The following is a 115,343-nucleotide window of genomic DNA, read 5'->3' on the forward strand; positions in this document are numbered from 1 at the left end:
ATCGGGAGCAACCCCCCTCCCACCGTTTTAACTGATGACAATCCCCTCCCCCGACAACCCAACCACTCCCACCAGCGTCACTGAATCCCCGCCAAAACTGATCACGGTATCCCCGCCCACCACCTTGGCGTGATCACGATAATCGCCACTGCTCTGCACGTCCGTAAACACCAATTTGTCCGTCGGCTGATAGCCAATAATCCGGTCCTGGCCAAACTGCCCGCTGAATAAAAACGTGTTGTGCCCGCTGCTGTCACGGATCGTGTCGTTACCCTTGCCGGCCTCGATAAAGTCCGCGCCCTTGCCGCCCTGGATCAAGTCATTGCCAGCGCTGCCAATGATGAAGGTGTCGCCTTTGTGGGGCTCGGCGTTGCGGTTGAGGTCCTGCACCCACGTGTTGGCCCGCGCAGGGTCCGACAGGTTGGCGACAATAATCGTCGAGTCGCGAGTCATCACCTCATAGAACCCGGACTCCAGAACACGCGTCATGCCGTCGCCATATCCGGTGGGCAAATGGGAGATCCAGGTCGGCAGGTTGGTGATGGAAAACGGCAGCACATTCCACAGCGTCGAGGCGTAATGGTCGTTGAAGCTGACGATATTGTCGGTGGTCGATTCATGGGGCTTGTCATGCACGCCCAACGACGACCAGTTGACGGATGAGCCGTCCAGCGCACGGAAAACCGGATCGTTTTCATAGCCGACATTGAGCACCTTGTCGCCGCTGCTCTGGGTCGGCGAGGCGTAGGCCACATACTTGGCGTCCTTGAAGAAGCCCGCCCATTTACCGTTGCTCAAGTCCGCCATGCTGTTCACCGCAAGGCCACCCAGGCTGTGGCCGCTGACTACCACCTCGTGGCCGCTGAGGCCGTGGGCACTGGCGTAGTCAGCGATGTTCTTGAGCAAACCGCCGAAGGCTTCGCCGGCGTAGTTTTTCGCGTAATCCTTGGGCCCCAGGGCCGCGAGCAGATCGCTGACCAGATCGCCGATGGAGTCGCTGATCAGGCTTTCCCGTGGGCCTGAAGTACCACGAAAACCGATGCCAATTTCCAGCAGCTTGCCGGCGTCATCGTACTTGCCGAGCACTTCGACCTGGGCCGTGGTGTAGCCCGGTTTTTCGCCAAAGAAGGTGCCCCTGGCGTCGACCTTGCCGGTATAGCCCAGGGCGCTGGCGCTGATAGGTGTCCAGCCGGCGTGTTGCACGGCCTCCAGGGCGGCTTTTTCCGAGTCGGGGTTCCAGGGAATGCCGGGGATCACGCCCTGGGAATCACTGCTGCCTAACAACGCGCCGACCAGGGTGGCCGGCAAGCCAAGGCCTAGACCGTTGTGCTGATAACCCACGGCAAAGCCGTTATCCAGGTTGTGGTAGGTGTACAGCGTGATCGCCATGGCATCGGCGAACAACGCTTTGGAGCCTTCGGCGCCCAGGTTTTTATAGTCGAATACACCCATGGTACTGCCTCTCTTTTGTTGGAGTTGTCGAGAAAGCTGGTTAACGCTGTGCGGGCCCGAACGCTTCGTCCACCTTGGCCAGATCGGTGTCGCGCAAGTTGCCGGCGTAGTAATGCAATTTGGTCCAGGCCATCAAATAGTCATAGCGAGCCTGGGCGAGGTCGCGACGGGTGCTGTACAGCTGCTGTTCGGCATTCAATGCATCGAGATTGACCCGTTCACCGCCGAGGATGCTCTGCTTGGTCGACACCACCAGCGCCTCGGCCGACGCCAGCGCCTTTTGGTACGCACGCAGCTTGCTCACGCCCGACAAACAGGCACTGAACTGCCGACGCAGTTCGATCAGGGTTTCCCGAGTCTTGCCCTCCAACTCGTACTCTGCCTGCTCCATGGCGCGACTGGCCTGGCGAGTAGAGGCCGATATGCCGCCACCCGCGTACAGCGGCAGGCTGACTTCCACGCCAATGGTGTTGGTGTCATAGCGCTGGTTGTAGGTGTTGCCGCTGTCGGACTCCTGCTGGCGTGAACTCGCGTAGGCCGTGACCTTGGGCAAATGCCCGGCGCGATTGCGCTCCACTTCGTAGCGCGCCACCTCCAGGGCCTGGCGTTGAGACGCGAGGGTGGGGTTATTACTGATTGCCAGTTCATGCCAAGTGTCGTAATTGGCCGGGCTCAGGGCGAATGCGGCGAAATCCTGGTTCAGCGGCGCCAAGTCGTGGATGTTGACGCTCTGCACGCCGATCAAGGCGCCCAATTCCCTTAACGACGCGTCTTGTTCGTCCAGCGCTTCGATCTCTTCGGCGGTGGCCAGCTCGTAGCGCGACTCGGCTTCGAGAATGTCGGTACGGGTGCCCTCACCCTGCTGGAATAGATGCTGGTTCTGCTGAAACTGCTGCTCGAAGGCCTTTTTCTTGGCTCGGGCGATGTCGATCTGGTCCTGGGCGAACAGCGCTTGGGTGTAGTAGGTCAACACCCGCACCAGCAGCGCCTGGCTCTTGTCACGAAAACTTTCGTCGGCAAACAACGCCTGGGCCACGCCTTTGCGGTAGTTGGCATAAGCCTCGTAGTCAAACAGCGGTTGTTGCAGGCTGAAGGTGGAGCCGTAGCTGTTGTAGTTGCGGTCGTCGTGATAATTGCCGCCGCGCCCGTCGAGCAAGGTGGCCTGGGAGTTGTTGCGGCCCTTGTTGTAGTTGTACGACAGCTTGGGCAGCAAGCCAGCACGGCCAATGGTGCGGTTTTCCAGGCCGGCGTCGCGCTCCTTGATCGCGCCAAGAAACACTGGGTCGTTGCGCAAGGCTTGCTCGTAGACATCAAACGGGCCCATGGCAGCCTGGGCACTGGCGCAGCAGAACAACAAGGCAATAAACACAGGTTTCATGTTCATTCCTCGGTCAACGCTGAGCCGGCGCGATCCAGCAGCGGTTTGAACAGGTAATTGAGCAGCGAGCGCTCGCCCGTACGCACGAACATCTCGGCGGGCATCCCCGGCTTGATCACCAGACCCTGGAGTTTTTCCAACGCTGCCTCGCTCACCGTGGTACGCAGCACGTAATAGGGCGCACCGGTTTTCTCATCAAGCATTTGGTCAGCAGAAATCAGGCTGACCTCCCCCGGCACGCGCGGCGTACGGCTCTGGTTGAACGCGGTGAAGAGAATATCCACCGGCAAGTGCGTGCCGACCTTGTCCACCAGATGCACCGGTAGATGCCCTTCCACCTCCAGGCGTGTGCCTTGGGGCACGATCTCCAGCAGGGTTTCACCGGCACGCACCACAGCGCCTTCGGTGTGCACGCCGAGGTTGACCGCGATGCCGTCGGCCGGCGCGTTGATTTCGCTGTGTTGCAGGTCGAACCCGGCAGAGGTCAGTTGTTGCTCAAGGGTCAGGCTGCGCAGTTGCGCGTCGGCCAATTGGCTGCGCACTTCCTTCTGATACTCCTCGCTGTGCTGCTGCAACTTGAGACGCGACTCGACGATGCCCTGCTCTACCCGGCCGCTTTCCCCGGTGTTTTGCGCCAGGTCTTGTTGCACTTGGGACAATTGGCGCTGGTACTCCATCAGCCGATTGCGCGGGATGTAGCCGTTGTCGGCCAAGGGTTGCAGGTTACTCAGTTGATCACGCAGGGATTGGGCCTGGGCGGTCAAGTCGCTGCGGGCACGACGCATGCCGCCGAGTTGCGCGGTGGCGCCGTCGATTTTCGCGCGAATGCCGGCTTGCTCGCGGGCGAAGGCCTCGCGGCGGCTGCTGAACAGCTGACGCTGGCCTTCGAGCACCAAGGCCAAGGCAGGCTCGGGATTTCTGCTCAGCTCGGCGGGAAAGGTGATGGAGGATTGATTGTCGCGCTCGCTCTGCCAACGCGCCACACTGGCCCAGGCCATACGGTACTGGGCTTGCAGCGATTGCACGTCGGCCTGGTTCTGGGTCTGGTCGAGACGGAACAGCGGCTGGCCCTGTTTCACCAACTCGCCTTCACGCACCAGAATACGGCTGACCACGCCGGGGCTGAGGGTTTGCACAGCCTTGCGCTTGCCGGACACCACCACCGTGCCTTGCACGGGAATCCCTTGATCCAGCGGCGCGAGGCTGGCCCACAGGAAGAAACCACCGGCACCGACCACTGTCAGCAGCCAGCCCATGCGGGCGAAAAAACCCGCGTCGCGTTGTTCGAAAGTGATGCTGCTCATGCGCCTGGATTCCTTCCGGCTTGATACTGACGACTGAAACTCACACCCGGTTTGTCCTTCGGCGCCTCCTGCTGGCCGGACAACGCCCTAAGCACGTCCTGGCTTGGCCCGAACGCCTGCAAACGGCCTTCGTTGAGCACCAGCAACTTGTCGGCCTGGGCCAACGCAGAAGACCTGTGAGTGACCAGCACCACGCTGCTGCCCTGGGCTTTCATCTGCACAATGGCAGTGGCCAAGGCCGCTTCGCCCACGGTGTCGAGATTGGAGTTGGGTTCATCCAGCACAATCAACCGTGGCCCGCCATACAGCGCACGGGCCAGGGCCACGCGCTGCTTCTGGCCGCCGGACAGGCCGCCGCCGTTATCCCCCAGCACCGTGTCGTAGCCTTGGGGCAGGCGCAGGATCAGTTCATGCACGCCGGCTTGTTGTGCGGCCTTGACGACAAGCTCAGGGTCCGCCTCGCGAAAGCGCGCAATGTTGTCGGCGATGCTGCCGCTGAACAGTTCGATGTCCTGGGGCAGATAGCCAATGTGCGGGCCGAGGTCGTCGCGGTCCCAGCGGTGTATGTCCGCGCCATCCAGGCGCACGGTGCCGGCCAGGGTCGGCCACACGCCCACCAGCACACGGGCCAGGGTGGATTTTCCGGAGCCCGAGGCACCGAGCACGCCAAGCACTTCGCCCGCTCCCAAGGTAAAGCTGACTTGATGCAACGTCGCAACGCGCTTACCCGGCGGGCCGGCACTGACCTGCTCGAAGCTGACTTGGCCCTTGGGTGCGGGCAGTTTCATCTGCTCCACTTCCGGAGGGAACTCGCGCAGTAATTCGTCCAGCCGCTGGTAGGCCAGCTTGGCCGAACTCCATTGCTTCCACACCGCAATCAACTGGTCGATGGGGCTGAGCACACGGCCCATCAGGATCGAACCGGCGATCATCATGCCTGCCGTCATATCGCCCCGGATCACCAGCAATGCGCCCAGGCCGAGTACCAGTGACTGCAGGCATAGCCGCAAGGATTTGCTCAACGAGGTGATCACCGAACCGGTGTCACTGGCCTTGTTCTGCAGGCCGAGGAACTGCGCATGCACCGCAAACCAGCGCTTGCGCAGCGCGCCGAGCATGCCCATGGCCTGGATGGTTTCGGCGTTGTGCAAATGGCTGGTGGCCAGTTGCGTCGACTGTTGGGAGAAACCACTGGCCTCACCCAATGGCTTCTTCGTCAGGTATTCGTTGAGGCACGCGAGGCCGATCAACAGCACAGCACCGGCGGTGGCCAGCACTCCAAGCCAGACGTTGAACAGGAAAATCACAAACAGGTAGATCGGAAACCACGGCGCATCAAAAAACGCGAACAGCGCCGGCCCCGTGATGAATTGGCGGATATGGGTCAGGTCGCCCAGGGATTGCCCGGCATGCCCCTGGCCGCGTTGCAGATTGCGTTCGAATGCGGCCTTGTACACGCTTAAGTTGAAACGCCGTTCCAACTGACTGCCGATACGGATCACGATGAAACTACGGATCACTTCCAGGGTGCCAATAAACGCAAAGAAGCCCACGACCATCAGCGTCAACATCACCAGGGTAGTTTCGTTCTGGGAGGACAGCACGCGGTCGTACACTTGCAACATGTAAATCGACGGCACCAGCATCAGCAGGTTAATTAATGCCGTAAAGCAGCCAACGCTGATCAAGATGCTCTTGTATTCACCCAGCGCCTTGAATAAGGGCGCCACCGCAAAGGGCTTGGCCATATGTTCTGATCTTCCTTGAGCCAAATTTCGCGCATAAGTTGCCCGAACCCTGATAAAGGCCGGCCAACTAATAAAATCGAGTTATAAAGTTATAGCGATAACTAAGGCATTCGTTTTAATTCAACCACGACGCCCGCCTGGGTCCGGGCTTGATACTCCCCTTCTTTCTGGCGATTCAAATGAGTGATGCCGCTGCCTTCGGCATTGAATAGCCAGATACCGTCCGGAGTGGGCGACCAGGTCAGAGGGGTGTCGCCCAGCCATTGGGCGGCACAGGCCACATCACCGCTCAGCGCGTTGGCCTGTTCGAGCAGGTCGAGGGCGCACACCTGATCCTGTTGGTGCAGTTGCCAATGCCCGGCCAATTGAGCGCTGGAAGGTAAAACAAGACTGCTCGCCATTGCGTGGGCTCCTGCCGACACGAACATCACCTGCAATACGCAGGCGATAAAGTTGAAAAAACGCTGCATCTTCACGCTCCATCCTGGAGGCGCGACGCCGAAACGCCGCGCCTTTGTATCACGCCACGATGTCGCTGACGGCTGCCTGGCCTACGGTGGTGACGAGGAAATCCGCCACGCCGTGCCCGGAGAAGTCGACGGCCAACGTACCCAGATTGGTACCGGCTGCGTAGGTCAATACCGCGTCGCCGGCATGCCCGGTGAACGCGTTGACGAAGGTCAGGCCAGCACCTTTGGTGATGCCGCTGAGGTCGATCTTGTCCGAACCCGAGGTGAAGTCAAAGATCTTGTCCGCCGCCCCAGGCTTGGAGTCGGAACTGGCACCGAACACAAAGGTGTCATTGCCGGCGCCGCCCCACAGTTGGTCCGCACCGCCAGCACCGTAGATCAGGTCGTTGCCGGCCCCACCCTTGATAATGTTGGCGGCGTTGTTGCCGATGATCAGGTCATTACCCGCACCCCCGAAGGCGTTTTCGACCGTCACGCCCTTGGCGATGGACACGTTGCCCACCAGGCCGCCCACGTCGGAGAACGAGGCTTCATTGAGGTTGATCTTCTGGTTCTGAGTGAAACCGGAGAAGTCCAGGGTGTCGTTGCCGCCACCGTCCCACACCGAGAACACCAGCTTGTCGGCGTTGGAGGTAGCGCTGAGGAAATCACGCCCGGTGTTGGAATTGAAGCCGTAGGTGGTGTCGCCGGCGCGTGTGTTGTAGTTGGCGCCGTATAGCTTCTGGATTGCTGCGATGTCGTCGATCAGCGGGCCGGAAGCGTAGGCCTCGACGCCGCCTTTGCTGAAGTTCTGGTTGGTGTTGCTCTCGCTCCAGTAACTCATGAGGCTGTAGCCGCGCGTGTCCTGTCCATAGGTCGCGTCTTTGTAAGTCGGCGCGCCTTCGCCGGCGTTGTAGTCGCCAGGGTGAGCCAGGCCGAGGGTGTGGCCGATTTCGTGGGTCAGGGTCTGCCGGCCGTAGTTGTTCAGGTCCGGAGTCTTGTTGGGCGTGTAGCTGTTGTTGGTCAGGTACCACGAGGTGCCGTCGTAGCCTGCACCGGTGCCGGGCAGGTAGGCGAACGCCGCTGCGCCATCCTGGCCGCTGCTGTAGTTGCCGAATGTCATGTGGCCGTCACCGCCGGTGGCTTTCTCGGTGAAGGTGACGTTGGCCACGTCCGACCAGGATTGCATGGCCAGTGCGGCCTGTGCTTTCTGCTGGGCGTTGAACTGGCTGAAGCCCGAGATGCCATGTTTGTTCATGGTGCTCGACGACGCCGAGGTCAGGAAGGTGTAGGTAAGGTCGATCTTGCCGTTGCCGTCAAAGTCCCGGTACGCGGCGCCGTCGCGCAGCAGCTGGGTGGCGGCCTGGTCGACGGTGTAGGATGGTTTGCCGTTGATCGTGAGGTTGCCGCCACGGTCATACAGATGGCTGAAGCTATCGATTTGCGAGTAAGCGGTGCTGGCTTGCGCCGCCGACACGATAGCCTTGTCTTTTACTTTGGACATAAACGTACTTCCTTGTTTGCAAGTGCATCAGTCTTTGATCGATAGGAACCCCGCGGGCGAGATCGTCCTATCACTCGCCTCTTTTGAAGGCGTAAGAAAACTGACACAACTTGAAATCTTTCGTCTACATCTATTTCCGCCGTAAAAAAGTAGCAAACTGCCAACTAGTGAAACTTTTGTGCCGGGTTTATTGGGGCAACTTGGTTTTGTCCGACAAAAAGCAGCGGGCACGTATTTAAATATTAAATAGCACCAATGCCGCCCAAGTTGAGCGGCACAGTTAATAATTGGATCCACTATATTGCCACGGTGTCATTGGCAACATTAAACAGCCATTACTTCAACTAATAATAGGCGTTGTCCCCCATTACCGGGACACACTCCACCCCGTATCGTGTAATGCCTGTAACAGCGTCTCACCCATCAAACCCGGGACTTGCACGCCATCGTCGGTGTTCATGGTTTCACCCGCCAGAATGGCGTTGATGATTGCCTCTTCAACCGCCTCTGCTGCGGCGCTGAACAGCGGCGAAATGTGGTCGTTATTGACCATCTGCAACGCACTGCTGAACGGCAGGCCCTTGCGGCCGTAATCCGCGGCAGGCAGGTCCTGGTTCCCGGTGGCGAAAGCCAGGAACAGATCGCCACTGGAATCTTCGGTGCCGCCGCCGGTACGGGCGATGCCGATGGAGGCGCGTTGCGCCAGACGCTGGCATTGATGCGGCAGCAACGGCGCGTCGGTGGCCAGGATCACCACAATGGAGCCCATGCCCGGCGTACCGCGCTCGGTGAAGGGCGATGGGATGTCCATCAACCGGCGTCCCACCGGATAGCCATCCACCCGCAGCTCCTGGCGCTTGCCATGGTTGGCCTGGACCAGCACGCCGACGGTCCAACCGCCCTGCTCCGCCGGCAAACGCCGCGACGCCGTGCCGATACCGCCCTTGAATTCATGGCAGATCATTCCGGTGCCGCCACCCACCGCGCCCTCTTGTACCGGACCGGCTTCGGCGTTGACGACGGCTTCGCGCACATGTTCGGGTTTCACATGTTGGCCCCAGATATCGTTGAGCAGGCCGTCATAGGTCTCCATCACCACCGGCATGCACCAGTACACCGCCGGGTCCGCGAGGCGCTCGCGCTCCAGGGCGATCAACGTGTCGCGCACAATGCCGATGCTGTGGGTGTTGGTGATGGCCAGCGGTGTGGTCAGCAGCCCTGCTTCACTGATCCACTCCAGGCCCGTGGCATCGCCATTGCCATTGAGCACGTGGTAGCCGGCGAAGCAGGGTTGCTGGCGCGCTTCCCCGGCGCGCGGTTGGATCACCGTCACACCGGTGCGCACTGGCTTGCCGTCGATACGGGTGTTGAGGGTACTGTGGCCCACCCGCACACCCGGTACATCGGTGATGGCATTCAACTCACCGGGTGTGCCCAGCCCCAAAGTGATGCCCAATTGACGTGCGCGCATAACCGCTCCTTACAATTTCTGGAAGACCGGACTCGACCGGCCGCTGATGCAATAGAAAATCACCGACAAGGCCAGCAAGCCGAGGATGATCATGATGTCGCGCACAGACGCCGCATAGATCAAGGTCACCAGCAAGTAACCTGCACCGATGACAGCCAACAGAGCCGGCAACGGCCACAGCGGCATGCGATACGGGTGTTCGCGGTCGCGCAGCAACACGCGGCTCATCAACGCGCTCAACGCCACTACCAGGTACACCAGCATGATCAGCAACACGCTGAATGAGGTGAGGTCCGCCAGGTTGGAACTGAAGCTGAGCAGCGCCGACGGGATCGCCAGGAACAGCGTCGCCAACCAGGGCGAATCCCAGCGCGGGTGAATGCGGGTGAATAGTGTGTTGATGGTCGGCGTCCACAGCGCATCGCGCCCGCTGCTGAATACCACGCGGCCGATCTGAATCACGATGGCGACAATCGCGTTGAATACAGAGAGGAAGATCCCGGCACTGACCAAGCGCGACAAGGTTTCATTGCCGTGGCTGGTTAGCAAGTAGCCGATGGGGTCTGGGCTGCTGATCATTGCGCTCAGGGACGGCGCGCCGATCAGCAGTGCGGTGATCGGTACCAGTTCGATCACCACCACCAAGCCCAGGGACCACAACACGGCCTTGTGCACGCCTTTGCCGCCGCACTTCATGTCTTCGGCCAGCAGCACTGCGGGGCCGTAGCCATTGTAGGAAAACAAACCTATGCCCACCGCACCGATCACCAAGGCCCACGGCGCGAGATGCAGCACGCCGTTTTCGACGATCTGGGGCTGGAACAACACACTCGCCGGCTGCACCGGGTTACCAAACCCGATAAATACGATCACCAGTAGCGCCGCCACTTCCAGCAGCAAACAGGTGCCGGTAATCCAGGCATTGAGCTTGATATTGAGAATGCCCAGGGCGTAGCTGCACACCACAATCACCAGGGCGACGGTTTGCGAGTCGAACGTCGTGCCCAAAGCATTGTTGAGATAGGTCGCGGCCCCGGTGGCCAATACCGGCGGGATGAATAGCAACATCACAAGCACCGTGAGAAAGGTCGCATAGCCAGCCATGCCACCGAACACACGCTTGGCGTACACATATTCACCACCGGCACTGTTGTGGGCGCGACCCAGTTCGGCATAACAAAACGCGAACATCAGCGCGAGCAGGCCGGCCATCACAAACGCCAGGAACACACCACTGCCCGCCTGCTGGATGGCAAAGGGCGCGATCACAAACACGGAACTGGCCGGCGTCACTGCGGAAACGGTGATGGCCACTACATCGAAAACGCTAAGGGTAGGTTTCAACACGCCGTCAGGCGTGGGGGAAGTGCTCATATCGTTATCCTCTGTCGTTGTTCTTGGTGTGAGGCAGAAACGAAAAATGATGTTTTTCGGGATATGTTTCCCGTTGGATGATGAAGACGTTATCGCCCAGGAGCTTGTCAGCCAATTCCCCTATTGGCGTACTCCCCTTGACGGTTCCCGGCAAAAGCCGAACCCTTGAGCGATCTTTTGCTGGCGGGAGCCTGTGATATGAGCCTGTTCCGTGAGGTCGGCATGCACGCTGGCTTGGGCCGTACCGTCGCGCACATCGGTACCCAGGGTTTCTGGAAACAGTTGGTGCTGTTGTTGCACCAATGCCTGCCCTTCGATAACGCGTTGGCGATTTTCTACCCGTTGGAGGGCGCGCCCCAAGCCCTTGAAGAATACGACGCCCAGCCCACCAGCAAACCGGCGTCGATGTTGACGTACCTCAATGGCCTGTATTTGCTCGATCCGTTTTTCCAGGCGTGTCGCGAAGGGTACTCCAGCGGTGTATACCGCCTGGAAGAAGTGGCGCCGGACCATTTCCGACAGAGTGAATACTTCCTCAATTACTTCCATGACAACGTGCTGGAAGACGAGGTGCAATTGATCCTGCAACTGCCGGGGATGGGGACATTGTCACTGTCGTTGGGGATGCAGCGGCGGTTCAGTGCAGAAGACACTGGGCTGATGACGATGATGGCGGCCTGGGTACTGCCGCTGATGCAGCAGCATTGGCAGCAAAGCACCCAGCGCGCCCCGGCCATGGACAGCCAGATCAGGGATGCCTTAAGCCAGTTCGGCTGTGGCGTGCTGTCGGACCGAGAGCTGGAAATCGCCCGCCTGGTGCTGCGCGGGTTTTCCTCCAAGGCCATGGCTGAACGCCTGAATATCTCGCCGGACACGGTGAAAGTGCACCGTCGGCATTTGTACGCAAAGCTGGATATTTCATCGCAGCCGGAGCTGTTTTCGTTATTTATCCAGTCGCTGGGGCATGATCTGGAAAATCCGTAGAGCGATATCGACGTAAAACGGCCGGGCAGCACACGCTGCCTGACCATTTTGCGGTGAGTGGATTTAACTAAAGAATTTAACGTGATCGGCCAACAACTTTACATTATCAATACGGATGGAGAAGTTAGGCCCCTGCGCATTGACTTTCATATCCAGCGTACTCCAACCAAAAGGGCTGTGCTTTAACTGTACATCGCCTACTTCAGCGGGTGCGCGAGGCCGAATATGAATTATCTTTATCTTGTTATTCTTTACCATGTCAGACAAATCAACTTTATCCTCCCTTGGATTGAAGTTGAAAATAGTATCCGGATCATTGCTCGTAGAGTCTGTTAAGTGTTCGTACTTGAAGGTATTCGCACCTCGCGCGCCCACCAACTGGTCACTGCCACCGCCACCGACAAGCACCGAAGCCTCGTCGGGCCTGGCGTTCAGGCGTTCACGGGCGTCTGTGCCACGCAATACAGGAAGGCTGTTTTCGGGACGAGTCCACGTTCCGCTATTTGGCAAACTTTGTACTGAAGACATATGAGGTACCTTTTCATGTAATGATCAATAAAGAAGCTTCGTGAATTGCGGACGAGAACTTCTCACACTGATACCTCCCTTCCAACTCGAACTGTTTTTCCTGTCGTTTCCGGAAAACAGCAAAACATCCCTTAGTCTAATAATTCAACTGAACGTTGCTGGCCACGCTTCGTAGACCAGCAACACTTTCAAATATATTTTGCAGTACTCGACAGCGTTTGATCAGCGGCCCATACGAATCGTATTCCACACCCGCGTGCGAATCCGGTCGATATTCAGCGGCATTGATTCCAGCGCGAATAACTTGCCCATCATGGCTTCGCTTGGGTAGATCTTGGTGTCTGCCTTGATCTCAGGATCGACCAGGTTGTCCGCCGCGCTGTTGCCATTGGCGTAATGCACGGAGTTAGTAATGTCCGCCATCACTTGGGGCTCAAGCAGGTAGTTCATGAACGCGTAGCCGGCCTTTTCATCGGGGGCATCCGCAGGCATGGCCACCATGTCGAACCAGATAGCGGCGCCTTCCTTGGGGATCTGGTAACCGATTTTCACGCCGTTCTTGGCTTCCTTGGCGCGACTCTCGGCTTGCAGCACATCGCCGGAGAAGCCGACGGCCACGCAGATGTCGCCGTTGGCCAGGTCGCCGGTGTATTTCGAGGAATGGAAATACGCCACGTAAGGCCGCACTTTCATCAGCAAGGCCTCGGCCTTTTTGTAGTCTTCGGGCTCCTTGCTGTGGGGCGGCAAACCCAGGTAATTGAGGGCGATAGGCAACAGCTCCGGGCCATTGTCGAGGATGGCTACGCCGCACTTGCTGAGTTTTTCCATGTATTCGGGCTTGAAGATCAGGTCCCAGGAGTCCACCGGGGCGTTATCCCCCAGCACGGCCTTGACCTTGTCGATGTTGTAGCCGATGCCGGTGCTGCCCCACAGGTACGGGAAGCCATGGGCATTACCCGGATCGTTGTTTTCCAGAGTTTTGAGCAGCACCGGGTTGAGGTTTTTCCAGTTGGGCAACTGGCTCTTGTCGAGCTTTTTGAGGGCGCCGCCCTGGATCTGCCGGGCCATGAAATGGTTGGACGGAAACACCACGTCGTAACCCGAGTTGCCGGTCATGAGCTTGCCGTCGAGGGTTTCGTTGCTGTCGTACACGTCGTAGCTGAAACCGATCCCGGTCTGCTTCTGGAAGTTCTTCGTGGTGTCTGGCGCAATGTAGCTGGACCAGTTGTATATTTTCACCGTCTCGGCGGCCTGGCTGATAGAGGCCACCAACATCAAGGGCAACAGGGCAATGGCTTTCATGGTTCGATTTCCTGGCGGTTTTAGGGCTGTTTTTATGGCAGGCGATCAAGGATCAAAGCGTTACAGAATCAGTACGTAGGTCTTGCGCACGGTTTCCTGGATATCCCAGATTCCGGTGCTGTTGGCCGGCAACATCAGTGCGTCGCCGGCTTGTATGTGGACGATTTCACCGTTGTCGGGGGTGAAGGTGCAGCGGCCCTGGATAAAGTGACAAAACTCCTGGGATTTGATCTGGCGACGCCAACGACCCGGCGTGCATGCCCAGATGCCGGTTTCGACGCCGTCGCTGCGCTCTACGCTCAAGGTCGAGGCCACCGCAATCGGCTCGCCCAGGGGCACGGCCACGGGTGACGAGTCCGGCAGGTGGGCATTCAGCGTGTCTTTGAAGTGCGTGATGCTCATGGGTTTTTCCCGTGTAAGTGAAACGACTCAGTGCATGAACCCTTCCATGAATCCGGCCAAGCCGGTCGCCAGCTTGCGGCGCCAAGGGGCGGTGTTGGGGTTGGCCAGCACTTGGTCTTCATGGACAAAACTGCGAATGATCGCGTTGTAACCCAGCCAACGGCAGGGTTCCGGTTCCCAGGCCTTGAGCGCATCAAGGCCGCGCTCGCGGATCACCCAAGGTTGATAGGTCAGTGGCGTGTCGCGACGGAGGATCAAATCCGCCAGAGTGCGGCCACCCAGGTTGGTGGCTCCAACGCCCTCCCCGCCATAACCGCCGGACAGCGCGATGCCGGTGGTGTGATCACAGAGCATGTGCGGTCGAAAATGGCGCGACATACCAAGGTTGCCGCCCCACGAATGGGTAATCCGTACGTTCTTGAGCTGTGGGAAGAGTTCGCCGAACAGATAGCGACGTAGCTCCACTTCGCTATCGGTCAAATCGAAGTTGTGGCGAAGTTTGCCGGCGAACTGGTAACCGCCGCGGGCCCCGAACACCAGTCGGTTGTCTGCCGTGCGCTGACCATAAGTGACCTGGCGGCTACTTTCGCCAAATGCCTGGCCGTGACGCAGGCCAATCTCGTCCCAGGTGCTGGCGGGCAGCGGCTCGGTGGCGACGATCAGGCTTTGCACCGGCAACTGGTAGCGGCCCAACGGCGGCAAGGTGTTCGCGTATCCCTCGACGGCGGGCACTACCCAAGCGGCGCGGACACTGGCCTTATCAGTGCACAGGCTGCCGGACTGCCACTGGGTGACCGGACTTTTTTCGTAAATCGTAACGCCCATGCGCTCCACTGCCCGCGCCAGGCCGCGCACTAGCTTGGCCGGGTGGATCGTGGCGACGTGAGGTGCATAGATACCGCCATAGGGTTTGGCAATGCGGATCTGTTCGGCCAACTGCTGTGGGGTCAGCCAGCGATAATCGGCTTCGGTGAGGCCTTGGGCGTAGAGCTTGTCCAGGTAGGCACGCAGGCTGCTCTCCTGCTCGGGGTAACGGGCCGCGCAGTACAGCGCGCCGCCCTTGCGGTAGTCGCAGTCGATGCCTTCGCTGGCCAACACGTGGGCGACTTCATCCGGAATGCTGTGCAGCAGGTCGAATGAGGCCCGGCGTTGTTCAGGTGCCAGGCCGGCCAGCAGGCGATCTTCGCCCAGCAGGTTGCCCATCAGCCAGCCGCCGTTGCGGCCCGATGCACCGAAACCGGCGGTTTGAGCCTCGATAATCGCAATCTTCAGCTCAGGCGCCTGGCGTTTGAGGTAGTAGGCGGTCCAAAGCCCGGTGTAGCCAGCGCCGATAATCGCCACATCGACGTCCAAGTCGTGTTCCAGGGTCGGCCGCGCCACCAGCGGGTCGTCCAGTTGGTCCATCCATAAACTGATGTTGCGCCATGCCGGCATGCCAAGCTCCCCAACCACGTTTCGATGGGGCTGATCCTAGGGCCGGCGGTTATTCGTTGTCTTGCGCGCGTGCACGCAGGGAAATTTGTTTGACGTAGGCCTTGGGCGACTGGCCGGTGTGCTGGCGGAAGGCACTGTAGAACGCCGACAGCGAATTGAAACCGGCGGCAAAGGCCAGGTCGTCTACCTTGATCGGCGGGCGCGCGTTATCCAGCGCGGCGAGCAAATGCTGCAGGCGCGCCTGGTTGACGTAGCGATAGAAGCTTTGACCCAGCACTTGGTTGAGCAGGTAGGAAATCTGATTGCGGCTGTAACCGCACTCCTTGGCGACTCGCTGCAGGTCCAGTTCCGGGTCCAGATAAGGCTGCTTACGTTCGAAATACTGCTGCAGGTCATTGGCCATATGCCCCAATTGCTGGGGCGACAGGCCCAGGCGGCTGACGCTGGGGCGTTGGGCCTGGGACGGTTGTTCGTGCACCAGTGACGCGTATTCATTGACGCGCCAGATCAACCCATCGCGCACGGTGATGGCCTCGCTGGTACGGAATGACACCAGCCCATGGCCACCACGCAGAGTGATGCGGTACTGGATAAAGGCGGTATCTCCGTCGGCGCGGATGCGGTCGGTGTGTTCAATCGCTTCGTCAGCTTCGCGTGGCATGCTGGCTTGCAGGTAATCGCGCAGCTCGGCGTAACCGACTACGCGGTTCTGGAAAAAGTCGTGGTACTGGATGTCCGGGTGGTAGTAGGACATCACCCCGTCCAGATCGCGATGGCGCCAGCACAGGTGATGGCGTAATACCAGGTCGCCCGTGGCTTGGGTATGCAGGCAATCATCGTCGGGAGCGATGTCAGGCATGGTGAGCTCTGCAGCGGGAAAACCGTGGAGATTGCCGAAATTCGGTGGTGCGTTCAATGGCCAGGTGCAACTTCGGACTAATGGCCACTTGCCCATTTCTGAGCAGGACATGACCCACATCAACCGTTAGGAAAACAACCGCCGAACGGGATGAAAAAAGTCACCTCCGGTTAAGAGCGAATGCTATTTTTAAGCTCTACAACGCCAAGACCAGTGACGGTCATGGCCCCCTGCCGCGAGCTAAAGGAAGCGCTCAATGAACAAGGTGGGCAACATGAATAAAGTGACGTTCCCCAACGCCTGCCAGCTGATGCGCTGGCATTTTCATCCAATGGGCTTCGAGGGCAGCATGGACGCGCCCGGCAGCATGATCGCCCGCCTGTTTGACCGCGTCAGCGGCGAAACCCTGATTGCCATCGCCGGCATCCCTTGTGCCACGGTCATGAATGCCGCTGACGTAGAGCGGATTATCGAGGCGGTGGAGGATGAACTGGCGTCGTTTGTGCCACCGCTGTCACTGCGGGCCTGAGCGATCAGCCATCAGCCGCGCTGATCGTCAAAAAACGCTTTCTTTCCATCTACATGCTCCGAGGCCTTCGGCATATTCACGGCCTGGCCTTCGGGCTTCTCCACATACCAATAGCAATGGCTGACCGCCCGGGTAATGCCGACGTAAGCCAGGCGCAGCGCTTCGTCTTTTTGTGCCGTGTCATAGGGTTCGCTGTCGCCAGACTTGCCCAGACCGGCCATGCGATAGACCTGGTTTTTGTAGGGGGAACGGGTGAGGTGTTGGCAATCCCCAAGCAGGAACACGGCGTCCGCCTGTAAGCCTTTGGCACTGTGATAGGTCAGCTGTTTCAGCCTGCGAGCTTGAATCGGCAAATTAGAATCCACATTAACTACAGACTGAATACGCTCTTGAATCAGTAACTTATCGCTACTTTTTCGATACAGCATTAACACCGATTCGCCCTTCTGATAATGCTCCAGCAACTGACGGCCCAGCGCCGCGTCGTCACGCTCCAGCACCTTGACCGGCTGCAACGCCTTGGGCACGCCGCTGGCTTTTGCCTTCTTTCCGGGGATCGCCGGCGCGGTGCGCACGATGTGCTCGGCAGCATCGATAATGTGTTGGTGGCTGCGGTAATTCTCGCCCAGCATCACCCGCGTGGTGCTCGGCGACGGGAATTCCTGATTGAACTCCATGAAATACTTGGGTGAACTGCCCCGCCAGCCATAGATCGATTGCCAGTCATCGCCCACACACAACAGCGAAGAATGCTGGGCACCACGGCCCACGTGCATCGCGGGGCCACGGCTACGGATTTCTCGCAGGCTGGCGCGGATCCACGAGACAATCTGCGGCGACACGTCCTGGAACTCATCGATCATCAGATGCGACAGCGGCCGTAACAGCGGGTCGCTAAGCAGCTTGAGGTTTTCGGGAGTGTTTTCACCGAACAGCGAGAACATGCGGTTGTAGGTCATGATCGGCGGTGACTGGTCAAGCAGATGGTCTTCCAGGGCCTTCCAGAAAATGCTCAGCGCCTCGAAGAAGAAGCGGTCCGGATCGTCCTTGGCGAAAGTCATCTGACCCACGGCGGTCGGAACGTCCAACCCAAGGTTTTCGATAAAGCCGGCCGCCATGACAAAACTGTCGAGCAACGGGGCACCAGCCAGTTCACCTTTAACCTTGTAATCAAACCCGGGGCCGGAGGACGCATCCCCAGCCAAGCTGCTTAAAAGGCGCTTGGATGATTCATAATTATCCAACCAAATTAGAGGCTTACGACAGAAAGCTTGAAACAAGGTTCGCTTCACTGCCCACTCCGCACGCAGTGACAGCTTGGCGTTGGGCCGACTGAGCTGGGCGTTTTCCCGCGAATCGAAACCCAGCACTACCCACGCGTCCAGCTCAGGGATATAGCCATGGCAATGGAACTGCGCGCCATTGATCTCAATGGTCTTGCGACTAGGCTCAATGCCTTTGATCGGCCAGGCACCTGCGCGAAACCATAGATCTTCGATTGCATCGCACAGCTCTTCATCTCGTTTAGCAGCCAGTTCGGTCACCGCCACGCGCTTTTGCACATCCGGGTGGTCACGTTCCAGCTCCTTGAGCTGCAAGCCATGCCGAGCCAGGGGCGCGATCAACGCTTGAAAGCGCGGGTGCTGCCCGTAAAGTCGGTGGTAGCAGGCATTCATTTGTTGGCGCTGGGCGTCGTTGATGCGCAGGTCGAACGGATTACTGTCGGCATCCTCGAAACCTGAACTCAGGTTCTCAAACGCTTGCAGGCGCTCAAAACCCGGCAGGCTGCGGACCATCGGCAGGATGCGCGAGTGAAAGGTGCGCACTACCGCCTGGGCTTCTTTCATGCCAAGCGGTCGACCCCACAAGCTGAGAATATCCATAAGCTTGTTGATGAAATCCTTGCGCGACTCGCGGGTGAAGGTCACCACGGTCATCGAACTCAATTCAAAGCCCAGGTAATGGGTAAGCAACAATATGCGCAGGACCAGCGAGGTGGACTTACCCGCACCGGCCCCGGCGATCACTGAGGTGGACGGCGTGTCACTGAAGATCATCTTCCATTGCGCCGCACTGGGCTGGGCATGGGCCGGCAGCAAGCGAGCCACGTCGGCCTTGATGCGTTTCTTCACGTCCGCCGTCAAGGGCAATCGCCAATCATCGAACAAACTGTCATCGACACCGGGCGCACGATGCTCTTCGGGACGAAAGTCGCGTATCAACAGGACTTGTCGACCTTCCTCGATACCATCGGCCTTGCCCTCACGATAGCCATACTCCACACCCGCTTCGTGACCGCTGCGAAAACCATCGGCCTGACCGTGCAACCAGGAAAACCGGTGCTGTGCGCGCAAACGGGTCAAGCCATGGCCAAACAGGCGTGCAGCCAGGCGTTTCAACAGAGGCATTTGCGCCAATGGGAGCAGTTCGGGGGGCAGATCAGGCTTTTGTTGCGGCACGCGGACTCCTGCGGTGAGCTGGTTTGTGACAAGTGCGCCATGGTCGCCGGAATCGGCGCTCAGTTCCAGGCAATTGCTTTGCTGTCATGCAGTTAGCCGATGAAGTGAAAGTCAAAACACCGCTAACCAATCGCTTTACCTGATAGGAATCAGGCATTTTTTACGCTTTTTATCGATCATGGCCTACGGGATCATAAGCGCCATCAACAGGAGACGATCATGCTTGAACTTCGACCTTTCAACTCCCTGGGCGGCGCCCACCATGGCTGGCTTGATGCCCATCACCACTTCTCGTTCGCCGAATACCACGACCCCAAGCGCATGCACTGGGGCAACCTTCGCGTGTGGAACGACGACATTATCGCGCCAGGTACGGGCTTTCCACAGCATCCGCACCGTGACATGGAAATCATCACCTATGTGCGCGAAGGCGCCATCAGTCACGCCGACAACCTGGGCAATAAGGGCCGGACTGAAGCCGGCGACGTGCAGGTTATGAGCGCAGGCACTGGGATCGCCCATAGCGAATACAACCTGGAAGCGACGCCGACAAAGATTTTTCAAATCTGGATCATCCCGAACGAGGCTGGTTTGCCGCCCTCCTGGGGCGCAAAGCCATTTCCGAAAGGTGACCGCGAAGGGTTTGTCACCCTGGCCAGTGGCAAAGCCGGTGACAGCGAAAGCCTGCGCATTCGGGCTGATGCGCGCTTGGTGGCAGCCAACCTGAAAGCCGGGGAAACGGCAGAGTATCGCTTGGACAGTGGCCGCCGTGCCTATCTGGTGCCAGCCACGGGAGTGATTGAAGTCAATGGCTTGCGTGCGCAAGCGCGGGACGGTGTTGCGATTGAAGATGAGCGGGTGTTGCGGGTCATGGCGATTGAAGACAGCGAGATCGTACTGGTCGATCTGGCCTGAGCTGAGTCTTCATCCCGATAAATGTGGGAGGTGGAATGTCCCCTCCCACATGGTTTTCGGTGTTACTGGGAAATGGCGCCGTCTACCAGTACCTGGGCCTCTTCTACCAGCTGTTTGAGGTGATCTTCGCCGATGAAGCTCTCTGCGTAGATCTTGTAGATGTCTTCGGTACCCGATGGCCGTGCAGCGAACCAGCCGTTTTCGGTCATTACTTTCAGACCGCCAATGGCTTGATCGTTGCCCGGCGCGTGGCTGAGGATCTGCTGGATGCTTTCCCCAGCCAGTTCGGTGGAGGTCACCTGCTGTGGGGACAGCTTGCCCAGCAAAGCCTTCTGCGCCGGGGTGGCCTTGGCGTCGACGCGAATGGCGAACGGCTCGCCAAGGGCGTCAGTCAAACCACGGTAGATCTGGCTCGGGTCCTGGCCTTTGCGCGAGGTCATTTCCGCAGCCAGTAGCGCTGGGATCAGACCGTCTTTGTCGGTGCTCCACACCGTACCGTCTTTGCGCAGGAACGACGCACCGGCGCTTTCTTCGCCGCCAAAACCCAGCGACCCTTCGAACAAGCCATCGGCAAACCACTTGAAGCCTACCGGCACTTCATACAGCCGACGACCAATGCGCGCGGCCACACGATCAATCAGGCCGCTGCTGACCACGGTCTTGCCCACGGCTGCATCCGCGCGCCAGTCGGGACGGTTCTGGAACAGATAATCGATGGACACGGCCAGGTAGTTATTCGGCGCCAACAGGCCGCCGGACGGGGTAACAATACCGTGGCGGTCGTGGTCCGGGTCGCAGGCGAAAGCGACGTCGAAACGTTCCTTGAGCCCGATCAAACCCTGCATGGCGTAGCTGGAGGACGGATCCATGCGGATCTGGCCGTCCCAGTCGACGCTCATGAAGCGGAAGGTGGAATCGACTTCAGTGTTCACCACGTCCAGGTTCAGGCGGTAGTGCTCGGCAATCGCCGACCAATAGCGCACTCCTGCTCCGCCCAATGGATCCACGCCCAGGCGCAGATCAGCGCTGCGGATAGCGTCCATGTCGATCACATTGACCAAGTCGGCCACGTAGCTGTTGAGGTAGTCGTGACGATGGGTGGTGTCAGCCTTGAGTGCCTGGGCGTGGGTGATGCGTTTGACCCCGGCCAGCTTATTGGCCAGCAACTCGTTGGATTTGGCTTCGATCCACTTGGTGACGTGGGTGTCAGCCGGGCCACCGTTGGGCGGGTTGTACTTGTAACCACCACTTTGCGGCGGGTTGTGGGACGGCGTAATGACGATGCCGTCCGCCAGCCCGCTGGTACGGCCACGGTTGTAGCAGATGATGGCGTGGGAAATCGCCGGGGTCGGCGTGTATTCATCACCCTCCGCCAGCATTACATGGACGCCGTTGGCCGCCAGGACTTCCAAAGCGCTCGCGCCGGCAGGGGTCGACAGCGCATGGGTGTCGAGCCCGACAAACAGCGGACCGTTGATGCCTTGGGCTTCGCGGTACAGGCAGATGGCCTGACTGATGGCGAGTACGTGCCATTCGTTAAAGCTCAGCTCGAAGGAGCTACCACGGTGCCCCGAAGTACCGAAGGCCACACGTTGGGTGGAGATCGCTGCATCAGGCTGGCCGGTGTAATAGGCCGTAACCAGTCGCGGGATATCCACCAGCAACTGGGCCGGCGCCGGTTTGCCCGCAAAAGGACTGATTGTCATGCATAAACCTCGGATAGAAGGATCTGGAAAAATGGCAGTTTACTGAGAGTTCGACTACGGCGCGACGGTATCGATCCTACAACCGTAAGAGAAATTTCACCCAGTCTGCGCCTGCCGCAGTGCGTCACTCAACGCTGCCAGTGCAATATCCAGATTAGGCTGCCCGTGAAAGGTGTGACTCAAGCGCAGGTTTTGTTGATGCAGCCCGCTGACACTGAACAACTCGCCGGGCGAGATCACTACCTGCCGTCCCAGCAACCGCTGGAATGCCTGACGCATGTCCACCGCACGGCTGGAGGCCAGCCAAAAGGCGGCACCGGCGGCAGGCATTCGATAGGTCACCTGGTCGCCCAAGTGCTGCTCCAGGCGCTGACTCATTTGCACGGCCTGCTCGCTCAGCTGCTGGCGCAGTACGCGCAGGTGCTGGTCCAGTCGCCCGCTTTGGTACAGGCGGGCAATCGCTCGCTGACGGATCGACGATAAGCGGAATGAGCGCAACAAGAATTGGCGCTGTAACTCGTTGCTCATGCGTCGGGACAGCAGATACCCATAAGGAGCTTCAGAACCAAGCACCTTCTCGAACGAAGAAAATACAATCAGCCGCTCAGGGTTCACTAATTCGCGCAATGCCGTGTGCGGCGCTTCGAAACCCAGCTCACCGAAGGTGTCGTTTTCCAGCAACCAGCAACCGTGTTGTTCCAGCAGTTGTGCAACGTAAAGACGCTCGTCAATGGACATAGCCACCCCTGACGGCAGGCTGACCGAAGACGAGAGCAACACCAACTGCACCGACTCATCGCGTAGCAGTCTGGCCAACGTGTTCCGGTCAATACCGCCCTCCTTCGTCCAGGGCAACTCGATGATGCGCACCCCAGCCCCCTGCAACAACCGCAGGATCACCCAATCACAGGGTGACTCCACGATGACGGTAGTGCCCCGCAGGCCCAGCACTTCGATCAGAATATCCAGCACACCACGAAGGTCGGCACCGATATACACATCGTCGGCATGCCAGCAGCGCGTAGCTGAAGAGGTATAACGTGCCGCCAGCGCCGCACGTAACTCCCACACACCACATGGCTGGGACCATGGCTGCAACTGCGGCGGATACTGGCGCACCAACTCCCGCTCGAGTCGCAGCAGCGTTTCATCCAGCGCCCCCAGCAAGGCCGGCTCGTCACCACTGAAGACCGCCATGCCAGGGCGCCGAGCGGCAGCGTACAAGCGGTCGAGCAAATCCCCTCCCGCCCACGGCATCGGGTTTGCGGACATTGGCCAGGCGTAATAACCGGACTTGGCCACCGAATAGACCCTGCCCTCCTTCTCCAGCAGTGCATAGGCATACTGAATCGTCGAAATCGACACATTCAGGCGCCCGGCCAACTGCCGCAGGGACGGCAGTTTTACCCGGGTGTCGGTGCTGACTTCGTTGATCAGACTGATCATGTAGCGATAGACCGCCTGATACGCGAAATCCGCCTGACGCTCGCCACGCAGCGTCATCGACCGAACAATGGCACGGCCTGAGCCGCACTTTGGACGGCACCGTCTTGACGTACGTCTTTCGCACTGACCACCTGCCGTTTGCGGTACAGATGCTGCAACAAGGGCAAGGGCAAGCCGCTGGTGTCCATTACCCACTGCTGCAGCATCTCGGCGCAGGGCTTGCCTTGCAGGACTTTGTGCAATTCGGGCAGTGCCACCAGCATGCCCGGATGGCATTGGCGCAAGTAACCCTCCAAGCGCTGGCCGTGATCAAGAAAGGGAGAGAACAGCATGCAGATCAGCTGAGTTTCATCCAGGCCAAAAAATTGCTGGGCGTAGGTGCTCGACAGCATCCGCCCTTCAGGGGTCCCGGCCTGAGCCAGCACATCTTCGGGCATACGCAGGCGACGCATGTAGGCATCGGCCGGTTGGATAAAACCGTCGACACCGTCTTCATAATCCAGTTCATGCAGAAACTCGGCCTGCAGCCCGCGCAGATGCGCCATCAGCAACGGATTGGAATAGGCCGGATGGCTGAAGTGAAAGCCCAGCGGGTCTGGAACGTAAGCCATGAACTCAGTCAACAGGGGGGCAGACGCCATGTCGACATCTTCCAGCAGATCGGCGATGCCGATGTAGGCCAAGTGACGGTGCCCGGCTTTGCTGGGATTATCGTTGGCGGTGTATTCCTCACCGAATACATCACGGTAGTAACCGGTGCTGCACTCGTCCATGCGCGCAAACAGCGCGTTGAGCGACAGCGAGCTGCTCTTGGGAACAGCGATACCCGCACTTTGAGCAGTTTGCTTGAACCAGGCTAAAAACTGACTCTGCTTACGCGGTGAATCACCGCTGACCAGCGCATGGACGCCGCCGTTGTAAGTGGTGACGCGCTGGTAAAAATCACCGACCGCCAAGTAAGTGTCGTTGCACAACGTAGCGCGACAGTCTCCGGCACTCACGTGGCCCACCATCAACATATTGCGCTGGCTGACCTCCCGCCCGATCGCTGACGCGGGGCGCAGGTGGTTGAAGGGCTGCACTTCCCGATTTTCCACCATCAATAACTCCACGCGCGGGTCGTCGTGGAGAAACAGCCGGCCGTAGCCGCGATTGAGGGTATCGAGTTGGCCCTCGGTCATGCCTGCGTGCCGTAACGTCGCGACCCTGAGGTGAAAGGTACGGGGTGCCCGACCGGCAATGGTCAACTGGGCGGCGCGCAGCAATGCCAGGGAGTAACTGCTGACTTCACCGCCACCATGGGCCACCAGCACTTTGAAATCCCCAACCTGCTCCATGCCCCCTGCTGCAACAACGATTCGCTGCACCAATAACTGCAGGGCGGTACGGCCTGCGCGAGTAAAGTGCCCAATCAAACGTTGCAAAACTTGCTGGTAGACATGATTCATAGCCTGTTCGTGAATAGTGCTCATAGTTCTACTACCTGAGTTGAAATATCAGTTTCAAGCAACTGCTGACAGTGTTTGCTCGACCTATTTTGCGTGTAGGAAAATCGCGCACCGCATTGTGCGCCGATGATTAAACACTAGCACCGCGCAACAAAACGACAGGGATCGCCAGGGGTTTATCCCTCACCCTTAAAAACCCATAACCAAATGAATTTAAAGGGAAATCCAGAAAAACAAACTAGACTTAGGACTCTTCCGACAAGTTCCTACACATTTTTAATCAGCCTTTTAAAGAGGCGTCCGACAAATAGACTCAAACAACTTTCCCTTTTGCAGGGCAGGTACGACTTATGAAGGCTCCTTCCGTCACGAGCCCGTGTGCGCGCCACACTCATAGTTCGAATAAGTATCTGCAGAGTTTTCATAGATTCAATCATTGCTCAATCCTTGAGATGAAAGTGAAGACGCAATTATCAAGGCTGGAATAATGATTAATAGATACAGAAGCCCGCCTAAAACCAGTTCAGATGAGCGCGGGATGTCGCGTACGGGACGCACAAACAACAACGCCGCACTGGGATTCAGCGCGGCGTCAGGGAGGAAGAGCAGGATTTGGGGGCTAAAGTGCCGAATCGGCACCTTCTGGGGCGAGCGGGTTAAGCCCTGTCAAATGGCGTATTTGCCCCATTCACTCAGGCACCGGAACACTCATTTACGAATACTCCTACAGCTCAAACAGCCGCAACCTGCAAAGCAACTCGCTCGCGGCACGGGCATTCGTCCATATAACGGTGCGCTTCCACGAACTGGTTGAACGGAAACACCGTGGTTTTCAGTGGAAGCAGCACGCGGTCGGCGGTGAGTTGGTTGATATCACGCAACGCACGCTGCAATGCCACCTGGTCCTGAATGATGCCCAGCTCCGGTTTACCGGTGAAATTACCGATGCAGTGCACGAAGAACTGAATGTTCTTCTGGAACGCCGCACACGCTGGGAATGGCGTCTGGTTGCCGCCCTGCAAGCCATACAGCACCAAGCTGCCACGGGGCGCCAGCACATCGCCGAGCAATGACATCTGCGGGCCACCCAAGCCATCGAACACCACGTCAACGCCACGGTTGTCGGTGAACTTGTTGATTTGCATCAGCAGGTCCTGCTCTTCGGTGACGATCACCTTCTCGGCCCCGAGGGACAGCAGGTACTCACGCTCAGCGCTGTCCTTGGTTGCGGCAATCACCCGCACACCCAGGGCCTTACCCAGCTGGACAAAGGAAGGGCCGGCGCAATGGCTCGCATCGGTGACCAGGGCAAATTGCCCCGGTTTGACCCGAGCCAGATCCATATAAGCAAAGTAAGCAATCAACAGCGGCGTGTAATGCACGCTTGCTTCAATAGGGCTCAGCACGTCCGGATAGCGAGTCAGGGCTGAACGGGGCATGACGATTTGTTCGCCATACACCGGGTAATCATTGGGGCTCTCGGCCGGAAAACTGGCCACCTTATCGCCCACAACCAAGTCGTCCACGCCCTCGCCAAGGGCGACGACCACCCCAGCCATCTCGTGGCCAAGGCCAGATGGAAGACGGGCGTGGGAAGACGCCAGGTTCTGGCGCCACAAAATGTCATACCAACTGATGCCAATCGCCTCGACACGCACCTGCACTTCGCCCGGTGCAGGCTGCGCGGCTGCATGCTCTTCGCATTTGAGCACCTCGGCCGGACCAAACTTGTGAAAACGGATCGTGCGGGACATCGCAAACCTCGTCAAAGTAACCTCTAATGCCATGAACTTTATCTGGGCTTTGCGGGTAAGACCACAGGTCGCCATTAATAGTCGACATGCCTGTCATCGATTCCACGCCTGAGGAATAGACCCCAACTATCGTAGGAAAACTCAATTATCCTGTGCAGAGTACCAGCCTTTCCCCGTAAGATTAATGCTGGTCATCGTTTCCATGTGGCCGCTCACGTCAAGCTAGCTGACTCTTCCAGGACACAAGATGAACCGTAACGACCTGCGTCGTGTCGACCTTAACCTCTTGATCGTATTCGAAACCTTGATGCATGAGCGCAGCGTGACCCGTGCCGCCGAGAAACTCTTTCTCGGCCAGCCAGCCATCAGCGCGGCATTGTCGCGGCTGCGTGGTCTGTTTGACGACCCGCTGTTTGTACGCACCGGGCGCAGCATGGAGCCATCGGCCCGAGCGGTGGAAATCTTCGCCCTGCTCTCGCCGGCCCTCGACTCAATCTCAACCGCCGTCAGCCGCGCCGCCGAGTTCGACCCGGCAACCAGCACCGCCGTGTTCCGCATCGGCCTGTCCGACGATGTCGAATTCGCCCTACTGCCTCAACTGCTCAAACGCCTGCGAGCTGAAGCGCCAGGCATCGTGCTGGTGGTGCGTCGCGTCAACTACATCCTGATGCCGGGCCTGCTGGCCTCTGGCGAAATCTCCATCGGCGTCAGCTACACCGCCGACCTGCCGGCCAACGCCAAGCGCAAAGTGTTGCGCCGCAGCCTGCCCAAACTACTGCGCGCCGACAGCGTACCCGGCTCCCTGAGCCTGGACGACTTCTGCGCCCGCCCCCATGCCTTGGTATCGTTTGCCGGTGACTTGAGCGGGTTTATCGATGAAGAGCTGGAAAAGCTCGACCGCAAGCGCCATGTGGTGCTTGCCGTGCCGCAGTTCAACGGTCTGGGCACCCTGCTGGCGGGCACCGATATCCTCGCGACCGTACCGGATTATGCGGCTGAAGCGCTGACATCCGCCGGCGGCTTGCGCGCCGAAGACCCACCGTTGCCGGTGCGCTCGTTTGAACTGCACATGGCGTGGCGTGGGTCGCAGGACAATGATCCGGGGGAGCGGTGGTTGCGGTCGCGGATACAGATGTTTTTTGGCGACCCTGAGAGTCTTTAGGCGTCGTCTGGCAGGCTGCTCGGCCGATCAACCCTACCTCCATGCTCACGTCCTTTCAGCGTATGAGGCCAAAGTACGACACCACACTCCACCGAGTTCGCGCTGCGCACTGGACCATTGCCCATGAGCATTTGGCAGTCACAGCGCCACGGCGTCGGGCATGGCGATACGGGTGCGCCGCTCATTCAGGGCAAATACCGTCATCGCCAGCGCCGCAATCGCGCCGGGGATGGCGAAGGCCATGAAATTCAGTTGCAGAGGCAGTTCGATCGCCATCAGCGCGCCGCCTAACAGCGGGCCGACAATCGCGCCATTTCGACCGATGCCGGACGCCCAGCCCAGGCCTGTGGCGCGAATCGACAAGCCGTAGAGCTGCGCAGCCCCCGCGTACAGCAGGATCTGCGTACCAATGGTGGTGGCACCCGCGACGAAGATCAGCAGGTACAGGACCGGCATCGGGCTGTTAATGCCCAGCAGGCTGATCGAGACCATGGCGGCGGCGAAGAAGCAGATCACAACTTTCACCAGGTTCAGGCGGTCGCCCAAACGGCCGCCGAGCAGCGCCCCGGCCATGCCGCCCAGGTTCAGCGCGATCAGGAACGACAGGCTCGATCCCAGGCTGTAACCGGCGCCGGCCATCAGCTTGGGCAGCCACGAACTCAATGCATAGACCATCAGCAGGCAACAGAAAAACGCGACCCAGATCATCGCCGTACGCACCGCCAGGTCATGGCGGAACAGCTCCACCACCGAGGCGCCTTTACCTTTGCTGTCGGCGATCACCAGCGCATCTTCGACCTCGATCCTGGTACCTGGCGACAACCGATTAAGCAGCGCGCGAGCCCTGTCTTGTTGGCCCTGGCGGATCAGGAAGCCGATGGATTCAGGCAGCCAGTAAACAATCAGTGGCAACAGCAGCAGCGGAATCACCGCCACAAAAAACATCGACTGCCAACCATAGGCCGGCAGCATGAAAATCCCAACGCTGGCGGCGAGCATGCCGCCCAGGGAATAGCCGCTGAACATGAAGGCCATCAGGGTGCTGCGGAATTTCTTCGGCGCGTATTCGTTGATCAGCGCCGCCGCGTTGGGCATCAACCCGCCGCAGCCGAGCCCGGCGATGAAACGGCAGATACCGAACTCGGTTGGGCTGCTGGCAAAGCCATTGGTCACGGTGGCCAGACTGAACAGGGTGAAACAGAACACGATGCCTTTCTTGCGCCCGAAACGGTCCGCCAGGGTGCCGAAAATCAGCGCACCGAACATCATGCCGAACAGCGCATAGCTGCCCAGGGCGCCAGCCTGCAACGGCGTCAGCCCCCACTCGCGCATGATTGACGGCAGGACCACGCCGTAGATAAACAAGTCATAGCCGTCAAAGATCAACAGCAAGGCACACAGGCTCACGATCAACCAGTGGAAGCGGTTGAATGGGGCATTATCGATAATCGAATGGACATCATGGCTACGCATGGCAGTGCTCTCTTTATTGTTGTTGTGAGTCAGTGTCAGCAGATGGAAAAAGCCTTAGCCGAGGTCGCCGCCGCCCACCGGCAAGGTCACGCCGGTGATGTAGGAGGCCTCGTCGCAGGCCAGGAACAGAATCGCGCCAGCTTGTTCGTCGATGCTGCCGTAGCGTTTCATCGGGCTGCTGTCGAGGGTCTGGTCGACGATCTGCTGGTACCACACGCGCTCCTGCTCGCTCTGCGGCTGGCTGTTGCGCGGGATGCGCCGTGGCGGTGCCTCGGTCCCGCCGGGCGCGGTGGCGTTGACCCGAATCCCGCTGCCGGCAGTCTCCAGGGCCAGGCAGGCCGTCAAGGCATTCACGCCGCCCTTGGCCGCGCCGTACGGCACGCGATTGACCCCACGCGTAGCCACGGAAGACACGTTGACGATGGCGCCTTCGCCCTGCTCCAGCATGTAGGGCAGCACGCAATGGCAGCACCACAACGTAGGGAACAGCGAGCGGCGCACTTCGGCCTCGATTTCGGCCTCGGCGTAATGCTCGAAAGGCTTGGCCCAGATGGTCCCGCCGACGTTATTGACCAGCACGTCGATGCGACCGAAACGGGCCGTGGCGGCGGCCATCACCCGCGCGCACTCGCTGTATTGTTCCAGGTCGGCGGTCAGCAGCAGCGCTCGCTCATGCTGCAATTCATGCACAAGCTCGGAGCGATCCACCGCGACCAGCCATGCGCCCTCCTCCAGCAAGCGCTCGGCGACACGCCGACCGATCCCTTGGGCAGCGCCGGTGACCAGCGCGACCTTGTTGTTAAACCGTTGAGTCATGGGGCAGTCCTCAGGCGGCATCGCACGTGGCGACCGCGTTAGGGGTGAATTTCTCGTAATGGAAGCTGGCCGGTGTCACGCCCTGCTGCTTGAAGTGCTCGCGCACCGCATCGACCATCGGCGGCGGGCCGCACAGGTACACGTCGACATCGCCGCCATTAAGGGCTTCGTCGGCCATGTGCTGAGTCACATAGCCCTGGCGCGGGTGAGTGGTGTGCGGATCAGCCACGCAGGTCACCAGGTTGAAGTCGGGCAAACGCGCGGTAAAAGCCTGCAACGCTTCGACCATCACCAGGTCCTGATCCCGCGTTACGCCGTAGATCAACCGGATCGGGCGGGTTTCCTGGCGCTGCGCGAGCACTTCAAGCATCGACAGGAACGGCGCCAGGCCGGTACCACCGGCCAGTAACAGCAGCGGCCGCACCACCTCACGCAGGTAGAAACTCCCCAGCGGGCCGGTGATCGCCACGCTGTCGCCCGGCTGGGCGCGCTCGAGCCAGCTGCTCATCAACCCGCCGGGCACGTGCTTGATCAGGAAGCTGGCGCGCGTGTCGCCCGGGCGACTGCTGAAGGAGTAAGCGCGTGTCTGCCCACTGTCGGGCACGCTGATATTCACGTACTGGCCGGGCAGGAATACCGGCGCCTGGTCCAGCTCGAAACTCGCCTCCAGCGCGGCATCGGCATGTCGGGTGATGCCGGCCAGCGTCGCGGCGAAGTGCGTGCTGCCGGTCTTGCAGGCGCTGGACGGCACCGGCACAGCGATCACGCAGTCGGACTGCGGCACCATCTGGCAGGTCAGTACCTGGCGCGCCTGCGCTTCGTCGGCGCTCAGGGCGTCGTCGATATAGTCGTCGCCCAAGTCGTAGGCGCCGGTTTCACAGCGGCATTTGCAGGTTCCGCATACACCGTCCGAGCAGTCCATGGGCAGGTTGATGCGTTGGCGGAAGGCGGCATCGAGCACCTTTTCCCCCACCTTGCAGTCGATGAAGCGGGTCACCCCATCCTCGAAGTTCAGGGCGATGGCATACGTCATGGCGGTGTCCTCAGATGTGGTAGATGTCGATGACCTGGTGGATGTAGTCGTTTTTCAGCACTACCTTCTTGCGCGTGATCAGCGGCTGCTCGGCACGGATGTCGAGGCGATAGAAGGAGGTACCGAAATAACTGTCGGTGGTTTTGTAGCGGTGGCTGAGGGTGTGCCAGTTGAAACGCAGGTCCACCTGCACGCCGTCGTCGGCCAGCACTTCGAGGTTGCACAGCATGTGGACGGTGCGCGGCTCGGGCGTGCTGGCGCTGGAGCGCTCGGTCTTGATGCGGAAGATACGGTCTTCCAGGCCGTCACGGTTGGGGTAGTAGATCAGCGAGATTTCGCGCTGCGGGTCTTCGGTGAGGGTGTCGTGATCGTCCCAGGCGGGCATCCAGAACTCGGCCTTGGGCGAATAGCAGGCCAGCCAGTCATCCCATTGGCGGTCGTCGAGCAGGCGCGCTTCACGGTAGAGAAAATCCAGCAGGTGGTCACGGCCAAGGCTCATGGCTGCACCTCGCGGTCGCTGGCAATCAGCCCTTGCTGTTCGCGCTCGATCGCACGCTGCAGGCTTTGGGCCCAGTGCGCATGCTGGCGCACAAACAAGCCCTCGTCCTCGGTCTTGACCCCGCTGAGCTGCGGTTGCATGCCCATGGCCAAGGCATTTTCGTCCGCGCCTTCGACCCACTGCCTGGCGCCACGGCTCAAGTCATTCCACAGGGTGCTCGCGCCCTGGTAACCGGTCTGGCAGGCGCGGAATTCCTCGAGGTCATCCGGGGTGCCCATGCCGCTGACGTTGAAGAAGTCTTCGTACTGGCGAATCCGCGTGGCGCGCTCCTGGGCGTTTTCGCCGATGGGCGCCATGCAATAGATTGTCACTTCGGTTTTATCCACGGCGAGGGGGCGCACCACGCGGATCTGGGTCGAGAACTGGTCCATCAGGTACACATTGGGGTAGAGGCAGAGGTTGCGGGTCTGGTCGACGATAAAGTCGGCGCGCGCCTGGCCCAGGCGTTCGGCCAAGGCCTCCCGGTGAGCGTGCACCGGGCGCACTTCGGGGTTGAGCAGGCGCGTCCACAGCAGGATATGCCCGTGGTCGAAGGCGTAGACGCCGCCCAGGCTTTTCGACCAGCCATTGGCGTCGACGGTGCGCGTGCCTTCGGCTTCGTAGTTGCGCCGGCCCATGGTCGCCGAGTAGTTCCAGTGCACGGAGCTGACGTGGTAACCGTCGGCGCCATTTTCGATTTGCAGCTTCCAGTTGCCGTCATAGACATAGGATGAGCTGCCGCGCAGCACCTCCAGGCCCAAAGGAGCCTGGTCGACCATCTGGTCGATGATGACGCGGGTTTCGCCCAGGTAGTCGCTGAGTTCCGGCACCGCATCGCTGAGGCTGCCGAACAGGAAACCGCGGTAGTTTTCAAAGCGCGCCAGGCGCTTGAGGTCATGGGAGCCGTCGCAGTCGAAACTGTCCGGGTAGGCGCCGGTCTTCGCGTCCTTTACCTTGAGCAGCTTGCCGGCGTTGCTGAACGTCCAGCCATGGAAGGGGCAAGTGAACGAGCCCTTGTTGCCTTGTTTGCGCCGGCACAGCATGGCGCCGCGATGCGCGCAGGCGTTGACCAGGCCATGCAGCGCGCCGTGTTTGTCACGGGTGATGACCACCGGCTGGCGGCCGATCCAGGTGGTGAAGTAATCGTTGATCTCCGGCACCTGGCTTTCATGGGCCAGGTAGATCCAGCCGCCTTCGAAGATGTGTTTCATCTCCAGGGCAAACAGGTCGGGGTCGGTAAAGATGTCGCGGCGGCAGCGGAACACCCCAGTGGCGGGGTCTTCCTGTACGGACTCGCGCAATTGGCAGGCGAGTCGGTCGAGTGTACTGATCATGGGGCGGGCCCTCCGTTGTTCTTGTATCAGGCACCCTCACCGTACATGTTCGCCCTGCGCGTCAATATCCGCTGCCTGCACATCGCTATCCGCCAGGCGCACGTCGCTTAACGATGGCGTTTCCAGGTCTGCGACGGCAGTTCGCCGAAGCGTTTGCGGTAGGCCTCGGAAAACCGCCCCAGGTGCATGAAGCCATGGTCCAAAGCCACCTCGGTCACGCTGCGCGTGCTGCTCAGTTGCAAGCGTGTGTGCACCCGTTCGAGCTTGCAGCGGCGTACATAGTCTCGCGGTGACAGCCCCACCTGGCGCGCAAACAGGCTGTACAGCGAACGCTCGCTGACGTTGGCCACGGCCATCAACTGCTCGACGCTGATGTCATCGCCCAGGTGCTGCTGGATAAATTCGCGCACCGCTTCAAACCCACCGCCGTGGGCAGCCTGGGGGATCACCCGCAACACGTTGCTGCCCAGCAATGCCAGTAGCTTGTTGGCCAAGATGCGTTCGTACAGGCCCTGCATGTGGGGCTCGGCAGCGTTTTCCGCCTCATGACAGATCAGCCCGAGCAACGGCAGGAAGCCGCCCATTTCACTGAGCGCGTGGCGGGCCGTCGCGAAGCGGATACCCACCTGCGGCAGGCTCCAGTGCTGCTCCAGGCAGGCGTTTTCCAGCAGGCGCACCGGCAGTTTGATGATGAATTTCTCGCAGTCGGCGGAATAGGTCAGGTCTACCGGGTCGTCCGGGTTGATCAGCAGGATTTCCCCCGGCCCGAACACGTCATTCTCGCCGCGGGAGCTGGAGCGGCAATGCCCGCTCAACAGGATCTGCAGGTGATAGATGGTCTCCAGCGCCACCGATGTGACCCGCACCGGTGCACCGTAGCTGATGCGGCACAGGTCCAGGCTGGCGAAGGTGCGATGGCTGATACTCGCCCGGGGCCGGCCCTTGGGAGGCAGGCGAATGCAGTGGCTGCCCACGTGCTGGTTGACGTAGTCCGACACCGCGTAGGCATCGGCGCCCTGGAAAATCTGGCTGCGCTCACTCAATAGCACGGTCATGGTTGCGGCTCTTTTATAGTTATTGGGCTCAGGCTGACGCCTGGGTAGGGGGGCGTCCAATATGGATAAAGTCTGAAGGGATACCCTGGAGGTATTGTCGGGCGTTCTGCGCCAGGTTTTCAGCGCTGCGTCGGGGCGCGCAGGGCTTGAGGTGAGAATGTTGGCCTAAAACTTTGAAACAATACGCTTGGCCGGATTGGACGGGGACCTAGCGATACCCCCGCGCCTGAACATCGAACAACTCGGCATAGCGCCCACCCGCTACCATCAACTGTTGATGGCTGCCTTCCTCCAGGATTCGCCCGCCGTCCAGCACGATGATGTGGTCGGCATTGCGCACGCTGGAGAATCGATGGGAAATCAACAACGTCATGCGGCCCTTGGCGTGTTCGCGAAAGTGCTCGAACACCGCCGCCTCGGCGCCGGCGTCCAGCGCAGCCGTCGGCTCGTCAAGAATCAGCAGATCCGCCTCCTGGCGCATATACGCGCGTGACAAGGCGACTTTCTGCCATTGCCCACCCGACAACTCCTGGCCGCCAAGCCAGCGCCCTAACTGTGTGCCGTAGGCCCTGCTCAGGCGCTCGATGAATTCGGCGGCCACCCCCTGGGTGGCGGCCGTGCGCCAGCGCGCCTCATCATTCAGCGCATCGACGTCCCCCACTCCAAGGTTCTCGCCGACGGTCATCTGGTAGCGGATGTAATCCTGAAAAATCACCCCAATGCGCTGGCGCAGTGTCTGTTCATCCCAGTCTTGCAAGTCGCTGCCATCCAGCAGAATGCGCCCCTCGTGCGGGGTATACAGGCGCGTGAGCAGTTTGATCAGGCTGGTTTTGCCCGAGCCATTCTCGCCCACCAGGGCCAGGCTTTGCCCAGGCGCCAAATGCAGGTTGATGTCAGTCAATGCCTGCCGCTCAGCGCCGGGGTAACTGAACCCTACGTGCTCGCAGCGCAGACCGTCGCCGGGACGCGCGCCCTGGGTAAGCCGGCCACTCGGCACGACCACAGGGGTTAGCAGGTACTCATAAAGGTCCGACAGAAACAGACTGTCGTCATACAGGCCGGCAATCGCGCTGAGGCTGGCGGTGATCGCGCTTTGCCCCTGCTTGAACAGCACGATGTACATGGTCATCTGTCCCAGGGTGGTCTGGCCGCGCACGGTGTCCAGCACCACCCAGGCGTATGCCACATAAAACGCCGCGGTGCCCAGCAGTCCCAGGGCAAAGCCCCAGGCATCCCGACGCACCGTCAACTGGCGGTCCTCGGTGTACAAGCGCCGGGCGTTGTCGCGGTAGCGCTTGAGGAACAGCGGCGACAGGCCGAACAGCTTGACCTCTTTGGCATGAGTCTCGTGGGACAGCAGCGATTCCAGGTAATTCTGCTGACGGGTCTCGGGCGCGCGCCGGTGGAACAGGCGAAACGCATTGCCCGAGAAATGCGTCTCGGCGAAGAACACCGGTAAGGCGCCGACCACCAGAATCACCAGCGCCCACGGCGAAAAGTGCACTAACAGCACGGCGAAGCTGATCAGCGCGATCAGGTTCTGCACGAGCCCCAGGCCCTTGGTGACCAGGCTCAGCGGCCGTGTCGACGCGCCCTGACGCACGCGCACCAGCTTGTCGTGGAACTCGGCGTCTTCAAATTGCAGGAGTGAGAGGGTCTGGGCTTTCTCCAGAATCATCAGGTTGACCTTCACCCCCAACTGCACCCGCAGCAACGATTGCTGCATTGACAGCGCGCGCTGAGCGGCGGCTAGCAGCGCCAACACGCCCGCCTCGGCCAGCACGTACTGCATCACTGGCCACACGGGCGCCTGGCTGCCGGCTGCATGAATCTGCATCGCGTGCACCACGCCATCGACAATACGCTGGCCGATCCAGGCAGCCAGCGCAGGCAACAGACCGGCAACGATGGTGGCCAGCAGCAGGCCTATGAATAAGGGACGCGACGTCTCCCACACCAGCTTCAGTGCCCTGCGCGCCTGGATGGAAAACGCGCTCAATCGATTGAACAGCACCATGAATGGCATGGACTCCGTGTGGGGGCTGGGGTGAGATGGGCGGATTATGACAGGCGATGACGTTGCGCACATCCAACGGCGAGGCGACAGGGGCAAGTGGTGGAGCAAGGGGCAACCACGGCAGATTCTCGGCGCGCCGCAGCATGACTCCACCCGCGCCTTGATCGCCGCCGCGACGGCGCTCGCCAAGCGCCGCCAGCCACTTGCAACGGGACATGGGCATCGCCTACGTGCTGGTGTTGCGCAATGGCCGGGGGATCGAACTGAATCGCCCCTCATTTCGTAGATATTGAAAATCCACACCAGGCCGTAATCGCGGTTGCTCTGGAAGAAACTTCTCCCCCCATTCACAATTTTTGACTGACTCTAAACGTCACCCAAACCAGCTTGGTTTTCTGCCAGCAATCGTCATTCGCTATCGCTCACACACCCGGTACGGGTGGGGGCAAAAATAGGGGCATAACTTATTTTTTCTGCCTGAAACTACCTTTCCAGAGGTGAGTAAAAATCTTTTTTTGGCGATCCGGACAGTCTCCAGGCTCCCTCAGGCACACTGTTCATCTGATCATTTCCGCCTTGGCCTGCCGTTCAATACTCAATGATATCCATGGCGGCAGTTTCACCGCGATGCACCTGCGGCGCTGCCAAACACAAGGTATTGCGCCCCAGGCCCTTGGCTTCATACAGAGCGGCATCTGCCCGCGCAAGCAGGCTGGCCGTGGTGTCATCCGGGTTTGGCACCACGCAGCAGACTCCGATACTGATGCGCGCCGAGATGGTTGCCTCGCCAAACCGAGCCGGTGAATCAGCGACCGATGCGCGCAATTCGTCCAGAACCTTCACCGCGTCTTCGGGGCTGGTGCGGGGAAGTAACACCAGGAATTCCTCACCCCCATAACGACCAATACTGTCGGACTCACGAATTCGCTGGGTGAGATGATTGACGCAATGGCAAATCACCTCATCACCCGCCAGGTGTCCATACACATCATTGATCTGCTTGAAATGGTCGATGTCGACCATCGCCACGGCCAGGTAGGCAGCGTCTCGGCGCGCGCGCTCCAACTCTTTGGAAAACTGTTCCAGCACGGCTCTGCGATTGAGAATACCGGTCAGCACGTCGCGTAACGCCAGGCGCTGGAATAACGACTCGCTGCGTTCTTTGGCCAGCAGCACCAGTCCGAGGGAGATCATCATCGCGGTGAACGTGCCGATACTGACGGAGATGGTTTGCTTGAGGTTGCTGACGTCATAGCGCATCTCGGCGGCTCCCCCGCCGATGATGGCGACCACCCGCATGCCAAGGCCGATCAGGCTGATACTTGATCCGATGATCAACAGCATGCGCGCACGCCCCTGAGCGGGTATGTAGCGGCGCGTCCAATAGATGATCAAGGCGCATTGCACCATCAACACCAGCGTGGCGGCGAGCATGCGCGGTTCCAAGGTGTCGATCAGGCTTGCCATCAAGGCAAGCATCAAGGCAGCAGGCGCAAATATCCGCCACCAGGAGACGCGTAACTCAACGATCCGAAAGATGCTGGCCCCATAAAAAGCCAGCGCCACCGCCAGCAATGTGTTGGCAGCCCCATAGGTCAACCACAACGGGGCGTGGCCGAACAAGGTGTATCCAATGTAAGCCAGGGCATGTGCCGCCAAACCAAAGCCAATGGTCAGCAAACCGTCGCGCTGGTTGAACTGGCCGACCAATATCAGACAAAACGCCATGATCGTCGCCACTAAGGCGACGCAGGCAAAAAGCGTGGGGGTATGGGCAATCATGACGTCTCACCAGGCGCTGTCAGGAGCAGCTCTGGTGCAGTTTAGTTGAGTAGGCTGTCAGTTTTTCGGCCATCTGCAGCATTGTCTTAGCGCCTGTCAGGGCAGCGCTCAGATACTCAAGAGCTCGGCTACGGGCAGTCGATTGGTAGTCTTCATTTCTCGCAGGGACAGGTTCGAGCGAATACTCGAAACGCCAGGAAGCTTCCTGAGTACTTTTTCGACAAAGCGGCTGTAGCTGTCCAAGTCCCGTGCAACCACCTCAAGTAGAAAGTCCGCCTCGCCTGTTGTGTTATGGCAACTCAAAACCTGAGGTGCCGCCTGAATAATCTTTTCAAACGTTGCCGTGGCTTCTTCGCTGTGATCGGTGCAAGAGATCTGGACAAACGCCTTCAGGCCCAGCCCTAGTTTCTTTCGATTGAGAATGGCTTGGTATCCCTCGATAACCCCGCACTCTTCAAGCCGGCGTTGCTTGCGCCAGCAGGACGCTTCGCTGAGGGACAGCTGCTCAGCCAGCTTGACGTTCGACAGCTTGCCGTCGCGCTGCAACCGTTCCGATATTGCAATGTCCGCCTTATCAAGCTGCTCAAGCATGAAATAACTCCTCAAATTAAGACTTAAAAATGAAAGTTAATTTCAATTTCTGGGTGACGTCAATTGCAACTTGAAGGGTAATTTCAAGGGGTTCATCCATAATGGAAATGCCTGGATCGTGACACTTCAACGTCACATCACCCATCCAAACATAGGTCATTTGAATGAAAGCAGTCGTCTACGAAGCCTTTTCCAAGCCACCGCGCCTGATGAACGTGGCAGACCCGTCCCCGGAACGTCATGGTGTGGTTATCCAGGTGCTTGGCACAGGGGTATGTCGCAGCGACTGGCATGGTTGGAAAGGTCATGACCCCGACATTGAGCTGCCCCATGTACCGGGTCATGAGCTGGCGGGCATCGTGGCCGAGGTGGGCAACGACGTCACGCAATGGAAGGTCGGCGACCGTGTGACCGTGCCGTTCGTGGGCGGATGTGGTGCCTGCGCCGAGTGCAATAGCGGCAATCAGCAGGTGTGCCACACGCAGTTCCAGCCAGGCTTTACTCATTGGGGTTCATTTGCCGAATACGTCGGTATCCATCAGGCCGATCTGAACCTGGTCGCGCTGCCTGAGAGCATGGATTTCGCTACCGCTGCAAGCCTGGGTTGTCGATTCGCCACCTCGTTCCGCGCAGTCGTTGACCAAGGAAAAGTCAGTGCCGGTCAATGGGTCGCGGTTCACGGTTGCGGAGGCGTAGGCCTGTCTGCCGTGATGATCGCCCAAGCCATTGGCGCGAACGTGATCGCCATCGATATTTCCCAGGACAAACTCGACCTGGCACGCGCGCTCGGCGCTGTCGCCACGATCAATGCCCAGTGCGTGGCGGACGTCGCCGAAGCCGTGCTGGAAATCACTCAGGGCGGTGCCCACGTATCGCTGGACGCATTGGGCCACCCAACCACCTGCTTCAACTCCATCAACAACCTGCGCCGTCGCGGCAAGCACGTTCAGGTGGGGCTGATGCTCGCTGATCACGCCACGCCGGCAATCCCCATGAGCAAGGTCATCGCCCACGAACTTGAGATCTACGGAAGCCACGGCATGCAAGCGCACCGCTATGACGCCATGATCGAAATGATCACCTCCGGCAAGCTGGCGCCTGAAAAACTCGTGGGCAAGACCATCAGCCTGGAGCAGTCGATCGACGCATTGATCCATATGGACCGGTTTGAGACGGCGGGCGTCACCGTCATCACCGAGTTTTAATGCATGGCGCCACATTGAGCGGTGCTGAATTCACTAAAAATCCAGCGTTCACATGGGTGATCGCGCCCGCTGAAAACACGCGGACACCCTCACCCTTACTGACTCAGCGATAGACCGGAAAACGACGACACAGCGCGACCACGTGTTCGCGCACACGCTGCCCGACCTTGTCGCTGTCGCCGTTTTCCAGTGCGTCCAGCACGTCGCACAACCAGCCAGCCACTTGCTTGCAAGTCTCCACGTCAAACCCGCGGGTGGTCACCGCCGGTGTGCCGATGCGAAGGCCGGAGGTCACAAACGGTGAGCGCGGGTCATTGGGCACCGAGTTTTTGTTGGTAGTGATGTAGGCACGGCTCAGCGCAGCGTCGGCGTCCTTGCCGGTGTAGGGTTTGTCGGACAGGTCGATCAGCATCATGTGGTTGTCGGTGCCGCCCGACACGATTTTGTACCCGCGCTGTTGCAACACTCCGGCCATGGCCCTGGCGTTGATTACCACGCGGGTCTGGTAGACGCTGAACTCCGGCTTAAGCGCCTCCTTGAATGCCACGGCCTTGGCCGCGATCTGGTGCATCAGCGGGCCGCCCTGCACGCCGGGAAACACCGCGGAGTCGAGCTTTTTGTAGAAAGCTTCATCCTGACCTTTGGACAAAATCAAACCGCCCCGAGGCCCGCGCAGGGTTTTGTGCGTGGTGCTGGTGACCACATGCGCATGGGGAAGTGGGTCCGGGTATTCGCCCGCAGCGACCAGCCCGGCGACATGGGCCATATCGACCCAGAAAATCGCCCCGACCTTGTCGGCAATGCTGCGCATGCGTGCCCAGTCCTTGTAGCGCGAATACGCGGAAAAACCACCGATCAACATTTTGGGGCGCGCTTGCAGCGCGATTCGCTCCATCTCGTCATAGTCGAGAAAGCCGGTTTCCGGGTTCAGCCCGTAAGGCACGATGGTGTAGTGACGCCCCGAGAAATTGGCGGGGTTGCCGTGGGTCAAATGACCGCCCTGGGCCAGGTTCATGCCCATCACCGTATCGCCGGGGTTGATCAGTGCGAGGAAGACCGCCGCGTTGGCCTGGGCGCCCGCATGGGGTTGCACATTGGCGTAGTCGCAGTTGAACAGCGCCTTGACCCGCTTGATGGCCAGCCGCTCGGCGACGTCGACGTACTCGCAGCCGCTGTAATAGCGCTTACCGGGGTAGCCTTCGGCGTACTTGTTGGTGAGCACCGAGCTCTGGGTTTTCATCACTAGCGGGCTGGCATAGTTTTCCGAGGCTATCAGCTCGATATGGTCTTCCTGACGATGTGCTTCGTTCTGAATGGATTCATACAGCTCAGGGTCGAAAGCGTTCAGGGTCAGCGTCGAGTCATACATGTGCAAAGTGTCCTTGGTCAAGAATTCAAACGGTCGGTGACAGCAGGCGCGTGATGCGTACGGCGATGTCGTCGATCTGTGCGTCATTGCAGGTCAGCGGCGGCATCAGGCGCACGGTGGTGCCCCGTCTGACGGTGATCAGCAGACGTTGTCGCAACCGTTTCGGCCTGTGGGGCCGCCGTCTTTTCACGGCGCGGCAACTGCCCATTGAGCACGGCGTAGGCTGCCAGGCCGATGACCAGGCCCCAGAACGCGCCGCCGATGCCCAGCACGGTGATATTGGCCGCGCAGGCCAGAAAGGTGATCAGCGACGCTTCCCGGGATTTCACGTCCGCCATGGCATTGGCCAGGCTCGCGCCGAGTGTGCCCAACAGCGCCAGCCCGGCCAGGGTGGTGATGAAGGTCGCCGGGAAGGCCATGAACACCGCGGCCAGGGTCACGCCGAAGATCCCCACCAGGATGTAGAAGATGCCCGCGGCCACGCCTGCGACCCAGCGCTTGGACGGGTCTTCGGAGGCTTCCTTGCCCGTGCAGATGGCGGCCGTGATGGCGGCGATGTTGAAGGCATGGGAACCGAACGGCGCCATCAGCAGAGAACCTAGCCCGGTCACGCTGAGGATAGGGTTGGCACTGGTGTTGAAGCCGTCACTGCGCAGCACCAGCATGCCCGGCATGTACTGCCCCGTGAGGGTGATCAGAAACAGCGGCAGCGCGACGCTCAACAACGCATTGACCGAGAACTCGGGGCGTGTGAACACCGGAGTCGCGAACTCCAGCGCCAATCCCGTGAAGTTAACGCGCTCCTGCATCAGCAAAAAGCCAAGCCCCAGCACCAGAATGCCGACCACCGCGTAGCGCGCACTCAAGCGCTTGAACAGGATGTAGGCGCCGATCAACACGCCGACCAATAGCGGGTCGACGCTCATGCTGGCGAACGCACCGATGCCGAACTGCAGCAGAATGCCGCCCAACAAGCCCGCTGCCACACCTGGCGGGATCAGCCGCACGGCTTTCTCAAAGTAACCGGACACGCCCAACAGCACGAACGCTGCCGCCGAAATCATGTAGGCGCCGATGGCCTCGGCGTAGGGCGTGGTCCCCAGGGCGACGATCAAAAACGCCGCCGCAGGCGTCGACCAGGCGGTGATGATCGGCTCGCGGCTCACCCAACTGAGAAACAGCCCGGTCACCCCTACCCCGATCGACACAGACCAAACCCACGACGCCGTCAACTCAGGGCTGAGCCCGGCAACCTTGGCGGCCTGAAACACCAGGATGAACGTGCCGCCGTAATTGACGATCACTGAAATCAACCCGGCAACCACCGGGTGCAGCAGGTCCCGCAGATGAACGGACGAGAGGGATTGAGTAGATGACATAGGTTTTGGCTCCTTGCTGGACGATGTATCCATCCGGTCGCTGTTAAGCGGTCATTTATAGCGTTTGAATGGCAGGTTTAACCCCTACGCTTTAGCGCAGCCGACCAGACCACTTGGCGTGGTCCGTCAAGCATGCTCTCGCGCAAACGCGCTCATGAACCCCCATAACGCCTCGAACGCCGGCACTGAAACGGCGTTGAAACCGTGGGATGGCGAGGGCCAGAGTCTACGGATAAACTGGCCTGCCCCTACCTGCCATTTCATGGAAAGAGAGCAGACCACATGGCAAAGACCTTCGAGCTTGAAACCCTGAAGATGCGCCTCAACGACGCCGAGTTTCAGCTGCTGGATCTGCACCAGCGGATCCAACGTGCATTACGTGCGCTGATCCTCGACGGCGCCCTCGGCCCCGGCTTGAAACTGCCCGCCACGCGGGTGCTGTCCAAGTCATTGGGGTGCGCCCGCGACACCGTTGAGAACGCCTATGTGCAGCTGCATCGGGACGGGTTTATCGTGCGCCGCGAAGGCGCCGGCAGTTACGTTTGCGACACGGTGGGCGTCGAATTGCGCGGTGCCGGCCGCCCACGCCTCAAGGCTCAGGAAACCAGGAGCAGCGTCGCCGCACCGGGCGCCGAACTCAGCCAGCGCGGGCGGATGATCTTCGACACCGGCGGCGTGCGCGATCAGCAAGTCATCAAGGCATTCGCCACCGGCCTGCCAGAAACCCGCAGCTTCCCGACGGATGTGTGGGAGCGTTTGCAGCGCCAGGTCATGAAGGACTATCGCGCCAGCGTGCTGCTGCATGGCGACCCACAAGGCGCCGAGCCCCTGCGCAAAGCGATTGCCACCTACCTGAACCTCGAACGCGGCGCCAAATGCTCACCCGACCAGGTGCTGGTGTTGAGCAGCACACGTCAGGCGTTGTACCTGTGCGCGCAATTGCTGGTGGACGCCGGCAAGCCGATCCTGCTGGAAAACCCCGGCTATTACGGCGCCCGCAAGGCCTTCCAAATTGCCGAAACCAAGGTGATGCCCATTGATGTCGATGAACACGGCATCCGCACCGACCTGCTTTATGCCGACCGCAGCGGCGCCAACTGTGTGTATGTCACGCCCTCTCACCAGTACCCCACCGGCGCGACCTTGCCCCTGGAGCGGCGACTTGAGTTGATCAATTGGGCGGCGCAAAAAGGCAAGTGGATCATCGAGGATGACTACGACAGCGAGTTCCATTACGACGGGCAACCCACGGCCTGCGTGCAGGGCCTGGACAAGTATCAGCGCACGCTCTACATCGGCACCTTCAGCAAGACCCTCTACCCCGGCCTGCGCATGGGGTACATGGTGCTGCCCTCTGCGCTGGTGAAGCCCTTTGCCTATGCCCGCAGCATGATGGACGGCCACACACCGCAAACACTGCAACTGACCCTGGCGCGTTTTATGGAAGACGGTCATTACAACGCCCATGTGCGGGCCATGCGCAAGCTGTATGCCGGACGACGCTCGATCATGCACGACGCGATCGGCAAGTACCTGAGCACCGTGGTCACCGCCGAATTGCCGCCGGGCGGGTTGCAGATCCCCTGCCTGCTGAAAGCCGGATGGTCCGAGGAGAAAACCATCCGCCAGGCGGCTACTGCCGGCGTGCAACTGTCCGGCCTCAGCGGTTTGTACGCGGGCGAACCGAAGCAACAAGGCTGGCTGCTGGGCTACTCCTCCCTGACCGCGCATGAAATAGAAGCCGCCATGTTGCGCCTGGCCAGCGCCCTGAAAATCTAATGGCCCAGCGCGCAGTTCAGCAGCAGTTGCCGGGCTTGTGCGGCCATCCGCGCGCGCCGGGGCAAGCGCCTGGGATGATCAGGCGTGGAGTTCCTGTCGGGCGATCTGCTCGACCTGATCCAGGTCTACCCTGCGCGTCCCCGGATGTACGCCATAGTTGAGGGCCTGGAGAAGTTGAACGCAGCGCCATGGGACAAATGCCCACCTGACTTGAGGTCCAGGCCCAGGATCTTTTCCCCCGGTTCCAGCAAAAACAAAACCAGCATATTCCCCCGCCAACCATTAAAAAAAGCAGCCCTTTGGCACCGATAACATCGTTTCTCGGGGGCACCGCTTATCCCTATATTGATCCGCACTATCTGTGTGAACGACTCAACGTTCACCCCTCAGTGCGAGTAGTCTCAATGAACAAAAAACCTGACAGCGCAGGGCTTGATAATGCGGGCGCCGGGACACGGGCGGTCTGGGGTGGAGAGCAAGTCAGGCATCCCTATAACGCCACGCAGACGCCTATTGTGCTCAGTGCGGCGTATGGTTACGACGATATCGACGTCTGGTACGACGTCGCTATGGGTAAAGCCCCGGGCTTTATCTATAGCCGCATGAGCAACCCGACGGTCGAGACCCTCGAAGCCAAGATTGGTGAGTTGGAGAAAGCCGAATCCGCAGTTGCATTCAGCAGTGGCATGGCGGCTATCAGCAGTGTGCTTTATACCTTCCTGGCCCAGGGTGACCGCGTGGTGTCGACCAAGGACAGTTACGGCGGCACCAACAAGATTTTCGAGGAGTTCCTGCCGCGCACGGGGGTGGAGGTGACCTTGTGCGAGACGTTCGATCACGAGGCGATCGAACGGGAAATCGCCAGGGGCTGTCAGGTGGTGTACCTGGAAACGCCGACCAATCCGACACTGAAGATCCTTGATATCCAACGCCTGGTTGCGGCGGCCAAACGCGTGGGCGCGCTAGTGGTAGCCGACAACACGTTTGCCACACCACTCAATCAGAACCCCTTGGCCCTGGGGGTCGATGTGGTCATTCACAGCGCGACCAAATTCCTCAGTGGTCATGGTGACGTATTGGGCGGCCTGGTCTGCGGCAGTGAAGCCCTGATGGCCAAGGTTCGGCATTACCGTGAAATCAACGGTGCCACCCTTGATCCATTCTCGGCTTACATGATCATTCGCGGTATGAAAACCCTGGTGCTGCGTATGCGTCAGCAGCAACACAGCGCCCGTGCCCTGGCAGAATTTCTCTGCACAGAGCCGCTGGTGGCTTCGGTCAATTATCCCGGCCTGGCCGACCACCCGAACCACGCGGTGGCGTGTGCGCAGATGGGCGGTTTTGGCGCCATTGTCAGCTTCGTACTTGTTGGCGGCATGGACTCGGTCAAGCTGCTGCTGCCACGCCTGCGATTTGCACACTGTGCGGGCAATCTCGGTGCGGTGGAAACCATTTACGGCCCTGCGCGCACTACCAGTCATGTGGAAAACACGCTGGAGGAGCGCCAGGCGCTGGGCATTTCGGAAGGATTAGTGCGGGTTTCGGTGGGTATCGAAGACACCGACGATCTGCTCGACGATTTAAAGCAGGCGTTCGCATTTGTCAGGGGTTTGCGCGATGAAAAAAGTCAGCAGCCCGCCTTCAGCGAGGGGGTGAACTGACCTTTCAAACCTCACGACAGGGCCGTCTGTGAGGCGTTTCATGAAGAGGAATAATAATAAAACTGTGTGGCGACGCTTCTATCTGCCCTCACTACTTTCATGAGAACAACCATGTCCATAACAGAAGAAAAAACCAACACGCGTGCCGGCTTCAAACAGGAAATGCAGACGCGCCACATTGTCATGCTGGCCTTGGGTGGCGTGATTGGCACCGGACTCTTTCTAACCTCCGGCTATACCGTTAACCAGGCAGGCCCGCTGGGTGCGGTGATCGCCTACATCATCGGCGCACTCATGGTGTACATGGTGATGATGTGCCTCGGCGAACTGGCAGTGCAGATGCCGGAAACCGGCTCGTTCAGCACGTACGCGACCCGTTTTCTCGGCCCAGGCACCGGCTACACCGTGGCCTGGCTGTATTGGCTGACGTGGACGGTGGCCATTGGTTCGGAGTTCACCGCCGCCGGCATCCTGATGACGCGCTGGTTTCCTGACACGCCCGTGTGGATCTGGAGTGCATTGTTTGCCGGGGCGGTATTTTTTACCAACGTGGTCTCGGTCCGTTTGTTCGCCGAGACTGAGTTCTGGCTGTCCCTGATCAAAGTGGTGACGGTCGTGGTGTTCCTGATCATCGGCGGCGGCGCTATTCTCGGCCTGCTCAATATCGATCAGGCCCACAGTATCGGCCTCGGTAACTTCACACGCGAAGGCTTGTTCCCCACCGGTTTCATGTCGATTGCCATGACCTTGCTGGCGGTGTCGTTCGCGTTTTCAGGCACCGAACTGATCGGTATCGCCGCCGGTGAAACCAAGGACCCGCAACGCAATGTGCCACGGGCCATCCGCACCACTGTGCTGCGCTTGGCTATCTTCTTCGTCGGGACCATTTTCGTGCTGGCGACGTTGCTGCCGCGTGAGCAGGCCGGTCTGGTCGAAAGCCCCTTCGTCACCGTGTTCACCTACATCGGTATCCCCTACTCCGCCGACATCATGAACTTCGTGATCATCACCGCGCTGTTGTCGGCCGCCAACTCCGGGCTGTACGCCGCCTCACGGATGCTCTGGACCCTGAGCGACCAAGGGCACCTGCCCAAGCAGTTCTCCCACTTGACCCGCATGGGCACCCCATTGAACGCCATCGTACTGAGCATGGTCGGTGGCGGCGCATCCCTGCTCAGCAGCGTGTTTGCCGCCGACACGGTGTACCTGGCGCTGGTGTCGATTTCCGGGTTGGCGGTGGTGGTGGTGTGGATGAGCATCGCCGCGAGTCAAATTGCATTCCGCCGTCACTTCGTGGCCAATGGCGGCGACGTGCGCGACCTCAAATTCAGGGTCCGGGGTTACCCGTGGGTGCCTTTGGGCGCACTGGTGTGCTGCAGCCTTGCTTGTGTGGGGATCGCGTTCGACCCGGAACAGCGCGTCGCGTTGTACTTCGGTTTGCCCTTCATCGCCTGGTGCTACTTCGTGTATTACATTACCCGTAACAGCCGCGAACGACGCTTGTCGCTCGCCACCACGGTTCAGCCGTCCCCCTAGACGGTGTGGGCAAGCGTGCTGAGTACCGCGTCAATAAGGTCCAGACCATGAAGCAAAAGCCGCTCCCTCCGTTGAACTGGCTGCGCGCGTTCGAGGTGTCCGCCCGAAGCCTGAACTTTACTCACGCCGCCGACGAACTGTGCCTGACCCAGGGCGCGGTCAGCCAGCAGATCCGCCAACTGGAAAGTCATCTGGGCGTGGCGCTGTTCAAGCGCCTGCCCCGTGGACTGGGGCTGACCGAAGAAGGCCAGGCCTATCTGCCGGTGGTGCAGGATGCAATTACACGGCTGGCGGTGGGCACCAACGAGATTTTTGGCCAGCACAAACGGCGGCCGATCAAGGTGCGCGGCAGCCTGGCGTTTTTCGTCCACTGGCTGGCGCCCAAGCTGGTGGACTTTCGTCAGGCTCACCCCCACGTCGATATCCGCTACATCAGCAATATCTGGATCAAGGAACTGGATGGCGAAGACGATATGGAAATTCGCTGGGGCCATGGTCAATGGCCTGGCCTCGTGTCCCAGCGGCTGACCTGGGACACCTTGTTCCCGGTCTGCTCACCCGCCCTGATGGCACGATCACCGCTGACGGTGGCGAGCGACGTTGCGCGGCATACGTTGTTGCATGTGCTGGGTTACGAAGAGGGTTGGGGATACTGGCTGAAGATGGTCGGCGCGGACGACGTCGATTCGTCCCGTGGCATGCAGTTCGACACATTGATCTCGACGTTGCGCATGGCCGAACTCGGGCAAGGGATTGCGCTGGCGCGCTCCTCAATGGTTGACGAGATGCTCCAGGACGGGCGTTTGATCGAGCCCTTCGACCAGCGCATCGAAGCCAGCGAGTCGTTCTACCTGGTACGCGGCTCCGGGGCAGACCAGCACCCCGACGCCATGATGTTTTCTACCTGGCTGGTCGAGCAGGCCCATCGCTACAAATAAATGGCCGGAGCCAAACCATGCACTACATAAGCACTCGAAGTTCGACCGTGCAGGCCGACTTTGAAAAGGTCGTGTTGTCCGGCCTGGCCGACGACGGCGGACTGTTCGTACCCACCGAACTGCCGCTGTTCGAGCCCCAGGATATCGCCAACTGGTCAACCTTGCCCTACGACGAACTGGCGTATCGGATCATACGTCCGTTTGTTGGCGGGACCATCCCCGAAGCGGACCTCAAGCGCCTGCTCAAAGAAGCCAGCAGTCAGTTCAAGCACCGTGCGGTGGCGCCGCTGCATCAGGTCGATCGCAACGAATGGGTGCTTGAGCTGTTCCACGGCCCGACCCGCTCCTCGAAGGATTTCGCCGCGCAGTTGCAGGCGCAACTGGTGCAGTACTTTCTGCATAAGCACCCGCGACGCGCAGTGGTGCTCGGCGCCACCAACGGAGACACCGGACTCGCGGCGATCGAGGCGTTCAAACACAGTAACGACACCCACGTGGTGCTGCTATACCCGGAGTCCGCGGTCGCGCAGCATCAACTGCACGAGTTGCAGGGGGTTGCGCATCCCAATGTGCATACGTTCGCAGTCGCCGGTAGCTTTGACGACTGCCAGCAGCTCGCGAACCACTTGTTCAGGCATTGGCCCAACCCGCGCCATGAGGCGATCAGCTTCAATTCCAGCAACTGGGTCAACGTGCTGGCGCAGCTCGTGTTTTATTTCTACGCCGTGCTGCAATTGGGCGCAGGTCAACGATCTGTCGGCTTCAGCGTGCCGGCGGCGAGTTTCGCCGAAGTCTACGCAGGCTACATCGCGCAAAAAATGGGCCTGCCGATTACCCAAATCATCGTCGCGACCAACAAAAATGACGCCCTGCATCAGTTGTTCCTCAAGAACCATTACAGCCGCCAGCGCGCTGACAAGACCCTGTCACCGGCCATGGACTTGTCGATTTTCTCCAACCTGGAGCGTTTTCTCTGGGAGTTGTATGGACACGACGCTGCGGCAGTCAGTGCGCTGATGGCTGAATTCGAAGCCAGCGGCGAGATGACCATCGCCAACGACTGCTGGTTGCAGGCCCGGATGATCATCGACTCTTATGCGGTCAGCGATGAAGAAACCCTGGCCGAAATCGCCTCGCTCTACCGTGACACGGGCTACCTGATTGACCCCCACACGGCCACCGGAGTACTGGCCGCAAGGCTTTATCGGCGCAGCCTGGTCGCGCCAATGGTCACCCTCGGGGAAACTTCACCGGCCAAATCCGCTGCGCTGCTCAACGAACTGGGCATCAATGTGCCGGGGCAACACGGCCAGGCGACAGCGCACTTACACGCGCAGCGTTACCGGATAACGCCCGACGACGCCGGCCTCCTTTATCAACTGCTCGATACGCTGTGAACGACGGGAGGCAGGGGGCCACATGAAGCGCATTCTGGATCCGCTCGATGAGCGCATCATCGCCGAGTTGCGGCTCAATGCCCGGGCCGCTCACGCTGAGCTGGCGGCCAAGGTCAACCTGTCCCGCAACGCCGTGCGCCAACGGATCGAACGGCTGGAGCGTGACGGTGCAATTCTGGGCTATACGGTACTGACCGGCGACGGGCGCCAAGCCTCATCCCAGATCAACGCAGTGATTTTCGTCTATCGCTATGACCGCATGCGCGGCGAGGATGTCTTGCAGGCCCTGCGGGCAATTCCTGAAGTGATCCAGTGCGACGTCATGAGCGGCGAATTCGACCTGATGCTGCGCGTCGGCGCATCAAGCCCGCAGCGGGTGCATCAGGTCTGGACTCAAATCTCGGCCCTGGCGGGGGTGGAAAATACCGTGACGTCATTCGTTCTATCGTCCGTTGTCTAAACCGGTTTCGCGGTAAAAAAAAAGCCAACGATCGTTGGCTTTTTTTGTTCCCCACGCAGCACCTACCCCTTGGTCAAAACGCCCATGAAATAGAGCAAATTGGCATATTTCACTGCCATGGTCGCGCCCCTAATCTTATGCCAGACCACTCATCACACAGATCAAGGGCATAAAAAAATGACTGAATATAAAATTGCGCTGGTGGGCTTCGGTGGCGTCAACCGAGCGTTGGCCCAGTTGATTGCCGAACGCAACGAATACTGGAAAAACGCACTGGGTTTTACCCTGAAAATCGTCGGTGTCACCGACCTCTTCCTCGGCTCACTGATCAACCGCCAAGGGCTGGATGCCGCCTCACTGGCCGCGCTGCCGGTGACCAAGGGCGCCCTGGCAAACCTACCGGGGGGCGACGCGGTCGCGCGCACTGAAGCCGTGATCAAAGACTCCGGCGCAGACATCATTGCCGAAGCGACCTTCACCAACCCGGTGGACGGCGAACCTGCGACCACGTTCTGTCGCTGGGCCCTGGAAAACGGCCAGCACGTGGTCACCACCAACAAAGGACCGATTGCCTTGCACGGTGCGGCGCTGAAGGCCCTGGCTCAGCGCAACCACGTGGCGTTTGAATACGAAGGCTCGGTGATGAGTGGCACGCCTGTGATCCGCCTGGCCAGGCAATTGCTGGCCGGCAGCAGCATCAACAGCTTCGAAGGCATTCTCAACGGCACCTCCAATTTCGTCCTGACCCGCATGGAAAATGGCCTGGGCTTTACCGAAGCAGTCGAGCAGGCGCAGGCCCTGGGGTACGCCGAAGCCGACCCGACGGCGGATGTCGAAGGCCATGATGTACGTCTCAAGGTGGTGATCCTGGCCAACGAGCTGCTGGATGCATCACTCACCGTCAGCGATGTGCGCTGCAACGGTATCAGCGCCCTCACCCTTGAGGACATCGATCAGGCCCGCCAGAACAATGCACGCTGGAAACTCATTGGCGCCGCCACACGGCATGCCGATGGCTCGGTCAGTGCCAGCGTCGAACCGCGCCTGTTGGGCAACGATCATCCGCTCTCCAGCATCGGCGGCGCCACGAATGCAGTGTCGTTCAGCAGCGACCTGATTGGCACGGTGACGGTTTCGGGACCGGGTGCCGGTCGTACAGAAACAGCCTTTGCGCTGCTGTCGGACATCATCAGCCTTCATCAATCCGCTGCACAGGGTCGGGAGTAAGCCAATGAACGTATCGAATTTGGCCCGTACGGTTGGGGCAGCACAAATACAGGTGTTCAATCCCTTTGACGGTGCGCTTGTCGGCACCGTAGCCGACGTGTGTGCGTCCCAGGTTCCGCACTTGCTGGAACAGGGGCGCCAGGGCGTTCGGGCCAGTGCGGGCTTGCCGCGTTATCGCAGGGCACAGATTCTCGAACAGACGGCCTTGAACATCGAACGCGATGCATCGGCATTTGCCCGACTGATCGTCGACGAAGCCGGCAAGACCCTCAAGCAGGCGCAAAAAGAGGTCAAGCGCTGCGTCAACACCCTCAAGCTGTCAGCCGAAGAAGCCCGGCGCAATGCCGGCGAGGTGATCCCTTTTGATGCCTATGAAGGTTCAGAATCTCGCCAGGGTTGGTTCTCCCGCGAGCCCCTTGGCTTGATCGTCGCCATCACGCCATACAACGATCCCTTGAACCTGGTGGCGCACAAGCTCGGCCCAGCCATCGCCGGCGGCAACGCGGTGATTCTCAAACCGTCGCAATTGGCGCCGTTGTCAGCCATGAAACTGGTGGCGTACCTGATCGACGCTGGCTTGCCCGAATCGGTGGTCACGGTTGCCACCGGTGGTGCCGAACTGGGCAAAGCCCTGGTCGCGGCGCGTGACGTGCGCATGATTTCCTTCACCGGAGGCTTTGTCACCGGTGAGCAGATCTCCCGCACCGCAGGCTTGAAGAAACTGGCAATGGACTTGGGCGGCAATGCGCCCGTAATCGTCATGGACGACTGCGACCTTGAGGCCGCAGTGGCGTGTTGCGTGTCCGGCGCCTTCTGGGCGGCAGGACAAAATTGCATCGGCACTCAGCGACTGCTGGTTCATGGGTCCGTTTATGCCGCGTTCCGCGAACGTTTTGTCAGCCAGGCCCAAGCCCTGTTGGTCGGCGACCCGTTGCTTGCCAGCACCGATATCGGCCCGATGATTACCCGACAAGCGGCGCAGAATGCCGAGCGCGTGGTAGCCGACGCGTTGGCCCAAGGCGCAACCTTGCTGTGCGGGCACACACGACAGGATTCGTGTTACGCCGCCACCGTATTGGAAAACGTCGATCACGCCAGCGCACTCTGGCGCAACGAAGTCTTTGCGCCCGTGGTGGTATTGCAACGGGTTGAGTCCTTCGATGAGGCCATCGCGCTGGCCAACGAGCCTGACTACAGCCTGCACGCCGGTATCTTTACGAGCGACCTGGCGACGGCCTTGAGCGCCGCCCGCAGGATTGAGGCGGGAGGTGTGATGATCAACGACTCGTCCGACTATCGCTTTGATGCAATGCCCTTTGGCGGTTCCAAATACGGCAGCCTCGGCCGTGAGGGCGTGCGTTTCGCCTACGAGGAGATGACCCAACCCAAGGTGGTGTGCCTGAATATCCGGGCTTGATCGATCCAAGGTAGTCAGCAGTGGGAGCGGCTGCCTCCCATTGCCAGCCGTCCCAGGCACTCACCGCTGACAGGCATTGATCGGCGGTACTCGCCGACGCCAGGGTTGCGCACGCTCCAACTGCGCAGCAAGGGCGAACAGCGTACTTTCCTCGCCAAAACGGCCCGCGAAGTGGGCGCCCATCGGCAGGCCGGCGGCGCTCCAGTACAGCGGCACCGACATCGCCGGTTGCCCGCTGGCGTTGAACAACGCGGTAAACGGTGAGTAGCTGTGAAACTGCTCAATCAGTTCATCCAGGCTCAAGCGGTCGTCCTGCACATCCAGCTCGCCAATCGGTGCCGGCTCACGGGCCAGGGTCGGCGTGAGGATCAGGTCGTATTCCTGCATGAACATCGCCAACTGCCGGCCCAAGCCATGAATCCATTCCACCGCGCCCGCGTAATGGGCCCCGCTGACATCGCCCTTGCTGCGCAAAATGATCCGGGTGCGCGCCTCAAGCTCCTCGGGCTGCACCGCAAAGCCGCGCATCTGTCCCAGCACGTCGAGATAGTGACGGGTACTGGCGCCAATGATGGTGAAGACCTGATCGAGAAATTCCGGCAGTGACACCGGCAACTTCACCGGCTCAACCCGATGGCCCAGGGATTGGCACAATCTGGCGGCCTCCTGCACCGATGCCAGCGCTTCGCTGGACGTCGGCCAAGGCCCGAGTTGCTCCACCAGTGCGATGCGCAGCGGCTTTGGGTCGCGCTGTAACGCCGAAACATAGGGCTGCGCCTGCACCGGTGCGGCATAGGGTGCGCCGAGGTCGATCCCGGCCGTTGCATCCAACAAGGCGGCGCTGTCACGTACCGACAAGGTGATCCCATGGGGCGTGCCCATGCCGGCCCAGCCTTCGCCGACCATCGGCCCTGATGGCAACAACCCGCGACTGGGCTTAAGGCCAAACACCCCGCAGCAGGACGCCGGCACGCGCAAGGAGCCGCCGCCGTCGTTGCCATGGGCAAACGGGACGACACGCGCCGCCACCAAGGCGGCCGCGCCACCGCTGGAGCCGCCCGCACTGTGGCCGGTGTTCCAGGGGTTGCGTGTGGCGCCAAAGCGCGTGGACTCGGTGGAGTACGACGTGCCGAATTCGGGCGAGGTGCTGGTGCCGGCGATCACGCAACCGGCACGGCGCAAACGGGTCACCAGTTCGGCCTCAAAATCTGCGCGAAACCCTCCCAGTGCCTGGGAACCGTTGGTCATCGCCGCGCCGTTGACCGGCGAAAACAAGTCTTTGATCAAGGTCGGTACGCCCGCGAATACGCCGTGGCCGGGCTGCACGGTGCGTGCAGCTTCACGGGCCGATGTGTACAGCCTTTCGGCCACGGCATTGAGCTGCGGCTCGACCCACTCAATCCGGTCAATCACCGCTTCAAGCAACTCGCCGGGGTGCACTTCGCCACGGCGGACCCACTCGGCCAGGCCGGTGGCATCCTCGCTGTCCAACAGATTCTGGATGTTCATGTTTATCTCCTTTTAGTTACGAATGACTTGACCGGAAGGCACCCGGAGCCCCTTTACGTCGGGCGTGCAGGCCTGCCAGCGCCCAGATCGCCGCCGAGGCAAAGCTGGCCAGCGCCAGCCACTGGATGGAGGTGCGCAGGTCAACGGCGTAGACACTGAGCAGCGCCACCACCAGCGGGCTGACAAATTGGCCGAAATACAGGCAAGCCGTGAACCCGCCCAGGCCGCGCCCGCGCGTCCGGGCACTCAGGGCATTCATCACCGGCGCCATCACGTTGGGCACCAGCAGCCCGGCGCCCAGGCCGTGAATCAGCACCGCCACCAGCACCGCGATGTAGCTTTGCCCGCGCATCAGCAGCCACAGCCCCAACCCCAGCAGAGCCAGCAACAGCGCGTTGCAACCGACGATACCGAAGCGTCGACGCAGCAATGGCCAGGCCAGCGAACCGCCCAGGGTCGCGAGCAAACCCAAGCCCGCCGACAGCCCGATCAGCGTGCTAGAGGTCACTCCCAGGCCGACCAGCAGAATCGGGGCCTGGATCGGCACGATAAAACTCAGGACCATCCCGCTGAGAATCAGCAGATAACCCAGTACCAACGGCACCACGGCTACCCTGCCCGGCTCGGGTTCGTCGAGGGACTGCGGGCGGCTAGCCGGTTCCCACAGCACCTTCATCATCAGCGGCACCAACAGCAATGGCAGCAGGTACAGCAGGAACGGCAGGCGCCAGGAATGCTCGCCCAGCGCGCCGCCCACCACAAAGAACAGCGAGCCCACCAGGCCGATGGTTACTACCTGCCGATTGATGTAACGCAGCCGTTCCTCACCGTGCCAATAGTCGGCAATCAAGGTGGCGCAACAGGTCATCACGGCGGCTTCGGCGCAGCCGAACAACAGGCGCACGCCCACGATGGCCTGCAAGTTATCCAGCAGTGCCGGTAAGGCGCCGAGCACGGCGTATAACAAGGTCGCGATGACCAGCAACGCCTTGCGCCCGACCCGGTCGGCCAACCAGCCGGCCAACGGCGCGCACAGTGCAATCGCCAGCGCCGGCCCGGTGACCGCCAAGGGCACCAGCAAGTCGGCGCGCGGCTCCAGCGGACCAAACGTGGCGCCAAGCTTGGGCAGGATCGGCGCAACCATGACCGCGCCCATGATCGTCAGGCTGCTGCCGAGCATCAGCACCAACCCTTCACGGCGCCCGCTGGCTTGCCGGGGTGGTGCGTATTCAGAACGTGATGGATTCATGGCCAGCCCCTTAAAAGCTTTGAGAAATGCGCAGCGCCACGGTGTAACCCTCGGCACGGTTGCGCGCGTCGGTTTCCTTGTAGGCATGCAGCCAGACCGGTGGCAGGCCCGGCTTGAAGTAACTCACCGCCGGCCCCACTGCCAGCACCCGTGCCCGGTTGCCCGACTGCAACCCTGGCGCATCGTCATCGCTGAACTGGCGGTAGTAATAACCGCCCAGGCCCAACGTCCACGGGCCGATGTGCTGGCCCACGGCAAACTCGTGGCGGTACTCGACACCGTTTTTGTAATCGGTTGCGGGGTTGCGGGTGTTGACGTCGACTTCAAAGCTTGAGGAAACCTCGAAGCCACTGTCGGTGAGGTAGGTGGCGTTGACGATCGGCGAGAACGTCCAGTGATTGAGACCGGGGGAAACCAGACGGTTCTTGTCGTAGTCACCGGTAGGCGCCTGGATCTGCAATTGGGTGTTGATGAACAGATTCGGCGATGGGTTCCATTGCAGGATCACCGGCAGGAATTGCACATCGGCCAGTCGAAACGGATCAGCCTCCAGGCTCAGCGGCCCAATGGGGGTCGGCACCTTGACGGAAGCGTCCATCTTGAAAAACGGCACCACCACGCCAAACCCATAGTGGGCGCCCAGTACAGTGTGATCAGTCATGCGCATATAGGCGACGCCAATCGACAAGACGTCCAACGAGAAGTGGTTGTCGATCGAACGGCCGTTGCGGTCCTTCTGCACATTGGCCGAGTAGAACGCCGTACGCAGCCCGATGGTGCCGAACGGCGTGGCCGGTGGCATCATCCCCGCGCCGAAGTCATACACGCCGACCGCCGTGGTCGGCGCGCCGTTCTCGGTCGCCTGGACGCCGGCGCAGCAACCGAGCAGCCCCAGGGTGAACAACGTCTTGCGTGCAGCGCTTGCGTTATTGTTATTGCTCATCGAATGCCCCTCCCAGCAAGTGGTGTGGGTCATCCTAGGCAGCAGCGCCGTGGGCGGGTTATCCGTTTTCAGCAGAGTTGCGTACGGCGCAGGGTCTGTGAAGGGGTTTCACCAAACAGGGTGCGATAGTCACCGGAGAAGCGGCTCAAATGCCAGAACCCCCAGCGTGCCGCGACGTCCTGTACGTTCAGGGATTGGGTGCTCATTCGCAGTTCACGACGCACTGCATTGAGGCGCAACGCACGCAAATACGCCACCGGATTGATCCCCAGGGTTTCCTGGAAACAATATTGGAGTTTGCGCCGGCTGGCGCCGATGTGGTTACACAGGTCGAGGATCGACAACGGCTCGTCGAGGTGACTCAGCGCGTATTCCCGTGCGCGGTCGACCATCCTTTTGCGCGCGGTGGGGTTGAGCGGTGGCGCGTGATCCGGCGCAATCAGCTCAAGCACGTGCAGCATCACCGAATCCCGCAGGCCACGGCGGATCGAATCGTGTCCCAGCAACGCATCCCGCGCTTGCTCGGAGCCGGACAGTGCCTCGAACAGCGCCGCGAGTTCAGCCTGCACAGACGAGTCACCCAAGCGGTAACACTTGGGAAGATCGGTAATTCGAAAGTGGCTGCCCTGACGCTCCAGCACATGCTCAAGGACGTGCTCGTCAATGGCCACACTGAGCAAATCCAGGTGTTGGGGAGTGTGCAACTCAGGAAGATGCTCACCGTGGGCGACCAACAGGCTTGGCTCATGGATCGGATGCCCCGAGCAATACACCGGGCCATCGGCACTCAAGGGGATGCTGAAAGTGATCGCGCCTTTCCACGCCATGCCACTTTTGATCATGGCCTGATTAGAGCGGTCGCGGGCCAATTGCATCCAGTCCGACCGGAACGCCACCAACTCCCCTTCAAAGGCCCCCGCAGACACTTGATCGTAGCGAACCTGCCAGCCGTGCATATTGCGAGCGTGCTCGTCGATATCGCGGGTCAGAAAACGTTGGAGCGCTGGCGCCCCTCGGGCAACCACCGCGGCCTCAGGCATCAGCACATTATTGTTGTTCATGGACCCAACCTTTTTCAGTTGCAAGGCTTACCGGTCAGGTACGAGGCAAGTTCCATTCCGAACTCAGGTGATGCGGCACATTTGTGCCGAAAACGGATAGCGATCGGTGCTGCGCGGGGCGAACACATTCACTTATTAACTAAATTTAGCCCATCAAGGCTTTATGTTTTTCAGCTCGTTGAGCAAACCCAGCAGCTGCTCCATTTTTTCCGCGCCAAACTGTTCCTCGATTTTCTGGTAGTTGCTTTCCATGCCTTCACTCATGGAAACGAAGCACTGCTGGCCGCGTTCGGTGAGGGCGACGAACACGCGGCGCTGATCCTGGCTGGACTTCTGCCGACGCACCAGGCCGTCACGCTCCAGGCGACTCAGCACGCCAGTCATGCTCGGTTTGAGAATGCATGCCTGCTGGGCGAGTTGGTGGCTTTCAAGTTCACCCTGCTGGCGCAGTATGCGAATGACGCGCCACTGTTGTTCAGTCAGTTCGTGCTGGTTCAGGGCGGGTCGGAAAAAAGCCATTGCGGCTTCACGGGCTTGCAGCAAGGTCAGGGTCAGCGAAGGTCGGGGGTTGGCCATATCGGCACCACTTGAGGGGGCGAGTCGGCAGCTTAGTGTCGCCGGCCTGTCCGTGCAAGCCGCGCGCAAGCCTGTGAAAAGTGCAATCGGTTCCGTGTAAAAGCCATTCTGTCGCACCGCTGCGCTGGTCATGCTGATCCGTACAAGATCAACAAGATCAAGGCGCAGTTCCCCATGCCTGTCTCAACGCAGCCCCAATTGTCGCTGGCGGTACTCCCCCGGAGTGAGCTGTGCGTAGCGCTGGAAAAACCGACTGAAGTAGGCCGGGTCCTTGAAGCCGAGCTGGTAGCAGATCTCGTTGGCGGAGCTGCCCGTGAACATCAGCAGCCGCTTGGCCTCCTGCATGAGCCGCTCCAGGATCAGGCGCTTGGACGGCAGGTCGGCGATGCGCCGGCACACATCGTTGAGTCGCGCCTCGGTCACCCCGATGCCTTGCGCATACCGGGACAAGGGCCAGTGTTGCTGGTAGTGCGCTTCGATCAGCTCGTTGAAACGGTGGAAAATCCTCAAGTCTTCGTGCCGCGCAGGCGTGGCTTTCAGCGAGTGGGAGCACAGCCGCAGCAGGCTGATCATGATCAAGCGCGTCAGGCTGTCCAGGGCCGCACTGTGCCCTGGGCGCTGGGCCTCGACCTCTGCACTGAGTTCCTCGAACAGAAAATCCAATCGACGGATTTCACTCGCGTCATGCAGGCCCAACTGCGCCAGCGCCACGCACGCGGCCGGGAGTTGCGCGCCCGCCGGCGCCAGGCTGGGATCAGCATCGATCAGTTGCCAGACCAGTTGCTGGCGCACCGTCAACACATGCCCGTCACTGTCGGCCTCGGTCACAAAGGAGTGCGGCACCGTGGGCGGCGTGAGAAAGAACATCGGCCCGGACTCGACGTATTGCTGGTCGTCCAGGTACACCCGCACCGTACCGCTTTTCACGTAGTGAACCTGGAAGAACCGGTCGTGCCGGTGAATCGGCATGTTGCGCCCGAAGAAACCCGCGAGGTTGGCCAGCCGGTCGTAGTGGACCTGCGCGTCGCTGTAGCGCTGGTCGTACACCTGGCCAATGTTGATGTTGGGAATGGGTTGTCGGTCGGTCATCGCACGCTACTCATTTTTATTCTGATTGCCGGGGTGCTGCCACGCTCATCCTGCACCGATTTGGGCAGCGCAACCAACGCGAGAACAGTCTGCCACGCTTGACGATAGTTAACATCTTAATTATAACTGTTAACACATTAACAATATTCAGAGCCTTCCCATGGCTCTGCCAGGAGAAAGCATGAGCCATGCCTTGCATGACGTCGCGACCGGCACTCTTTTCGGTGTGGCGCTCAACTACCAAGGGCTGCTGAAACAGCGCCTCGCCGAATTCGAACAGCCGCCATATCAGAAGCCGCCGGTCAAACCGGTGCTGTTTATCAAGACGCCCAATACGCGCAATCAGCACCGTGCAGCGGTGGTGCATCCAGGCCAGGGCGAGCGCCTGCAACCCGGCCCAGCCCTGGGCGTGGTGATGGGCAAGAGCGCCAGCCGCGTCAGCCAGGGCGACGCGCTCGATTACGTTGCCGGATTCACCGTCATCAATGAATTCAGCCTGCCGGAAGACAGCTACTACCGCCCCGCCGTCAAAGCCAAATGCCGGGATGGTTTTTGTGCCGTCGGGCCCGAATTGATCCCTACGGCCCAAGTCACTGACCCGCACAGCCTGGCGATCACGCTGTACGTCAACGGCGAGATTCGCCAGCAAAACACCACGGCTAACTTCGTGCGCAACATTCCTTTGCTCATCGCCGAAATCAGCGAGTTCATGACCCTGCACGCTGGCGATGTGTTGATCACTGGCACTCCGGAAGGTCGCGTGGATGTGCTGCCGGGTGACACCGTCGAAGTCGAAATCAGCGGTTTGGGCCGCCTCGTCAACCACGTCGTGGCCGAGTAACAGGAGCTTCCATGAAACACGCCCGTATCCAGTTTGAAGGCGAAGTGCACCTCGCCCATGTCGAAGACCACAACGCCGTGCGCCTGGCCGATGGCCGCCTGCTGGCCGAACATCAAGTGCAATGGCTGCCACCGGCCACAGGCAGCATGTTTGCCCTGGGCCTGAACTATGCCGATCACGCCGCCGAGCTGGCGTTCACGCCGCCGACCGAGCCGCTGGCCTTCATTAAGTCTCCAGGCACTTACACCGGTCACAACCAAGTGACATGGCGCCCGGACAACGTCGCCTACATGCACTACGAGTGCGAGCTGGTGGCCGTCATTGGCAAGCCCGCGCGCAACGTCAAGCGCGAAGACGCCCTGGACTACGTGGCGGGCTACACGGTGTGCAACGACTACGCGATTCGCGACTACCTGGAAAACTACTACCGCCCCAACCTGCGGGTGAAAAACCGCGACGCCACCACGCCTGTCGGCCCGTGGATCGTCGATGTGGCCGATGTGCCAGACCCAAGCAACCTGACCCTGCGCACGTGGATCAACGGTGAACTGCGCCAGGAAGGCAGTACCAGAGACATGATTTTCGACATCCCCTACCTGATCGAATACCTGTCCAGCTTCATGACCTTGCAGCCCGGCGACATGATCGCCACCGGCACGCCGGAAGGCCTGGCCGACGTGGTGCCCGGTGATGAAGTGATCGTGGAAGTCGAAGGCGTCGGCCGCCTGGTCAATCGAATTGTCAGCGAAGCGGCGTTCTTCAACGCCCGTAAAGAGGCTTGAGCAGCATGATCAAACATTGGATCAACGGCCGTGAGGTCGAAAGTAAAGACGTGTTCGTTAACTACAACCCAGCCACCGGTGAAGCCATCGGCGAAGTCGCCAGCGGCGGTGCCGAGGAAGTCGCGCAAGCTGTGGCCGCCGCCAAGGAAGCCTTTCCCAAATGGGCTGGCACACCGGCCAAAGAGCGTGCGCGCTTGATGCGCAAGCTGGGCGAACTGATCGAACAGAACGTGCCGCACCTGGCCGAACTGGAAACCCTCGACACCGGCCTGCCGATTCACCAGACCAAAAACGTGCTGATCCCCCGCGCCTCGCACAACTTCGATTTCTTCGCCGAAGTCTGCACACGCATGGACGGGCACAGCTACCCGGTCGATGACCAGATGCTCAATTACACCCTGTACCAGCCAGTGGGTGTATGCGCGCTGGTCTCGCCGTGGAACGTGCCGTTCATGACGGCTACCTGGAAGACCGCGCCGTGTCTGGCGCTGGGCAATACTGCCGTACTGAAAATGTCTGAATTGTCGCCATTGACCGCTAACGAACTGGGGCGCCTGGCCGTCGAAGCCGGCATCCCCAACGGCGTCTTGAACGTGATCCAAGGCTATGGCGCAACGGCGGGTGATGCGTTGGTGCGTCACCCGGACGTGCGCGCGATTTCCTTCACCGGCGGCACCGCCACCGGCAAGAAAATCATGCAGACCGCCGGCCTGAAAAAGTACTCCATGGAACTGGGTGGCAAGTCGCCGGTGCTGATCTTTGAGGATGCCGACCTGGAACGCGCCCTCGATGCCGCCCTGTTCACGATCTTCTCCCTCAATGGCGAGCGCTGCACCGCCGGCAGCCGCATCTTTATCCAGGAAAGCGTCTATCCGCAGTTCGTCGCCGAGTTTGCTGCGCGCGCCAAACGCTTGATCGTCGGCGACCCGCAAGACCCGAAAACCCAGGTCGGCTCGATGATCACCCAGGCCCACTACGACAAGGTCACCGGCTACATCAAGATCGGCCTCGAAGAGGGCGCCACCCTCCTCGCCGGCGGCCTCGAACGTCCGGCCAACTTGCCGGCGCACTTGAGCAAAGGCCAGTTCATCCAACCGACGGTGTTCGCTGACGTGAACAACAACATGCGTATTGCCCAGGAAGAAATCTTCGGCCCGGTGGTGTGCCTCATTCCCTTCAAGGACGAAGCCGAAGCCCTCAAACTGGCCAACGAAACCGACTATGGCCTGGCGTCGTACATCTGGACCCAGGACATCGGCAAGGCGCATCGTCTGGCCTATGGCATCGAAGCCGGGATGGTGTTCATCAACAGCCAGAACGTGCGCGACCTGCGTCAGCCGTTCGGCGGCGTGAAAGGCTCCGGCACCGGCCGTGAAGGCGGCCAGTACAGCTTCGAAGTGTTCGCCGAGATCAAGAATGTGTGCATCTCGATGGGCAGCCATCACATTCCACGCTGGGGCATTTGAGTCACACCAGCCCCCTAAGACAACAACAATAATTTCAGGAGAATCATCATGGGCGAAGTCGTCCTGGCGGCGAAAATCTGCCACGTTCCCTCGATGTATTTATCGGAGCTGCCCGGCAAGCACCATGGCTGCCGTGAAGCAGCGATTGCCGGTCACAAAGAGATCGGCCGCCGCGCCCGCGAACTGGGCGCCGACACCGCCGTAGTGTTTGACGTGCACTGGCTGGTCAACAGCGCCTATCACGTCAACAGCGGTGAGCACTTCAAGGGCACCTACACCAGTAACGAGCTGCCGCACTTCATCAAGAACATGGACTACGAATACCCAGGCTGCCCGGAACTTGGCGAGTTGATCGCCGCCGAGGCCAATGCGGCCGACGTGCGTACCCTGGCCCACAACATCCCCAGCCTGGAGCTGGAATACGGCACCCTGGTACCGATGCGCTACATGCACATGGGCGTACCGGACGCGCAGAAATTCAATGTGGTATCGATTGCCGCCTGGTGTGCCTGGCATCGCCTGCAAGACAGCTTCACGTTCGGCGCCGCCGTGCGCCGGGCCATCGAGAAGAGCGACCGCAAAGTCGTGGTGCTGGCTTCCGGCTCACTGTCGCACCGGTTCTCCGACGACCGTAATGCCGAAGCCAATATCCATAACTGGACGCGCGAGTTCGACAAACAGGTCGATCTGCATGTGGTGGAGCTCTGGCGCCAAGGCCGCTGGAAAGAGTTCTGCGCGATGCTTCCGGACTACGCCGAACACTGCTTCGGCGAAGGCAAGATGCACGACACCGCGATGCTTCTCGGGCTACTCGGCGGGCCGGATTACGACAAGCCTGCCGAAATCATCACCGCCCCGTTCGGCAGCTCAGGCACCGGGCAGATCAACGCCATTTTCCCCGTTTGACCGTATGGCCGCGCGGTGTCCCCGCGCGGTCTGAAGGAGCCGTCCATGCCCCACTTCATCGCTGAATACACCGACAACATCGAGCAGCAGGCGGACTTGCCTGCCCTGTTTGAAAAAGTCCATGCCACCCTGGGCGACAGCGGTGTGTTCCCGCTGGGCGGCATCCGCAGCCGAGGCGTGCGCCTGGATACCTGGCGCATGGCCGACGGCAAGCACGACTACGCCTTCGTGCACATGACGCTCAAGGTCGGCCATGGCCGCGACCTGGCGACCCGTCAGCAAGTCGCCGAACATCTTTTTGAGGTGATCACCGCGCACTTTGCCGAGCTTCAGGCCCAACGCCTGCTGGCCCTGTCGTTTGAAATGATCGAGCTGCACGAGCAGCTCAACTTCAAGCAGAACAACGTGCACGCCTTCCTCAAGGCCCAGCTGGGCTAGCACGCCCTGCCCGTTCACTCCATCGGCCTTCTCAGACAAAAAGTATAAAACCATGAGCACAGCCAATATCGCCGACAGCCTCGGCAGCGTCGCCCGCGACCGCACCCACAGCACCATCACCTGGCGGCTGATGCCGCTGTTGTTGATCTGCTACCTCTTTGCCCACCTCGACCGCATCAACATCGGCTTCGCCAAGATGCAAATGAGCGCCGACCTGAATTTCAGCGACACGGTCTACGGCTTCGGCGCCGGTCTGTTCTTTGTCGCCTACGCGCTGTTCGGCGTACCGAGCAACATGGCCCTGGACCGTGTGGGTCCCAGGCGCTGGATCGCCACGTTGATGGTGGTGTGGGGCGCGCTGTCGACCTGCATGTTCATGGTCGACAGCGCCACGGGCTTCTATGTGCTGCGCTTTTTGCTCGGAGTGGCCGAGGCGGGTTTCTTCCCAGGCATCCTGGTCTTCCTCAACCGTTGGTACCCGGCGGGTCGGCGTGCGCAAGTCACCGCCTTGTTTGCGATTGCGGTGCCCATGGCCGGGGTGATTGGAGGGCCACTGTCGGGCGGCATTCTTGAGCACTTCCATGACCTGGGCAGCCTGCGCGGCTGGCAGTGGATGTTTGTCATCGAGGGCGCGCCGGTCATCCTGCTCGGGCTGGTGGTGCTCAAGTGCCTGCCGGACAGTTTCGAGACCGTTACCTGGCTGACGCCCGCGCAGAAGCAACAACTGCGCGAACAACTGACGAAGGAAGAACAGCGCAAATCGATCACCTCGTTCTCCGCGATTCTGCGTAACCCGCAAGTCTGGCTGTTGGTGGCGGTGTATTTCGCGGTGATGCTGGCGGTCAACACCCTGGCGTTCTGGATGCCAACACTGATCCACGGCGCCGGGGTCGGCAGCGACGGCAAGGTCGGACTGCTCAGTGCAGTGCCGTATCTGGCGGGTTGCTTTTTCATGATCGGCTGCGGGCGCTCGTCGGATCGCCAGCGTGAACGCCGCTGGCACCTGTGCGTGCCGTTGCTGATGGCGGCCGCCGGTATTGCCATCGCCGGGCTCGCTCCGGCCAACCCGACCCTGGTGCTGAGCGGCCTGATCCTCGCCGGCATGGGCGCCAGCGCGGCATTGCCGATGTTCTGGCAGTTACCTCCGGCGTTTCTCTCCAACACCACTCAGGCCGCCGGCATCGCCTTGATCAGTTCCTTCGGCAGCATCGCGTCTTTCTTTGCGCCCTATCTGATTGGCTGGATGCGCGACACCACCCACAGCGCCAGCCTGGCCCTTTACGCCCTGGCGCTGCTTATTGCACTCGGTGGCCTGCTGGTGCTGCGCACCCAGGCCGCCATCGTCAACCCTCACTGAGAGACCTTTGTCATGCTTGATCAACAGCTCATCCAGCAAGCCGCCGCCCGTCTTGACCAGGCCGAAAGGTCACGGGAACAGGTGCGCCAGTTTTCCCTGGAGCACCCGACGATCACGATCGAAGACGCCTACGCCATCCAGCGCGCCTGGGTCGCCCAAAAGATCAAGGACGGGCGCAAGCTGGTCGGCCACAAGATCGGCCTGACCTCCCGCGCCATGCAAGTGTCGTCCAACATCACCGAGCCGGATTACGGCGCGCTGCTCGATGACATGTTCTTCGATGAAGGCACCGACATCCCCTTCGAGCGCTTTATCGTGCCGAGGGTCGAGGTGGAGTTGGCGTTCATCCTGGGCAAACCGCTTAAAGGCCCGAATGTGACGGTGTTCGATGTGCTGGACGCCACCGAGTGGGTGATCCCGGCGCTGGAGATCATCGACGCGCGTATCCAACAGGTCGACCCGCACACCAACGCCACCCGCAAGGTGTTTGACACCATCTCCGACAATGCCGCCAACGCGGGCGTGGTCATGGGCGGACGCGCCGTGCGCCCCACTGAAATCGACCTGCGCAAAGTGCCGGCAGTGCTCTACCGCAATGGCGTGATCGAAGAATCCGGCGTATCGGCCGCCGTGCTCAATCACCCGGCCAAGGGCGTGGCCTGGCTCGCCAATAAACTCGCCGCGTATGACGTGACCCTGCAACCTGGGCAAATCATCCTCGGCGGTTCCTTCACCCGGCCGGTGGCGGCCAACCCTGGCGATACCTTTCATGTCGACTACGACATGCTTGGCTCGATTGCCTGCCGCTTCGTTTAACAGGAGATCGCTCGATGGACATGCCTATCAACACCTTCAAGCAACGCCTGCACAGCGGTGAGGCCCAGATCGGCCTGTGGTTGGGTTTATCCGATGCCTATTGCGCAGAACTGGCCGCCAACGCCGGGTTTGACTGGCTGCTGATCGACGGCGAACACGCGCCCAACGACCTGCGCGGCATGCTTGGCCAGCTCCAGGCCGTGGCTCCCTACCCCAGCCACCCGGTGATCCGCCCGGTCATCGGTGACACCGCGCTGATCAAACAAGTGCTCGATATCGGCGTACAAACCTTGCTGGTGCCCATGGTGGAAAGCGCAGCGCAGGCACGGGAACTGGTCAAGGCGATCCACTACCCGCCCAACGGCGTGCGCGGCGTCGGCAGCGCGCTGGCACGGGCATCGCGCTGGAACAGCATCCCCGATTACCTCGACAAAGCCGACGAGCAGATGTGCTTGCTGGTGCAGATCGAAAGCCGTGAAGGCCTGGCCAACCTGGATGCGATTGCGGCGGTAGAGGGCGTGGATGGTGTGTTTATCGGCCCGGCGGACCTGAGCGCCTCGATGGGTTTTCGCGGCAACCCCGGCCATCCTGACGTGCAGGCGGCGATTGAACACGCCATCGCCCGTATCCGCAGCGCCGGCAAGGCCGCCGGCATCCTCAGCGCCGACCAGGCCTTGGCGCGGCGTTACATCGAACTGGGCGCGGCGTTCGTCGCAGTGGGCGTCGACACCACCGTGCTGATGCGCGGATTGCAAAGCCTCGCGGCGGCCTTCAAAGATGCACCGGCGCCCACAAGCACTGCCGGTGCTATCTACTGACGCTGCGGTATTCGCGTTTGCTTTGGCTTTGCCGGCAAACACGCTGGCCGAACGCAGGCTTGAATCCGTGGGCAACCCGGCAGGACGCCGGGTTAGCCCTATCAACGCTTGAGCGTCTTCAGCTCATTGAGCAACGCCAGCAACGTCTGCAACTTCTCCTCACCAAAGCCCGCCTGCAGACGCTGATAATTCGCCTCCATGCACTGACTCATCGAGGCAAAACACGCCTGACCTTTGTCGGCCAACCGCACCAGCACACGCCGTTGGTCCTGCTGCGCCTTGCGCCGCTCAACCATGCCCGCGGCCTCCATACGAACCAGCACACCGGTCATGCTCGGTTTGAGGATGCACGCAAGCTCCGCCAGACGATTAATCTCCAGCTCATCGTGCTGGCTCAGGATGCGAATGACCCGCCATTGCTGCTCGGTCAAACCGTGTTGGTTAAGCGAAGGACGAAAAAACCCCATGGCGGCTTCACGCGCTTGGAGCAAAGTAAGGGTCAGGGATTGGCGCGGTTTGGGCATGGGTGCAGGCGTCGCAATTAGTTAACAGATTAACAACATTCTAGCACCCGCGACTGATCACCGTGTGCCGCTTTACCGCCTGGCCGGCTCCAGGGTGGACAGTGGCAGCCAGGATCAAGACCGACGGCACACAGAATCAAGACACCTACCGCTCGGAAGGCAGTTAATACACCCCAACAGGCACAGAGCTTCTTGTCGGCTCTGCAGTGAGTTCCCCTTCACTTTTCCAGGCTGCGCCATGATCAATATCGAAACGCCGACCTACTACTCGGCAACCAAAAAATACAACCTCAGTTTCCCAACCCTCGAACAGGACGTGGAAGCGGATGTGGTAGTGATTGGCGGCGGTTTCTCCGGCATAAACACCGCGCTGGAACTCGCTGAAAAAGGCATCACCAATATTGTGGTGCTGGAAGCGCGCTACCTGGGCTTTGGTGGCACGGGCCGCAATGGCGGGCAGATCATGGCGGGGATCGGCCACGACCTGGAAAAGATCAAGCAACAAGTAGGCGACGAAGGCCTGCGCCAGATCTTTGAAATCAGCGAGCTGGGCGCCGGGATCATCAAGGACCGCATCGCCAAATACTCGATTGACGCCGACTTCTGCCACGGCTACGGATACATGGGCTTCAACGCCCGCCAGGAAAAAACCCTGCGCGCTTGGGAGAAAGACTTCAAGTCGATCAATACCAAAGACGAAATCCGCTTTATGGCAGGGTCCGAGGTCAAGCAGATCATCGGGTCCGACGCCTATACCAGCGCGCTGCTGCACATGGGCGGCGGCCACGTGCACTCGCTCAATCTGCTGCTGGGCGAAGCCAAGGCACTCGCCGGCCATGGCGTGCGCATCTTCGAACACAGCCCGGCCCTGGACGTCAGTTATGGCGAGCGCATCACGGTGCGCACCGGCCGCGGCTCGGTCAAGGCGTCCAAGTTGCTGTGGGCCTGCGACAGTTTCCTCAACAAGCTCGAACCCGAACTGCACAAGACGACCGTTAACACCTACGCCTTTCAGTTGATGACCGAACCGTTGTCGGACGAGATGATCCATCGCATCAGCCCGATACGCGGCGCCTACAGCGATATTCGGCCGGTGATCGACTACTACCGCGTCACCAATGAAAACCGCTTGCTGTTCGGTGCCGCCACGCCGTTTGTCGAGCACATCCCGCTGGACCTCAAAGCCTGGAACCGCAACCTGATGCTGAAGATTTTCCCGTACCTCAAGGACGTGAAGATCGACCTGGCGTGGGGCGGGCCAATGGCGACCGGGGCCAACCTGTTTCCGCAGATCGGCACCCTCAGTGGTCGCCCCAACGCCTTCTATGTGCAGGGTTACGCCGGCTTTGGCGTCACGCCCAGCCACATCATCTGCAAGGTCCTGGCCGAAGGCATGAGCGAGGGTTCATCGCGCTATGACCTGATCAGCTCGGTCAAGCATGCGCAGATCCTGGGCAAGGACCATATCCGCCCACTGCTGCTGACCGCCGGTAAAAGCCTTCATCAACTGTCGGGTTACTTCAACGGTCGCCGTTGATTCCCACCGTTTCATTCTCAGGAGAACTGCCATGCCCGTTACGACGCTCAAGAAAGACATCCAATTATCCGACCTCGATGCCTGGGGCACCGTCGCCGACCTTGGTTCCGAGATCCTCGAAGGTGAAGTCAACGCCTTCGGCAAAATGACCTTTGGCGCACCGACCGACCCGGTCAGCAGTGCCTATTTCGGCACCACCCAAGGCAAGTTCCGCATGGTCTATCCGTTTGCCGAACAGGCCACCGTGGTCACCGGCGAAGTGGTATTGACCGATGAAAGCACCGGCCAGAGCAGCCGTTACAAAGCCGGCGACAGCTGGTTCGTGACCAAGGGCACGCCGGTGCTGTGGGAGATTGTGAGCGAGAGCTTTGTGAAGCACTATTTCGCGGTTGTTTGATGGTTCTGCCTGCCGGCTTCGGTCGGCAGCATTTTCTCCGGCGCAGGTGACCGACCATGCACGCCATCCCCGCTCAGGAAGTCGCCGGCCATTGCCTGCAGGCCTTCACCCAGCTCGTCCCCGCCAGCCAGGCCGCGTTTTATTGTGTCGACCGCCAACTCCAAGCCCGCGATTTCCAACTGCAAGGCATGAGTGGCGAGATGCACCGCGACTACCTGGACAACTACCGGCAATTCGACCCGTTGCAGCCGCGCAATTGCCTGTCCACCGGGCTGGCCGTGGTGCCGCTGGGTTTGGCCATGGCCCGCCAACCCCAGCGTGACAGCCGCCGCTATCGCGACTTCCTGCAGCGCTACGGTGTAATCGATGTGGTGGAGATCGTTGCCCATCGCGCCGACCAACCCCAGGCGGCCATCTCGTTACTGCGCACTGCCGAACAAGGCGCCTTCACCCCCGACCAATTGGCGCAGCTCACTGCCTTGCAGGCCCTGCTGCAAATGGCAGTGGCCAATATGCAGCCCTGTGAGGATGCATTCGCCGCCTTCACGCCCAAGGAGCGCCAGATCGCGTGGTTATTGCGTCAAGGCGCGAGCAACAAGCAACTGGCCCTGGAACTGGACGTGGGCCTGCCCACCATCAAGACCCACCTGATCCACCTGTTCCGCAAGGCGGGCGTGAGCAGCCGCACCGAACTGGTGGCGGCGCTGTTTCTGTAGCGGGCTCAACCCTTCGGTTGATAGGCGCGCGCCCTGCTCCACCTCATGCTCCGGGTTGTCCATTCAACCCACCGGAGCCATGCAATGACCACCCCATCCGACTGGATCACCGTAGGCGCCCTCGCCGACGGTTTCGCCCCCGCAGCGTTCATCCTGCCCAACCTCGCCGACCTCAACGGCAAAACCTTCACCCTGCACTTTGCCAACGGCTGGCAGATCGAGCATCGCTTTGAAGCCGACGCGCTGCACTGGCACGCCGCCGACGGCCACTCCAGCGGTTCGGCCGCGTACCGTGCTACATCGGTGCGACCGGGGCTGTACCTGGTCGATTTCATCAAACACGAAGCCAGCCAGGCGTGGTCGATCAGCCTGGTGCTGGACACCGCCACCTCGTCGTTCACCGCCGTGATCGGCCGCATGCCGCGCCGCGAGCACACCGAAGAAGGCCTCTACAGCCGCGCCCTGGCCGGCAAAGCGTTGACCTCGGTTGAGGTGGATTTCCTCCACGGCAGCCTGGACCAACCCTGGCAACCCGGCCATTGCCCCCACGCGCCGACCCAGGAGCTGACCGGCTTGCGCAACCTGTACCGCTACAGCCCGAGCGAAGTCTACGAGCACATCTACCTGAACGATCAGTTCTACGCCTGGCAATGCATCAAGGGCGTAGAGCAAGGCCTGTGCGATACCGACCGCTGCCACTACTACAAGATCGCCGACCAGTTGTACCTGTTTGTCTGGCGCGAAAAGATCATCCCGACCTTGGGCCTGGTATTGATCGACCTGCAACAGCACCGCAGCGACGGCAAGATCTTCGGCTACGCCGACGCGTCCTTTACTGAGCTGTCGAACTTTCCGGTCAGTTCCTACTGCCAGGTACTCAACCGTACGGAGTATCCCGATGCCTGATCCACGCACCGTCGTCATCACGGGCGCCGGCACCGGCATCGGCGCCGCTTGCGCCAGGCTGTACGCCGCCGAAGGGGCCAATCTAGTCTTGATGGGCCGGCGTCGTGAGCCGTTGGAGCAGGTGGCGGCCCAAACCGGTGGCCTGATCCTGGTCGGCGATGCGGCCTGCCCGGACACCTGGGAAGGCTTTATCGCGCAGATTCGCGCGCACCATGGCCGCCTTGATGTATTGCTGGCGTGTGCCGGTGGGCATGGCGTGGGCAGTGCCAGCCAAACCAGCCCGGCCACCTGGGAAGCCGCGTTGCGCAGCAACCTGGACAGCGCGTTTTATAGCGCCCGGGCTTGCCTGCCGCTGCTGATCGAAAGCGCCGGCAATATCGTGCTGCTCGGCTCCATCGCCTCCCTGGCCGCCGGGCCGGAAGTCTGCGGCTACACCACCGCCAAGCATGCGCTGCTCGGGCTTAACCGCTCGCTGGCACGGGACTACGGGCCGCGTGGGGTGCGGGTAAACGCGGTGTGCCCCGGCTGGGTCACCACGCCGATGGCCGATCAGGAAATGCAGCCGTTGATGGAGGCTTACGGCGACACGTTGCAGCAAGCCTATGTCCGCGTATGCGCCGACGTACCGTTGCGCCGCCCCGCCAGCGCCGACGAAATCGCCAAGGTGTGCCGGTTCCTCGCCAGCCCTGACGCCTCAATCATCACCGGCGCAAGCGTGGTCGCCGACGGCGGTTCGAGCATCGTGGATGTGCCGACGCTGGCCTATGCCCATATGGAGAACGCCCATGCCTGAAGATTTAAATTTCAGCGGCAAAACCGTGCTGGTCACCGGCGGCGCCCAAGGCATCGGCCAGGCCATTGTCGAGGCGTTTGCCTGGCGCGGCGCGCGCGTGATGATCGCCGACCTGCGCCTGGCGCAAGCCCAAGCGCTGGCCGAAGCGCTGCGTGTGCGAGGCTGTCAGGTCGAAGCCATGGAACTTGATCTGGCTGACGCCGCCGCCGTGTTCGACGGTATCAAGGCCATAGACCTGGACTGGGGCCGCCTGGATGTTCTGGTGCACAACGCCGGCTATTTCCCGCTGACACCCTTCGCGCAGATCACCCCCGCCGTCCTGGAACGCACCCTGGCGGTCAACCTCTGCGCATTGTTCTGGCTGACCCAGGCCGCCTTGCCCATGTTTCAGCGCCAGGGCGGTGGCTGTGTGTTGGTCACGTCATCGGTCACCGGGCCACGGGTTGCCTATCCGGGCCTCAGTCACTACGCGGCGTCCAAAGCCGGGGTCAACGGTTTTATCCGCAACACAGCGCTGGAGTTGGCCTGCGACGGAGTGCGGGTCAATGGCGTCGAGCCAGGGATGATCGCCACGCCGGCCATGGGCAATCTGGGCGACGAACAAGTCAACGCCGACATCGCCAGCCGCGTTCCTCTGGGACGACTCGGCGCCCCGGAAGATATTGCCGCAGCCATGTTGTTTCTGGCGTCTGACCTGGCCGCCTACATCACTGGCCAAACCATCGTGGTGGATGGCGGATCGACGTTACCTGAGGTGAAATAACCTCTGTGTCTCTGTAAACCGAATCAACTGCGGGAGGGGCTTGCCCCTCCCACAGGTTGATCTAGCGCTCGGCCCTTTCGAGCATCGACAGTGAGTCACCGAACACCCGCGACAACGCCGCTAGCCGTTTGACGTACCCCTGAGCCGTCGAATAAATCAACTCCACATGCAAGCTGTCGACAATCCCCAGATAGGCATCACAAAACACCTCAAGCGCCTCGGGCTCTACCCGGCTGTACCGACTGCGCGCTGCATGCTGAAAACCCTCGCGTATGCAGGCCAGATACCCCTCGAATCCCGCCGTAATCACGCTGCGAATCCGCGCCGGCGGAAAGTACGCCGTACGCAACAGAAAGCGCAGATGCGCAGAGCCTTCATAGCGGCCGATCAAGCGCTCAAGGTGCAAATAACCCGGCATCCCCGTGTACCCGGTCTCGTCCTGAAAGCATCCAGCGATAGAGTGGTGTTCATGGTCCAGGGCAATCTGGAAGACCGTCTGAAACAGCGCATCCTTGCTCACAAAGTGCGCATACAACGACGCCTTGCGCATACCCGCTCCCACCGCGATATCGTTCAGCGACGAGGCGTCATACCCATGATCGGCAAAGTGTTCGACCGCCACCGCACAAATGTTACTGGCCGACAGGCTGAGCGCTTTCATTGATCGATGGACAACCTACGCCGCACCGACCGCTTGCTGCAGATGGGTCGAACGAAAGTCCTTGGGCGACAGCTCGAATTGCTTCTTGAACGAGCGACTGAAGTGAGCCGAATCGGTGAAGCCCCACTTATAGGCAATCGAGGTGATCGACTCACTCTTGAGGAACGGGTTGGTCAGGTCATCCGCGCTACGCTTTAGCCGCGCCCGCTGGATGTAGCGGCAGACGCTGTCGTCCTGTTCTTCAAACAGACGGTATAAGTGTCGCACCGAGATGTTCAGCCGATTGGCCAGGCCCACGGGGCTCAGGCCCGGCTGGGTCAGGGACTCATCAATGACTTTCTGCACATAACTGCGCAGGTTGCTGCCGTGCAACGAGGCGGTGCTGTCACCTTGGGTGTCATGCGCGTCAAACGCCGAGCCCAGCAAGGAGACAAAGGCCGCCTGCAGTGCCTGCGCCTCTTCCTCTGAATCCTGGCCGTCCAGCCCTTCCCTGCACAGTTGGTCCATCAACACATGGAGCATCCGCCCACAGGCTTTACTCGACGAGATCTTGCCGAAGGTTTTCGAGGCGTTGCCCAGCTGTTTGCACACTGCGTTGCGCGAAAGAGACAGGGATGCATGTTCAATCAGGCCGAAGGGGCTGATCTCGATTGAACCGGTGGAATCCATCAGCAGCATGTCACCGGGGGCCAACTGGATGACCTCGTCGTTCTGGGTGATCTGGCAATAGCCGCTGCGCTGGCTGACGAGGAAGCAATGCTGGTCAATGTCGTGATCGGCGTTGGGCCGTGGGCGCTTGATCAGACCGGCATTGGTACGCAGGGAGGCCAGTGAGAGGCAACCACGGGAGAGCGTGGAAACTTCACCGATGAACAGCGAACGGTTGAAGGCCAGTTCAGTGTCGAAATGGCCACAGGCCGCTCGCAAATCCTGAGTCCAGGTGTCCAATCCAGTGTGCGCAGATTGATAGGTGCTCATGGCAACTCCACAGTGGCTTCTTGTTTTTGTTGGCCAATAGTTAACATGTTATCTATATAGGCGCAACAAGTACGTAGTGCTGACTGTGGAAGCAGTAATGATGCCAAGTCGCCAAAAATCAGAGCGCGCCCAGCACCCGGTGTAACCCCGCCAGAACATCGAACAAAGCCCCTCGCTGCGCGCCGCTCAAGGCGATGTAGCGACGAAACGCGGGCATGCGGTTGACCACTTCGCTGCCGCCCATATGTTCAAGCCGAACGTGCCACTGCTGGCCGTCCAGTGCGATGCACAGGCGCTTGAAGTCGAGCGACATCAACGCTTGATGCAGGGCTTGATCCTGCGTCAACGCAGCCTCAAGCCTGGACAGCAAGCTCGGCGTACCAGCGCGTTGCCGACATGCCAGCCCCGTGCGCCGAATCGACCCGCGGTGGTGCAGCTCGAAGCGTGCATTGCCCTGCTCTGAGGCGGGCACGTTGACCATGAATTCGGTCATGACCAAGTGCATCAGCAATTGCGATTCGGTGCGCTCGCCAACCGCCACCTGCACGTCGCTATCGCCCAGGCCGAACACTGCGCTTGTCGGCCCCGTCGAGGTAAAACTCGCCAGGCCAAGGTTGCGTCGCAGGTACTCAAGCGTGACGCCGGGACGATAACCGGCCGGGGCACGTTTGGCACTGAACAGCTCAGACAGCTTTTGCAGCATGCTCGATATACCCAGGGTGAGGGTTGCCAGGCTCATGGGAAAACTCCTTGGCCAGCACGTCTTCTACCGACGCGGGCTTGAATGGATTGACCTTCTGCACCACCAGTGTCCAGAACAGCGCATAGCTCGCGGTGATCCCAAGCATCACGCCAAACGGCACATAAATGTCGGCGGGGTTCATGCCCGGTGGGGTGATGAACCACATGCCCAGCAAGATGCCGACGCTGGACAGGATCTGCGGCAACGGGAAAAACGGCGAGCGATAGGCCCGTGGCAGATCAGGGCGACGAATCCGCAGGATCACCACCGACAGCGTCACCAGCAGGTAGGAGAAACTCCACGCACACACCGCCGCCAGCACCAGGTGCATGATGTTATCGGTGTTGCCACCCAGCCACAGGGCATACAGGCACGGGATCAGCATCGCCACGAGGATGCACAGCAGCGGCGTCTTGAAGCGCGGGTGCAGGTAGGTGAACACCTTGGGCAACGCACCGTCCACCGCCATGCCATAGAGAATCCGCGGTACACCGGCCATTAACGTGTTGATGGTGGCGGCGCCCGCGAACAGAAAACCGATCCCCAGCCACAGCGGGCCTACCTGGCCCATGACCTGCTCGGCAAACTTGGGAATCGCCATCGGCGTGTCGAGCAGGTGCACGCCCGACGCGGCGTCCAGCAGCACGTTTTCGACCTGGCGCTTCATCGCCGCGCCATAGATAAACATGCAGGTTGCCACGCTCAGCAATCCAAGAATCATCGCCTTGGGCATGACCTTGGCCGAGTTGCGAAGGTCCGGGGCCAACGGTGTAACGAACTCGCAACCGACGAACATGAACATGGCCATGCCCACCAGCGACAGAATGGTGATCAGGTCAGTGCCCACCAGCGACACACCAAACCAGCCCTCCAGCTGCACCGCCGGTGCGGCGATCAGGCCCATCACGCCAAACACCATCAGGGTGGTCCACATGCCGAAGGTCAGGATGATCTCGGCCCGGCCAAAAGCACTGACGCCGAAAGCATTGAGAATGCCGAACACCACCACGAACCCGACCCCCAGCAACCAGGAACCGCCGGCCGACTCCGCCAGGGTATTGAGGTGCTCGAAGTTCACCAGGGCCATGACCCCGGACAGAATGGTCTCTGCCGTGCCCGCGAACACGTGCACGATCAGGTACGCCGACAAAGTGCCGGTGATCGCAAAGAATCGACCCATGCCGCAATTGATGTAGTCGTAGACCGAACCGGTGGTCGGTAGGATCGAAGCCGCCTCGGCAAAGGTAGTCGCCTGGGCCAGCATCATCACCACTGCGATCAGCATGGCCACCGCAAAGGCGCTGCCGCCGATCCCGAAACCCATGGTCGCGGTAAGAATCACCGGGCTGGCCATGATCAGGCCAATGGTGCTGGCCAGCGCGGTTGGAAAGCCGACGCTGCCTCGTTTCAAATGCTGCGTGAGCCGGTCATTGATCGACATGGTGCGGATCCTCGAAAGCGGATTTCTTAGTGGATGCATCGAGCCCTACAGGGAGCCGGCGATAACGCCCTCCCCAACCAGTCCCTGATCAAAACGGCATCGAGCGAAATCACTGTGCGCCCATGACCTATCGAGCGTCTTGCCCATGTCTGCCGTCACTTTTGTTGCTGCCTGCCACGGGCAAAGTAAACAGATAACTCAAATTGATCAGGTGTAACACCCATAAAATGCGGGAGGGGGCTTGCCCCCGATAGCGGTGGATCAGCCATCACATCAGTGACTGACACACTGTCATCGGGGGCAAGCCCCCTCCCACATTTGACCGACTGCGTCTGCCCGCTCGGTGAACGGCTCACCACCTATAGCGCCAGCCCTGCAACATTTCAGATCGGCTTACACTCACCCGCCCATCAGCATTGGCTGATCAACTGCTTAAGTACGGCCTTGAACGTTTCGACCTGGGCTTGGCTGAACTCGGCAAACACCTTTTCCTGCTGCTCCCGTGCAATCGCCCACAGATCTTCGGTTTGCTCGACACCGGCAGCGGTCAGATGCACGCCCTGCTCATCATCATCCACCAACCCCTTGCGCTTGAGGTTGGCCACCGCGTCATCGATTTCCCGCACCGGCATCGCGACTTCCCGCAGCAGGTCGCCGGGGCTCAGGCGGGCGTCGTTCTCCAGCACCATCAACATCCGCGCCTCGTTGGTGCGCAGGCCGGTGGACAGCTGTCGGGGTTGGTAGCTGGATTGGTAGGCGCGCACCGCCTGGGTCATCAAGTAGTAGAGGTTGTGGCGCAGGCGCCCCTGGAAATGGCTGCTCGGCGGCTGGCTTTCGTCACGCTTGGTCATGCGGGTATGGGGCAAGACCATGGAATAGGCGCCCTGATGGTAGAGCAGCGGCGCACGGCCAAAATCGTCGAAGGCCACCACCTTGCCGATCATGATCCAGTGATCGCCGCCGTCCACTTGTTGGTAGTTCTCGCAGTGAAAGCGCGCCGCACAATCGGCAAATACTGGCGCGCCACCCTCTCCCGGTTCGTATTCGATCTCAGCGAAGCGATCGTCCTTGGGCCGCGCAAAATTGTTCGACAGGTCGATCTGGTCCGCCGCCAGCACGTTGACGGCGAAATGGCTGGCCTGCTCGAACACCTCATGGCTGTTGGAGCGTTTGTCGATGCTCCACAGCACCAGCGGTGGATCAAGGGACACCGAATTAAAGCTGTTGGCGGTAACGCCCACCTTGCGCCCGCAGGCGTCAGCGGCGGTGACCACGGTGACGCCCGTGGCGAAGTTGCCCAGGGCGCGGCGAAAGGCCCGTGGGTCGAAGGTCGATTCAGACATGCAAGACTCCCGGACTGCGTCATGCGCAGCCCCTATTGTTGTTTTCAAAAGCGGGTTCAGATCATGCTCGGATCGGGCTCCAGGCCCATCAGCTCACGCCCGAGGATCTGCGCACAGACGTCGTAGTCGGTGTAGGCATGGGCGCCGGTCATGTGCGAATCGCGGAACAGGCGCTGCATCTCGTTATGTTCAAACCAGGCATTGCCGCCAGCGGCTTCGAACAGGCGGTCCACCGCCTGGATGCACATCTTGGTGGCGTAGGCTTGGTTGGTGCGCCAGAACGCCAGGGTTTCGCGGCTTGGGTAGCGTTGCTGCTCACTGTGCTCGGCGTGTTCGGCCCAGGTCTTTTCCAGGAACGCTCGCGCGGCGCCCACCTGGTGCGTCGACTCGGCCAGCCGCATCAGCGCCGGGGTGGCGGCACCGACTGCGGCACCGGTGTAGGCGCGTACTCGCGTTTTGGTCTTCTCGCGGAACACTTCCAGCATCCGCTCGGCGACGCCCAGGCTCACGGTGGAAAAACCGCTGGCGAAATAGGGGCGATACGGCGAGTAGAACACCTTGCTGTCGGGGTACAAGCCGAAGCCTGCGGACTTGCCTTCCATCATGTCCTTGGCCTTCTGGATGCGGTGCTCCGGCACCCTGGCCTTGTCGATGATCAAGGTCTTGGTGCCGCTGCCTTTCATGCCCGCCGCAAACCAGTCATCGCGGATCTGATAGTCACTGCGCGGCAGCACCGCAAAGCAGTAATCCTGAGTGCCCTCGGCATTGGGCCGACGGAATCCGACAATCGCCCATTCGGCGTGATCGCAGCCGCTGCTCCAACCCATCTCACCGCTGAACAGCACGCCACCCTCAACCTCTTCGGTGCGACCGAACGGCGCGATACTGCTGCTGGCCGTGGCATTCGGGTCCAAACCCCAGACTTCCTGCTGCAACTGGGCAGAAAACAGTGCCAGTTGATGGCTGTGCGTACACAGCAGGCTCATGGCCCAGGCCGTGCTGGCGCAGGCTCCGGCGAGCAACGCGATGCAGTCGGCAAACTGTGGCAGCGACAACTCCATGCCACCGAACGCCTTGGGCTGGAACGCACGGTGCAGGCCGATGCCTTTGAGCAGCGCAATATTCTCGGCGGGCACCTTGCGATCCTGCTCGGCTTGGAAGGCATTGGCGGCAATGGTCGGCAAGACGGACTTGAGGTCTTCGAGGAGCGGGTTTGGCTTTTTCATGGATGGCCCTGCTTATTATTGGATGTCCGGGCAACCCCAAAAAGCGAGGCGTGGCGCCGGATGCAGGGCCAGTATGGAGCGCAGTTTGCTGGCCGAACATGCACCTTCCAGAGTCAAGATTGTACTTTTCAAAGGCTCAGGCTGATCCGTCGCGCACAGGCGTTGGCAGCCAGAGACATGCCACTCGGCAGCCAGAGTCAAGCCCGTTCCGGCCACTGCAATTAACCTCGGGCTTTTCAATGTCTGCCACCAGGAAAAACCCATGAGCGATATTCCACTGCTGCCCCAGGTTGAAGCCTTCCTCTGTCGAAACCATACGTTGTTCATCGACGGTGGCTACGTCGAGAGCCATTCGAGCCAGCGGTTGGAGGTGATTAACCCGGCGACCGGCAAGGTCATCGCCGATGTCGTCGACGCCGACCCGGCCGACATCGACGCAGCCGTGGCGTCGGCGAGCCGAGGCTTCAAGCAGTGGTCGCAGGTCGCACCGGCGGTGCGCGGCAATGTACTGCTCAAGCTGGCCGACCTGCTGGAGCAACACCGCGAAGAACTGGCACAGATCGAAACCTGCCAGTCGGGCAAGATCATCCAGATTTCCCGTGCTTTCGAAGTCGACCAGGCCGCGCATTTCCTGCGTTACTACGCCGGCTGGGCTACCAAGATCAGCGGCCAGACCATCACCCCGTCGCTGCCCTCCTTCGCCGGCGAGCGCTACACCGCATTCACCCTGCGCGAGCCGGTCGGGGTGGTGGTCGGCATCGTGCCGTGGAATTTCTCGACCATGATCGCCATCTGGAAACTCGCCTCGGCGCTGGTGACCGGTTGCAGCATCATTATCAAGCCCAGCGAGTTCACGCCGCTGACCATCCTGCGCATCGCCGAGCTGGCGATTGACGCCGGCCTTCCCGCCGGTGCGCTGAACGTATTGACCGGTGGCGGCAGCGTAGGCAAAGGCCTGATCGAACACCCCGGCACCGACAAGGTGTCGTTCACCGGCTCCGTGCCGACCGGGATTGCGGTGGGCCAGAGTGCCATGGGCGCCGGACTGACCCGGGCCACCCTTGAGCTGGGCGGGAAAAACTCGGCCGGATTCCTGCGCGATGTGGACCTGGACAAGGCCGTCAACGGCATCATCGAAGCGGGCTTTTTGCACTCCGGGCAAATCTGCGCCGCCGCCGAACGCTTCTTTGTGCACCGTTCGCAGATCGAAGCGGTCATGGGCAAACTGGCCCAGCGCCTGAGCGCGCTGAACATCGGCTCGCCCCTGGATGAGCGCACCGAATTCGGCCCGGTCACCAACCGCCAGCACCAACTCAAACTCGGCGAGTTCTTCGCCAAAGCCCGCGCCGAAAACAACAGCATCATTCACGGGGGCAACCTGATCGACCGTCCTGGCTGTTACGTCGAACCGACGATCATCCTCGCCAACAACGTCAACGACACCCTGCTCAACGAAGAGACCTTCGGCCCCATTGCCACGTTCTTGCCGTACGACAGCGAAGAAGAACTGCTGGCCTTGATGAACAACACACCCTACGGCTTGAGCGCCAGCCTCTGGACCAACGACTTGGGCAAGGCCCTGCGCATGGTGCCCGCCATCGAGGCCGGCACGGTGTGGGTGAACATGCACACGATGCTCGACCCGGCGGTGCCGTTTGGCGGCAACAAATCCTCGGGGATAGGCCGGGAGTTCGGCAGTGCGTTCATCGATGACTACACCGAGCTAAAGTCGGTGATGATTCGCTACTGAAAACACATTATTGGATCCACTGGAGCATATCGACCGATAATCGCCCAACAAAATATCAATACAAGATTGACTCTCCATCCTACGGCCCATTTAATGGATCCATTAAATAAAAATAATCCGTTGCCTGGAGAGTCATCATGTACCCCAAGAACACGTGGTATGTCGCCTGCACCCCCGATGAAATCGCGCACAAGCCCCTGGGTCGTCAGATCTGCGGCGAAAAAATGGTGTTTTATCGTGGCCAGGAAGGCGCCGTGGTGGCGGTCGAGGACTTCTGCCCCCATCGCGGTGCGCCGCTGTCGCTGGGTTATGTCGAGAACGGCAACCTGGTCTGCGGCTACCACGGGCTGGTCATGGGCGGCGACGGCAAGACCGTGGAAATGCCCGGTCAGCGGGTACGCGGCTTTCCGTGCAACAAGACCTTTGCCGCGGTTGAACGCTACGGCTTCATTTGGGTGTGGCCCGGCGATCAGGCCCAGGCCGACCCGGCGCTGATCCACCACTTGGAATGGGCCGTGAGTGACCAATGGGCCTATGGCGGCGGGCTGTTTGACATCCAGTGCGACTACCGCCTGATGATCGACAACCTGATGGACCTGACCCACGAAACCTACGTGCACGCCTCCAGCATCGGCCAGAAGGAAATCGACGAAGCGCCGCCCGTGACCACGGTGGACGGCGATGAGGTCGTCACTGCCCGGCACATGGAAAACATCATGGCCCCGCCGTTCTGGCGCATGGCCTTGCGTGGCAACAACCTGGCCGATGACGTGCCGGTAGACCGCTGGCAGATCTGCCGCTTCACCCCGCCCAGCCATGTGCTGATCGAAGTCGGCGTGGCCCACGCCGGCAAGGGTGGCTATAACGCCGCCCCCGAGCATAAGGCTGCGAGCATTGTGGTCGACTTCATCACCCCGCAAACCGAGACCTCGATCTGGTACTTCTGGGGCATGGCGCGCAACTTCAACCCCCACGATGAGGCACTGACCGCAAGCATTCGCGAGGGCCAGGGCAAGATTTTCAGCGAAGACCTGGAAATGCTCGAACGCCAGCAACAGAACCTGCTGGCCCATCCGCAGCGCAACCTGCTCAAGTTGAATATCGACGCGGGTGGCGTGCAGTCACGCAAGATCCTGGAGCGACTGATTGCCAAGGAACGCGCCCTCGAACCGCAACTGATCGCCACCACCACCGCCTGAACAGCGCGACAACTTTGCGAGGACTGAACATGATCGATGTGGTGGTGGTATCCCGTAACAACGAAGCCCAGGACATTTGCAGCTATGAACTGGCCAGTGTCGATGGCCAGCCGTTGCCGGCCTTCAGTGCCGGCGCGCATATTGACGTGCACCTGCCCGACGGGGTGATCCGGCAATATTCCCTGTGCAATCACCCCGAAGAACGTCTTCGCTACCTGATCGGCGTGCTCAAGGACCCGGCCTCCCGGGGTGGCTCGCGCAGCTTGCACGAGCAGGTTCACGAGGGCGCACACCTGACCATCAGCGAACCCCGCAACCTATTTCCCTTAGTCCACGACGCGCGTCGCAGCCTGCTGTTTGCCGGTGGCATCGGCATCACTCCGATCCTGTGCATGGCCGAACGCCTGGCCCATGCGGGGGCCGACTTCGAACTGCATTACTGCGCCCGCGCCAGCGAGCGTGCGGCGTTTGTGCAGCGACTCAAGGCGTCGCCGTTTGCAGAGCGAGTGTTCCTGCATTTCGATGAGCAGCCGCACACGGCCTTGAATGCTGCCGAGGTGCTGGCGGCGCCCGCAGGCGACGTACACCTGTATGTCTGCGGCCCTGGCGGGTTCATGCAGCATGTACTCGACAGCGCACGCGCACAGGGCTGGCAGGAAGACTGCCTGCACCGCGAATACTTTAGTGCGGCACCGGTGGACAGCAGCCTCGACGGCGGCTTTTCGGTGAAGCTCGGCAGCAGCGGCCAGGTCTTCGAAATTCCCGCCGACAAGACCGTGGTCCAGGTCCTGGAAAGCCACGGTATCGAGATTGCGGTGTCCTGCGAACAGGGGATTTGCGGCACCTGCCTGACCCGCGTGCTGGAAGGCATACCGGAGCACCGCGATCTGTTTCTCACCGAGCAGGAGCAGGCGCTGAATGATCAGTTCACGCCCTGCTGTTCGCGGGCGAAAACGCCCTTGCTGGTACTCGATATCTAACCGGGTTACGACGCGGGCAGGATCACCTTCATGCGCGCGTCGGCGGTGGCTGAACTGAAAATCTCGGCATAGCGCAGGGTCGCGTTGGCATGCTCGCGCATGATGGCTTCGGCCCGTGCGCCCTGGCGATTGACCAGGGCGTCGAAGACCGAGTGATGCTGCATATGGGCATAGTTGAAGCGTCGGTACTCGCGGGCCATGTCCTCGCGATCCACCGCCAGCGCGGTCACCGAGGCGAACGGCAAGTGATCATTGCGCGCCAGCGCGTCGGCGATCGCCGGGTTGTGGCTGCCTTCGACGATGACCTGGTGAAAGCGCATGTTCAGGTCGTGATAGACCTCAAGGTCGTCTTCGGTCACGTAACCCTTTTCGAACAGTTGATCGCCCTCGACCAGGCAGCGCTCCAGCGCGGCGCGGGCCTCGTTGGATAACCCAAGCTCCGCGGTTTGACGCGCGGCCAGGCCTTCGAGCACGCCGCGCACTTCAACCGCGCCGGCAATGTCGCTGGGGCTGACCGAACGCACCTGATAACCGCGCCCGCCAAACGGCACCAGCAGTCCTTCTTGTTCAAGGGTACGAAAAGCCATGCGCACGGGCATGCGCGACACGCCGAACAACTGCGCCGTGGGAATTTCCATCAGCCGCTCGCCCGCCGCCAACTCCCCGCTGGCAATCATCTTGCGCAGTGCAACCAGCACCAATTGACCGGGCTTACTCATCCAGGCAACTTCCAGAAAACGTGGGTCGCCATAGTACCGCAAGCCTCTGCCGCCGTCAGACGAATGCCAGTGCCGCCCGCGCCCCGTCTATCGCGCCCAAGTGCTGGGCCAGTCTTGATGGCAGGTAATCAAAAAAGAAACCGGCGCTTTGCAGCTTGGCGGCGCGCAACGGATCCCCTTCGGGCAATGCCCTGGACACCCGTGCCGCCCGCGCCCAGGCAAAGGCCAGCAGCGCAACGCCACACAGCTGGAGGAAATCCGGCGCAGCGCGATACGGGTATTCGCTGTCTTCCAGGGAGCGTTCGCGGATGGCACTCACCACCTTGTCCAAGGCGTCGCACAGGCTGCCAAGTGCCAGGGAGAAGGCCGCGCATTCGACGAACTCGCTGCCCTGCCCGGCCTCTGCACGCAACTCGCCCAGCAGCAGGCCGAACACCCGACCGTCATCCCCAAGCACCTTGCGCAGCAACAGGTCATTGGCCTGGATCTCATTGCTGCCCTCGTAGATCATCGCGATGCGACTGTCGCGCAAGGTTTGCTCGATGGCGAACTCGGCGACGTAACCGTAACCGCCGAAGACCTGCAAGGCATTGCTGGCCTGGCGGAAGCCCTGTTCAGTGAAAAACGCCTTGATGATAGGGGTCAGCAACGGCGCCAATGGGTCGTCCCGATCCAGCAGGTGCGCCGCCCAGTAACCGATAGCGCGCATGCCCTCGCTGGTGGTGCGCAGCTCCAGCAATACACGCCGCATGGCCGGGTGATAGCAGATCGGATCGGCCGCCTGGGCCGCCACTTCTTCAGGCCTGATCGGCGCGCGCATCTGCACACGGTCGGCGGCGTATTGGCGGGCGTTCTGCCACGCCGCCTCGGCATGCCCCAGGCCTTGCAGGCCCACGTGTAGGCGCGCCGAATTCATCATCACAAACATTGCCGCCAGGCCGCGATTGGCCTCGCCGATCAGCCAGCCCTGGGCAGCTTCGAACGTCAGCGAACAGGTGGCGCTGCCCTTGATGCCCATCTTGTGCTCAAGGCCGTCACAGCGCACGCCATTGACGTGGCCATCGTCCAATCGCTTGGGCACCAGAAAAAGGGAAATACCGCGACTGCCGGACGGCGCATCGGGCAGGCGCGCCAGCACCAGGTGCAGGATGTTGGCCGTGAGGTCGTGCTCGCCACCGGAGATAAACAGCTTGCTGCCACTCAGGCGATAACTGCCATCCGCTTGGGGTTCGGCGCGACAGCGCAGCAAGCCGACGTCGCTGCCGGCCTGGGGCTCGGTCAGGCACATGGTGGGCAAGGCCTGGCCGGTGACGATTTCAGGCAAGTAGCGCGCCTGCAACCACTGCTCGGCGTGGGTCTTGAGGCACAGGTAGGCGCCATGGGCGATGCCGGTGTACATGGCCCAGGCGTGGTTGCTGGCGTAGAGCATTTCTTGCAACGCCGCGTCGAGCAATTGCGGCAAGCCCTGCCCGCCCACTACCTCGGCGCACGCCAGCCCTGGCCAGCCACCGTCCACATAGGCCTGGTAAGCCTCGACAAAACCATCCGGGGTGCTGACCTGCCCCGCCTGCCAACGGCAGCCCTGACGATCACCTTGACTGTTCAGCGGCGCCAGCACGCCCTGACTGAAGCGTGCAGCCTCCTCCAGCACCTGCATCGCCAGGGACAGGTCCAAGGCCTGCCATGCAGAGGGCGCCTGCAGCCAATGCTCCAGGACAAATTGCATATCGCGCAGGGGCGCCTCATAGCTCCACATCGGGACACCTCATCATCGAATAAAACGTGTGTGTTCAAGCGCGCCAGTCAGGGTTCTCGATCAGCAGCGCCATGCCCTGCCCGCCGCCCACGCACGCAGCGGCAATGCCGTAGCGCAGGTTGTGCTGACGCAGTTGCCGGGCCAGGCTCATGACCAGGCGCAGACCGCTGGCAGCCAAAGGATGCCCCAGCGCAAGGGAGCCGCCCTGGACGTTGAGCCGAGTGCTGTCCAGCTCCAGCTCCTGGGCCACAGCGAGTACCTGGGCCGACTGCGCTTCGTTGATCTCGAAACGGCCGATATCGCTCAGGTTCAACCCGCTGCGGTGCAGCAACAGACGAATCGCTGGTGCCGGGCCGATGCCCATGAATTCGGGGGCCACGCCGACCACCGCGCTGGCCACCAACCGGGCCAGGGCCGGGTGCGTGCAGTCTGAGGCGCGTCCCACCAACGCGGCCGCCGCACCATCGACCACCGCACAACTATTGCCGGCGGTCTGCACCCCATCCGCATGCACGGCGCGCAAACGCGCGAGTGCCTCAAGGTCGGTAGACCGTGGGTGACTGTCCTCGGTCACCGCAGCGGCGCGACGTGCCAGGGTGAGGCGTCGGGGTTGATAACCGTCAAGTTCGAACACCTGGTTATCGACGCTGACGATCTCTTGCGCCCAGGCCCCCTCACGCTGCGCCTGCAACGCACGCTGATGACTGTCACAGGCATACCGGTCCACCGCCTCGCGGCTCAGGCCATAACGGCGCGCCAGGTTATCGGCGGTGGCGATCATGTCCAGGCCGGGAGCCGGGTCGTACAGTGCCTCCCACAGAAAATCCTTGAATTGCACCTCGCCTCCCAGGCGAAACCCGCCCCGGTGGGTGTAAGCAGCAATCGGATTGCGCGACATGGATTCAGCCGCCACGCACAGGGCCAGTTGCACCTCGTCGCGCAGTTGTTCAGCGGCCTGGCGCAACAGCTCGAAACCGGTGGCGCAGATGCGCTGCACCCCCAGCGCCGGGACCGATTGCGCCACACCGCTGTACAACCCGATATGCCGTGGCAGCAAGTAGGCATCGAAGCTGGCCTGGGCCATGGAACCCGCCAACACGCTGTCCACCGCCTGCGGATCGATATCGGCCCGGGCCAGCACTTCACGGCCGACCTTGATCCCCAGGTCGATGGGCGAGACCTGGGACAGCGCACCACCGAGGTCGACCCACGGCGTGCGCACCGCCTCGAAAATCGCCGCGTCGGCAAACGCCGAATACTGCCCTGCGCCGCTCAAGGCTTGGGCCCGGCGCGCAGGATGGTGGGGTCTTCACCGCGATACAACGCCTCGACCTTGGCCGCGCGCCACTGCAGTACCGCCCGCTGATTGATCGAACCTTTATCGGTGATTTCCCCACGGTCGATGGACGCGGGTTCGTCGAGCACGGCAATCCATTCCAGGCGACTGGCATTACCGGTGGCGTCGCGATTAAGGCGTTGCAACCAATCGCCGAACCATTGGCGCACCGGCTCGCTTGCCAATACCTGGGCGTCGCTGGCGTCGGCGCTCAAACCCGCCAAACGGCGGCATTCGTAGGCTCTGGGGAACACCAGCGCCCCCAGGCATTCGCGGTCCGGCGCGGCAATGACCAGGTCTTGCACGTAGGGCGAGCCTTCCAGTACCGCGCGATTGCGCAACGGGCCTACGCTGACAAACACCCCGGAAGACAGCTTGAAGTCTTCGGCAATGCGCCCGTCGAACATCAGCCCCAATTGCGGCTGGTGGGGATCGGCGAGTTTGATCGCGTCTCCGGAACAGTAGAAACCCTGGTCATCGAACACCTCGGCGGTTTGCTCGGGCGCGCGCCAGTAACCCGGCATGATGTGCGGCCCGCGAAAGCGCCCTTCGAACTTGCCGTCCACCGGCACCAGTCGCACTTCGCATCCCGGCGCGGGCAAGCCGATATAACCGGCCATGGACAACGGCCCAGTGGTGAACGTGCAGGACGGCGCGGCTTCGGTCATGCCCAGCCCGGCCATCATGCGGATGCGCTCACCGCAGTGCAGCTCGGCCACGCGGTCGAGGCGATCCCAGATGCTCTGTGACAGGCCCGCAGCGGCAAAGAAGAACAGTGTCATCCGCGCAAAAAAGCGCTCGCGCAACTCAGCATCCTGCTCCAGGGCGCTGACCAGCTCTTCCCAGCCTTTGGGAACGGTCAGGTAGGCCGTCGGCGAAATTTCCTTGAGGTTGCGCAGGGTCTCGGCAAAGCCCTGGACCGTGGGTTTGCCGTCGTCGAGGTAAAAAGTGCCGCCGTTATAGAGCACAATGCCGACGTTGTGGCTGCCGCCAAAGGTGTGATTCCACGGTAGCCAGTCCACCAGCACCGGCGGTTCCTCGCCGAACACCGGAAAGGTCTGCAACAGCATTTGCTGGTTGGCGCAGAGCATGCGTTGAGTGGTGATCACGGCCTTGGGCAGTTTGGTCGAGCCCGAAGTGAAGAGGAACTTGGCAATGCTGTCCGGGCCCGTGGCGTCAAACGCCGCTTCAGCCTCGGCGCCACTCGGCGTTTTAAGCAGGCTGTCGAAGCTCACCCGAGTGCGCCCAGGCACTTCACCGCGCACACTGATCAACGGCGTTTCGGCGGGCAACACCGCCTCGATTGCGCGCTGGTAGGCGGCCGCATCGCTGACGAACACCAGCCCCGGTTGCAGCAGGCCACACACATGCCGCAGCTTGGCGAAATCCTGGGACAGCAGCGAATACGCGGGCGATACCGGGCAATACGGAATACCGGCATACATGGCGCCCAGCGCCACCTGCAAATGCTCGATATCGTTGCCCGACAACAATGCCAGTGGCTTGTCCGCCGACAGTCCGTAACTCAACAGGCCTTGGGCAATAGAGCGCACGCTGTCGAGCATCTCCCTGTAGCTCACGCGGCGCCAGTCGCCACCGCCCTGGCGTGCGGCGATAAACGTCTGCTCGGGGCGCACCCGGGCCCAATGCACAAGACGATCGAGCAAGCGCGCAGGCAACTCGGCCAACGGCTCCAGGGAACGCATATGCAGCACGCCCTGCTCTTCGGTGACCTGCACCGGTGCGTGGCCGATGGACACTTCGCGGTATCGCGACGCGGACTGGGGTTGCGGTCTGAATTCGGAACTCACAAGGACGTCCTCCATCAAGGCGAATCAACGCCGCCTTGTTATTGTTATGTCGCAGCGCCTGCTCAGATCGGGTAGTGCCGTGGCCCGTTCTGCAAGGTCACCCAGCGCAATTGCGTGAAGTGTTCAATGGACGCCTTGCCGCCAAAACTGCCGTAGCCGCTGGACTTGACCCCACCGAAGGGCATCTGCGCTTCGTCGTGCACGGTCGGGCCGTTGATATGGCAAATGCCCGATTCGACCCGCTGTGCCAGGGCCAGGGCACGGCCGGTGTCACGGCTGAAAATCGCCGCCGACAGGCCGAACTCCGAATCGTTGGCCAGGCGCAGCAAGGCTTCGTCGCCGTCACCACGCAACAGCACCGCCACCGGACCGAAGGACTCTTCGCGGTACAAACGCATGTCTTCGGTAACGCCATCGATCAGCGTCGGTTGCAGGATGCTGCCGTCCAGTTGCCCTCCGGCCACCAGCCGCGCGCCTTTGCCCAGCGCATCGTCGATCAGGGCCTTGATGCGCGTACCGGCGCTGGCGTCCACCAGGGAACCCAGTACCGAGTCCGCCGCCGTGGGATCACCGGCGCGCAGGGTCGCGACCTTGGCCGCCAGCTTGGCGACAAAGGCATCGGCGACCTTGGCGTCGACAATCAGGCGCTCGGTGGACATGCAGATCTGCCCTTGGTTGAAGTAGGCGCCAAAGGCTGCTGCCGATACGGCGGCGTCCAGGTCGGCGTCGTCCAGCACCAGCAACGGCGCCTTGCCGCCCAGCTCCAGCAAGGCCGGCTTGAGGTGACGGGCCGAGAGTTCACCGACGATCCGCCCGACATGGGTTGAGCCGGTGAAGTTGACCCGACGCACCGCCGGGTTGGCGATCAGCCGTTCGACAATTGCCGCCGCATCCGCCGGGGCGTTGCTGATGACGTTGACCACGCCATCGCCCAGGCCGGCGTCCTGCAGCACCTGGCCAATCAGGCGGTGCACTGCCGGGCTCAGTTCCGAGGCTTTGAGCACCACGGTATTGCCGCAGGCGAGCGGCATGGCAATGGCGCGGGTAGCGAGGATCACCGGAGCATTCCACGGCGCGATGCCCAGCACCACGCCGCAGGGCTGACGCAGGGCCATGGCGAAGCTGCCAGGCACATCGGAAGGGATCACGTCGCCGGTGATCTGGGTAGTCATCGAAGCCGCTTCGCGCAGGATATTGGCCGCCAGGCGCACGTTAAAGCCATACCAGTTGGCCATGGCGCCGGTCTCGCCGGCGGCCGCGATAAATTCGTCGCTGCGCGCCTGCAACTGCTCGGCAGCCTTGAGCAGCCGGGTACGGCGTTCGTTGGGCGCCAGCGCCGCCCACGCGGGGAACGCAGTTTGGGCAGCCGCCACGGCGGCGTCAGCATCTTCCAGAGTGGCAGCGGCGACCCGCGAGACCACTTCACCGGTCACCGGGTTGCGACGCTCAAAGGTTCGACCGTCGCGCGCGGGGCACGACTGGCCGCCGATCAACAGGGGCACGTCCAGCATGGTGATTCCTCTTTATTGTCTTTATCGGGAATACGTTCAAGCAGGGTAAAACGGTGCGGCCCGCAGGCCGCATCCTTCAGCGTTTATACGCCTGCAGACCAGGCTTGATGCTCTTGTCGTCGAGGAATTGCTTCATGCCCTGCTCGCGACCGCCTTCGGTGTCGAGCAGGCGCGATTGGTCGAGTTTGGCGTAAAGGTAATCTTCGTTCTGCTCCCAGGTCAGCTCGCGGCAACGCTTGAAGCCATGCTTGGCGGCACGCAGCACCACCGGGTTTTTCTCCAGCAGGTTGCGCGCCAGGTCAATGGTGACTTCACGCAGTTGCGCCAGCGGCACGCTTTCGTTAACCAGGCCCATTTCAGCGGCTTTCTGCCCGCCAAAGGTCTTGCCGGTCATGATGTAGTACAGCGATTGGCGATGGCCCACGGTGTCGGCCATGGCCTTGCTGACCAGGTTTCCAGGCGGGATGCCCCAGTTGATTTCCGAGAGGCCGAAGGTGGCTTCGTCGGCGCAGATCGCCAAGTCGCACGCTACCAGAGGGCTGAAGCCGCCGCCGAAGCACCAGCCGTTGACCATGGCGATGGTCGGCTTGGCGTACATGCGCAGCAGTTTCCATTGCCATTGGGAGGCTTCGCGGCGGATTTTTTCCTGGAGGATTTCCGGGCCGGCATCCACTTCGCGGAAGTATTCCTTGAGGTCCATGCCGGCGGTCCAGGCCTCACCGGCTCCGGTCAGCACCAGCACACCGGCGGCGGGATCCTGTTCCAGGGTTTCCAGCACGTCGATCATTTCCCGGTTCAGGGTCGGGCTCATGGCGTTGCGCTTTTCGGGGCGATTGAGAATGACCCACGCGATGCCTTCCTCAATCTCAACCTTGACGGTGGTCCAGCGGCCTTCGTAATTGCTCATGGCGGTGTGCTCTTGTTCTGGGTTTGAAGATGATTCGAAATTAAACCGCAAATATAGTTATGTCAATTAACTATTAATCTGAATAACCAATATTTAACGACTGTGAAAAACCGTCGTAGCCACAGCGCGCCAACCCCGGCAAACTAGATAGCCTTGTTAACCGCTACCTTCTGAGGATTGCACTGCTAATGGCCAAGCCTTCCAACATCGCCACCAGCCAGGCCCTGCCCGACCATGACGAGGTACAGCCGCCGCTGGATTCAGCCCTGGACGATCTGATCGGTTATGCCATGCGCCGCGCCCAGCTCAAGCTGTTCCAGAACCTGATCGGCCGACTGTCCGACCACGACCTGCGCCCCGCACAGTTCTCGGCCCTGGCGATCATCGAGCAAAACCCCGGCCTGATGCAGGCCGACCTCGCCCGCGCCCTGGCAATCGAACCGCCCCAGGTCGTGCCGTTGCTGAACAAGCTGGAAAGCCGCGCCCTCGCCGTGCGCGTGCGCTGCAAACCCGACAAGCGCTCTTATGGGATTTTCCTGAGCAAACCGGGCGAAATCCTGCTCAAGTCCCTCAAGGACATTGCCGCGCAGAGCGACCTGGACGCCACCGCAGCCCTGGACGTCGAGGAACGTGCAGAGCTGCTGCGTTTGCTCAAGAAGGTGTATCAGGACTGATCCCGCGATCTACCACAGCGCCACGGTGTAGAGCACCAGGAAGCGGGTCTGGTTTTCATCGCGAAAGGCCGCGCCGCCTGGGAAGTCGTTGCGGTAGATCGACTTGCGTGCCATCAGCCCGACGTTCTTCAGCGGGCCGCTTTGGATCACGTAACCCAACTCCATCTGGAACTCACGTTCCTTGCGGTCCTCGGCATTGAACGCCGCCAACTCGATGTTATCGCCGCGCACATAACGCAGCCGGCCCTTCAGGCCCGGCATGCCGGATGCGGCAAAGTCATAGTCGTAAATGGCCTGCCAGGTGCGCTCCTTGGCGTTGAGAAAATCCGAACTCATGGTCAGTTCGCTCATGCCCATCAGCTCCGTGCCGGAGATATAGGGCGTGGCAGTGTCGCCGCTGGAATGCATGTAACCCAGGCTGACGCGGTGCCCACCCAGGCGGTAGGCAAACAGCGCCGAGAGGTTACGGTTATCCACGTCCCCAGCCTTGGCACTGCCGTCCTCGCGGCTGAAGAAACTGCGCAGGTCGCTGGTGAATACCCCATCGCCCACCGGCAGGTTGTGCAGCAACGCCAGGGTGTCCTGCTGGTAAAGGTCCGCCACTTGGGAGTGATAGACGCGCAGGCTGAGGTCTTTATTGACCTGGTAATCCCCGCCGACATACGCCAGGTGTGAGGTGGTCGCCGTCGCATTGAACCGCCGGTTGGGCGATGCGATGGTCATAGCCTGGTAGTCAGTGGAATCACGCTTGTTGATACGGTCGATATAGCCCGTGTTCAGGGTCAGCCCGTCGATGTCCTTGGAGCTCAAGGTGGTGCCGCGAAAGGTCTGGGGCAGCAGGCGGGACGGGCTGGCGAAGGCGAATGGCAGGAAGATTGACACGTCACCGGCCTTCACCGTGGTTTGTGCAAACCGCAATTTGGCGGTGGGCGCCAGGCGTGAGTATTCATCGGCGGCACGCTTGTCGCTGGCCGACACCGGCAATAGCTCGGTGCCGCTGCGGTCCGGCGACGAGTCGAGTTTGACCCCCATCAGCCCACGCACATCCAGGCCAAAGCCTACGACGCCAGGGGTGTACCCAGACTCCAGGTTGAGCATGAACGCCTGGGCCCATTCTCGCGCGGCGGTCTTGGCGCCGTCGTCCTTGTAGTCACGGTCCAGGTAGTAATTGCGCAGCGTCAGGGTGCCGTGGCTGTCGTCGATGAACCCCGCCGCCCACAGCGGAGTGGGCAGGATGCTGAACATCAGCAGTGCACTGATCAGGCGTGGAGTGCTGTTCGACACACAGCAGGCCGCCGCGACGGCGTCCGTGGGGAGTTTTGGCATGTTCGATGTCCATTTTTTGTTGTTGTTTTTGGGGGTGGCACAGGCGTGGCCCAGTGGGCTTCGCGGACAGAGAATGGAAACAGCTGGATCCCTTCGTCAACCGCCACTGACCGATAATCGAACATTAATAAACCTATCTATTTTCATATTTTCGACTGACGTTAATCTCAAACACCTGCGTTAGACGGCTTGCGTCATGATTTTAGACTGGGGTCCGGCACCCTTCTTTTTATAGTTATATTTGTTATCTTAATTTCCAGCAGCCGGTCAGGCTCGCCACCACAACAAAAACAACAACGAGGTTTGCCCATGAACAGTTCATCGCGTCGTTCGACGCTGACGATCGCTTTGTGTTTTATCGTTGCGCTGATCGAGGGTTTCGATCTACAGGCGGCCGGCACCACCGCTGCCGGGCTGCGCAACAGTTTTGCCCTTGACCCGAAAATGCTCGGCTGGGTATTCAGTGTCGGGATCATCGGCCTGCTGCCGGGAGCGTTTTTTGGCGGATGGATCGCCGACCGTATCGGCCGCAAGAAAATCCTGGTGATCGCAGTGCTGCTGTTTGGGCTGTTCTCCTTGAGCACGGCATTTGTGCAGAGCTATTCAAGCCTGTTGCTGGTGCGTTTTCTCACCGGCCTGGGCCTGGGCGCCGCGTTGCCCAACCTGATTGCGCTGTGTGCCGAAGCGGTGAGCGAGCGCAATCGCGGCACCGCCATCAGTGTCATGTACTGCGGTGTACCGCTGGGGGGTGCATTGGCCGCCGTGGTGGCGATGTTTTCCAGTGAACACTGGCAGACCACCTTTATCATCGGCGGCCTGGCGCCGCTGCTGGCCGTGCCATTGATGATCCTGCTGCTGCCCGAATCCAACGCCTATCGCCAACAGGTCGATCACACGCCAGGCGCCCGCCCATCCACGGGCCAGGCACTGTTCGGCGAGGGTCGCGCCCGCACCACACTGGCGCTGTGGCTCAGTTACTTCTTCACCCTGACCGTGATGTACATGTTGCTTAACTGGCTGCCTTCATTGTTGCTGGAACAAGGTTTCAGCAAACCCCAGGCGGGCATGGTGCAGATGCTCTTCAATATCGGCGGCGCCCTCGGTTCACTGCTCGGTGGCGTGCTGCTGGACCGTTGCAACGCGCTCAAAGTGGTGCTGTTTGTGTACGCCGGGTTGCTGGCGGCGCTGGCCGGTGTCGGCCTGTCGGTGGGCATCGTGCCCATGGCCGTCGCGGGTTTCGCTGCCGGGTTGTTCGTGATGGCTGCGCAATTGGTGCTGTATGCCAGCGCCCCGCCCTCCTACCCCACGGCAGTGCGCGCCACCGGCGTGGGTGCGGCCGTGGCCATCGGCCGTCTGGGCTCGGTGGCCGGGCCGCTGGCGGCCGGGCAACTCCTTGCGGCAGGCGCCGGTACCGCCGGCGTGCTGCTGGCGACCTCTCCCGGCGTGGTGATCGCCGCACTGACCATCATCAGCGTGATGGTGCGTGCGGCGCCACTGAACCTGCCCGGCACCTCCACGTCTAGAACTGGTGCAGCCAGTTAAGCACCAGCTTATTGCCCTGGGTGCGGTTCTGCGCCTCCTGCTCAAAGTACGCGTTCACCGACAGGACATTCTCCTTGTTGAACGCGTACACCAGGCCCGGGCCAATGGCCCAGACCTTTTCCCGCCGACCACTCACCGCATGCCCCTCTACCTCGGTGTCGGTGATCTGCTTCAACCAATAGCCATTCAAGCCCACGCTCAACTGCTGGTCGATTGCGTACTGCAACGTCAGGTTGGCATGCAACGCCTGCCCCGCCTGGGTGTCGGAGACATCGCCAAAACTGGCCGATGGTTGGTCATTCTTGCCATTCCACAGGTACATGAAGCGCCCGCTCGCCGACCACTTCGGGTTGAACCAGTAGGTCGCCGCGTAATACGGGTTGAATGACCAGAAGTTGCTGCCAGGGTTGATCGAGCGCTTGCGATCGTAGGCACCTACCGGGATCGCCACATCGACTTCGACCCGCTGGGTCAACAGCGGGCTGCCATCGGCGCGGTTCAGGGTCGGCAGTTGCAGGAAGGGGCCGACGACCACGTCGCCAAAGCCTGCCCGCGAACTCAGTGCCGCGTTATTCAAACCATCGTCCACATCCACATGGGCCAGGGACGTGTTGATCACGGTGAATCCGGGCATCGCACCATTGGCCAGGGGTTGGCCGACGTAGATGATCTGCGTGGTCGGCGCCACCACTTCCACGTCCTGCTTGGGCAGCGCCAGCTTGTTGCCGTTGGCGTCATTGAAGCGGCTGGCGCGCGAGTACGTCAGGTATTCCTCCAGGTACCAACCGGGTCCGGCAGGCGCTGGCGAGCCATCGTAGAAACTGGTGCTGCCCAGGTTGAGTCCGGGCAGGTCGTAAGCGTGTGCAGTCGATGACAGTGCGACAAATGTTGAGGCCGCAACGGTCCGCAAGATTGGCTTGAGCATCTTGTATGTCCTGTATTTTTGTTGTTGTTCAAGACCCCCGGCGCGGTGGATCCGCCCCGGGGTTTAACGCGGCTGCAGCGCCTACACGTAGGTGGCCGCCAACCCGCCGTCCACCGGCAGATTGACCCCATTGATCCATCGCGCAGCGTCCGAACAGAGGAAGGCAATCACCGACGCCACCTCATCGGCCAGGGCGGGACGCGTCATGCGCTGGCTGTCCTGGGCCACCCGTTCCGGGCCGAGCATGCTGACGAAATCCCCCAGAATCGGGGTGAACACCGGCCCCGGCGCGACGCAGTTGATGCGTACCGAATGATCGCGAAACCATCCTTGGGATTGCTGCAGGCTCCAGACGATCAGCGCCTCTTTGAAATACTGATAACAGGTGCCCTGCTCCACCGGATTGGCGGCCAGCCACTGCTGCCCGGCCCTGAAACTTTCGGTCGCCGCCAGCGCCCTGTGCAGCGCCAACCGCTGCGGCCACTGCGCACCGAGTACCGAAGCGACATTGACGATGCTGCCGCCCGCTGGCATGCGCGGCAGCAGCGCTTGAGTCAGATGGCGCAGGCCCAGGTAATTGACCTCGGCCACCGTTTGCATCGGCGCCGTACCGGGCACGCCGGCAATGTTGCACAGGGCATCGACCTGCTGCGGCAGGCGCGCCACCAGCGCATCGATGCTGGTGGGATCGCTCAAGTCGGCATGGAAAAAGCCATCAAGCGTCAACTGCGGTTCATGGCGATCGACGCCGATCACCGTGGCGCCCTGGAAGCGCGCCAATCGCGCGACTTCCGCACCTATGCCCGACGCCACGCCGGTCACGATCAAGGTTTTACGGTACAGGTTCATGGTCAAGCCCTCTTATTGTTGTATAGGCATGCGCGAGCCGGGGCTCAGAAGGGATAGGTCGGCGGCGTGTTTTTTACGGTGACCCATTGCCACTGGGTGTACTCGTCCCAGTCGGCCGGCCCACCCACGCTGCCGCCATTGCCCGAGGCGCCGCGCCCGCCGAAGGGGTTGATGCATTCGTCCGCCACGGTCTGGTCGTTGATGTGCAGCAGGCCGCAATCAAGTCGTTCGCCAATGGCCATGGCGCGCCCCACCGAGGGTGAAATGATCGCCGCCGAAAGCCCGTACTCGGTGCGGTTGGCCAATTCGATGGCCTCCTCGTCCGTGGCAAAACTGACCACCGTGGCCACTGGGCCGAACACTTCGTCCTCAAAGGCGCGCATGCCCGGCCGTACGCCACTGAGCACGGTGGGCTGGTAGAACAACCGGTCGTATTCGCCGCCCGCTTCCAACCGCGCGCCGGCTTGCAGGCTGTCGCTGACTATCTCGTGCACGCGCTGCAATTGGCGTTGATTGATCAATGGGCCGAGCGCGGCCTCACCCCGGGCGGCGTTGCCCACGGTGAGCGCCCGGGCCTTTTCCACCAACTTGCGCGTCAGGCTGGCGGCGATGGATTCATGGACCAGAATCAACCCGGTCGCCATACAGATTTGCCCTTGATGCAGCCAGGCGCCCCAGGCGGCATTGCTTGCGGCCAGGTCGAGGTTGGCGTCTTCGAGAATAATCAACGGGTTCTTGCCGCCCAGTTCCAGCGCGACTTTTTTCAGGTGCCGACCGGCCACCTCGGCGACTTTGCGCCCCGCTGCCGTGGAGCCCGTAAACGCGATCATCCGCACATTGGGGTCGCGGCACAGCGCCTCACCGGCCGCTGCGTCGCCGGGCAACACGTGCAGCAGGCCCTTGGGCAAGCCTGCTTCTTCGAAGAGTCGGGCAATGAGAAAACCACCGCTGACCGGCGTCTGTGGGTCAGGCTTGAGCACCACCGCATTGCCCGCCGCCAAGGCCGGCGCCACCGAGCGCAGTGACAGTATCAGCGGGAAATTGAACGGTGAAATTACCCCAACCACGCCATGGGGCTGGCGCCGAGCATAGGACAATCGCCCCGCCGCACTGGGCAGCACCACTCCGTGGGGTTGAGACAACAAGCCCGCCGCCTGATGCAGCAGCACAATCGCCTCGCGCACTTCGTGTTCGCCCTTGAACAGCGCGCCCCCGGTTTCCCGCGCGACGTACAGCGCCAGTTCGGCGAAAGACTGCTCGGCGACGTCGGCCGCCTTGCGAAACACCTCGGCGCGCTCCCGTGGACCGAGTGCGGCCCACGCCGGTTGGGCCAGGGCCGCGCTGCGACTGGCCAGGGCGACATCGGCCGGGCTGGCCATGGCGCAGCGCAGCAGCGGCTCGCCGGTGGCGGGTTCGATCACGGGGCTCACGGATCCCGAAGCGGGTATCCAATCGCCGTTAAACAGGCATTCGGACTCAAGGGCCCGCTGTAACAGGTGGGTGGTTTCAGACACTGACATGGCAACTCCCGGTTCTTGTAATTGTCATCGCCTGCACAAGTGCAAACGCCGCATTTGGCCTTGAGCAAAGGCTGTGCCGCTTGCACGTGCTGACGCAGACATAAACCGCCGAGGGCTCTGGACCGGGGCCTGACACGTGCCGCCCATTGACCACTCGCCCATCGGCCGCAAAAACCAGGGGCCTGGCACTTGTTCAATTGATAAGGTTATGTTTAGTAACTATCTGAGCAGTTACTCATATCGTTCATTCGCTTTGCAGGGGCATAACAATGACTAACCCCCACAGCGCGCCAGCCACCGCGCCCTATCATCCGCGCGGCGACAGTCGCCACCTCAGCGACAGCAGCTCGCCGACGCCTGCGGAACTGACCGACTGCCTGTTTTTTTCTCCCGAAGACGGGAGGATCTGGCTCAACGACCAACGCATGCTGCTGCTGCACAGTTCCTCGTTCGGCGCCCTGCGCAGGGAAGTCATCGAGCGTCTGGGGCTGGAGCAGGCGCGCGGTCTGTTCACCCGTACCGGCTATGCCTCCGGAGCGCGGGATGCCCGGCTGATCCGCGAGCGCTGGCCAAACGCTGATGCCGCTGCGGTGTTTCGTGCCGGGACGCACCTGCACACCCTGGAAGGCATGACCAAGGTCGAGCCGCTGCATTTCAAGTTCGACGCCGACTCGGGCTTTTATGAAGGCGAGTTTCTCTGGCACCACTCCTGCGAGGCCGATGAGCATGTGGGCGCCTACGGCATCGGCCAGGACCCTGTGTGCTGGACGGAGACCGGCTACGCCATCGGTTTTGTCAGTGGCCTGTTCGGGCAACTGGTGATCTTTCGCGAAGTAGAGTGCCGAGGCATGGGCCACAGCAGTTGCCGGGTGATCGGTAAGACCGCTGAACAATGGGGTGATGTTGAGCAGGACTTGCGCTACCTGAACGTGTCCTCGACCGTCACCCACACCGCCGACGCCTGTGCGCGCCACAGCCCGGTAGACCGCCTTGCCAGCACCAGCGCACCCCGACCTTTGGTGGGCGCCAGTGCCGCGTTCAACGCAGCAATGCAGGCCCTGCAACGCGTCGCGCAGACGCCCGCCACCGTGCTGATCAGCGGGGAGTCCGGCGTGGGCAAGGAAATGTTTGCGCGCCAGTTACATCAACTCAGCCGTCGCCACGACAGCCCGTTCGTGGCGCTCAATTGCGCGGCCATCCCGGACAACCTGATCGAGGCTGAACTCTTCGGGGTTGAACGCGGCGCGTACACCGGCGCCACCCACTCACGGCCCGGGCGTTTTGAACGGGCCCAGGGCGGCACGTTGTTTCTGGATGAAATCACCAGCCTCAGCCTGGCCGGTCAAAGCAAACTGCTGCGGGCGTTGCAGGAGCGCGAGATCGAACGCGTCGGAGGCATACGCGGCATCACGGTGGATGTGCGGGTAGTGGCCGCCACCAATATCGATCTGCGCAAAGCGGTGGCTGACGGCACCTTTCGCGAAAACCTGTTCTACCGGCTGAATGTCTACCCCATCGCCCTGCCGCCGTTGCGTGAACGCCGCGATGATATCCCGCTGTTGATCAACGCGTTCCTCACCCGCTTCTGCCAGGAGTACGCCCGTACACCCGTGGGCCTGACCATGCGCGCCCTTAAAGTCCTGCTGCGCTACGACTTCGCAGGGAACGTGCGCGAACTGCAAAACCTGATCGAACGCGGCCTGATCGCCAGCGACGAAGGCCAGGCCATCGACTTGGTGCACCTGTTTCGCAACGAGCCACTGCCGGCGGATCCGTACGGCCTGGACGACCATGGCAGCCTGTCAAACACCGCACCTTTGCAGCGCCCAGCACTGCTGGACACCCTTGGGCAGTTGGACCAGGGGTTTTCCATCGAGGGCCTTGAATCACGCCTGATCACCGAAGCGCTGCAACAGAACGCCGGCAACCTCGCCGCCGCCGCCAGGCTCGTGGGGCTTAGCCGTGCTCAGTTTGCCTATCGGCTGAAGAAGCACCAGCGGCAACAGCCTTGAAGGGATTGCCTGAAAATGAGTGCTTTAAATGTTTTATCCGATTAAGTATTTTGCACGGGTACCGAGCCCCCTTTGAATCGTGACCAGGAGCACCCGTGACCGGACTGCGTGAACGTCAGAAAGCCGAACGCCGACAAGCCATCAGCAAGGCGGCCATCGAACTGTTTGAGCGCCAGGGTTTCCAGAACACCACCATCGAACAGATCGCCAGCCAGGCTGGCGTATCGGCGCCCACGGTGTTCAAGTATTTCGGCAACAAACAGGAAATCATCCTGGAAATCCTGCACCACGCTGATCAACGCGCGATCACCGACACTCGCCGCCTGATCCAGGAAATCGAAGATCCGGTTGACGCGCTGTGCCACCTTGAACGGCTGCTGACCGGCTACGCCCTGGAAGTCATGCACCCCAGCCTGTGGCGGGAATTGCTGCCACTGATCCTGTTCGGCGGCACCAACGAACTCCCCGCCGGCTATCGCGCGATGAACGACGCACTCAGGGCTGAGATCAGCCAACTGCTGCGCGAACTGCAACTGGCCGGCAAGCTACGCCCGCAACTGGACGTGGAAATGGCTGCGTTTTTACTGAACGATTACTCACACCTGCAACTGTTCAGACTGGTGAATCAGGAGCACCCGGATATAGAAGCGCACTCCACGCAGGTCAGGCGTATTACGGAGCTGGTGTTTTATGGCATGCAGGCCTGACTGAGGGGTTGCCCCCATGAGCATGGTTATCTGCACGATTCTTACAGGTTGACGCCTCACTCTGTGGTGAGCGGGCTTGTCCCGCGCTGGGGTGCGCAACGGCCTTAGAGCCGACCGGATTTTTGTCTCGTGTCCTCTGGTAACCGCGTGGGAGGGGGCTTGCTCCCGATGGCGGTGGGTCAGTTACAGCTCTGTTGGCTGACACACCGCCATCGGGAGCAAGCCCCCTCCCACATTTTGATCTCCATAGATCAGACAGATAGGTCTCAGTCTGCTTTTGCTCTGCTTTTGCCCTGCTTTTGATCCGGCCCTTACATCCTCTTCGCTGACGAAGTCAGCGGTCTTTTGATCTGCGCTTTTGATCTTGATCTCAGGCGCCCCATCAAACACGCTGGCCGAACGCAGGCTTGAATCCGTGGGTAACCCGGCAGGACGCCGGGTTAGCCGCGCTGGGCCATGGATGGCCCATCGCGGCGGCCCACGGATTCAAGCCGGAGTGAGGGCACACCGAGCCTAGGCGAGGTGCCGAGTGTTGGGGCGAAGCGTTTTTGGTTACTTTTTGCGCTCTTCAAAAAGTGACCCGCTGTAAGAGCGGAACCCATAGCCGCCGTTACCCCAATAACGGATATGTACACCGACAAACCGCCATCGCGCTCGAACTCGGTACCCCGGACAGAGCCCGCACATCACTGCACCAAACGCCCTCAGTAAAACCGATAACACCGAACCACCACCTGATCAGCACTGGGGTAATGCACCAACCCAATAAAACTCGCACGCCCAAGCCAATCCAACCGCCCCTTCGGCACCTGAAACACCGGCGTGCAGGTACACCGATACTCCGTCTCGGGAATCGGCCACTGCCCCTCACGCTCCAACTGACGCCCATACTCCGTCATGTTCAGAACCCCCCGATTACGCAGATTAATCAGCTCTCCCTGATCAGTCCTGAGGCTATAGCGAGCGTCCAGTTGACCCAGCCCATCCGGGCGCAGAACAAACAAATCCTCGCCGCCCGCCAGCACCTGACCGCGAATACCTACCCCCTCGAAATCCCCCCCCACAATCGGGTAGTTGCAGCGCAAACCGTCAACACTGTCGCCCAGCATCACCCCACGCCCTATGGCCACGCGCAACGTCAGCACGCGCTGCAAATTAGGCGCAACGTCCATCAAGTCCAAATGCTCACTCATGGCACAACTCCAAACCCGGCGCGCACGCACCGGGTCGCAGGGGATCAGCGGTTGGTCTTGATGTTGGTCCAGGTGCGCGTACGGATTCGCTCGATCGCAGGCGGAATCGGCTCCAGGGCAAACAACGTCTTACGCACTTGCTCCGGCACATACATGTTGGGGTTGTCGCGGATATTGGCGTCTACCAGTGCAGTGGCGTCCTTGTTCGGGTTGGGGTAGCCGATCTTGTTGCTGATGCGGGCAATCACTTCCGGACGCAGGATGTAATTGATGAACGCATGGGCCTCGGCCACGTCGGGGGCATTGGCCGGGATCATCATCACGTCCGACCACATCGGCGCGCCTTCCTTGGGCAAGGCCATCTCGACCTTGACGCCCTTGCCGGCGGCATCCGCCAATTGCTTGGCCAGCGCGACACCACCGGACCAGCCCACGCCGACGCAGATATCACCGTTGGCCAGGTCCATGCCGTAGCGCGATGAGTTGAAATAGGTGATGTAGGGACGGATTTTCATCATCGCCGCCTGGGCCTGCGCATAGTCCTCGCGCTTCTGGCTGTTGGGGTCCAGGCCCTTGTAGTGCAAGGCGATGGGCACGATTTCGTTGCCTGCGTCGAGGAAACCCACGCCGCAAGTGGCGAGTTTGGCGAGGTTTTCTTCCTTGAAGATGATGTCCCAGGTGTCAATCTTTACGTCGGGCCCCAGGGCCTTGCGCACCTTGTCGACGTTGTAGCCGATCAGCGTGGTGCCCCACAGGTAAGGTGCGGCGTAGCGATTGCCAGTGTCACCCACCGCTTCCAGGGACTGCATGAACTGCGGGTCCAGATGCTCCCAGTTCGGCAACTGCTTGCGGTCCAGGGGCTGGACGGCACCGGCGGTGATCAGGTGCCCCAGGTTGGCAGTGCCGGGGAAGACCACGTCGTACCCGGAGTTGCCCGTCAGCAGCTTGGACTCCATGGTTTCAGCGCTGTCGAACACGTCATAAATCGGGCGAATACCGGTTTCTTCCTGGAAGCTCTTGAGCACTTCCGGCGGCAGGTATTCGATCCAGTTGTAGATCCGTACGGTCCGTTCTTCCGCCAGGCAAAAGCCACTGATCAGAAGGGAGGCGACAGTGCCCAGCAAGGTGTGACGCAAAAACCTGTTCATGATTAAACACTCCAGCGCGGCCACGATGGCTCGCGGCACTTAGTAGCGATAGGTGAAATACAATTCCAGCGCGCTGAACCTCTGGTCATCGCCAAAGACTTGCTTGGCAGCGGCCAGTGGCTTGACCCAGTTGTAGGACAGCGATGTATAGAACGACGGCGTGGGCGTCCAGTCGAGGAAAACCACGCTCTCATCGGCAAAACGCCGGTCACTGACCGCCGCGCCCATGTAGTTCTTCTCGTCCAGCCAGAACTGATAGTGAATCGTGCCGAGGGTCACGGTGTCGCTGAGGTGGGTCTTGAGCGAGAACTGCTGGACCTTTTCGTTGCTGTTGAACAGCAGGTAGTTACCGACCACGTCGCCGATAAGCCACGTGCTCCAGTCGACAAAGCCTTTGCTCAGCGGGTCCCAGGCTTTCTGGCGGTTGTCGGTGAGGTTGTCGTCACCGGAAAAACTCGCGTAGCGGTAGCCGATGATCGGTGTCAGCGGCAGCGTGCTGAAGGCATAGTCGGCCTGGCCATACCAAGCGTTGGCATCGTAGTCGGCACCCTCGCCGCTGCCGCGCTCAATGGCGTATTCGGCGTTCAGCGTCAGTGCCTGCACACCGGGCACCTTGGCGTTGAGCGCCCTGATGTTGTAGACCTGCATCCCGTCACGAAGACGCGGGAATGTGCTGCCTCTGGGGCCCAGGGCATGGACCTTCATGGCCATCGCCCCCAGGGTCACCTGGTCATCGACGTTGTAATCGAGGTTGACGCCAGTCATGCGGAAGTCGCCCAAATCGTCGTCGGTGCGCAAGGTGAATGCCTGGGATTTGAGTGCGCCATGGTTCCAGGCCAGGACCGCCGAATCCTTGAACGCGGTTCGAGGGCCCAGCCAGTAGGCGGCGTCCTTGTACTGGTCGAGGTTGCCGTCCATGACGATGAACCCGGTGCCGATCATGTAGTTCTGGCGGCCTGCGGTGAAGGTCCACTCGCCGGCCCGAAAACCAGCGTAGAGCTCTTCAAACGCGGCTTTACCGTCGGAGCTGCGGGTGAAGCCGCCCGCATCGCCATCGCCGAACGTGCTGGCAGCCACCAGGGAGCCGCCCGCCAGCAGGCTGAAATCGGGCTGCAGCGCGTAGTCAAGTTTGACGCCGGGCTTGATGTAGAGCTCTTGCCAGTTGATGTTCGCGCCGCCGTTTTTACCGCTGCGTGCATCAACCTGGCCACTGCCAAAGTTAACGCCACGGGTAAACAGCGTCCCACCACCCGCCGTGAAGTTGACTTCGCCCTTGAGATTGCCGTCCTCAAAGGTGTAGCCCGCCAACGCGACGTGGGTGGTCAGGGGTAAGCCGACCGCTAAGAGCGCTCGTGAGAAACGCTTGGTGAAAACCATAAGAAGCTCCTGTGGAATTATTGTTGTTACAGGGCAGTCAATGGCGACGCAGCGCGCCGCCAACACCTGGCCTGGGCCAGGTGAATAGAACGCAAGACTCTTATTGTTGGGCGTGTGTCAGGGATTCAGGTGGGCCGCAATGGCACGCAGCATCCGCACGCTGTCGGCATCGAACGGGCCGACCGCTTCCGTCAGAGACGATTGCTTGACGATCACCACGCCGGACGGCTTGTCGATGAACAGGTACTGGCCGTGAATTCCGCCGGCCATCAGTGCCTGGCTGTGATCGTTGAACACGTACCACTGGCTGCGATAGGACGCACCCGGCGTCCAGCTGGAAAACTCGTCATTTTGCGCGTAGATCGCCGGATCGGAACCGGCGGCGATCCGGGCGACGGTCGCAGGGGACAGCAGTTCAAGCCCTTCGTGGCGTCCATTGTTGGCCAGCAGCCGACCGAAACGCGCCATGTCCCTCAAGGTGGCGCTGAAGCCTGCGCCCGCCACATTGCGTCCCCAGGCGTCGGCCATGAAGTAGCCGTCACGGTCGCAACCCAGGCGCTCCCAGATCGTCTCCAGCATCTGACTGCAAGCCTTGCCCGACGCACGTTCCATAACCCATGCCAAGGCTTCGGTGGTCGCGGTCACATAATGGAAAAATCCGCCATGGCTGCCGCGTTTCTTGAGAGATGGCAAGTACTGGTACAGGGATGCGAATTGCGCGTAAGCCGCCGGAGCCGGCTGAAAGCCGCAGGCATAACCGTACTGCGAACTCTCTGAGTTGGGATCGTCGTAGACCTCGCTGTAGTCGATGCCCACCGCCATGTCGAACAACTGACGCACCGTGGCATCGCCAAACGCACTGCCGGCCAGCTCGGGGACGTAATACGCAGCGAGCAACTCAGGTCTGAGCACGCCCTCGGTGACCAGTTGCTCACCCAACGTCCCAATCAACGACTTGGTCACCGAGAACATGATGTGTCGATCACCGGCGCGCTGTCCGTTGAAGTAACGCTCGAACAACACCGTATCGCCCTGCATCACCAGGAACCCGTCGGTCTGGCTGGCCACAAGGTGATCGATAACGCTGATGCTCAGCCCGCATTCGCTGTTGAAATACAGCGAATCCAAGGCTGTCGGGGCAACCTTGAGCGGGCTGGCAGGTGCTGCGCCCGCCTGCACGTCGATGGTGGGACGCAGTCGTGCGAGGTTGCGAAACCCCCATTGACTGAAGGGCGAACGCATCCAGTTGTCCCACGTAACGCGGCGTTCGGGCTCTGACGGGAAGCCCTGCATGAGTAAAGGTGCGAGGCGAGGCTTGGACAACGCCTCGTCAGTCTGGACATACAGGCTGGCCAATGACGGCGTGATTTTCTGACCCATGGTGTAACCCTGGAAATGACTCTGCATGCGAGCAGATGCGAAGCAATAATTAACCGGCAAATATTCTTTAGTCAATAAAAGATTTAACCGATCAAAAGCTTTCTAGGCCACGGGCCGCCGATCACCTTGCCGTCAGTAGAAGTACGCCACGCGAAACTGCAGCGAATTATCGATCTTCACGCCCTCGCGCACCGAGGTGTCATGCATGAGCTGCCCCATCACCTGCACTTGCTTGCCCAGCATCGTGGCGACAGTGAAACCGAGCGTGCCGTTACTGCGGCTGGTGGCGAGGGTTTCATGGTCAAGCGTCTGGCGCGCGCCCCAGTTATGTCGATACGAAATCGCGGCGTAAGTGTCCGGGGTGAAGTTGTAGCGTAAATGGTTGTGCAACTGGAATAGCGGCGCTTTTTCGGCGTCGGTGGCGCGCTGCTTGTCGTAGAACTCCGTTTCGGCGATCACGTCCCAGGTGATTTTATCGGTGAGTCCCTTGATGTAGCCGACTTGAAAGTCCAAGGCCCAGCGGTTATCGCTCAACGCAAAACCCTGGTTTTTATCGCTGCCGGTGGGTGCCGTGACGAACACCGACCAGCCCAGGTGTTCATTTCTGGCAAGGTCTGCGATGGTCCATACCGTTCCACCGAAGGTGATATCCCCCAGCCCCGAGTTTTTGCTGTCGGTGGCGCCGATCTTCTGATAACCGAAGGGGATCACAATCTGTGGATCCCAGGTCAAGCCTGTGTTGAAGAACTCGGTGAAGTGGATCAATCGCAACACGCCGACAGTCAGGTCGAGGTCGAGGTTGTCAGCGACTTTCTTGCCGCCGGAATACACCTTGTCCCCTCGCGGATTCTGCTGGTACAGCACCACCACATCGGTGCCTTGGGGCAGCGCGGTGTAGTCGCCGGGGTCGGGTTTGACATCGGCCTGGGCCAAGGGCGCCAGACTGGCAAACAATGCGCTGAACGTCAGAGTGCTAAGTATTTTCATGGCGGGTCCCGTTATTTTTATTGGAGGCAGAGCTTCGCCATGACGACTCCGTGGGGAGTCGCCAGGCTTAGGTGAAACGGATTGGAATCAGTGCGCGGTGGTGTGTCCGCCAGCCTTGAGATCGGCTTGCAGATCCTGGGTACGCTTGACGAGGTATTGACGGATCAATTCCATGTCTTCGCGCTGAAGAATGTCGGAAAAATTCGGCATCCCTCCATTGATCAGCGCCCCGCTGAGAAAGGCGGGAAACGCCGCGTGCTTGTTGTCATCCAGGTACCGCAGGTCTGGCACCACACCGCCGCTGATAGCATTGAGGCCATGGCAACCGGCACACAATCCATTGAACAGCCCGCGCGCCTGGGTCAGTTGCTCGGGGGTTGCAGTGAGTGCCTGATGGGTCGTCGGCATGACGGGTGCGGCTTTCGGCGCAGGCAGTTCCCCGTGCGCGCCCAGTTTGAAAGCGATCACCCGCGACTCTGCTCGCACCTTGCCTTTGTTGGTCAATGGGCCGGTCAGCAAAGGAATGATGCCGCCCCACCCCACAGAGAACGCCACATATTGCTCGCCATTGACGGTGTAGGTGACGGGCCCGGCCATTACTCCTGAATTGGCTCGATGCTCCCATAGCGGCTTGCCGGTGTCGGCGCGGTAGGCGACGACGCGCCCATCGGCGGTGCCCTGGAACACCAGGTTACCCGCCGTGGCCAACGTGCCGCCGTTGCCGGCGCTGATGTACGGTTGCTTCCAGGCGGCTTTCTGTTTTACCGGGTCCCAGGCGATCAGTTCGCCGCTCCAGGCGTCGCGGATTTTATTCAGGATTTTCGGGTCCTCAGGCAGGTCCGGCACATCCAGGCCGAAGTTCACCACGGACTTGTTCGAGAAGAACATCGGCGCCTTGGCCGCTTTCAGTTCGGCCAGGGTGTATTGGGCCGGGATGTAGACGTAACCGGTCTTGGGGCTGAACGACATCGGGTGCCAGTTGTGCCCGCCGAGGAAACTCGGCTGCACCACTTTCGGCTCCTTGGAATAGTCGGCCGCGCCGGTGAGGATCGGACGCCCGGTTTTCAGGTCGATACCGCTGGCCCAGTTGACCGGGACGAAATTCTTCGCCGAGAGCAATTGCCCGTTGGTGCGATCGAGGACATAGAAAAACCCGTTCTTCGGCGCCTGCATGATCACTTTGCGCAGGCTGCCGCCGATCTTGATATCGGCCAGGATCATGTGTTGGGTCGCCGTGAAGTCCCACTGGTCCTGCGGCGTGATCTGGTAGTGCCACACGTATTCGCCGGTGTCTGGGCGCAGTGCCAGAATCGACGATACGTACAGGTTGTCACCTTTGCCATTGGTGCGGAACTGGTAGTTCCAGGGTGAGCCATTGCCGGTGCCCACATAGAGAAGATCAAGCTGCGGATCGTAGGCCATGGAGTCCCAGACCGTGCCGCCACCGCCCCACTTCACCCAGCCGTCGCCATCCCAGGTTTTCATGGCCTTGGCCATGGCGGGGTTTTCCGCTGGCAGCTTGGGGTCACCCGGCACCGTATAGAAGCGCCACACCTGTTTACCGGTGTCGGCATCGTAGGCCGTAACGTAACCGCGCACGCCGAACTCGGCGCCGCCATTGCCGATCAGCACCTTGCCCTTGACGATGCGGGGCGCGCCGGTAATCGAATAGCTTTTTGTGCGATCGATAATGGTATCGACGCTCCACACCGGCTGACCATTAGCCGCATCCAGGGCGATCAAGCGTCCATCGAAACTGCCCACATAGACTTTGCCCTGCCACACCGCAACGCCCCGGTTGACCGGCCCACAACACCCCTGGCTAAGGTTTTCGGCGGGCACTTTCGGGTCGTATTTCCACAGCAACTCACCGGTGGCGGCATTGATGGCATACACGATGCTGAAGGCGCCGGTGGTGTACATCACACCATCGACCACCAGCGGCGTGGCCTCGGTGCCGCTGTCGATATCCAGCTTGGTCGTCCACGCCAAGCCCAGCTGTGCGACGTTGCCGGCATTGACGCTGTCCAGTGGGCTGTAACGCTGCTCGTCATAGGTGCGACCGTGGCTCATCCAATTGCCGGGCTCCTGGTCGGCCGCGATGATTCGCTGGCCATCGACCTGCGCCGGGCCCGCCCACACAACAGAGCAGAACGTAGCCATCAGTAAGGGAATGCCTGGCAACAGGCTGCGTAATCTCATTATTATTTTTCTCCAGCGATAAGCGGCTCGGTGTCACCCCCAGCCCAGGCAAGCTTATTAGAGGACTTGGCGCGCTGCGCGACTTGACTGACGCTGCCAAAGCGCTTGGCATTCTCTGCCAGGCGCGCACTTACGTAGCGTGCTGGCGAAAATCCCGAGGGGCGTGCTGAAAATGACGCTTGAACGCGCGGCTGAAATGCGCGGCGTCGACAAAACCCCATTTAAAGGCGATCTGAGTGATGGATTCATGGCGCAGATCCTGGCAGCGCAGATCCTGGGCCACCCGCTCCAGGCGGCGCTGCTGAATGTAGCGAGAGATGCTTTCGTGGCGCTGCTCGAACAACCGATAGAGCTGGCGGACAGAGACGTTCAACTGCCGCGCCAGATAGTCAGGGCCCAACTCAGCCTCTTGCAGGGAAGACTCAACCAGGCGGGTGGCCAAGCCATACAGATCATCATGACCCACGCAGGCAAAGGCGGGCTGCCCGTCGGTGCGTTCATCCAGGCCAGCGACAGCCAACCGGATTAATGCATGTTCCAGCGCGGGCCCATCGCTCCTGCCGCCGGAGTCACCGCTCAACGCAACGTCACCCAACGAACGCACCAGAGCGCGAATCATGTGAGTGGCGACACTGTTGCGCGCGAGCTTGCCAAACAGCGGTTGCGGGCCAAGCTGATGGCTGACTTCCTGGCGTGACAGGTGAATCGAGATATTCTGCACCAGCCCTCGCGGCTCTATGTCGAAGGCCTGGGCCGAGTCCACCAGGGCGATGTCTTCAGGCCCTAATTCAATCACGTGATTTTGCCCGCGGATGCGCTGGTGGCCGCTGCTCTGAAGAATGAGAAAACAGTGACGATCGTCATCGCCGTCACCCGAGGTGCGATGGCGGCTGATCAATCCTGCATTGGTGCGGATATGGGCCAACTCCAGGCCGCACACATCCTGAGCGTGGACGTTGCCGATAAACAGTGTGTGCTGTTCGGACAGGGCTGTGCTGAAATTACCGCACACCGTACGCAAGTCGCGGTTCCAGTTGGCGAACGCCTCACGAGTGCTCAACAAGGCAGGCATATCCTCGCTCCCACAGGTTATTTATAGTTATACCGTTAACATATTATCTATTTTTTCCGGGTGCAAGCGGGCTGGGCTTGATGCGCGTGAGCAACCGGCCGTTCCAAGACCGTCGCGCTATTGCTTTTGACCTCAAATCACCCGTGACACACACTGCCCGGGTACTAAAATCAAGGCTGAAACAGGAGTGGTGGTTATGCGCAATTTTTCAATTCAACGCCTCGACCATGTGGTTCTGCGGGTGCAGGACATCAAGCGCAGCCTGGCTTTCTATACCTCGGTGCTGGGATGTGAGGTCAAAAAGCGCCGGGAAGACCTGGGCCTGATTCACCTGAGCGCTGGGGCATCCATGATCGACTTGGTGGACGTGAATGGCTCCATCGGACGCCAAGGCGGGAAGCCGGCGGGCAAGCAAGGGCACAACGTCGATCACGTTTGCCTGCGGGTCGAGCCGTTCGATGAGCAGGCCATTCTCGGCCACTTGGCTGACGCGGGAATATCCGCTGAAAAAGCCGAGATGCGCTATGGCGCAGAGGGCACAGGCTGGTCGCTCTATTTCAATGACCCGGACGGTAATCAAATCGAGTTGAAGGGCCCGGCTGTGCAGCCTTGATGCAGGCTCGGCCCCGCCGCCCCCGTGACACAACATCATAAAAATAGATGATCTTAAAAAACCACATAATGACAATATCTAATAATTAGCTTATTCCAAAAAAGACTTTCCCTCGGGTTTTTTATAGGAATATCTTCACTTCACAGACCGACCCCATACCTGGCGGAGGACGTACCCCCGACCACCAGGAGCCTGATATCAGGCTAAATGGACCGATCTCGACATGCCAGACCTCACCTCCCCGCTGCCCCTCAAGAACTTTCACCTGTCACTGCTGACCAGCTCCCTGCTGCTCGCCACTGCGCCCTCCTTCGCCGAAGCCGCGACGGAAGACGCCCAACTCGGCACCGTCACCGTGATCTCCACCGGCCTGCGTGGCCAGGAGCGCACCGTGGCCGACAGCCCGGCGCCGATCGATGTGATCAACAGCGAGCAACTGCTCAAGACCGGTCGCGCCGAATTGTCCGAAGCGATTGCCAAATTGCTGCCGTCGTTCAACTTCGGCACCAATATCGCCGGCTACAACTCGGTGACTCGCCCACTGAGTAACCGCAGCCTCGGCCCGGCCTACACGCTGGTGCTGGTCAACGGCAAACGTCGCCACAACGGCGCCACCGGTCAGCGCGGGTCCATCGACAACAGCGGCGCGAATGCGGTGGATATCGACCTGATCCCGGTCAGCTCGGTGGACCATATTGAAGTGCTCAAAGACAGCGCTGCCGCCCAGTACGGTTCCGATGCGGTGGCCGGGGTGATCAACATCATCCTCAAGACCGGCAACAGCGGCGGGCACCTGGAAACCAGTTACGGCCAGTTATTCTCCGGCCAGGGCGAAACAATCAAGGTGGCCGGCGACCAGGGTTTCAAGCTGGGCGACGGCGGCTTTTTCCACCTCTCCGCCGATGCACGCAAACGCGGCGAAGCCTCTTGGAACGACAAGGCCGACGGCAGCGTGAGGGCCTTCAACGATCCGGCCAAGGAAGCCGCCTGGGACCGTGTGGCAATCAAGAACGGCGACCCGGACCTCAAGGCCTTCAACCTCGCTTACAACGCCGAACTACCCCTGGAAGACCTGACCCTCTACTCGTTCTCCACCTACGGCGAGCGTGATGCCGAGGCGGCCAACTACTTCCGCCTGCCCACCGGCCGCGCCGCCGTGCCCGAGGTGTTCCCGGACGGTTACTACCCCTTGAACAACATCAAGGACCGCGACTACCAGCTACTGTTCGGCGGCAAGGGCCAAGCGGCCGAGTGGAACTGGGACCTGAGCACCACCTACGGGCGCAACAATGTCCACCACTCCAGCGACCTCAACATCAACCCGTCCCTGGGCACCGCCTCACCGACCAAATTCGACAACCTGGCCACCTTCCGCTTTGAGCAGTGGGTCAACAACCTGGACTTCACTCGCCGCTACGACAGTTTGTTTAACCTGACTTCGCCGGTGCAGGTGTCGGCCGGCCTGGAACATCGCTGGGAACACTTCAGCACGTTCGCCGGCGACCCCGAGGCCTATATCACCGGGACCTACCCGGCGGCATCGGGCGCTCAGGCGGCGGTGACGATTCGCCCGGAAGATGAAGTCAGCCTGATCCGCAACAACTACGCCGGCTACCTGGATTTAGGCTTTGACCTGACCGAGCGCTGGTTTCTCGACGTCGCCGGGCGTGTCGAACATTACGACGACGACTCAGGCAACACCTTCGGCCTGAAAGTGAACTCGCGCTACGAACTCACCGACAGCGTGGCCGTGCGCGGCACCGTCGGCACCGGTTTCCGTGCGCCATCCCTGACCCAGATCGGCTACACCGTGGCCGACAACCGAGTCGCCGTAGACGTGAACGGCAACGTGGTGCCTGCCGTCACCCGCCTGACCCCGTCGGGCAGCAACCTGGCCAAAGCCTTGGGTGGCGATGACCTCAAGCCGGAGAAATCACGCAACCTCGGGCTGGGCTTGACCTGGCAACCGGCACCGCGCACCAGCATCACCGCTGACGCGTACCTGATCGACATCGACGACCGTATCGCCTTGACCAGCAACATCTACGACCAAGGCAATGGCGTGATCAACGGCATCCTCACCGCCCAAGGCGTGCCCTCCGGCACTTGGGTCAACTACTACACCAACGCTTTCGATACCCGCACCCGTGGCCTGGACGTGGTCGCCGACCACACCACGCCGCTGGATGCCTGGGGTGATGTGCGCTGGAGCCTGGGTTTCAACTGGAACAAAACCACTATCGAAGGCAACCGCGATACCCCGAGTGTGCTGGCCAACTCCGGCGTCACCCTGGTAGGCCGCGACCGCGAAGGCGACCTGACCGAAGCCTCGCCCAAGACCAAATGGATCCTGGGCGCCAACTGGAAGGTCGAGGACCTGGCAGTGAACCTGCAAACCAGCCGCTACGGCGCGGTCAAGACCTTGGCGGTCAACCCCACGGGCGACCGCAGCTTCGGCGCCAAATGGATCACCGACCTCGACGTCAGCTACACCTTCGTCGACCAGATCACCGTGAGCATCGGCGGCACCAACATCTTCGACGTGCGCCCAGACCGGCACGCCGTCTACAGCAACCTGGGCCTGGCGCCCTACGGCAACCCGCCGTTCTACCCCGGCGGCGGCTACTGGTACACCAAGCTGGCCTACGACTTCTAAGCCAATCGCCATACGAGGGCATCCCATTGAACACCTCCAACTTGATGAGCCGTCTATTGGCCCCGTGCGCCCTGGCGATTAGCCTGGCCGCCTGCTCGCCTTCGGGCAGTGACGCCCAGGCCGGCAAGACCCTGAACATCGCCTTTTTTGGCGACAACACCACCCTGGTCAGCGTCGACCCGTTCCAGGTCTATTGGCTGGAACACCGCGTGCTGCTGCGCAATGTCGCCGAGTCCCTTACCGATCAAGACCCGGAGACCGGCAAGATCATTCCCTGGCTGGCCAAAAGCTGGGAAGTCAGTGACGACGCGCTCACCTATACCTTCCACTTGCGCGACAACGTCACCTTCAGCAACGGCGAGCGCTTCAATGCGGTGGCGGTCAAAACCGCCTTCGACAGCAACAAGGCGTTAGCCACCGAGTTGCCGGCCACCTTTGGCGCCACCTACCTGGCGGGGTTCGACCACGCCGAAGTGGTGGATGACCTGACCGTCAAACTGGTACTGGCCAAGCCCAACGCCGGCTTCCTGCAAGCCACGTCCACCACCAACCTGTCGATCCTCGCGCCGGCCTCTTACACACTCAGCGCCAAAGAGCGCTCGTTGGGCAAGATCATCGGCACCGGGCCGTTCGTGCTGGCCAGCTACACCCCGGAAGTCGGCGCGCACCTGACCAAGCGCAAGGGTTACGCCTGGGCTTCGGCGAATATGAAGAACCAGGGCGAAGCGCACCTGGATGCGGTGGACATCAGCTACATCCCCGAGGAAAGCGTGCGCAACGGCCTGTTCCTGCAAGGCAAGGCCGACATCCTGTGGCCGCGCAACCCGTTCTCCGAGGTGGACCTGAAGCTGTTCCAGTCCAAGGGCGCCACCATCCAGAGCCGTTCGCTGCCGGGGCCGGCCCTGAACCTGTATCCCAACACCCGTGATGGGCGTGCACTGAGCGACAAGCAAGTCCGCCTGGCCCTGCAAAAGGCCATCGACCGCAAGAGCTACGCCAGCACCGTCTACAACGCCGAATTTCCGGTGGTGGACGGCATCTACGACGTCACTACGCCTTATTTCAAGAGCCAGGGTGCCAAGTTGGCCTACGACCCGGCAGGCGCGGGGCAGCTGCTGGACCAGGCCGGCTGGGCCAAGGGCGCGGACGGCTACCGCCAGAAAAACGGCAAGCGCCTGAGCCTGAGCTACAACATCACCCCATCCGAAACCGCCGGTGACGTGCTGCTCCAGGACCAACTGCGCAAGGTCGGTATCGAGGTCAAACTCAACGTGGTCACCCGTGCCGAATGGGTCGCCAACAACTCGGCCGGCAACTATGACCTGACCAGCACCTACATGACCCGCGCCGACCCGATCATCCTGCAAACCATCCTCGACCCACGCACCGCCAACAGCTCGACCCTGGCCACCAACCTCTACGAACCGGCGGTGCTGAACGCTGCCAAAGGCCTGTTCGATGCAGGCATCACCGCCACCCAAAGCCAACAACGCGCAGCGGCCTACGGCAACCTGCAAGACCTGCTGGTGGATGAAGGCTCGGCGTTCCCGGTGTATGAGCGCGTGTGGCAGGCCGCAACGTCGGCCAAGGTGAAAAACTTCCGCTGGACCGCCGAAGGTTTTGCACTGCTGGGTGATATCGAGGTCGCCGCGCCATGAGTCGTTACCTGATTGGCCGGGTCGGCCAGGCGCTGCTGGTGCTTTGGGGGGCCTACAGCATCACCTACTTCATCCTCTATCTGCTGCCCGGCGACACCTTGTCGATCATGCTCAGTGCGTCCGGCATGGAAGCCGACGCGCTGTCGGTGGAAGACCTGGCCAAGGCGCGGGCCTATTACGGATTGGATAAAGGTCTGTTTGAGCAATACATCGACCTGCTGCTGGGCGCGCTGCGCGGTGACTTTGGGCAGTCATTGTCACTCAACCGCCCGGTGGCCGAGTTGCTCGCCGAGCGCCTGCCACAGACGCTGTCCCTGGCGGGGCTGGCGATTGTGCTGTCGCTGCTCGGCGGCATTGGGTTGGCGTACCTCACCGCGTATATCCGTTGGCAACCCCTGAAAAAAGCACTGGCGCGCTTGCCGTCCCTGGGCTTTTCGGTGCCGGTGTTCTGGATGGGTTTGTTGCTGATCCAGGTGTTTGCGTTTGGCCTGGGTTGGTTTCCCGCGACCGGCACCCGTGGCTTCGAAAGCTTGGTGTTGCCGGCGATCACCCTGGCGATCCCAAGTGCCGCGGTGTACGCCCAAGTGCTGCAACGCAGCTTCCAGGGCGTGTGGAAAGAGGCCTATATCGTCACCGCCTACGCCAAGGGCCTGAGCCGGGCCCAGGTGCAGGCACGCCATGGGTTCAGGAATGCCGCGCTGCCCATCCTCACCCTGATCGGCCTACAGGTGGGCAATACCGTGTCCGGCGCGGTGCTGGTGGAAACCATCTTCGCCCGTTCCGGCATCGGCCGCCTGGCCCAGGAAGCCGTAATGCGCCAGGACATTCCGGTGGTGTTGGCCATCGTTGCAGTGTCGGCGGCAGCCTTCGTCCTCGTGAACCTGCTGGTGGACTTGCTGTACCCCTGGCTCGACCCGCGCATTTCCCACACGCCAAAGGTGTCCTAGACCATGACGACGCTCACCCAGAAACGCGTGCGCAGCGAAACCCTCTGGCACCGCCGCAGCCACTTGCAACGCGCCACGTCCACCCTGCTGCCC

99 protein-coding genes (1 of these 99 running past the window's edge) are annotated in these 115,343 nt (G+C 60.9%); 39 read left to right on the forward strand and 60 right to left on the reverse strand.

Annotated features, from left to right (window positions below):
* Positions 1-27: 27 nt before the first annotated feature.
* From G9Q84_RS19045 to G9Q84_RS19080, 8 genes are all read right to left on the reverse strand, one after another.
* Positions 28-1,452 carry a polyurethane esterase gene (locus G9Q84_RS19045; RefSeq protein ID WP_181643882.1) on the reverse strand — a complete coding sequence of 475 codons (1,425 nt, stop codon included), beginning with the start codon at positions 1,450-1,452 and terminating at the stop codon, positions 28-30.
* A gap of 40 nt (positions 1,453-1,492) precedes the next feature.
* Entirely contained in the window at positions 1,493-2,830 is a 1,338-nt protein-coding gene (locus G9Q84_RS19050) for a TolC family outer membrane protein (RefSeq protein WP_181643883.1), read from the reverse strand.
* Positions 2,831-2,832: 2 nt separating this feature from the next.
* The gene (locus G9Q84_RS19055; RefSeq protein WP_181643884.1) at positions 2,833-4,134 is read right to left on the reverse strand and encodes an HlyD family type I secretion periplasmic adaptor subunit; all 1,302 of its coding nucleotides are present in this window, start codon (positions 4,132-4,134) and stop codon (positions 2,833-2,835) included.
* The gene (locus G9Q84_RS19060; protein ID WP_181643885.1) at positions 4,131-5,882 is read right to left on the reverse strand and encodes a type I secretion system permease/ATPase; all 1,752 of its coding nucleotides are present in this window, start codon (positions 5,880-5,882) and stop codon (positions 4,131-4,133) included. Before G9Q84_RS19060 ends, G9Q84_RS19055 begins: the two co-directional genes overlap by 4 nt.
* 101 nt (positions 5,883-5,983) lie before the next feature.
* Positions 5,984-6,352, reverse strand: coding sequence for an AprI/Inh family metalloprotease inhibitor (locus tag G9Q84_RS19065; RefSeq protein WP_095184802.1), 369 nt, complete (start codon positions 6,350-6,352; stop codon positions 5,984-5,986).
* A 49-nt stretch (positions 6,353-6,401) separates the two neighbouring features.
* On the reverse strand, positions 6,402-7,835 hold the full coding sequence (locus G9Q84_RS19070; RefSeq protein WP_032891484.1) for a serralysin family metalloprotease: 1,434 nt from the start codon (positions 7,833-7,835) through the stop codon (positions 6,402-6,404).
* 367 nt (positions 7,836-8,202) lie between these two features.
* The gene (locus G9Q84_RS19075; protein ID WP_181643886.1) at positions 8,203-9,306 is read right to left on the reverse strand and encodes a DmpA family aminopeptidase; all 1,104 of its coding nucleotides are present in this window, start codon (positions 9,304-9,306) and stop codon (positions 8,203-8,205) included.
* Positions 9,307-9,315: 9 nt separating this feature from the next.
* Positions 9,316-10,680 (reverse strand): APC family permease, encoded by a 1,365-nt coding sequence (locus G9Q84_RS19080; protein ID WP_032891482.1) that lies wholly within the window; start codon positions 10,678-10,680, stop codon positions 9,316-9,318.
* A 198-nt stretch (positions 10,681-10,878) separates the two neighbouring features.
* On the opposite strand from G9Q84_RS19080, the gene G9Q84_RS19085 reads away from it, so the two are divergent.
* On the forward strand, positions 10,879-11,664 hold the full coding sequence (locus G9Q84_RS19085; RefSeq protein ID WP_122753306.1) for a helix-turn-helix transcriptional regulator: 786 nt from the start codon (positions 10,879-10,881) through the stop codon (positions 11,662-11,664).
* A gap of 63 nt (positions 11,665-11,727) precedes the next feature.
* Here G9Q84_RS19085 and G9Q84_RS19090 read toward each other — a convergent pair whose 3' ends face one another.
* From G9Q84_RS19090 to G9Q84_RS19110, 5 genes are all read right to left on the reverse strand, one after another.
* Positions 11,728-12,192 carry a M10 family metallopeptidase C-terminal domain-containing protein gene (locus G9Q84_RS19090; protein ID WP_181643887.1) on the reverse strand — a complete coding sequence of 155 codons (465 nt, stop codon included), beginning with the start codon at positions 12,190-12,192 and terminating at the stop codon, positions 11,728-11,730.
* A 222-nt stretch (positions 12,193-12,414) separates the two neighbouring features.
* Positions 12,415-13,494: a polyamine ABC transporter substrate-binding protein gene (locus tag G9Q84_RS19095; protein WP_181640013.1), complete on the reverse strand. Its 1,080-nt coding sequence runs from the start codon at positions 13,492-13,494 to the stop codon at positions 12,415-12,417.
* Positions 13,495-13,554: 60 nt separating this feature from the next.
* Complete coding sequence (locus G9Q84_RS19100) at positions 13,555-13,896, reverse strand: cupin domain-containing protein (protein WP_032891477.1); 342 nt, start codon at positions 13,894-13,896, stop codon at positions 13,555-13,557.
* A gap of 27 nt (positions 13,897-13,923) precedes the next feature.
* Complete coding sequence (locus G9Q84_RS19105; RefSeq protein ID WP_181643888.1) at positions 13,924-15,330, reverse strand: NAD(P)/FAD-dependent oxidoreductase; 1,407 nt, start codon at positions 15,328-15,330, stop codon at positions 13,924-13,926.
* Positions 15,331-15,379: 49 nt separating this feature from the next.
* Positions 15,380-16,189 (reverse strand): helix-turn-helix transcriptional regulator, encoded by an 810-nt coding sequence (locus G9Q84_RS19110; protein ID WP_099602456.1) that lies wholly within the window; start codon positions 16,187-16,189, stop codon positions 15,380-15,382.
* 256 nt (positions 16,190-16,445) lie between these two features.
* On the opposite strand from G9Q84_RS19110, the gene G9Q84_RS19115 reads away from it, so the two are divergent.
* A complete protein-coding gene (locus G9Q84_RS19115; protein ID WP_032891472.1) occupies positions 16,446-16,718 on the forward strand; it encodes a DUF1652 domain-containing protein in 273 nt (90 codons plus the stop codon).
* Between the two features lie 11 nt (positions 16,719-16,729).
* On the opposite strand, the gene G9Q84_RS19120 is transcribed toward G9Q84_RS19115, so the two are convergent.
* On the reverse strand, positions 16,730-19,177 hold the full coding sequence (locus tag G9Q84_RS19120) for a UvrD-helicase domain-containing protein (protein WP_181643889.1): 2,448 nt from the start codon (positions 19,175-19,177) through the stop codon (positions 16,730-16,732).
* Positions 19,178-19,396: 219 nt separating this feature from the next.
* Here G9Q84_RS19120 and G9Q84_RS19125 point away from each other — a divergent pair, with 219 nt between their 5' ends.
* Complete coding sequence (locus tag G9Q84_RS19125; RefSeq protein ID WP_181643890.1) at positions 19,397-20,092, forward strand: pirin family protein; 696 nt, start codon at positions 19,397-19,399, stop codon at positions 20,090-20,092.
* 62 nt (positions 20,093-20,154) lie between these two features.
* Here the strand turns inward: G9Q84_RS19125 and pgm are convergent, their stop codons facing one another.
* The 4 genes from pgm to G9Q84_RS19145 form a co-directional block, all read right to left on the reverse strand.
* Positions 20,155-21,798, reverse strand: a complete 1,644-nt coding sequence (pgm, locus tag G9Q84_RS19130; protein ID WP_181643891.1) for a phosphoglucomutase (alpha-D-glucose-1,6-bisphosphate-dependent) — start codon at positions 21,796-21,798, stop codon at positions 20,155-20,157.
* 96 nt (positions 21,799-21,894) lie between these two features.
* Positions 21,895-23,301 (reverse strand): aminotransferase-like domain-containing protein, encoded by a 1,407-nt coding sequence (locus tag G9Q84_RS19135; RefSeq protein WP_032891468.1) that lies wholly within the window; start codon positions 23,299-23,301, stop codon positions 21,895-21,897.
* A complete protein-coding gene (locus G9Q84_RS19140; RefSeq protein WP_181643892.1) occupies positions 23,298-24,716 on the reverse strand; it encodes a hypothetical protein in 1,419 nt (472 codons plus the stop codon). The genes G9Q84_RS19135 and G9Q84_RS19140 overlap by 4 nt, the downstream gene beginning before the upstream one ends.
* Before the next feature lie 707 nt (positions 24,717-25,423).
* Entirely contained in the window at positions 25,424-26,446 is a 1,023-nt protein-coding gene (locus G9Q84_RS19145; protein ID WP_032891466.1) for a zinc-dependent alcohol dehydrogenase family protein, read from the reverse strand.
* A 247-nt stretch (positions 26,447-26,693) separates the two neighbouring features.
* Here G9Q84_RS19145 and G9Q84_RS19150 point away from each other — a divergent pair, with 247 nt between their 5' ends.
* Positions 26,694-27,608, forward strand: coding sequence for a LysR family transcriptional regulator (locus G9Q84_RS19150; RefSeq protein WP_010210548.1), 915 nt, complete (start codon positions 26,694-26,696; stop codon positions 27,606-27,608).
* 138 nt (positions 27,609-27,746) lie between these two features.
* On the opposite strand, the gene G9Q84_RS19155 is transcribed toward G9Q84_RS19150, so the two are convergent.
* The 9 genes from G9Q84_RS19155 to G9Q84_RS19195 all read right to left on the reverse strand — a co-directional run bounded on the left by G9Q84_RS19155 (position 27,747) and on the right by G9Q84_RS19195 (position 38,247).
* Positions 27,747-29,081, reverse strand: coding sequence for an MFS transporter (locus tag G9Q84_RS19155; RefSeq protein WP_181643893.1), 1,335 nt, complete (start codon positions 29,079-29,081; stop codon positions 27,747-27,749).
* A 54-nt stretch (positions 29,082-29,135) separates the two neighbouring features.
* Positions 29,136-29,897 (reverse strand): 1,6-dihydroxycyclohexa-2,4-diene-1-carboxylate dehydrogenase, encoded by a 762-nt coding sequence (locus G9Q84_RS19160; RefSeq protein WP_095184814.1) that lies wholly within the window; start codon positions 29,895-29,897, stop codon positions 29,136-29,138.
* Positions 29,898-29,907: 10 nt separating this feature from the next.
* Complete coding sequence (benC, locus tag G9Q84_RS19165) at positions 29,908-30,930, reverse strand: benzoate 1,2-dioxygenase electron transfer component BenC (RefSeq protein WP_181643894.1); 1,023 nt, start codon at positions 30,928-30,930, stop codon at positions 29,908-29,910.
* 10 nt (positions 30,931-30,940) lie between these two features.
* Entirely contained in the window at positions 30,941-31,429 is a 489-nt protein-coding gene (benB, locus tag G9Q84_RS19170; protein ID WP_181643895.1) for a benzoate 1,2-dioxygenase small subunit, read from the reverse strand.
* Positions 31,426-32,802: a Rieske 2Fe-2S domain-containing protein gene (locus G9Q84_RS19175; protein ID WP_122753279.1), complete on the reverse strand. Its 1,377-nt coding sequence runs from the start codon at positions 32,800-32,802 to the stop codon at positions 31,426-31,428. Before G9Q84_RS19175 ends, benB begins: the two co-directional genes overlap by 4 nt.
* A gap of 107 nt (positions 32,803-32,909) precedes the next feature.
* A complete protein-coding gene (locus G9Q84_RS19180; RefSeq protein WP_181643896.1) occupies positions 32,910-33,857 on the reverse strand; it encodes an AraC family transcriptional regulator in 948 nt (315 codons plus the stop codon).
* Positions 33,858-34,065: 208 nt separating this feature from the next.
* Positions 34,066-35,874, reverse strand: coding sequence for an ABC transporter ATP-binding protein (locus G9Q84_RS19185; protein ID WP_181643958.1), 1,809 nt, complete (start codon positions 35,872-35,874; stop codon positions 34,066-34,068).
* 588 nt (positions 35,875-36,462) lie between these two features.
* Entirely contained in the window at positions 36,463-37,656 is a 1,194-nt protein-coding gene (locus G9Q84_RS19190) for a GGDEF domain-containing protein (RefSeq protein WP_122753264.1), read from the reverse strand.
* Between the two features lie 108 nt (positions 37,657-37,764).
* On the reverse strand, positions 37,765-38,247 hold the full coding sequence (locus tag G9Q84_RS19195) for an Lrp/AsnC family transcriptional regulator (protein WP_032891412.1): 483 nt from the start codon (positions 38,245-38,247) through the stop codon (positions 37,765-37,767).
* Between the two features lie 164 nt (positions 38,248-38,411).
* On the opposite strand from G9Q84_RS19195, the gene G9Q84_RS19200 reads away from it, so the two are divergent.
* Entirely contained in the window at positions 38,412-39,452 is a 1,041-nt protein-coding gene (locus G9Q84_RS19200; protein WP_032891411.1) for a zinc-dependent alcohol dehydrogenase family protein, read from the forward strand.
* 103 nt (positions 39,453-39,555) lie between these two features.
* On the opposite strand, the gene glyA is transcribed toward G9Q84_RS19200, so the two are convergent.
* Positions 39,556-40,821, reverse strand: a complete 1,266-nt coding sequence (gene glyA, locus G9Q84_RS19205; RefSeq protein WP_181643897.1) for a serine hydroxymethyltransferase — start codon at positions 40,819-40,821, stop codon at positions 39,556-39,558.
* A gap of 83 nt (positions 40,822-40,904) precedes the next feature.
* On the reverse strand, positions 40,905-42,200 hold the full coding sequence (locus G9Q84_RS19210) for a benzoate/H(+) symporter BenE family transporter (RefSeq protein WP_242461460.1): 1,296 nt from the start codon (positions 42,198-42,200) through the stop codon (positions 40,905-40,907).
* Positions 42,201-42,482: 282 nt separating this feature from the next.
* Here G9Q84_RS19210 and pdxR point away from each other — a divergent pair, with 282 nt between their 5' ends.
* Positions 42,483-43,979, forward strand: coding sequence for a MocR-like pyridoxine biosynthesis transcription factor PdxR (gene pdxR / locus G9Q84_RS19215; RefSeq protein ID WP_181643898.1), 1,497 nt, complete (start codon positions 42,483-42,485; stop codon positions 43,977-43,979).
* 125 nt (positions 43,980-44,104) lie between these two features.
* On the opposite strand, the gene G9Q84_RS29385 is transcribed toward pdxR, so the two are convergent.
* Positions 44,105-44,245 carry a hypothetical protein gene (locus G9Q84_RS29385; protein ID WP_242461461.1) on the reverse strand — a complete coding sequence of 47 codons (141 nt, stop codon included), beginning with the start codon at positions 44,243-44,245 and terminating at the stop codon, positions 44,105-44,107.
* Between the two features lie 138 nt (positions 44,246-44,383).
* Between G9Q84_RS29385 and G9Q84_RS19225 the strand changes: the two genes are divergently transcribed.
* The 7 genes from G9Q84_RS19225 (at position 44,384) to G9Q84_RS19255 (ending at position 52,615) form a co-directional block, all read left to right on the forward strand.
* A complete protein-coding gene (locus tag G9Q84_RS19225) occupies positions 44,384-45,640 on the forward strand; it encodes a cystathionine gamma-synthase family protein (protein WP_181643899.1) in 1,257 nt (418 codons plus the stop codon).
* A 111-nt stretch (positions 45,641-45,751) separates the two neighbouring features.
* Positions 45,752-47,176, forward strand: a complete 1,425-nt coding sequence (locus G9Q84_RS19230; RefSeq protein ID WP_095184837.1) for an amino acid permease — start codon at positions 45,752-45,754, stop codon at positions 47,174-47,176.
* A 47-nt stretch (positions 47,177-47,223) separates the two neighbouring features.
* Positions 47,224-48,114, forward strand: a complete 891-nt coding sequence (locus tag G9Q84_RS19235; protein WP_032891405.1) for a LysR substrate-binding domain-containing protein — start codon at positions 47,224-47,226, stop codon at positions 48,112-48,114.
* Positions 48,115-48,131: 17 nt separating this feature from the next.
* Complete coding sequence (gene thrC / locus G9Q84_RS19240) at positions 48,132-49,511, forward strand: threonine synthase (RefSeq protein WP_181643900.1); 1,380 nt, start codon at positions 48,132-48,134, stop codon at positions 49,509-49,511.
* A 22-nt stretch (positions 49,512-49,533) separates the two neighbouring features.
* Positions 49,534-49,971 carry an Lrp/AsnC family transcriptional regulator gene (locus G9Q84_RS19245; protein WP_032891403.1) on the forward strand — a complete coding sequence of 146 codons (438 nt, stop codon included), beginning with the start codon at positions 49,534-49,536 and terminating at the stop codon, positions 49,969-49,971.
* Positions 49,972-50,148: 177 nt separating this feature from the next.
* A complete protein-coding gene (locus G9Q84_RS19250; RefSeq protein ID WP_181643901.1) occupies positions 50,149-51,198 on the forward strand; it encodes a homoserine dehydrogenase in 1,050 nt (349 codons plus the stop codon).
* 4 nt (positions 51,199-51,202) lie between these two features.
* Positions 51,203-52,615 carry an aldehyde dehydrogenase family protein gene (locus G9Q84_RS19255; protein ID WP_181643902.1) on the forward strand — a complete coding sequence of 471 codons (1,413 nt, stop codon included), beginning with the start codon at positions 51,203-51,205 and terminating at the stop codon, positions 52,613-52,615.
* 60 nt (positions 52,616-52,675) lie between these two features.
* Here the strand turns inward: G9Q84_RS19255 and G9Q84_RS19260 are convergent, their stop codons facing one another.
* The 6 genes from G9Q84_RS19260 to hpaA form a co-directional block, all read right to left on the reverse strand.
* Positions 52,676-54,124: an amidase gene (locus G9Q84_RS19260; RefSeq protein WP_122757278.1), complete on the reverse strand. Its 1,449-nt coding sequence runs from the start codon at positions 54,122-54,124 to the stop codon at positions 52,676-52,678.
* Between the two features lie 16 nt (positions 54,125-54,140).
* A complete protein-coding gene (locus G9Q84_RS19265; RefSeq protein WP_181643903.1) occupies positions 54,141-55,373 on the reverse strand; it encodes an MFS transporter in 1,233 nt (410 codons plus the stop codon).
* A gap of 10 nt (positions 55,374-55,383) precedes the next feature.
* On the reverse strand, positions 55,384-56,316 hold the full coding sequence (locus G9Q84_RS19270; protein ID WP_122765090.1) for a SphA family protein: 933 nt from the start codon (positions 56,314-56,316) through the stop codon (positions 55,384-55,386).
* Positions 56,317-56,384: 68 nt separating this feature from the next.
* Complete coding sequence (locus G9Q84_RS19275) at positions 56,385-57,377, reverse strand: helix-turn-helix domain-containing protein (RefSeq protein ID WP_099602418.1); 993 nt, start codon at positions 57,375-57,377, stop codon at positions 56,385-56,387.
* Positions 57,378-57,530: 153 nt separating this feature from the next.
* On the reverse strand, positions 57,531-57,953 hold the full coding sequence (hpaR, locus tag G9Q84_RS19280; protein WP_032891392.1) for a homoprotocatechuate degradation operon regulator HpaR: 423 nt from the start codon (positions 57,951-57,953) through the stop codon (positions 57,531-57,533).
* 183 nt (positions 57,954-58,136) lie between these two features.
* Complete coding sequence (gene hpaA / locus G9Q84_RS19285) at positions 58,137-59,042, reverse strand: 4-hydroxyphenylacetate catabolism regulatory protein HpaA (RefSeq protein ID WP_181643904.1); 906 nt, start codon at positions 59,040-59,042, stop codon at positions 58,137-58,139.
* Between the two features lie 181 nt (positions 59,043-59,223).
* Here hpaA and G9Q84_RS19290 point away from each other — a divergent pair, with 181 nt between their 5' ends.
* The 8 genes from G9Q84_RS19290 to hpaI are packed head-to-tail and all read left to right on the forward strand — an operon-like array spanning position 59,224 to position 66,466.
* Positions 59,224-59,883: a fumarylacetoacetate hydrolase family protein gene (locus G9Q84_RS19290; protein ID WP_181643905.1), complete on the forward strand. Its 660-nt coding sequence runs from the start codon at positions 59,224-59,226 to the stop codon at positions 59,881-59,883.
* 11 nt (positions 59,884-59,894) lie between these two features.
* Positions 59,895-60,665: a fumarylacetoacetate hydrolase family protein gene (locus tag G9Q84_RS19295; RefSeq protein WP_095184845.1), complete on the forward strand. Its 771-nt coding sequence runs from the start codon at positions 59,895-59,897 to the stop codon at positions 60,663-60,665.
* 5 nt (positions 60,666-60,670) lie between these two features.
* Positions 60,671-62,131: a 5-carboxymethyl-2-hydroxymuconate semialdehyde dehydrogenase gene (gene hpaE, locus G9Q84_RS19300; RefSeq protein WP_122753253.1), complete on the forward strand. Its 1,461-nt coding sequence runs from the start codon at positions 60,671-60,673 to the stop codon at positions 62,129-62,131.
* 48 nt (positions 62,132-62,179) lie between these two features.
* Positions 62,180-63,037 (forward strand): 3,4-dihydroxyphenylacetate 2,3-dioxygenase, encoded by an 858-nt coding sequence (hpaD, locus tag G9Q84_RS19305; protein ID WP_032891387.1) that lies wholly within the window; start codon positions 62,180-62,182, stop codon positions 63,035-63,037.
* Between the two features lie 45 nt (positions 63,038-63,082).
* The gene (locus G9Q84_RS19310) at positions 63,083-63,475 is read left to right on the forward strand and encodes a 5-carboxymethyl-2-hydroxymuconate Delta-isomerase (RefSeq protein WP_095184846.1); all 393 of its coding nucleotides are present in this window, start codon (positions 63,083-63,085) and stop codon (positions 63,473-63,475) included.
* Positions 63,476-63,527: 52 nt separating this feature from the next.
* Positions 63,528-64,832, forward strand: coding sequence for an MFS transporter (locus G9Q84_RS19315; protein ID WP_099602412.1), 1,305 nt, complete (start codon positions 63,528-63,530; stop codon positions 64,830-64,832).
* Between the two features lie 12 nt (positions 64,833-64,844).
* Positions 64,845-65,648 (forward strand): 2-oxo-hept-4-ene-1,7-dioate hydratase, encoded by an 804-nt coding sequence (hpaH, locus tag G9Q84_RS19320; protein ID WP_032891384.1) that lies wholly within the window; start codon positions 64,845-64,847, stop codon positions 65,646-65,648.
* Between the two features lie 14 nt (positions 65,649-65,662).
* On the forward strand, positions 65,663-66,466 hold the full coding sequence (hpaI, locus tag G9Q84_RS19325) for a 4-hydroxy-2-oxoheptanedioate aldolase (RefSeq protein ID WP_099602411.1): 804 nt from the start codon (positions 65,663-65,665) through the stop codon (positions 66,464-66,466).
* 101 nt (positions 66,467-66,567) lie between these two features.
* Here the strand turns inward: hpaI and hpaR (G9Q84_RS19330) are convergent, their stop codons facing one another.
* Positions 66,568-66,990, reverse strand: a complete 423-nt coding sequence (hpaR, locus tag G9Q84_RS19330) for a homoprotocatechuate degradation operon regulator HpaR (protein ID WP_032891381.1) — start codon at positions 66,988-66,990, stop codon at positions 66,568-66,570.
* A gap of 238 nt (positions 66,991-67,228) precedes the next feature.
* Here hpaR (G9Q84_RS19330) and G9Q84_RS19335 point away from each other — a divergent pair, with 238 nt between their 5' ends.
* From G9Q84_RS19335 to G9Q84_RS19360, 6 genes are all read left to right on the forward strand, one after another.
* Complete coding sequence (locus G9Q84_RS19335) at positions 67,229-68,527, forward strand: NAD(P)/FAD-dependent oxidoreductase (RefSeq protein ID WP_122753248.1); 1,299 nt, start codon at positions 67,229-67,231, stop codon at positions 68,525-68,527.
* Between the two features lie 31 nt (positions 68,528-68,558).
* On the forward strand, positions 68,559-68,924 hold the full coding sequence (locus G9Q84_RS19340; RefSeq protein ID WP_032891378.1) for a cupin domain-containing protein: 366 nt from the start codon (positions 68,559-68,561) through the stop codon (positions 68,922-68,924).
* Positions 68,925-68,980: 56 nt separating this feature from the next.
* Positions 68,981-69,640 (forward strand): helix-turn-helix transcriptional regulator, encoded by a 660-nt coding sequence (locus G9Q84_RS19345; RefSeq protein ID WP_032891377.1) that lies wholly within the window; start codon positions 68,981-68,983, stop codon positions 69,638-69,640.
* 84 nt (positions 69,641-69,724) lie between these two features.
* Positions 69,725-70,546, forward strand: a complete 822-nt coding sequence (locus tag G9Q84_RS19350; protein WP_181643906.1) for a molybdenum cofactor biosynthesis F family protein — start codon at positions 69,725-69,727, stop codon at positions 70,544-70,546.
* Complete coding sequence (locus G9Q84_RS19355) at positions 70,539-71,339, forward strand: SDR family NAD(P)-dependent oxidoreductase (protein ID WP_181643907.1); 801 nt, start codon at positions 70,539-70,541, stop codon at positions 71,337-71,339. The genes G9Q84_RS19350 and G9Q84_RS19355 overlap by 8 nt, the downstream gene beginning before the upstream one ends.
* Positions 71,332-72,102, forward strand: coding sequence for an SDR family oxidoreductase (locus G9Q84_RS19360; RefSeq protein ID WP_181643908.1), 771 nt, complete (start codon positions 71,332-71,334; stop codon positions 72,100-72,102). Before G9Q84_RS19355 ends, G9Q84_RS19360 begins: the two co-directional genes overlap by 8 nt.
* Before the next feature lie 61 nt (positions 72,103-72,163).
* Here the strand turns inward: G9Q84_RS19360 and G9Q84_RS19365 are convergent, their stop codons facing one another.
* The 6 genes from G9Q84_RS19365 to G9Q84_RS19390 form a co-directional block, all read right to left on the reverse strand.
* Positions 72,164-72,763, reverse strand: a complete 600-nt coding sequence (locus G9Q84_RS19365; RefSeq protein ID WP_181643909.1) for a TetR/AcrR family transcriptional regulator — start codon at positions 72,761-72,763, stop codon at positions 72,164-72,166.
* Between the two features lie 15 nt (positions 72,764-72,778).
* Complete coding sequence (feaR, locus tag G9Q84_RS19370) at positions 72,779-73,741, reverse strand: transcriptional regulator FeaR (protein WP_032891368.1); 963 nt, start codon at positions 73,739-73,741, stop codon at positions 72,779-72,781.
* A 118-nt stretch (positions 73,742-73,859) separates the two neighbouring features.
* Complete coding sequence (locus G9Q84_RS19375) at positions 73,860-74,444, reverse strand: DUF3156 family protein (RefSeq protein ID WP_181643959.1); 585 nt, start codon at positions 74,442-74,444, stop codon at positions 73,860-73,862.
* Positions 74,425-75,924, reverse strand: a complete 1,500-nt coding sequence (locus G9Q84_RS19380) for an APC family permease (RefSeq protein ID WP_122681059.1) — start codon at positions 75,922-75,924, stop codon at positions 74,425-74,427. The genes G9Q84_RS19375 and G9Q84_RS19380 overlap by 20 nt, the downstream gene beginning before the upstream one ends.
* Before the next feature lie 410 nt (positions 75,925-76,334).
* Entirely contained in the window at positions 76,335-77,267 is a 933-nt protein-coding gene (locus G9Q84_RS19385; protein WP_122753245.1) for a p-hydroxyphenylacetate 3-hydroxylase reductase component, read from the reverse strand.
* A gap of 56 nt (positions 77,268-77,323) precedes the next feature.
* Positions 77,324-78,493: a p-hydroxyphenylacetate 3-hydroxylase oxygenase component gene (locus tag G9Q84_RS19390; protein WP_032891364.1), complete on the reverse strand. Its 1,170-nt coding sequence runs from the start codon at positions 78,491-78,493 to the stop codon at positions 77,324-77,326.
* A gap of 262 nt (positions 78,494-78,755) precedes the next feature.
* On the opposite strand from G9Q84_RS19390, the gene G9Q84_RS19395 reads away from it, so the two are divergent.
* The 3 genes from G9Q84_RS19395 (at position 78,756) to G9Q84_RS19405 (ending at position 82,422) form a co-directional block, all read left to right on the forward strand.
* Positions 78,756-80,243, forward strand: a complete 1,488-nt coding sequence (locus G9Q84_RS19395) for an aldehyde dehydrogenase family protein (protein WP_181643910.1) — start codon at positions 78,756-78,758, stop codon at positions 80,241-80,243.
* A gap of 137 nt (positions 80,244-80,380) precedes the next feature.
* Complete coding sequence (locus G9Q84_RS19400) at positions 80,381-81,442, forward strand: aromatic ring-hydroxylating oxygenase subunit alpha (RefSeq protein ID WP_027603468.1); 1,062 nt, start codon at positions 80,381-80,383, stop codon at positions 81,440-81,442.
* A 29-nt stretch (positions 81,443-81,471) separates the two neighbouring features.
* Positions 81,472-82,422, forward strand: a complete 951-nt coding sequence (locus G9Q84_RS19405) for a PDR/VanB family oxidoreductase (RefSeq protein ID WP_181643911.1) — start codon at positions 81,472-81,474, stop codon at positions 82,420-82,422.
* A gap of 5 nt (positions 82,423-82,427) precedes the next feature.
* Here the strand turns inward: G9Q84_RS19405 and G9Q84_RS19410 are convergent, their stop codons facing one another.
* The 6 genes from G9Q84_RS19410 to G9Q84_RS19435 all read right to left on the reverse strand — a co-directional run bounded on the left by G9Q84_RS19410 (position 82,428) and on the right by G9Q84_RS19435 (position 90,462).
* Positions 82,428-83,141, reverse strand: a complete 714-nt coding sequence (locus tag G9Q84_RS19410; protein WP_095184855.1) for a GntR family transcriptional regulator — start codon at positions 83,139-83,141, stop codon at positions 82,428-82,430.
* A gap of 55 nt (positions 83,142-83,196) precedes the next feature.
* Entirely contained in the window at positions 83,197-84,897 is a 1,701-nt protein-coding gene (locus G9Q84_RS19415; protein ID WP_181643912.1) for an acyl-CoA dehydrogenase, read from the reverse strand.
* 34 nt (positions 84,898-84,931) lie between these two features.
* On the reverse strand, positions 84,932-86,173 hold the full coding sequence (locus G9Q84_RS19420; protein WP_181643913.1) for a thiolase family protein: 1,242 nt from the start codon (positions 86,171-86,173) through the stop codon (positions 84,932-84,934).
* Entirely contained in the window at positions 86,170-88,044 is a 1,875-nt protein-coding gene (locus tag G9Q84_RS19425) for an AMP-binding protein (RefSeq protein WP_181643914.1), read from the reverse strand. The genes G9Q84_RS19420 and G9Q84_RS19425 overlap by 4 nt, the downstream gene beginning before the upstream one ends.
* Before the next feature lie 62 nt (positions 88,045-88,106).
* Complete coding sequence (locus tag G9Q84_RS19430) at positions 88,107-89,555, reverse strand: aldehyde dehydrogenase (RefSeq protein WP_032891356.1); 1,449 nt, start codon at positions 89,553-89,555, stop codon at positions 88,107-88,109.
* 76 nt (positions 89,556-89,631) lie between these two features.
* Entirely contained in the window at positions 89,632-90,462 is an 831-nt protein-coding gene (locus tag G9Q84_RS19435) for a p-hydroxycinnamoyl CoA hydratase/lyase (protein WP_032891354.1), read from the reverse strand.
* 188 nt (positions 90,463-90,650) lie between these two features.
* Here G9Q84_RS19435 and G9Q84_RS19440 point away from each other — a divergent pair, with 188 nt between their 5' ends.
* Positions 90,651-91,136, forward strand: coding sequence for a MarR family winged helix-turn-helix transcriptional regulator (locus G9Q84_RS19440; protein WP_032891352.1), 486 nt, complete (start codon positions 90,651-90,653; stop codon positions 91,134-91,136).
* Between the two features lie 9 nt (positions 91,137-91,145).
* Here G9Q84_RS19440 and G9Q84_RS19445 read toward each other — a convergent pair whose 3' ends face one another.
* Positions 91,146-92,462: an OprD family porin gene (locus tag G9Q84_RS19445; RefSeq protein ID WP_181643915.1), complete on the reverse strand. Its 1,317-nt coding sequence runs from the start codon at positions 92,460-92,462 to the stop codon at positions 91,146-91,148.
* 309 nt (positions 92,463-92,771) lie between these two features.
* Here G9Q84_RS19445 and mhpT point away from each other — a divergent pair, with 309 nt between their 5' ends.
* On the forward strand, positions 92,772-94,004 hold the full coding sequence (gene mhpT, locus G9Q84_RS19450) for a 3-(3-hydroxy-phenyl)propionate transporter MhpT (RefSeq protein WP_338104104.1): 1,233 nt from the start codon (positions 92,772-92,774) through the stop codon (positions 94,002-94,004).
* On the opposite strand, the gene G9Q84_RS19455 is transcribed toward mhpT, so the two are convergent.
* The 3 genes from G9Q84_RS19455 to G9Q84_RS19465 form a co-directional block, all read right to left on the reverse strand.
* The gene (locus tag G9Q84_RS19455) at positions 93,982-94,929 is read right to left on the reverse strand and encodes a SphA family protein (RefSeq protein ID WP_032891347.1); all 948 of its coding nucleotides are present in this window, start codon (positions 94,927-94,929) and stop codon (positions 93,982-93,984) included. The two genes, mhpT and G9Q84_RS19455, sit on opposite strands and share 23 nt — an antisense overlap.
* 81 nt (positions 94,930-95,010) lie before the next feature.
* Complete coding sequence (locus G9Q84_RS19460) at positions 95,011-95,778, reverse strand: coniferyl-alcohol dehydrogenase (RefSeq protein ID WP_181643916.1); 768 nt, start codon at positions 95,776-95,778, stop codon at positions 95,011-95,013.
* Between the two features lie 44 nt (positions 95,779-95,822).
* Positions 95,823-97,298, reverse strand: coding sequence for a benzaldehyde dehydrogenase (locus G9Q84_RS19465; RefSeq protein WP_122753237.1), 1,476 nt, complete (start codon positions 97,296-97,298; stop codon positions 95,823-95,825).
* A 269-nt stretch (positions 97,299-97,567) separates the two neighbouring features.
* Here G9Q84_RS19465 and G9Q84_RS19470 point away from each other — a divergent pair, with 269 nt between their 5' ends.
* Together G9Q84_RS19470 and G9Q84_RS19475 are read left to right on the forward strand one after the other, a co-directional pair.
* Entirely contained in the window at positions 97,568-99,310 is a 1,743-nt protein-coding gene (locus G9Q84_RS19470; RefSeq protein WP_181643917.1) for a sigma-54-dependent Fis family transcriptional regulator, read from the forward strand.
* A 95-nt stretch (positions 99,311-99,405) separates the two neighbouring features.
* A complete protein-coding gene (locus tag G9Q84_RS19475; RefSeq protein ID WP_032891341.1) occupies positions 99,406-100,017 on the forward strand; it encodes a TetR/AcrR family transcriptional regulator in 612 nt (203 codons plus the stop codon).
* Between the two features lie 704 nt (positions 100,018-100,721).
* Here the strand turns inward: G9Q84_RS19475 and G9Q84_RS19480 are convergent.
* The 7 genes from G9Q84_RS19480 to feaR (G9Q84_RS19510) all read right to left on the reverse strand — a co-directional run bounded on the left by G9Q84_RS19480 (position 100,722) and on the right by feaR (G9Q84_RS19510) (position 109,376).
* Complete coding sequence (locus G9Q84_RS19480; RefSeq protein ID WP_032891339.1) at positions 100,722-101,210, reverse strand: DUF3237 domain-containing protein; 489 nt, start codon at positions 101,208-101,210, stop codon at positions 100,722-100,724.
* A 44-nt stretch (positions 101,211-101,254) separates the two neighbouring features.
* Entirely contained in the window at positions 101,255-102,358 is a 1,104-nt protein-coding gene (locus G9Q84_RS19485) for a polyamine ABC transporter substrate-binding protein (RefSeq protein ID WP_122753234.1), read from the reverse strand.
* A 39-nt stretch (positions 102,359-102,397) separates the two neighbouring features.
* The gene (locus G9Q84_RS19490) at positions 102,398-103,735 is read right to left on the reverse strand and encodes an alginate export family protein (RefSeq protein ID WP_032891335.1); all 1,338 of its coding nucleotides are present in this window, start codon (positions 103,733-103,735) and stop codon (positions 102,398-102,400) included.
* A 117-nt stretch (positions 103,736-103,852) separates the two neighbouring features.
* On the reverse strand, positions 103,853-105,115 hold the full coding sequence (locus tag G9Q84_RS19495; RefSeq protein ID WP_122681547.1) for a serine hydrolase domain-containing protein: 1,263 nt from the start codon (positions 105,113-105,115) through the stop codon (positions 103,853-103,855).
* Positions 105,116-105,247: 132 nt separating this feature from the next.
* Entirely contained in the window at positions 105,248-106,102 is an 855-nt protein-coding gene (locus tag G9Q84_RS19500) for a transporter (protein ID WP_095184865.1), read from the reverse strand.
* 87 nt (positions 106,103-106,189) lie between these two features.
* Complete coding sequence (locus G9Q84_RS19505) at positions 106,190-108,304, reverse strand: PQQ-dependent dehydrogenase, methanol/ethanol family (RefSeq protein WP_181643918.1); 2,115 nt, start codon at positions 108,302-108,304, stop codon at positions 106,190-106,192.
* Positions 108,305-108,434: 130 nt separating this feature from the next.
* Entirely contained in the window at positions 108,435-109,376 is a 942-nt protein-coding gene (feaR, locus tag G9Q84_RS19510; protein WP_181643919.1) for a transcriptional regulator FeaR, read from the reverse strand.
* Between the two features lie 196 nt (positions 109,377-109,572).
* Between feaR (G9Q84_RS19510) and G9Q84_RS19515 the strand changes: the two genes are divergently transcribed.
* The 5 genes from G9Q84_RS19515 to G9Q84_RS19535 all read left to right on the forward strand — a co-directional run.
* Positions 109,573-109,989 (forward strand): VOC family protein, encoded by a 417-nt coding sequence (locus G9Q84_RS19515; RefSeq protein ID WP_181643920.1) that lies wholly within the window; start codon positions 109,573-109,575, stop codon positions 109,987-109,989.
* A gap of 223 nt (positions 109,990-110,212) precedes the next feature.
* A complete protein-coding gene (locus tag G9Q84_RS19520) occupies positions 110,213-112,645 on the forward strand; it encodes a TonB-dependent receptor plug domain-containing protein (RefSeq protein ID WP_181643921.1) in 2,433 nt (810 codons plus the stop codon).
* A 44-nt stretch (positions 112,646-112,689) separates the two neighbouring features.
* On the forward strand, positions 112,690-114,303 hold the full coding sequence (locus tag G9Q84_RS19525) for an ABC transporter substrate-binding protein (RefSeq protein WP_181643960.1): 1,614 nt from the start codon (positions 112,690-112,692) through the stop codon (positions 114,301-114,303).
* Positions 114,300-115,250: an ABC transporter permease gene (locus G9Q84_RS19530; RefSeq protein ID WP_181643922.1), complete on the forward strand. Its 951-nt coding sequence runs from the start codon at positions 114,300-114,302 to the stop codon at positions 115,248-115,250. The genes G9Q84_RS19525 and G9Q84_RS19530 overlap by 4 nt, the downstream gene beginning before the upstream one ends.
* 3 nt (positions 115,251-115,253) lie before the next feature.
* Positions 115,254-115,343: the 5' end (the start) of an ABC transporter permease gene (locus tag G9Q84_RS19535; RefSeq protein WP_032891314.1), read on the forward strand. 795 nt of this gene lie beyond the right edge of the window; 90 of the gene's 885 nt are visible here — the first part of the coding sequence; the start codon lies at positions 115,254-115,256; its stop codon lies beyond the right edge, outside the window.

The sequence above is a fragment of the Pseudomonas sivasensis genome (assembly GCF_013778505.1).
Lineage (GTDB): Bacteria > Pseudomonadota > Gammaproteobacteria > Pseudomonadales > Pseudomonadaceae > Aquipseudomonas > Aquipseudomonas sivasensis.

What these genes read in the sequence shown, in the direction of transcription:
- G9Q84_RS19045 (WP_181643882.1), bottom strand. Translation starts at nt 1,452, where the DNA reads ATGGGTGTATTCGACTATAAAAACCTGGGCGCCGAAGGCTCCAAAGCG.
- G9Q84_RS19050 (WP_181643883.1), bottom strand. Translation starts at nt 2,830, where the DNA reads ATGAAACCTGTGTTTATTGCCTTGTTGTTCTGCTGCGCCAGTGCCCAG.
- G9Q84_RS19055 (WP_181643884.1), bottom strand. Translation starts at nt 4,134, where the DNA reads ATGAGCAGCATCACTTTCGAACAACGCGACGCGGGTTTTTTCGCCCGC.
- G9Q84_RS19060 (WP_181643885.1), bottom strand. Translation starts at nt 5,882, where the DNA reads ATGGCCAAGCCCTTTGCGGTGGCGCCCTTATTCAAGGCGCTGGGTGAA.
- G9Q84_RS19065 (WP_095184802.1), bottom strand. Translation starts at nt 6,352, where the DNA reads ATGCAGCGTTTTTTCAACTTTATCGCCTGCGTATTGCAGGTGATGTTC.
- G9Q84_RS19070 (WP_032891484.1), bottom strand. Translation starts at nt 7,835, where the DNA reads ATGTCCAAAGTAAAAGACAAGGCTATCGTGTCGGCGGCGCAAGCCAGC.
- G9Q84_RS19075 (WP_181643886.1), bottom strand. Translation starts at nt 9,306, where the DNA reads ATGCGCGCACGTCAATTGGGCATCACTTTGGGGCTGGGCACACCCGGT.
- G9Q84_RS19080 (WP_032891482.1), bottom strand. Translation starts at nt 10,680, where the DNA reads ATGAGCACTTCCCCCACGCCTGACGGCGTGTTGAAACCTACCCTTAGC.
- G9Q84_RS19085 (WP_122753306.1), top strand. Translation starts at nt 10,879, where the DNA reads ATGAGCCTGTTCCGTGAGGTCGGCATGCACGCTGGCTTGGGCCGTACC.
- G9Q84_RS19090 (WP_181643887.1), bottom strand. Translation starts at nt 12,192, where the DNA reads ATGTCTTCAGTACAAAGTTTGCCAAATAGCGGAACGTGGACTCGTCCC.
- G9Q84_RS19095 (WP_181640013.1), bottom strand. Translation starts at nt 13,494, where the DNA reads ATGAAAGCCATTGCCCTGTTGCCCTTGATGTTGGTGGCCTCTATCAGC.
- G9Q84_RS19100 (WP_032891477.1), bottom strand. Translation starts at nt 13,896, where the DNA reads ATGAGCATCACGCACTTCAAAGACACGCTGAATGCCCACCTGCCGGAC.
- G9Q84_RS19105 (WP_181643888.1), bottom strand. Translation starts at nt 15,330, where the DNA reads ATGCCGGCATGGCGCAACATCAGTTTATGGATGGACCAACTGGACGAC.
- G9Q84_RS19110 (WP_099602456.1), bottom strand. Translation starts at nt 16,189, where the DNA reads ATGCCTGACATCGCTCCCGACGATGATTGCCTGCATACCCAAGCCACG.
- G9Q84_RS19115 (WP_032891472.1), top strand. Translation starts at nt 16,446, where the DNA reads ATGAACAAGGTGGGCAACATGAATAAAGTGACGTTCCCCAACGCCTGC.
- G9Q84_RS19125 (WP_181643890.1), top strand. Translation starts at nt 19,397, where the DNA reads ATGCTTGAACTTCGACCTTTCAACTCCCTGGGCGGCGCCCACCATGGC.
- pgm (WP_181643891.1), bottom strand. Translation starts at nt 21,798, where the DNA reads ATGACAATCAGTCCTTTTGCGGGCAAACCGGCGCCGGCCCAGTTGCTG.
- G9Q84_RS19135 (WP_032891468.1), bottom strand. Translation starts at nt 23,301, where the DNA reads ATGACGCTGCGTGGCGAGCGTCAGGCGGATTTCGCGTATCAGGCGGTC.
- G9Q84_RS19140 (WP_181643892.1), bottom strand. Translation starts at nt 24,716, where the DNA reads ATGAGCACTATTCACGAACAGGCTATGAATCATGTCTACCAGCAAGTT.
- G9Q84_RS19145 (WP_032891466.1), bottom strand. Translation starts at nt 26,446, where the DNA reads ATGTCCCGCACGATCCGTTTTCACAAGTTTGGTCCGGCCGAGGTGCTC.
- G9Q84_RS19150 (WP_010210548.1), top strand. Translation starts at nt 26,694, where the DNA reads ATGAACCGTAACGACCTGCGTCGTGTCGACCTTAACCTCTTGATCGTA.
- G9Q84_RS19155 (WP_181643893.1), bottom strand. Translation starts at nt 29,081, where the DNA reads ATGCGTAGCCATGATGTCCATTCGATTATCGATAATGCCCCATTCAAC.
- G9Q84_RS19160 (WP_095184814.1), bottom strand. Translation starts at nt 29,897, where the DNA reads ATGACTCAACGGTTTAACAACAAGGTCGCGCTGGTCACCGGCGCTGCC.
- benC (WP_181643894.1), bottom strand. Translation starts at nt 30,930, where the DNA reads ATGACGTATGCCATCGCCCTGAACTTCGAGGATGGGGTGACCCGCTTC.
- benB (WP_181643895.1), bottom strand. Translation starts at nt 31,429, where the DNA reads ATGAGCCTTGGCCGTGACCACCTGCTGGATTTTCTCTACCGTGAAGCG.
- G9Q84_RS19175 (WP_122753279.1), bottom strand. Translation starts at nt 32,802, where the DNA reads ATGATCAGTACACTCGACCGACTCGCCTGCCAATTGCGCGAGTCCGTA.
- G9Q84_RS19180 (WP_181643896.1), bottom strand. Translation starts at nt 33,857, where the DNA reads ATGACCGTGCTATTGAGTGAGCGCAGCCAGATTTTCCAGGGCGCCGAT.
- G9Q84_RS19185 (WP_181643958.1), bottom strand. Translation starts at nt 35,874, where the DNA reads ATGGTGCTGTTCAATCGATTGAGCGCGTTTTCCATCCAGGCGCGCAGG.
- G9Q84_RS19190 (WP_122753264.1), bottom strand. Translation starts at nt 37,656, where the DNA reads ATGATTGCCCATACCCCCACGCTTTTTGCCTGCGTCGCCTTAGTGGCG.
- G9Q84_RS19195 (WP_032891412.1), bottom strand. Translation starts at nt 38,247, where the DNA reads ATGCTTGAGCAGCTTGATAAGGCGGACATTGCAATATCGGAACGGTTG.
- G9Q84_RS19200 (WP_032891411.1), top strand. Translation starts at nt 38,412, where the DNA reads ATGAAAGCAGTCGTCTACGAAGCCTTTTCCAAGCCACCGCGCCTGATG.
- glyA (WP_181643897.1), bottom strand. Translation starts at nt 40,821, where the DNA reads ATGTATGACTCGACGCTGACCCTGAACGCTTTCGACCCTGAGCTGTAT.
- G9Q84_RS19210 (WP_242461460.1), bottom strand. Translation starts at nt 42,200, where the DNA reads ATGTCATCTACTCAATCCCTCTCGTCCGTTCATCTGCGGGACCTGCTG.
- pdxR (WP_181643898.1), top strand. Translation starts at nt 42,483, where the DNA reads ATGGCAAAGACCTTCGAGCTTGAAACCCTGAAGATGCGCCTCAACGAC.
- G9Q84_RS29385 (WP_242461461.1), bottom strand. Translation starts at nt 44,245, where the DNA reads ATGCTGGTTTTGTTTTTGCTGGAACCGGGGGAAAAGATCCTGGGCCTG.
- G9Q84_RS19225 (WP_181643899.1), top strand. Translation starts at nt 44,384, where the DNA reads ATGAACAAAAAACCTGACAGCGCAGGGCTTGATAATGCGGGCGCCGGG.
- G9Q84_RS19230 (WP_095184837.1), top strand. Translation starts at nt 45,752, where the DNA reads ATGTCCATAACAGAAGAAAAAACCAACACGCGTGCCGGCTTCAAACAG.
- G9Q84_RS19235 (WP_032891405.1), top strand. Translation starts at nt 47,224, where the DNA reads ATGAAGCAAAAGCCGCTCCCTCCGTTGAACTGGCTGCGCGCGTTCGAG.
- thrC (WP_181643900.1), top strand. Translation starts at nt 48,132, where the DNA reads ATGCACTACATAAGCACTCGAAGTTCGACCGTGCAGGCCGACTTTGAA.
- G9Q84_RS19245 (WP_032891403.1), top strand. Translation starts at nt 49,534, where the DNA reads ATGAAGCGCATTCTGGATCCGCTCGATGAGCGCATCATCGCCGAGTTG.
- G9Q84_RS19250 (WP_181643901.1), top strand. Translation starts at nt 50,149, where the DNA reads ATGACTGAATATAAAATTGCGCTGGTGGGCTTCGGTGGCGTCAACCGA.
- G9Q84_RS19255 (WP_181643902.1), top strand. Translation starts at nt 51,203, where the DNA reads ATGAACGTATCGAATTTGGCCCGTACGGTTGGGGCAGCACAAATACAG.
- G9Q84_RS19260 (WP_122757278.1), bottom strand. Translation starts at nt 54,124, where the DNA reads ATGAACATCCAGAATCTGTTGGACAGCGAGGATGCCACCGGCCTGGCC.
- G9Q84_RS19265 (WP_181643903.1), bottom strand. Translation starts at nt 55,373, where the DNA reads ATGAATCCATCACGTTCTGAATACGCACCACCCCGGCAAGCCAGCGGG.
- G9Q84_RS19270 (WP_122765090.1), bottom strand. Translation starts at nt 56,316, where the DNA reads ATGAGCAATAACAATAACGCAAGCGCTGCACGCAAGACGTTGTTCACC.
- G9Q84_RS19275 (WP_099602418.1), bottom strand. Translation starts at nt 57,377, where the DNA reads ATGAACAACAATAATGTGCTGATGCCTGAGGCCGCGGTGGTTGCCCGA.
- hpaR (WP_032891392.1), bottom strand. Translation starts at nt 57,953, where the DNA reads ATGGCCAACCCCCGACCTTCGCTGACCCTGACCTTGCTGCAAGCCCGT.
- hpaA (WP_181643904.1), bottom strand. Translation starts at nt 59,042, where the DNA reads ATGACCGACCGACAACCCATTCCCAACATCAACATTGGCCAGGTGTAC.
- G9Q84_RS19290 (WP_181643905.1), top strand. Translation starts at nt 59,224, where the DNA reads ATGAGCCATGCCTTGCATGACGTCGCGACCGGCACTCTTTTCGGTGTG.
- G9Q84_RS19295 (WP_095184845.1), top strand. Translation starts at nt 59,895, where the DNA reads ATGAAACACGCCCGTATCCAGTTTGAAGGCGAAGTGCACCTCGCCCAT.
- hpaE (WP_122753253.1), top strand. Translation starts at nt 60,671, where the DNA reads ATGATCAAACATTGGATCAACGGCCGTGAGGTCGAAAGTAAAGACGTG.
- hpaD (WP_032891387.1), top strand. Translation starts at nt 62,180, where the DNA reads ATGGGCGAAGTCGTCCTGGCGGCGAAAATCTGCCACGTTCCCTCGATG.
- G9Q84_RS19310 (WP_095184846.1), top strand. Translation starts at nt 63,083, where the DNA reads ATGCCCCACTTCATCGCTGAATACACCGACAACATCGAGCAGCAGGCG.
- G9Q84_RS19315 (WP_099602412.1), top strand. Translation starts at nt 63,528, where the DNA reads ATGAGCACAGCCAATATCGCCGACAGCCTCGGCAGCGTCGCCCGCGAC.
- hpaH (WP_032891384.1), top strand. Translation starts at nt 64,845, where the DNA reads ATGCTTGATCAACAGCTCATCCAGCAAGCCGCCGCCCGTCTTGACCAG.
- hpaI (WP_099602411.1), top strand. Translation starts at nt 65,663, where the DNA reads ATGGACATGCCTATCAACACCTTCAAGCAACGCCTGCACAGCGGTGAG.
- hpaR (WP_032891381.1), bottom strand. Translation starts at nt 66,990, where the DNA reads ATGCCCAAACCGCGCCAATCCCTGACCCTTACTTTGCTCCAAGCGCGT.
- G9Q84_RS19335 (WP_122753248.1), top strand. Translation starts at nt 67,229, where the DNA reads ATGATCAATATCGAAACGCCGACCTACTACTCGGCAACCAAAAAATAC.
- G9Q84_RS19340 (WP_032891378.1), top strand. Translation starts at nt 68,559, where the DNA reads ATGCCCGTTACGACGCTCAAGAAAGACATCCAATTATCCGACCTCGAT.
- G9Q84_RS19345 (WP_032891377.1), top strand. Translation starts at nt 68,981, where the DNA reads ATGCACGCCATCCCCGCTCAGGAAGTCGCCGGCCATTGCCTGCAGGCC.
- G9Q84_RS19350 (WP_181643906.1), top strand. Translation starts at nt 69,725, where the DNA reads ATGACCACCCCATCCGACTGGATCACCGTAGGCGCCCTCGCCGACGGT.
- G9Q84_RS19355 (WP_181643907.1), top strand. Translation starts at nt 70,539, where the DNA reads ATGCCTGATCCACGCACCGTCGTCATCACGGGCGCCGGCACCGGCATC.
- G9Q84_RS19360 (WP_181643908.1), top strand. Translation starts at nt 71,332, where the DNA reads ATGCCTGAAGATTTAAATTTCAGCGGCAAAACCGTGCTGGTCACCGGC.
- G9Q84_RS19365 (WP_181643909.1), bottom strand. Translation starts at nt 72,763, where the DNA reads ATGAAAGCGCTCAGCCTGTCGGCCAGTAACATTTGTGCGGTGGCGGTC.
- feaR (WP_032891368.1), bottom strand. Translation starts at nt 73,741, where the DNA reads ATGAGCACCTATCAATCTGCGCACACTGGATTGGACACCTGGACTCAG.
- G9Q84_RS19375 (WP_181643959.1), bottom strand. Translation starts at nt 74,444, where the DNA reads ATGCTGCAAAAGCTGTCTGAGCTGTTCAGTGCCAAACGTGCCCCGGCC.
- G9Q84_RS19380 (WP_122681059.1), bottom strand. Translation starts at nt 75,924, where the DNA reads ATGTCGATCAATGACCGGCTCACGCAGCATTTGAAACGAGGCAGCGTC.
- G9Q84_RS19385 (WP_122753245.1), bottom strand. Translation starts at nt 77,267, where the DNA reads ATGTCTGAATCGACCTTCGACCCACGGGCCTTTCGCCGCGCCCTGGGC.
- G9Q84_RS19390 (WP_032891364.1), bottom strand. Translation starts at nt 78,493, where the DNA reads ATGAAAAAGCCAAACCCGCTCCTCGAAGACCTCAAGTCCGTCTTGCCG.
- G9Q84_RS19395 (WP_181643910.1), top strand. Translation starts at nt 78,756, where the DNA reads ATGAGCGATATTCCACTGCTGCCCCAGGTTGAAGCCTTCCTCTGTCGA.
- G9Q84_RS19400 (WP_027603468.1), top strand. Translation starts at nt 80,381, where the DNA reads ATGTACCCCAAGAACACGTGGTATGTCGCCTGCACCCCCGATGAAATC.
- G9Q84_RS19405 (WP_181643911.1), top strand. Translation starts at nt 81,472, where the DNA reads ATGATCGATGTGGTGGTGGTATCCCGTAACAACGAAGCCCAGGACATT.
- G9Q84_RS19410 (WP_095184855.1), bottom strand. Translation starts at nt 83,141, where the DNA reads ATGAGTAAGCCCGGTCAATTGGTGCTGGTTGCACTGCGCAAGATGATT.
- G9Q84_RS19415 (WP_181643912.1), bottom strand. Translation starts at nt 84,897, where the DNA reads ATGTGGAGCTATGAGGCGCCCCTGCGCGATATGCAATTTGTCCTGGAG.
- G9Q84_RS19430 (WP_032891356.1), bottom strand. Translation starts at nt 89,555, where the DNA reads ATGCTGGACGTGCCCCTGTTGATCGGCGGCCAGTCGTGCCCCGCGCGC.
- G9Q84_RS19435 (WP_032891354.1), bottom strand. Translation starts at nt 90,462, where the DNA reads ATGAGCAATTACGAAGGCCGCTGGACCACCGTCAAGGTTGAGATTGAG.
- G9Q84_RS19440 (WP_032891352.1), top strand. Translation starts at nt 90,651, where the DNA reads ATGGCCAAGCCTTCCAACATCGCCACCAGCCAGGCCCTGCCCGACCAT.
- G9Q84_RS19445 (WP_181643915.1), bottom strand. Translation starts at nt 92,462, where the DNA reads ATGCCAAAACTCCCCACGGACGCCGTCGCGGCGGCCTGCTGTGTGTCG.
- mhpT (WP_338104104.1), top strand. Translation starts at nt 92,772, where the DNA reads ATGAACAGTTCATCGCGTCGTTCGACGCTGACGATCGCTTTGTGTTTT.
- G9Q84_RS19455 (WP_032891347.1), bottom strand. Translation starts at nt 94,929, where the DNA reads ATGCTCAAGCCAATCTTGCGGACCGTTGCGGCCTCAACATTTGTCGCA.
- G9Q84_RS19460 (WP_181643916.1), bottom strand. Translation starts at nt 95,778, where the DNA reads ATGAACCTGTACCGTAAAACCTTGATCGTGACCGGCGTGGCGTCGGGC.
- G9Q84_RS19465 (WP_122753237.1), bottom strand. Translation starts at nt 97,298, where the DNA reads ATGTCAGTGTCTGAAACCACCCACCTGTTACAGCGGGCCCTTGAGTCC.
- G9Q84_RS19470 (WP_181643917.1), top strand. Translation starts at nt 97,568, where the DNA reads ATGACTAACCCCCACAGCGCGCCAGCCACCGCGCCCTATCATCCGCGC.
- G9Q84_RS19480 (WP_032891339.1), bottom strand. Translation starts at nt 101,210, where the DNA reads ATGAGTGAGCATTTGGACTTGATGGACGTTGCGCCTAATTTGCAGCGC.
- G9Q84_RS19485 (WP_122753234.1), bottom strand. Translation starts at nt 102,358, where the DNA reads ATGAACAGGTTTTTGCGTCACACCTTGCTGGGCACTGTCGCCTCCCTT.
- G9Q84_RS19490 (WP_032891335.1), bottom strand. Translation starts at nt 103,735, where the DNA reads ATGGTTTTCACCAAGCGTTTCTCACGAGCGCTCTTAGCGGTCGGCTTA.
- G9Q84_RS19495 (WP_122681547.1), bottom strand. Translation starts at nt 105,115, where the DNA reads ATGGGTCAGAAAATCACGCCGTCATTGGCCAGCCTGTATGTCCAGACT.
- G9Q84_RS19500 (WP_095184865.1), bottom strand. Translation starts at nt 106,102, where the DNA reads ATGAAAATACTTAGCACTCTGACGTTCAGCGCATTGTTTGCCAGTCTG.
- G9Q84_RS19505 (WP_181643918.1), bottom strand. Translation starts at nt 108,304, where the DNA reads ATGAGATTACGCAGCCTGTTGCCAGGCATTCCCTTACTGATGGCTACG.
- feaR (WP_181643919.1), bottom strand. Translation starts at nt 109,376, where the DNA reads ATGCCTGCCTTGTTGAGCACTCGTGAGGCGTTCGCCAACTGGAACCGC.
- G9Q84_RS19515 (WP_181643920.1), top strand. Translation starts at nt 109,573, where the DNA reads ATGCGCAATTTTTCAATTCAACGCCTCGACCATGTGGTTCTGCGGGTG.
- G9Q84_RS19520 (WP_181643921.1), top strand. Translation starts at nt 110,213, where the DNA reads ATGCCAGACCTCACCTCCCCGCTGCCCCTCAAGAACTTTCACCTGTCA.
- G9Q84_RS19525 (WP_181643960.1), top strand. Translation starts at nt 112,690, where the DNA reads ATGAGCCGTCTATTGGCCCCGTGCGCCCTGGCGATTAGCCTGGCCGCC.
- G9Q84_RS19530 (WP_181643922.1), top strand. Translation starts at nt 114,300, where the DNA reads ATGAGTCGTTACCTGATTGGCCGGGTCGGCCAGGCGCTGCTGGTGCTT.